The following is a 115343-nucleotide window of genomic DNA, read 5'->3' on the forward strand; positions in this document are numbered from 1 at the left end:
AGTTCGCCGATCAATCGACAGCGCCGAGCTTTTGATCCGTCGACAGGTGCTGGGGCGGTATCTGTCGGCACAGCTGTTGTTGCTGTTTCCCGGGCCGGTTCGTTGTCCGGCTGCGATGACGTAGCAGATGCGGTTGGCTGCTGCACTCTGGATGTGGAACTGTCAGCGCAGGAGTACCAGATGACCTCTGTTCCTGACTGGCCCGACGCATCCGGCCTCATGCACAGTCCATAGGCATTTAACTGGTCGATATTCTCCCGCATCTTTACACAGGCGGCATCTGCTTCCGGACCACTGGTTTCCCAGCACAGCTGGGTAAGAGTCTGATCCTGTTGAATCATTGCCAGTATTTCAGGCGGGAAACCGCCTGTGGCTGCATTTGGTTGAGAAGGCGGCGGTGCTCTGTCCAGGGCAGTTTCAAATTCGTCAGGGGAAGAGGGTGTTTGTTCTGTCTGTCCGGCAACAGCAGCCTGATCAGGACGCTCTGGTTGAGCGGGTGCTACCGCCGGTTTCGGCGGGGCAGCCACTTTGACAGCAGGCGGCATTTTCTTGACTTTCATGAAGAGAAAGCCGGACTGGTTGCTCTGGTTATATGAGAGCAGCATGTTGGTGGTCTTGCCGGGCCAGTTGTACAGCTCTTCTTTGCCCTGTCCGACTTGTGGTGTTTTGCCGAACCTGGAAAAGGCCTCATTTTTAACGGCTGTAAAATTCTTGGAACCGCTGAACAGCAGCATAACCCCCTGCAACCGCTCTTTGGTGAACGAGTAATGGATACCGGTTAGTACAGCCTTACCATAGCGCAGGTCATCATTTTGCAGAATATAAAGTGATGTCCCATCTTTACCGCCGTCTTTGGTCAGTACCAGCGGTTTTGTCTCCTGCAGGTCGGCAAGCCGGCTTCCCCAACGCATGCCTTTAAAGCCGTTGACTTCAGCGCTGTTAACGCCGGAGGCCAGCATAAAAAAGGCCAGCATCGTTATAAACAGGACGAGAAATCTGTTGCGCATGTGTTATCCGTCCTGTGGTTATCGGCACGTCCTTCTGGCAGGATTAACCATCAGGGCAATACGCTCCTGGGCTGCTTTTGTCAGTTCAGGATACTGTTGTTGAAGCCAGGCGATAATGGCTGCCTTTTTGACCGGTACAGCATCTGTCTGCTCTTTGCCAAAGAGAGTCTGCCAGCATATATTTGCAGCCTGTAACTCCAGCGGCATGGTTGTCGTCATCTCAACTGCTCTGTCCGGCTGAGAAGAATCTGCTGCAGACAGGGAGGGCTTGTCTTGATGTTCAACCTCCACTGTGTCTGGTGTTCTGCTGTTGTTGCTTTCGTTTTCAATATCAAGGATATCGTCGAGCGTTGCAAACAGGGTGGTCGGTTTCAGGCCGATCATACTGTTTTCTCCCCACTCTTCACCAAGACGGTTGGTCACACCGACCTCGTTTCCCTGTTTATCAAAACAGAGCAGCTCAGCCGTGACAAATATCCGGTCTGATCGTCCGGAGATCTGCATCAGCACCTCCGGCAGGGGGCTCACCTCGATTCGGTCGTACCATTGCTTGATTGCTGTCCTTCTTTTTTTACCGGTCTCCGTTATCTTTGTGTCGGTCTTTTGAGCAAAGACATCAGTCAGGTCAATCCAGAGCGGGAAGTTGCCCTGGCCGGCCAACTCGATGATCTGGTCGATGTTTAGATGCCATCGTTGCGCCAGATCATCAATGAAAATACGGTGGGTGTCTGGTGTTATCATAGTGCTTTCCTGTGTGTTTTATAAATCTTGTCAGGTGTGGCACCGCATGGATGCTTTTGTGAAACTGCGTCAGGATAGCAGGGAAATGGTGGAAAGGACAATCAAAAATGCGGCATGACCTATTTGTGAGGAACAGATTGTTTTTCTTCAGCAACACCGGCCATCCGTAACGCTGTCTGCCGGATATCATCGGCAAGTGCGGGAGGAGAAAGCACTTTTGCTCCGTCACCCCATGACAAAAGCCACCGCCTTAATCCTGACAGATGGTTGACGCAAAGGGTCAGGAAAAGACTGCCGTCATCCTGTTCACTGATACGTTGGGTAGGATGCCACTGTCGCTCGCGAATATAGGCTGCAGCATGGCGGTTAAAATGAATGCAGACTTCGATCTCCTCCTCACCCCGATGGATACCGAAGTGACTGCCGAACAGTTGTTCAAAGTTAAAGGCAGCCGGCCGGGTGAACCGTTCTGTTCCTTTTTTTGCCGCCTGTATGCGGGCCAGGCTGAATGTGCGGATGGCCTGGCGAACATGGCAGTGACCAACCACATACCAGTCACCCTCAAAGCGTACTCCCTGATACGGATCGACCCGGCGCCACATGGGCTTGCTGTTTGGACTGTGATACTCAATATCCAGCCTGGTCGATGTGCGCAAACAGTCAAAAACGGTTGCCAGCACTTCAGGTGAAATAACAGTGGTAAAGGGAGGCAGCACGGTAAACAGTTGCTGATCATTGTGCAGACAGGCGGGGGCCTTATCCGGCAGACTGTCTTCGATTTTACGGAAAACTGAACAGAGACTGTTGTATATCGGCGTGCCTTCGTACTGTGTCAGCAGTTTTTCCGCCAGGTAGATGGCAAACAGATCCCGCTCCCGGAGATGCATTGCCGGCAGCTGGTACTGTTCTTCAGTATAGTAGTAGCCCCGATACCGGGCCGAATACTCAATCGGTGCATCAAGTTCGTAGCGCATATAGTCGAGATCACGCTGGATTGTTTTATAGCTGGTTTCCCACTCCTCAGCAAGTGACTGCCGGTTGGGGTAGCGTTTTTCCCGCAGCTTCCGATCAATGAACAGAAGGCGGGCGTGCTGTGGTTTGTATTTGGCCATTTTTACGCTGAGCAACGGTTGAGTAAAAAAATATTATGGTGGGACGCTATCTGTCCCACCATGAATGGTATCGTAGGATCAGGTAAAAAACCACTTCCTTCTACATTTTAAGGAGACAACCATGGGATACCTGATCGCTTACTTCCTGCTGGTCCTGGCTGTTGACCTGGTCTGTAAAGCTCGTCAACCAGCTGCACTCAACAAAACAGTCGTTGTCCGTCGCCGGCTGTGGAATGACTCAAACTTTGATTGTTATTCCGTTGTGTTTTCAACAAAAGAGACAACCTCTGTTCCCGCAAAATCATTTTTTACTTCACCTGATTTCAACCGAAAGAACGATGCCATTCCTGGGGTGTCATTCTACAGGAATTCAAAAGCTTTGCTGCAATACAGTAGAGGGGAAAAACAGAAGTTGTTGTACAATTGAAAAGAGGCATCCATGGAGTGATGAAAAACAGATACATAGCCCACACAGTTCAGACGGTACAGTTCAAGTTGTGATGTACTGAAACATCCGGTGATCATCTGTAAGCAAGGGTAAGACACGGAACTGATCTATGACAATAAAAAAGGATTACACGTTTTTTGCACATTCAAAAAAAGATTGTCCCCTGTCAGAGTGGCAGCCTTTAGACCGGCATCTTGAAAATGTCGCACACCAGGCCGGTTTGTTTGCCTCTGCATTCGGAGCGTCTTCCTGGGCCCGTCTTGTCGGCATGTGGCATGACCTCGGCAAATTTTCTCCTGCGTTCCAGACGTATATTCGTCAGTCTAACGAAGCCCATATTGAGGGAAAACCCGGTCGAGTTGATCACTCAACCGCTGGAGCGCTCCACTCGGTCGAACGGTTTGGAAAAATTGGTCGTATCTTTGCCTACTGCATAAGTGGTCATCATGCAGGTTTACCGGATTGGCAAAGTGAGAGTTCCCCGCGATCTTCTCTTTCCTGGCGTCTCAATCAGCAGGAGTTGCTACATGCAGCTCGTGATGGGAATATCTCTGATGGCATCTCCAACCAGGGGATACCATCAGAGAAAAGTAAGAGCGGTACGACTATCTCGCGTTCTTTCTGGCTGAGGATGCTTTTTTCCTGTCTTGTTGACGCAGACTTTTTAGACACTGAGTCATTTATGGATCAGGAAAGATCACAACTCCGCACAGGATATCCGGAATTGGCTGTACTGGAACCGGTCTTTGCACAGTATATGTCAAAAAAACTGGCAAACAGTCCGGATACGTCCGTCAACCGTATACGGGCAGAGGTGTTGCAGGCATGTCAACAACGGGCACTTGATCCGCCCGGCCTGTTCACCCTCACCGTGCCGACAGGCGGTGGGAAAACGCTCTCTTCAATGGCCTTTGCTTTGCAACACGCCATTGCCCATGCAAAGCGGCGAATCATTTATGTTATTCCGTATACCAGTATTATTGAGCAGACTGCAGATCAGTTTCGCGACATTTTTGCTGACGCGGTTCTTGAACATCACAGCAATTTAGAAGTGTCCGCTGTGGAGGAGGAGAGTGCACGTAGCCGTTTGGCCTGCGAGAATTGGGATGCCCCCGTCATTGTGACGACAACGGTACAGTTTTTCGAATCATTGTTTGCAAGCAGACCCAGTCGTTGTCGCAAGCTGCATAACATTGTGAACAGTGTGGTGGTTTTAGATGAAGTACAGCTCTTGCCCACAGATTTTTTAAAACCACTTCTTGAAGTTATTCGTGAGTTGCAACGGAATTACGGTGTTACTTTTGTGCTTTCCACTGCCACTCAGCCGGCCTTTGGCCCGCAGAAGAGTCTGGATTTTAATTTTGCCGGTTTGTCTGGTCTTTGTGAGATCGTACCCGCCTCTTTCAACCTGCATAAACGGCTGCAGCGCACAAGGGTTGAAGTGATGGACCGTTTTGCCGTTCCATTATCTTGGGATCGACTAGCCGATTGTCTAAAAACACATGAATCAGTGTTGTGTATCGTCAATCGTCGAGACGATGCCCGTACACTTTGGGAAAAGTTGCCTCCGGGCGCGTTCCATCTCTCAGCCTTGATGTGCGGCGCGCATCGGTCAAACCGCATTGCTGCAATTAAAAAAAGTCTGGATGCCGGAAAACCGACAAGAGTTGTCAGTACGCAACTTGTTGAGGCAGGAGTGGATCTTGACTTTCCCGTTGTTTACCGGGCTCTGGCAGGTCTTGATTCGGTTGCCCAGGCAGCAGGCCGGTGTAACCGAGAAGGGGTGCTGGAAAGAGGCCTGGTATACGTGTTTCAGCCAGAAAGCAGAATACCGGCCGGCTATCTCCGACAGGCTGCAGAAATAGGTCGTCAGCTTCTGTTGCAGGGAGGAGAAGACCCGTTTGCACCACGGTTGTTTGAACAGTTTTTCCGCCTGCTTTATTGGACACAAGGAGATCGGCTGGATAAGGAAAATATCCTGGAGTTACTCGGCAATGATCCTGAGCTGCGGATCAGTTTCCGTACTGCTGCAGAAAAATTTCGTCTTATCGATGAAAAGACATACTCTCCGGTGCTGGTCAGTTATCAAGAGGGAAAAAATTTGCTTGAAAAACTGCGACAACAAGGACCGAAACGGCAGCTTTTACGACGTGCACAGCGCTATGTGGTTAACCTGCCGCGTCATACTCATGATCGTTTGGTCCATGAGGGCGCAATTGAAGAGGTGCATCCTGGTATGTATGTGCAGGGATATGATAATCTGTATGATGATGACCTTGGGTTCTGTGCTGATCGTTTTTGGGTCCGCGAACCCGATGAGTTGATAATTTAAGGAGGAAGCATGGACAGTGAAAAAAAACTAAGCCATCCGTTCCGCCTCAAAGTATGGGGTCAAAACGCCTGTTTCACCCGCCCTGAGATGAAGGTGGAACGCGTTTCGTATGATGTGATGACTCCTTCTGCGGCACGAGGCGTGTTAGAGGCCGTTTTATGGAAACCGGCAATTCGCTGGCTGGTGGAGCGTATTGATGTTTTGCAGCCTATTCGGTGGGAGTCCGTTCGCCGAAATGAAGTGGGCAGCCTTATGTCACCACGTTCCGATGGTCTGTTCATTGAGGAAAAACGCCAGCAACGCGCCGGGATGTTTCTGCGTGAGGTTGCCTATACTATCCATGCTCGTTTTACTTTAACAGATAGGGCCGGTTCGGAAGACACTATCACGAAATTTCAGGAAATGTTTCTGCGGCGGGCAGAAAAAGGTCAATGTTTTCATCGCCCTTACCTTGGCTGTCGAGAGTTTTCCGCTGATTTCAAGCTCATACGCTTAGAGGAGCCATTACCTCAACCGGTTTCAGTGAGCTGTGATCTCGGGTGGATGCTGTACGATATCTGCCATGACAACCGCGCCGACAAGGATCATGTCCACTCATGTACTGACAGGTGCCGACCCTCTTTTTTCCGGGCGCAGTTACAAGAGGGGATGCTGTTGGTTCCGCATCCAGATAGTCAGGAGGTCAAATCATGATTTTACACGCATTGACAAGGTATTATCAGCGTATATCCCAAGAGAGAGCAGATGAAGTTGCACCTGAAGGTTTTGAAAGAAAAGAGATTCCATTTGTTATTGTTCTCGATCATTCGGGAAATTTTGTTGGTTTGGAAGACACCAGAGAGGGTACAGGAAAAAAGAAACAAGCTAGGGTTTTCATTGTGCCCAAAGGAGCAAAAAAAACGAGCGGCATTGTTGCGAACCTGTTTTGGGATACTCCGGCCTATGCTGTCGGCCGACCTAAACCGGACCCTAAAAAAGATCCTGTGGAGTTGGCAGAGCGCGCAGAGAAACAGTTTTTTTGTTTTCAGCAGACTATTCGCGATGCTTGTTGCACAGGAGAATCCCAGGACGAGGCTGTCCTTGCCCTGTTACGATTTCTCGAGAAACAGGATTTTGAACAGCTCTTTTTGCATCCAGGATGGGAAGAAGTTGAAGAAAAGGGGATGAATGTGTCTTTCCGTCTTAATACCGATCATTCTTTAATCTGCCAACGTCCGGATGTTGTGTCGCAACTCGCAAGCAGTCTGTCTGTCCTGGGAGAGGATGATACCCGGCAGGTATGTTTAGTTTCAGGGAAATCCGAAGCACCTGCCCGTTTGCATACCGCTATAAAAGGAGTGTGGGGCGCACAGACATCCGGTGCAAATATTGTTTCTTTTAATCTCGGTGCTTTTTGCTCGTACGGTAAAAAACAGGGCTTAAATGCACCTGTCGGCAGGAACGCAGAAACAGCCTACACCACGGCATTAAATACTTTGTTGGTCAAAGGGTCTAAGCAGAGGATGCAGGTTGGCGATGCTTCCACGGTGTTTTGGGCGGAAGAAAAAAACGATCTTGAAGATGTTTTTGCCGACATCTTTGGGGATTCGGCCAAGGAAAACCCCGAGCAGGCCAACAAGGCAGTCCGTATTTTATACGAATCTCCCAAAGCAGGAACACCTTCCATCACAGAAGATTACACCCCGTTTTTTGTTCTGGGTCTTTCACCGAATGCCTCCCGTATTGCGGTACGCTTTTGGCACGCTGGAACTGTTGGTGAAACAGCCCTCCATATTCGGCAGCACTTTGAAGATTGTCAAATAGTGCGGCGACCAAAAGACCCTGAACATCTGTCTCTTTTCCGCCTGCTTGTCTCCACTGCCTTGCAGGGAAAATCAGAAAATATCGCACCGAATCTTGGCGGTGAGTGCATGAAGGCAATTCTTACCGGTACCCCGTATCCGCAAACCCTTTTGGCAGCAGTGGTTCGTCGTTGCCGTGCGGAGCGTGAAGTAACATATCCTCGTGCCGCGCTTCTGAAGGCAGTGTTGGTTCGGGCAGCACGATATTATCGACAATCAGAACAGGAGGTAGGTATGGCCCTGGATATCAACAACACAAACATCGGCTATCGGCTCGGCCGATTATTTGCGACTCTCGAAAAAATTCAGGAAGAGGCAAGTCCCGGCATCAACGCCACTATTCGCGATCGTTTTTATGGGGGGGCTTCCGGAAGTCCTGTCACAGCTTTTCCCCATCTTATGAAATTAAAAAACCATCATCTGGCCAAGATAGAAAACCGGGGTCGTGTTGTAAATCTTGAAAAGATTATTGGCGAGATCATGAGTGGTATTGTTGATTTTCCAACACATCTTTCTCTGCAGGATCAGGGACGTTTTGCGGTCGGTTACTATCACCAGCGACGAGCCCTCTTCACAAAACATGAAACCAACGAATAGAAAAAATGGAGGATATATCTATGAGCAAGCCCATTGAGAACCGTTATGATTTTGTTCTGTTGTTCGACGTTAAAGACGGTAATCCGAACGGTGATCCAGATGCCGGTAACCTTCCACGTATTGATCCGGAGACAGGACACGGTCTTGTCACGGATGTCTGTATAAAACGAAAAATACGAAATTATGTGCAGCTGGAACACGGTAGCAGTGCCACCCATGATATTTTTATCAAGGAAAAGGCTGTTCTTAACAACCTCATTGATGAGGCTCACGAGCAAGAGGCTGTTAAGAGTAAAGAAAAGGGTGAAAAAACCGAAGCAGCCCGCCGGTTCATGTGCAGTAGATATTATGATGTTCGCACTTTTGGCGCAGTTATGTCCACCGGTAAAAACGCTGGCCAGGTACGCGGGCCGGTACAGTTTACCTTTGCACGAAGTATTGATCAGATTGTGCCGTTGGAACACAGCATCACCCGTATGGCTGTAGCCACAGAGGCAGAGGCGGAAAAACAACAGGGGGATAACCGGACCATGGGGAGAAAGTTTACTGTTCCTTATGCACTGTACAGTTGCTACGGGTTCATTTCTGCCCCTTTAGCTCAGCAAACCGGTTTTAATGAAGATGATCTCGAACTGTTCTGGCAGGCTGTTATTAACATGTTTGAACACGACCGTTCAGCTGCCCGTGGTTTAATGAGCTGTCGTAAGTTGTTTGTATTTAAACACAACAATAAGCTCGGCAATGCTCCGGCTCACAAGCTGTTCGACCTGATTACGGTTACCCGGGCAGAGGACTCCAGTGGGCCTGCGCGTTCATTCACTGATTATACAATTCAAGTTAGTGATGTTCCGACAGGTGTTACCTTACAGGAAAAACTGTAAAAATGGAGTGAGGCAAGAATGGCCGGAGCAGAACACTGTTTTCGCTGTCAAAACCTGTTTCATCCGGCCTTACTTGCATTCCGCGCCTGTTTTGTTTGAAAAAATGACTCTGGTAGGTTGGCAATCAACAGTATTTTGTACCGTACATCAGGAATTAAGGACAGTATTCCATGCATGAAAGTACAGATAGACACTGCGACGATCATTCTCCTTTAGAGGTAAAACTGTACGATGAAGATGATCTTATAATGATTTCCTCTCTACAACACTATCTGTTCTGCACACGGCAGTGCGCTCTCATCTACCTCGAGCAGCAGTGGCTGGAAAACCGGTTTACAGCTGAGGGGCGTGTTCTCCACGAACGGGTGCATACCAGTGGTCGCGAATCGCGCCGTAAGCTGCGTATCGAGTATGATGTGCCCATTCGTTCGCTGCAGCTCGGCGTTGCCGGCCGAGCCGACATCGTTGAATTTCATCGTCAAGACAATGGGTTGTGGCAACCATTTCCAGTGGAATATAAGCGTGGCCGTCCCAAAAAAGACGACACCGATCGGGTGCAGTTGTGCGCGCAGGCCCTCTGTCTGGAAGAGATGCTGGAGTGCGCGGTGCCCGAAGGCGCACTCTATTATGGGGAGAAGAAGCGGCGGACGAGTGTGATCTTTGACGCATCTCTGCGAGAGAAGACCGCACAGACAGCGGCTGCTGTCCATGCTCTGCTGACAGAGGCAAAAACACCGCCGCCTCATTATGACAAACGTTGTGAAAGCTGCTCACTCCTGGCGTTATGCCTGCCCACAGTGGCAACCCGAAAACAGGTCGGTCGTTATCTGCGCAAAATGGTGGAACTGTGAAAAAACATCTGAATACCCTCTTTGTGACCACTCAGGGAGCATACCTTGCTAAAGACGGCGAAACCGTTGCTGTGCGCATTGAAGGGGAAACCGCTTTGCGAGTGCCGTTGCATACACTGGAATCGATTGTCTGTTTCGGCAATGTGGGGTGCAGTCCGTTTTTAATGGGATCGTGCGGCCAGCGAAATGTTGGCTTGAGTTTTCTCAGTGAACAGGGCCGTTTTTTAGCAAGAGTGCACGGCCCGGTAACCGGTAATGTGCTGCTGCGGCGCGAACAGTACCGACGCGCTGATGATCTTGACTTTTCGGCCGCTGTGGCCACAGCCTGTGTTTTAGGCAAAGTTGTCAACAGTCGGACCGTGTTGCTTCGGGCTCTCCGCGATCATGGCGACAAGATCGATGCCCAGGTGGTACAGGAGTCCATCAATCGGTTGGGTGCGGCTGCCCGCAGGTTACAAGAGGGGTTATCTCTTGCCGAGATTCGCGGCGTGGAAGGCGATGGCGCACGTACCTACTTCAGCGCCTTTGATCATCTTATTGTCCGTGATAAGGCCAATTTCTTCATGCACCGTCGCAGTCGCCGCCCACCGCTGGACCGTATCAACTGCCTGCTTTCCTTTGTTTACACCCTGCTTCTTCATGATATACGTTCAGCTCTGGAAACAGTGGGGCTTGATCCGGCTGTAGGTTATCTGCATCGCGATCGACCGGGACGAGCGGGGCTGGCGCTTGATCTGATGGAAGAGTTTCGCCCCATGGCTGATCGGCTGGTAGTTTCTCTGGTCAACCTGGCGCAACTGCGTTGTGATGATTTTGTCTGTAGCGATGGCGGAGGTGTGCGCATGAGCGACACGGCCCGTAAAACCGTCCTGGTTGCCTATCAGAAACGTAAGCAGGAGGAGATGACCCATCCGTTTGTTGAGGAAAAGATGACAATAGGCCTGTTCTTTCACATGCAGGCCCTCTTGTTTGCCCGGTACCTGCGGGACGAGTTGGATGGTTATCCACCGGTAATCTGGAGGTAGGAAGCTGTTATGATGATATTGGTAAGTTATGATGTGCAAACAAGTGATCCAGGCGGTGCCAAACGACTGCGCCGGATAGCCAAAGTGTGTCGTAACTTTGGTCAACGGGTGCAGTTTTCCGTGTTTGAATGCCTGGTGGATCCTGCACAATGGACAAAGTTACGCCAGTCGTTGATTGATGAGATGGATCAGGAGACGGATAGTCTGCGATTTTATTTTCTTGGTGCCAACTGGCGTAAACGGGTAGAACATGTTGGCGCCAAGGCAGGCTTGGATCAGGAAGGCCCGCTTATTGTGTAATATGTGTAATATGGTTTCGCGAACCATCCGTACCCAGCAGAACCCGGCTGCTTCGCGCTCTATGAAAATGCGATGATTGATCAGGAAATACACCTGTACAGAGGAGGAGATAAAGACAGGTAGATCAACCTTCGCGGAAAGTGCTGGAAAAGCTGATTTGTTACATCGTGTTACGAATCAGCAGTCGCCCCCCACGCGGGGGCGTGGATTGAAACTAGCGCTAGCTGAGCAAGCTGAATGCTATTTGCCGCGTCGCCCCCCACGCGGGGGCGTGGATTGAAACCAAAAAGGCAACTTGCAAGGCACGGTAGCAGACCCGTCGCCCCCCACGCGGGGGCGTGGATTGAAACTTTCGTAATGCAATCGCCGAGCATGACGGCTGGAGTCGCCCCCCACGCGGGGGCGTGGATTGAAACGCTAGCAGGAAATCGAGGACAGATTGGTTGCCGCGTCGCCCCCCACGCGGGGGCGTGGATTGAAACTGCTGACTGTGGCGGCAGTTCTTGCCGGCCTTTGGTCGCCCCCCACGCGGGGGCGTGGATTGAAACGATCTTTATAAATCAGCTTCAAACGATGGCAGCAGTCGCCCCCCACGCGGGGGCGTGGATTGAAACCCATCGATATTGAAGAGTCCGGGATTTGTGACCTTGTCGCCCCCCACGCGGGGGCGTGGATTGAAACGTAATATATATATATAGGAAGTTAATCATCAATGTCGCCCCCCACGCGGGGGCGTGGATTGAAACATTCCCTTGATGTTGATGTGGCCGGTACTCGTGCACGTCGCCCCCCACGCGGGGGCGTGGATTGAAACTAATTCCTTACGGCGCCATTCGCGCCATTACCTGAGTCGCCCCCCACGCGGGGGCGTGGATTGAAACAATACCAACCCTGGAGAAGTGTATTGGGATGGGCCGTCGCCCCCCACGCGGGGGCGTGGATTGAAACACAGCGTACCCGTCGTCAGACCGGCGGATACCCTCGTCGCCCCCCACGCGGGGGCGTGGATTGAAACCTGTGATCGGCGTGCCGCCCACCTCCAAGTCAACGTCGCCCCCCACGCGGGGGCGTGGATTGAAACTTATCAGCTCAGCCACACATGGCGCATGGGAGCAGTCGCCCCCCACGCGGGGGCGTGGATTGAAACGTGCTGACCGGTCCGGAGCTGGAGACCACAGCCGTCGCCCCCCACGCGGGGGCGTGGATTGAAACTAAACGATGTTTAAACGGTGTTGATGATGGCGGGCGTCGCCCCCCACGCGGGGGCGTGGATTGAAACTACCTGGGCCAAGGCGTTTCACTCCGCAGCGTCCGTCGCCCCCCACGCGGGGGCGTGGATTGAAACCACAGATGGTCAGCTTGATCCACAGCCCACCCTGTCGCCCCCCACGCGGGGGCGTGGATTGAAACCCTGTACTGCGCATAATATAATCGGTGAAAATTTTGTCGCCCCCCACGCGGGGGCGTGGATTGAAACTCGTGCACGTCAACGCATAACCATAGCACCGTTACGTCGCCCCCCACGCGGGGGCGTGGATTGAAACACCAATTGAAACAGTTGTACCGATTGCTATACCGTTATGTCGCCCCCCACGCGGGGGCGTGGATTGAAACTCAATTGTTGCCACTGCATACCATCTGTGCGGTTGTCGCCCCCCACGCGGGGGCGTGGATTGAAACATTCTTCCTCCACCCTCCACGGCTCTCCTTTTCCGTCGCCCCCCACGCGGGGGCGTGGATTGAAACGTGGATGTGACCTTTGAGGGCGTACTGGAGACACCGGTCGCCCCCCACGCGGGGGCGTGGATTGAAACAAATGATGTGGTTTTACCCGGTGATCTGCGCTGGAGTCGCCCCCCACGCGGGGGCGTGGATTGAAACCATGTCTACCCGAGTACCCGGAGCGATCTCTCCTGTCGCCCCCCACGCGGGGGCGTGGATTGAAACTATCCGTATAGGAGCATTTCGCACCAGAACGGGCCGGTCGCCCCCCACGCGGGGGCGTGGATTGAAACATGCAGGCGGCAAACGCCTGTTCAAAGCTCATGACGTCGCCCCCCACGCGGGGGCGTGGATTGAAACACATCGAAGATGAGGCTACCGTGGCTGATGATGCCGTCGCCCCCCACGCGGGGGCGTGGATTGAAACAATGCCCTGCTGGCAAAGCTCAAGGCAGCTGGAGTCGCCCCCCACGCGGGGGCGTGGATTGAAACAAGCGTATCAATGATACGTTGTCCAATGCCAAAATGAGTCGCCCCCCACGCGGGGGCGTGGATTGAAACCAGTCCGGTGACGCAACATATTTCAGTGCCAACCGTCGCCCCCCACGCGGGGGCGTGGATTGAAACTTGCCAACAGACGACAGTATTTCCTTGGCCACACTCGTCGCCCCCCACGCGGGGGCGTGGATTGAAACGTGGCAACAGCTCCGAAGATTGTTGCCTCGTCCGGGTCGCCCCCCACGCGGGGGCGTGGATTGAAACAAGCTTAACAACTCCGCCACCAACGCCGTGGATGTGTCGCCCCCCACGCGGGGGCGTGGATTGAAACGGCAGCGTCGGGTTGACCAACAAACCAAACCTGCCGGTCGCCCCCCACGCGGGGGCGTGGATTGAAACTCTTCATAGCCATAATTTCCCGCAGGCGGAAGAGGTCGCCCCCCACGCGGGGGCGTGGATTGAAACCCCCTCGCCGTTGTATGGGCGATCGAGTGCGACTGTCGCCCCCCACGCGGGGGCGTGGATTGAAACAAGCTTAACAACTCCGCCACCAACGCCGTGGATGTGTCGCCCCCCACGCGGGGGCGTGGATTGAAACGGCAGCGTCGGGTTGACCAACAAACCAAACCTGCCGGTCGCCCCCCACGCGGGGGCGTGGATTGAAACTCGCCAAACAGATACTGATACATCCCGCTGCGCGTCGCCCCCCACGCGGGGGCGTGGATTGAAACTCCCAACAATGCTCTGACGTGTGCCTCTGCCGCGGTCGCCCCCCACGCGGGGGCGTGGATTGAAACATATTTGCCTCGGTCATCACGGATATAAAACCGGGTCGCCCCCCACGCGGGGGCGTGGATTGAAACCCCATGTCGGATGTTCGATTTTAAGCCGCCTCAAAGTCGCCCCCCACGCGGGGGCGTGGATTGAAACTGGTGCGTCCAGCAACGAGTCGATGAGCTTCAAACAGGTCGCCCCCCACGCGGGGGCGTGGATTGAAACCGGTGATGCGGCATAACCTGCATTTTGCCACCGCGTCGCCCCCCACGCGGGGGCGTGGATTGAAACATGTTCATGGCGTCCAAAAACGTTGACGCCTCGGTCGCCCCCCACGCGGGGGCGTGGATTGAAACCGAGCGTAAAGAGCGCACAGCCCACGGCCGCAACAGTCGCCCCCCACGCGGGGGCGTGGATTGAAACAACCCCTTTGCGGCCTCTCCCATCAATTTTGTCGCGTCGCCCCCCACGCGGGGGCGTGGATTGAAACACGACGGGCAGGAGATGGTGTGCCTGAGCAGAGCGTCGCCCCCCACGCGGGGGCGTGGATTGAAACCCGCTGGGCTCCTCGATCCGGTCGGGGAAACCGGTCGCCCCCCACGCGGGGGCGTGGATTGAAACTGCAACTTGTCAGCAGCTGATACACGCAACTCGCGTCGCCCCCCACGCGGGGGCGTGGATTGAAACCCGGTTACGGGCCCGCAGATTGACCAGGGCTCGGGTCGCCCCCCACGCGGGGGCGTGGATTGAAACACGCCGGCGCTGAAGCCTACGAGAACACCACGGCCGTCGCCCCCCACGCGGGGGCGTGGATTGAAACGTCCTGGTTGGTGGAGGGGTGCCTCCGATGGCAGGCGTCGCCCCCCACGCGGGGGCGTGGATTGAAACGTAATGAGCGGCATAGGTATCGGAATTGCATATCCGTCGCCCCCCACGCAGGGGCGTGGATTGAAACTGAAATACGAGGCGACCATTGGCACCATATACGGCGTCGCCCCTCACGCAGGGGCGTGGATTGAAACGCAGATACCATCCAAAAAAACACCGGTCGCAATGGTCGCCCCTCACGCAGGGGCGTGGATTGAAACTGATGCAAGCCCCCAACTATGGCGCTTTTTCCGTTGTCGCCCCTCACGCAGGGGCGTGGATTGAAACACCGGCAGAGCCTGACGACGATGACGGGCAGCTCGTCGCCCCTCACGCAGGGGCGTGGATTGAAACCTCCGCAAAGGTCTCCCGTTCGCCAAGGTTTATCGTCGCCCCTCACGCAGGGGCGTGGATTGAAACATGGCCTTCGCCATCATGATAAAGCTCATTTGCTAGTCGCCCCTCACGCAGGGGCGTGGATTGAAACAGCATCAATATGATCGTGCAGGGTGACCTGCACGGTCGCCCCTCACGCAGGGGCGTGGATTGAAACGGCAATAGTATACCCCCCGAAGTGATATAGATAATGTCGCCCCTCACGCAGGGGCGTGGATTGAAACATGGCCTTCGCCATCATGATAAAGCTCATTTGCTAGTCGCCCCTCACGCAGGGGCGTGGATTGAAACTCCCAGCCATTACCAAACGTTTGCCAGGTGCTGAGAGTCGCCCCTCACGCAGGGGCGTGGATTGAAACAATAAATTAAATTTTACACCAACATCGGCAATAGGTCGCCCCTCACGCAGGGGCGTGGATTGAAACTCCCAGCCATTACCAAACGTTTGCCAGGTGCTGAGAGTCGCCCCTCACGCAGGGGCGTGGATTGAAACACCACCTCTCCGAAAGTACCGGCACAATCAATTTGTCGCCCCTCACGCAGGGGCGTGGATTGAAACTGATTATCACCTTGCTCGTGGATTACGCGCAATCGTCGCCCCCCACGCGGGGGCGTGGATTGAAACTTACGTCACGAGCAAAGCACAGTATACAGCCTGGGTCGCCCCCCACGCAGGCCGCTTTTTGATCATGGCTGAAGACTTTACCACCTACAGTTCATCTCAAGCTCTCTGTCAGGTTTGCATTAGAGTAATGAATGATATCTGTATCTGAAGTGTGTGAATTACCAGTTGAAATTATTATGATCAATGCGGAGTGAAAACGTTTTTTTCAGAAGACTGGATTGTTCGGGTTTTAAAAGAAGCTGGTACTGGTTGTCAGGTGTGGATATGTGCCAAAGACATAAACGTGCAGCAGGTGAAATCCGGATGTGGAGGAAGTAAAATATAGGGCAGAAATGGAAAGATATTGAGGTGTGGTCGATGAAAAACAGACAAACCGACTCTTGAGTTGCTCAGTGTGGTTTTGCCATATGTGCATTCCACTTCCGGCTTCATAGACACGGCTTCAGCAGGATATTTTTATTCTTTGCCGGTAACGTTGTCCTGTTGAGCGCAATGTGACAGTGTCACAAGACAGTTTCGACCCGCTTCTTTTGCAGCGTACAGAGCATTATCCGCTGTCTTGATAACAGATTTAAAGAAAATGGTGTCCTGACACAGGCCCTGTTGCGGCATGACGTGCGCAAGACCAATGCTGACAGTCATGTGAATCGTGCCTGTCGATGTTTTGAAAGGCGCTTGGGCAACTTGCTTGCGCAGCCTGTCGACAATCTTTTTGGTGGTTTTAAGGTCCAGGCCCGGGAGTAAAACCACGAACTCATCACCACCGTACCTGCCGATAATACCACCATGCCGTAACGAAGATTTAATGGTTTTGGTAATGTGTCTGAGCACATCGTCACCCTGGAGATGTCCGCAGGTATCATTGATCTGTTTGAAAAAGTCGATATCAATGATGGCAAGACTGCAGGGGTAACCTTTTTCTTCCGCACGTTTAAATTCAGCGCAAGCCAGCTCGTAAAAAGAGCGCCTGTTCAGCACACCCGTGAGCGCATCGTGTTCTGCCAGGTGTTTGAACTGAGCTTCTTTTTTCCGTAAGACGGCCAGAGCCTCCTCTTTTTCAGCAATCTCGACCCGTAACGCCTCCGTCAGCTTTGTGAGTTCTTCTTCCTTCTGCCGAAGCGAGGTAAGCGCATTATCCAGCTGCGTGACCATACTGTTGAAGGCAGCGGCATATTCACCCATAAAGTCCACCCGCTGGGTGAAGTCGCCTGCGGCAACCTGCTGGATCTGCCAGGTGAGATGCATAAGATTGGCCTGTAACGCCTTGAGGCGCCCGGCGATGACTCCATGGATATCGACGGGGAATTGAAGATCGCCGGTGGCAAACGCGTTGAGAGTGGTACGTAAAGTGACAAGGTAGTTGTGAATGGCGTGCAGCTTGTCTTCCTTGTCCGCCTCGGCTGGAAATTCCGGCAGAGCAGGCGAGTGAAGAAGTTTTTCAATATGTTCTAAGATACTGTCCTGCAAAACGGTGCTTTCCTGAGGGATCATTTATGGCAGCGTGGCTTTAAAGCGACACGTGCGCGCACCGGAGCACCAGCAATCCACTTCTTGCACTGTGAAATCTTTACCGGTGAACGAGTCGAAAATGCCTTTGATAAAACCTTCATCGTAAACACAGATATGGTCGGAGGTATCGGGCAGGCCCGAGCAATCAAGATCTTCATCCACAGTGAGCTGGAAGGTCATGGTTTTGGTATCGGTCTTTTCAAAGCGGACAATGCCGATACCAAGGGTCCGGAATTCTTGCTGAATCGTTTTTACAAGCGAGGGGATATCGGTTGCATCAGCACAGTACCGCTCAAAAAAGGCTTTGCCCGCCAGGGTACCTGCTTCACGAAAGATCTCGTCCGCGGCTTTGGTCCCATACCGGGATTCCAGAACATCGCGGAGCGTGAACTGCAAAAGCCGGTACACTTCAAAGGAGGTGTACAGGCCGAGAGCAGGGCGGGCCTCCTGCACATCAGTGCCGATAACGTCCCAGTTGAAGGCGTATTTCCTGGGCAGGGTGTTCATCACTTTTCTCCTCTGATTGAATGAGCACACAAAACTGTTGCGGATAAATAAAAGATGGTCCTGATAATGTCCAGCGTATTCTGCCCAAACTTATTCCTGCAACTGAGAGCGAGACGTCAAAAACATGCACGATAAGACAGGTTGCCCTGAAGTGCCGTGAGGTTGACGTCCTGACGGCGCAAGGTGCAAGTATCGCCGGCATTGGTGAAATTTCGATGCTGAGAGAGACTTCCTGGAAAGGTGTGCCTGATACCATTGACAGCCATCTTTCCCCATGGCATATTTCTTTTCTTAAATACGTCAGGTCTGTACCGTTCTTACGGACAGATCCACTCTGTCGGCAGGGAAACGTCATGTCCTATCATGTGTTTTTCATCAGGCTGACGGGCGGGAAGACATGAGGGCTATCTCCCCTCCAGGTTGGAGGGTCTCCTGCGCGTCACCATGCACACTCGATTGTGCATACCTTTGGCGAACACGCTTCACAGCGGGGTCTTTTTCTGATGTAGACACAACTGTCTGCCCTATAATTTTTCTACTGAAACAGTAGCTTATACCCCTTTGGTCTTTTGGCCAAAGGGGTTTTTTTGTTGCGTAAACCGCCCGGAAAAACCAAGCAAGCCAGGAAGCGCAGTAAGGTCGTACCGGGTACAATCCGTTCAGCAGAAGGAGTTTTGAAATGGTAAGGAGATGCACATGCAAATGAAAAAGAACTGGTTTGCCGGAGGTTCCGGTATTGCGGTAAGTGGCGCAATCATGGCGGTTATTGCGGTGGGATTACAGTATTTCGGCAATCCGGCCAATATGGGACTTTGCGTCGCATGCTTTGAAAGGGATATTGCCGGTGCTCTTGGTCTGCACCGGGCGGAAGTTGTTCAGTATCTTCGTCCGGAAATCCCGGCGCTTTTGCTGGGGTCGTTCCTTGCGGCCCTGTGCTTTGGCGAGTTCAAACCCAGAGCTGGTTCGGCGCCGCTGGTGCGCTTTATTCTCGGCATGTGCGCCATGATCGGAGCCCTGGTCTTCCTTGGCTGCCCCTGGCGTGCTCTTCTGCGTCTTGCCGGCGGTGATCTGAATGCTGTTGTCGGACTGGCAGGACTCATAGCCGGTGTTGGTATAGGCACCGTGTTTTTCCGACGCGGCTATTCTCTGGGAAGAAACACTCCCCAGCATACAGGAGCCGGATATATCATGCCGGCACTGATGCTGGGCATACTTGCACTCCTCCTGGTCTTTCCACAGGTGGCTGGAGAGGGCAAAAGCGGTGTTGTCTTTTATTCCGTCAAGGGTCCGGGCTCCATGCACGCACCGTTTCTGTACTCTCTTGGCGGCGCGCTCGTTGTCGGTTTTCTTGCCCAGCGCAGCCGCTTCTGCACCATGGGGGCATTTCGGGATTTGCTCATGTTTCGTCATTTTCATCTGCTGCTCGGCATTCTTGCCTTTGTGGCAGCGGCCTTTGTCCTGAACCTGGTGCTTGGTAAGGTCAGCATAGGCTTTGCAAATCAGCCCGTGGCCCATACCAATCATCTATGGAATTTTCTGGGCATGCTGACCGCCGGATGGGCCTTTGCTTTGGCTGGCGGCTGTCCGGGACGACAGATTTTCATGGCCGGTGAGGGTGATGCTGATGCCGGACTCTTTGTACTCGGCATGATCGTGGCTGCTGCCTTTGCCCATAATTTCGAGCTGGCAAGCTCCCCGACCGGAATCGGAGCAAACGGTGATGTGGCTGTTTATTTTTGTCTGGCAGTCCTGCTGTGTCTGTCGTTGATACATATCCGCAAGGTCGCTTAAGGAGGAAAAAATGAGTAAGATAATCATCGATGTTCGCGGACTGGCCTGCCCGGAACCGCTTATTGCTTTTACGAACGCCATAAAACAGACCGATGCCGCGGAACTGGAGATCAGCTTTGACTGTCCCGCTGCCAGGGACAACATTATCCGGGCAGCGGATTCAACAGGATGGACGGTCGTTTCGGTGGCCGACACCCTGAACTATACGGTCATGAACCTGACAAAAAAATCATGACGCTGTTATCGCGTCTGCGTTCCGCCTTTTCCGGATCCATCTTTTCAGGGCGTCTTTCGCCTGCACAGGACAGGAGAAGGGCGGAACCCTCTGCCAACCCCAATGCCGAGGCCTTCCTCACCTTTGCGGGCACAGGTGAGGTTGTCCAGGCGGAGAGTATACTGCAAGCCGAGGGGCTGGATGCCCGGGTTATGGCGCCGCCCGCAACCCTGCGAACAGGGTGTGATATGGTTATTGTCACCTCTCTGATGCATGCTTTCCGGGCCGTCAGTATCTTAAAAGCGTATCAGCTGACCCCTTTGCAGATGACACCTGTTGGAGAAGATCTCCTTGAGCCGGTCTCCCTGTTTCAGCACAAGGATTTTGGGGACTGGCTCATGGTTCGCGCCGCAAATATGAAGATCACTGTGGAAAAGGCTTCCGGACGGATCGTCAACGTCTCCGGCGGCGGTTGTCCGGATGTGCCCTACCTGGCAGCACAGTTGATTGGAAAAAATATTTACGAAACAGATTCGGACAGGAAAGACGGTCAGACATTGTGTGGGTATGCGCTTCACCTGGCGGCCCAGGAATTGCGCAGGGTGCAGAAGAGTGCAGGAGGATGACATGACAACGCCTGCTGCTCCCTGGCTTTTTGTCGGAACCATACCTGCTGCCGACTTCCCGCTGACGCTGGCGCCGTTTACCATGAAAGAGACACAACTTTTTTCAGGCGCGCATTCCTGCCCTGTCAACCGTGGCACTCCGGCCCTGCTGGCAACAGCTTTTCTTACCTGTACCCATCTGGGATCTGGTGCAAACACAAGTGAGCTGTATATGCTGGCTGCCGGAGATACCGGAAAGGGGGAGGGATCAAGGCAGGTTTACCAGAGGCTGGTTGAGGTTTTGCGGGAACTGCGCCCGCGTGGAATCACCTTTCACTATCTTCTGCCCGATGTGGACTGGCACAACCGGGTGCTGCTGGAGATCGAAAAACTTCCGGAACGTCCGCTGCTGGTTGCTGATGCGGGTTACATGTATGCGGCCAAAATGTCCGGCTATGCGGCAAGCTATGATCTTTTTACCCCGGATATCGGCGAGTTGGCGTTTCTTGCAGACGAAACAGCACCGCATCCCTTTTACACCCGTCATTTTTTCCTTGCTGATGAAGAACAGGCCGAAGACCTGATCGTCAAAGCATATGTAGGCAGCAATGCCGCGTCGCACATGCTGGTCAAAGGTAAGGTTGATCGCTATGTGCACGACGGCAAAATTGTGGAAACGGTGGATGCACCGGACGTTCCGGTGCTGGAGTGCATCGGCGGTACCGGGGATACGCTGACCGGTATTGTCAGTGGATTGCTGGCTTTGGGTACGGATATGCAGATCGCATGCAGCACTGCCTTCCACATCAATCGCTGCATGGGGTTGTTGGCAAGGCCGACCCCAGCCTCTTCAGTTGTCGATTTATTGGCGGTTTTTCCGCTGGCAGTTCAAAAAGAAATGCTCCGCACCAAGGTATAAAGTGCCGCGCACACACAGGGGCATCCGATTTCCAACAGCCTGTGAGAGTCTGTACTGTTCGCCTCATCTGTGTCCATTCTCGAACAGGGAGAGGGCGGTGGTTTTGTTGAAAAGGACCGCCCGAAAGGCCATTACAGTGCATCTGAACAGCAGGAGAGTTGCTGTTGATCGATTTTTCTTAAAAAAGCAATAGATAACAGTTGTATCTCTGTTGAAACGGATGGCTGAGAGGTGGAGAAAGAGGATGAAGCATCAATCGTAACACTTTGATGTTGCGATTGATGCTTGATTTTTATTGTTTTTGCAAAGTTTCATTGGCCCATGATAAGGCGGCCATTGCCTGGGGAAAGCCGATGGTCGTCATCAGGAGCAGCAGGGTGTGCGTGATCTCCTCAGCAGTGGCACCTGCCTGTAAGGCTCGGCGTACATGCGAATGCACAGATCCTTCTGACTGCGATGCAGCAGCAGCAGCCAGCTGAACCAGGTGTGAAGTTTTTTCGTCTAATGGTCCGGCCGTACGCAGAGTGACGCCAAGCTGCTCCACAGCACTGATGACCTCCGGAAATTTCTCACGGGTCTCTCTGTATAATGATGGCTTGCTGTTTGACATGATAACCTCCTGAAGGAAGAAGAGTATGGGGTGTACGGTTACATACTGGTAAGACGATCGCGCCTGGAGCTGAAGCGGCGAGTAGCCGGCAGCGGCGGCCGGTTTTTTCAACGTCGTTCGTTTTGCTGAACAGGGCTGTTGTTCCTGTCTGTTTTGATGAGTTTACTCCGGCTGCCGAACACGCTTTGCAGCGCCTGTTTTATTGCATGCCGATCGGTCGTGCTCAGGGACACGATTTTTGCGCCGGTCTGCATGAGGGCCATGGTCAGAAGGGCGCACACCAGTACACCGCAACAGTAAACGATGAGAGCTATCATTCGTGCCACCGGCACGACCCGATCTGATAACTGGATATCAAAGGCGGTTCCCCCGAAACTTTCTGCAAGTTGTTGCACAGGTTCGGTCAGGGTGAGTGGTGATTTGAGGATGACAAAGATGAAGCCAAAGATGTCAATGGCGTATTTCAGACCGATGAGTATCACCACAAGACCTATACAGGTGGTTATACACCCGATGACTGTTTTGATTGTTTCTGCTGAGAACGTTGGATGCGTATTGCCGGTCATTTTGTTTTTGATAGTATGGATGATATTTTAAGATGTTACGCCTTAACTCCAAGGTATGGATACAGGACAGAGCAGCAGATACCGTTGGCTGTGCAGTCCATTGACCCACTCCGCAGATGTCGGGCAAACAGTGTGCAACGGCCTGTCCGGACGGGTAGACAGCATGGCTGCACCATTGAAACCGCACAACCAGTCACTCTCCTGCATCCCATATCCTCAGGATTGGAATAAATTGCAATGGCATTTTCTATTTTTTGCCGGATCCCGGTGCTGAGCCCTGCTGTCAGAGGGGAGAATAAAAGACAGGGGACCCGGTCTGCGCAGCCTGTGCTCTTTTTTTGGTTGACGTTGTATTGTGCTAATATTTTTGAACAGTCCATCCGAAGAGAAGGTATCAGGTTTTCTATCCGTGTCTTGAGGGTATATGCACAATCAACTTTTCAGACTGCTCTTTGTCATGCTGCTGTGCACCTTCACCGGGTGCGCAAAGGACCGGTACAGTGGTGGTTCGGCAATGCGGGGCAGTATGGAGTCAACCGAGCAGTGGAATGTGCTTGCCAACCACGTTGCCGATCGGATCAACAACGAGCTGATCCGGCAGCAACGTCTTGATGCCACGGTGTATGTCCGGCACAGTTGCGGACAGGCAGGTATATGCGGCAGCCATGATTCCTTTCCCTTTGATGAGGGATTCAACGATCTGTTGACCACGCAGCTGGTCAACTTCGGTGTGCATACGGTACGCACACCGGAAAAAAAGAGCCTTGTCATCGAGTACAAGGTGCAGACTGTGTATCATCCGTCTGAGTATCGCGCATGGAGCTGGCCGAAACCCGGCGCTCTGATCGCTTTGGCGGCAGGTATCGTTGTTTTTGAGGATGCACCCTGGGAGCTTATTGCCGCGGCCACAGCTATCGATGTTTTTCGGAGCAACTACCAATCCGGCGGCCATTATGAGGTGATCATCACCACCTCGATTCTTGATAAGCACCACTACCTTATGCGGTCGTCCGATATTTATTACATCAAAAACGCTGACTACTGGCACTATCAGGCAGCTCTTCCTGCCACAGAGATTCGACTGACCGGTTCGAAGTCGTCTGTCGCACCACCGCCACCACAAAAGACCGCTTTATAAGCCCATGGTACATCGGACATTTTTTGTGCAAACAGTTCTTCTCCTTCTTGCTTTTGTGCTTGGTGGCTGCAGTCAGCTCAACGGCACCCGGCTGGAACCGTTTTTAGGAAGTGATGTTGATCTGGTTGCTTTGGGCGATGAGGTGGCTGAACAGCTGGTCAGGCAGCCTGTACCGCCGCTTCTCCCGTATCAGCCGGAACAGCCTGTTTTGGTTGCTACCCTGGTGAACAACGATAACCTGAACGATACGTCGAGTTTTGGACGTAGTTTTCAGAACAATCTGATTGCCGGCTTTGTCAGTCGGGGCTATGCCGTCAAGGAGATCAAGCTGCGACAGCAACTGCTTGTTGAAGAACACAGCGGCGAATTCATGTTAAGTCGTGATCTCCGGCAGTTAGCCGCCACCCAGCGTGCCCAGGCCGTGGTTGTCGGAACATACACCCTGGTCAATCGGGTGCTCTATCTCTCTGTGCGCCTTGTTTCTCCGCAGAACCAGACCATCCGGGCCGTGTATGAGGAGAAACTGTACTTAGATGACAACAACCTTCGTTTACTTGGCTTCAGGTTCAAAAACAGCGTTGACAACGATCCTGCGCAGCCGGTTCTCCCCCCCAGCCCTTCAGTACTTGACTCGCTTTTGTATTAACCCGCCGTACACTGATACAGTGTGCATTGTGCCAATCAAATCGGGCAGGACGGTTTTTTGGTTGTAAGTGTGCAGAACTTAAAAGGTAACAACCTCTGCAGATTTCACCAGTTCTTCCAGTTCGTTACGCCAGCTGTCGCCGCCCAGGTTCTCTGCCAGAAGAACAGCCAGATGCTGCGGTGTAACGCCTCTGTCACGGTTACGTCCAAGCCCTGAGAGACAGGAAGGGCAGTTGGTGGCAATAACAGTGGCCGAGTTCTCCCTGCTGATGGCAGAATCAAGTTCATCGCGTTTACGTTTGAGCATGGCACCGGTGATATCCGGTCGTGACAGGGCAAGTGTTCCTGCTTCAGAACAGCATCCCGGCACACTGGTGACCTGCCCGCCGATCTGCCGCAGCATCAACGGACCCTCGCCTTGTAAAGAGTCGTGACAGGGTGCGTGGTAGAAGAACGATCGGGTCGGTGTCTTTGTAAAGTGTTCGGGTGCATGCTCAAGAACAAAAAAGGCGATATCCATCAGGCTGCACTGAAAGATTGTTTCTGCGCCCAGTTCCCGCAATGCTTCTCTGCAGGTGCCGCAACTTACAACAAGGGCCTCAAAGTTGATGTAACCGAACATATCCCGAATCTGGCTGAGGATAATGGTATCTCGGAGGGTGACATCACTGTGCATGCGTTGTTTGGCATTGGCCCGGTGCGGAAAACCGCAGCAGAGATGGGCCGGTGGCAGTACGACCCTGGTCCCGGTCTTGAGCAGGTCGTAGAGAGCGGCCTCGGCAATATCACCGTAGAGTCGCTCAGACCCGCAGCCCGGGAAATAAAAGACCGTGTTTCTGATCGGTCCCCTGGGCGTGAAGAGCAGGGTTTCGTTGAGCGTGGTTTTGGGCAGCAGGTCTCTTAATGGTCGACTGGAAGGGGGCAGCATGGATGATTTGAGTATCTGCACCGTATGCCATGGCAGAGAGCGGACTTTCTCCGGAGCCTTTTGCAGCAGACCGGCGGCATACTGCTGCACGCGCGCCCCCCATTTCACCACAGTGGTTCGAAAAACAGTGTTATAGGTCTGGTTGCGGGTTTTAAGGTAATAAAGAGAGAGTTTTGTCGGCAGGGGAGTGTGCTTATACCCCCGCTCACTGAGAATTTCCCGTTCTAAAATAGAGACCTGGGCTGTATCAATATCCACTGGGCACGGCTTGAGGCACTTGCCGCACAGGGTACAGTGATCGGCAATCTGCTCAAGGTTTTTCAACTGATTGAACCGGGGAAAATGGGAGCGCTGCATGTCGTAGAGCAGGGCTTCAATTAACGAACCAATGGCCAGATTTTTGTTGCGGGGGTGAAAGAAGAGGGAGCTGCCCGGATAAAACACACAGCAGTCTGCCTTGCATTTACCGCAACGAATACACTTGGATATTTTCAGAGACAGGGTCTCAAGAGACCCGTGCTGCAGGATCCGCGCTTCCAGCTCAAGCAGGTTGAAAGAAGGCGTGAAGACCTTGTTGATAATATCCGGATCCACCAGTTTACCCGGGTTCATTACACCGCGTGGATCGATCCGCCGGCGGTATTCACTGAGTTCGTCTATGAGATACTCGTCAAGGAACTTCATCTTGGTGATGCCGATACCATGCTCCCCACTGACCACACCACCCAGGGTCACCGCCTTGCCCATAACCGTATCCGCGGTCTCTGCCGCCCGTTGCATCATGAGCCGGTCATTGGAAAAGACCGGGATGTTCACATGGACGTTGCCGTCACCGGCATGCATGTGGGTGGCGATAATGATCCGGCGTTGACGTGTTTCATCAACAATGCGGCGGATGTTGCTGCTGATGCGTGGATAACCCCGGAAGAGTTCCAGGAGGTTGTTCGTCAGGGTCTGCAGGTGTTTTTCGTTACGAAGCAGCGTGTTTTCCGTGGTTTCCAGGGCGGTCAGTGCTGTGGTGCAGTACTCATCGGCCTTGGGGATCTTGGCCTCCATCCAGTCCGGGTCTTCAAGCGGCTCAGCCACCTGGAGATAGGCCATGATCGCATGCACCACACTCTGTTGATTGTACCGATCTTCCTCGATGTTGGTGGCATCGACAAAACGGGCAAATTCCGCCAGCATGGGCAGGGGAAGAACAATATCCTCATTCAGTTTGAAGGCGTTGGTGCGGGCGGCTATGGCGCCCAGCTTCTTGCGGTCGCGCCAGAATCGATCAGCCTCATCAGCGTCACTGGCCACAAAAATTTCAGTATTTGTGTACTGTGCCAGCAGGTTAAGCAGAGTCTGTTTGCCGCGAAGAACCTGTTCGGTGGTGTGACCAACCATATCGATCAGAAGAACAGCCTTCGGCATCTCGCTCCGGGCGGCCTTTACCTTGTAGTTGATGGCCTTGATATACTCTTCATCAAAGTGTTCCAGCGCCATCAGCGCCTCTTCACCACGGTTGACAAACTGTTCTGATATTTCAACAATAACCCGGCTGGCTTCGTCCATGTCAGGGCCGAAAAATTCAAGGCAGCACGTCAGTTTCTTTTTGTAGGCAGGGTAGAGAATAAACTCGGCGGAAGTGATAATGCCGTCGGTTCCTTCTTTTTGTACCCCGGGCAGGCCGCTCAGGGCCTTGTTGGTAATGTCTTTCCACAGCCCTTTCTTACGGATGGCATCACCGCGCAGTTCGATGCGTTGCAGCAACCGGTCCTGGTCGTCTCTGATTTCATAGATCACCTCGTCGTCAGGCATGATCTTACGCATAGGGTGATTGATGCGTTGAACACGCAGCAGTCCGCTCTCCGGCATGGCAATGGTATATCCCAACAGGTTGTCGATGGCCGTTCCCCAGAGAACAGCTGTCTTGCCACCGGCATTTTCAGCGATATTACCACCAATGGTGGAAGCCCAGGCACTGGTCGGGTCAGTGGCAAAGACTAGATTGTGCTGTTCGGCGTACTGCATGGCATCCTGGGTAATAACACCGGATTCAAGCCGGAGAACCGGCATCTGCCGGACATTGCCATCCTCAGCGGTGAACGCACGATGGCTGATACCGTGAATGCGATTCAGTTTTTCCGTGTTGATCATGACACAGTCCGCGCTGACCGGTACAGCACCACCGGTCAACCCGGTACCCCCGCCGCGCGGGATGATGTACAGCCCCAGGTCAGCTATGGCGGCAAGGAGTGGCGGCATCTGCTCTTCGGTATCAGGACGGACCACAGCCACCGGCAGGTGCAATCGCCAGTCAGTGGCATCAGTGGCATGACTGATGATGCTGAACGGGTCAAAATAAACGTTTTCCTGGCCGATGATGGCACCAAGACGTTTGCGCAGTGTATTTCGGCGTGCGGTGGCGTTGCTGATCTCTTTGTGAAGGTTGTGCATGCGCTCGCGGCAGAGCCGGACTAGGTTGACCACCTTGTCGGTCCGCTCCTGGTCAACAGTTACTTTTTTTGCCGTGTGTTCAATGATATTGAGATCCTTCTTCATGGTTTTGAAGAAGAACCGGCGGCGGCGCGGCGAGTCGATCAGCTCCTGATAGAGAAAAGGATTGCGATGGAGAATAAAGAGATCGCCGATACAGCGCATGACCAGTCTGGCCGACCGGCCGGTTACTCTCTGACTCCGCAGTTCTTCCAGGTCTTCCCAGACAGCGGCGCCGAAAAAATGACGGATGATAAGCTGGTCGTCGGCAGAGGTGAAATTATAAGGAATTTCTCGATAATTTGTCGGATTCATACGTTTTTTATTTCAGAAGATAAAGCGGAGAAACACAGTGTCCCCTGTCGGTCAAACAGGGTGAGCAACAGCTAAGCAGCAGTGTGGCCGCATAAGGGGGCAAACAGTCATATACCATAGACTCTGTTCTGGAAAAAGGCCGGGGAAAATGTGCCATTGTATAGAAAATAAAGTGTGTGTCTTCCGGGATTACCCGGCAGCGATCATCTGGATGTTTGCGCATGTGCAGCACAGACATGAGCCCGATATCACCGACGCTGATGTGTGCACCGTTGTCCAGTGTTCAGTACGGCGGATATTGTCGGAGCCGGAGTCAACACGCTGTTTTCTGCCCCTGATCTTGGTAGTGGAGTGCACCCGGGTAAAAACTCTCTTTCCTGTTCAGACATCGGGCACAGGTTATCGGGCCGGTTTCAGTCGGAATCAGAGTGTGTTGTCAGTCGATAGCAGGGCTGATAGGTCGTGGTCGGGAGTTTCATTCGCTGCTGTTCGACAAAGGTGGTGAGGAGCGTGTCGAGCGGGTTCATGACGGTCGTGTCACCACAGAGTTCAAAAGCCCCTTTTTCCTCGATGAGCCGGATGCCGGCCTCTTTCACATTGCCGCTGACTATGCCGGAAAAGGCACGTCGTAAATTTGAGGCAAGCAGATGCGGCGGCTGGTCGCGGTGCAGGTTGAGGCTGTGCATATTTTCGTGGGTCGGGACAAAGGGCAGTTGCAAACTCAGATCAATGTTGAGCAGCCAGTTAAAATAGTAGGCGTCACCTGTTTTCAGTCGAAACCGGCGTACCTGATCAATCCCCTTCACTACCTGTCTGGCAACAGCCTCAGGGTCGTTGATGATGATACTGTACATCTGACGAGCCGCCGGACCAAGGGTCTCGATGATGAAATGATCGATCATCTCAAAGTAGTCTGCAGCACTGTCCGGACCGGTAAAGATAAGAGGCAGTGGAATTCGTGAGTTGGACGGATCCAGGAGTATGGAGAGGATGTATAAGATCTCCTCGGCAGTGCCGACGCCACCGGGGAAGACGATAATGGCGTGGCCGATACGAACAAAGGCTTCCAGACGTTTTTCAATGTCCGGCATGATCACCAGGTCGTTGACAATCGGATTTGGTGATTCGGAGGCAATGATACCCGGTTCGGTTATCCCCAGGTACTGGCCGGTGTAAATACGCTGTTTGGCATGACCGATGGTGGCGCCCTTCATTGGACCTTTCATGGCTCCGGGACCGCATCCTGTGCAGATATCAAAGCCACGCAGCCCCAGCTCATAACCAACCTCTTTACTGTAGTCGTATTCGTGCGGAGTGATGGAATGCCCTCCCCAGCACACTGCCAGATGAGGCTCGGTTCGGGGTTGCATGATGCCGGCATTGCGGAGAATATGAAAGACTGCATTGGTAATGCCGTCCGAAGTGGTCAGGTCAAACCGGGGATTGTTGTTAATGGTGTCATCAACATAGACAATGTCACGGAGCACGGCAAAGAGGTGTTCGTTGATGCCGCGAATTATTGTGCCGTCAACAAAAGCACTTGCCGGCGCGTTGCGAAGATGCAGCTTAAGCCCGCGTTCTTCCTGGATAACCCGGATATCAAAATCTTTGTACCGTTCCAGCAGTTCGCGACCGTCATCCAGATAATCACCATAGTTGAGTACGGCCAGAGAACTGTTGCGGAAGAGGGGATAGAGAACACCCTGGCTGGTGTCAAGTAATTTCCCCACCTCCAGTCGGGAGAGGAGATCGAGGTTGCCATGGGGACTGATACGGGCATCAAGAACTTGTTGCGGCATGATTATCTGACTGTTTGGATAAGGCGAGTGTGGGTTGATAGTTCGGATGTCGGCTCGTCTGCATCCATGCGGATGGGAAAGCCGGATACAGACGGTCTTTCTTTATAAAAAGGTTGCTGCATTTGCACAAGCACTCTTTATATACGAAGTTTTTATCTTCAATTCAAGATGATACAGATGCACCATCTTCTGCAGGTTGCTGTTTGCAGGCTGACAAGTGGAAAGAGCTGTTTGCAAGACTTTCAACCAATGGTAAGTAAGAAACAGTGCGTTACCTGTCCGCATAACCTGTTCACCACTTTTTCCCGTCTTTCACCTGTTTCTGTTAACTCGGTTGTTGCATGTTCAATCGTATCTTAATCACCGTGGCTCTTTCGGTGTTCATCGCTCTTCTAGGCGTGGGAATCATCATTCCTGTTTTACCGGTGTGGGCAACCGAACTCGGGGCTTCCGGTTTTGCCCTGGGCATGATAACCGCAACCTTCTCTTTAAGCCGGGGGCTGCTGCAACCGGTTGTGGGTAATCTTTCTGACCGGTGGGGACGAAAAGGATTTTTAGTCACAGGGCTGTTTATTTACGGCCTGGTCGGGTTGCTGATTCCACAGGCTCAAGGGGTTGTGCATCTGGTGATTATCCGCACCTTTCAGGGAGTCGGGGCAGCAATGATTGTGCCGGTGGCCATGGCCTATGCCAGTTTTCTCGCTCCTCCCGGACAGGAGGGGCGTTACATGGGTGTGGTCAACATTGCAATTTTCAGTGGTATCGGCTGCGGCCCCATATTGGGAGGACTGTTTTCCGATCTCTGGGGCTTGGGTGCAGTGTTTTATATGATGGCCGGCTTATGTTTTATTGCCTTTATCTTTGTGTGGTTCAACATGCCGGTATTCTGCCCCCTGGAGCGTAAGGGACAGACCGGTCTGTTTGACAGTCTGTACCGGATATTTTTGAGACAGCGTACCGTCGGTATCCTGATTGCCCGCTATGCCACCATGTTGATGATGGTACCGACCATGGCATTCTTACCGGTGATGATGGCGGACTGGTCCGGATCCAGCGGAGTACAAACCGGTATTGTGATTGCCAGTCGGACCCTGATGAATGCGGTTTTGCAGTATCCTTTTGGTAAGCTGGCAGATTACGGCAATAAAAAACTTTTGTTGCTTGCCGGTGCCCTGTGCATGAGTTGTGCTGTTTTTCTGATCCCCTCGGCAACAGACTTTCTGACCATGATCGGTTTGTATCTGTTTTTGGGATTTGGCGAGGCGGTACTGTGGCCGGTGCTCGGTGCCTACGCTGTGGAGGAGGGGCGAAACCATTTCGGCCATGGGACCATGATGGGTGTCTTTAATCTGGCAATGAGCGCCGGTGTCTTTACCGGTGCCATGATGGCCGGTATCAGTATGGATACGCTTGGCGTACGGCACTCCTTTGTTCTGACAAGCGGGGCAATTCTTGGACTTTGTCTGTTTGCCGTCTTGCTCATCCGAGCCGGTGAAAAGAAGGATTCTCTTGATGCGGATCGTTCTCTTTCCTCCTCTGCCGGGTAACCCTTCATCCGGATCGAAAATTTGCGGGTAAAAGCGGTAAGGAGACAGAGTTCTGTTGAACAGAACCGTGGAGCTGACGGATGTCGATCTTACCGGCTTTTACCGCTTCTGTGTAATGCCTTGGATTTCTGGGTAATCCGATTTTTTCAACCGATGGATCACTTGACGTAAACAAGATTCTTGGTTATTTGTACACGGTTAACACATTGCGAGGGTGGTGAAATTGGTAGACGCACTGGACTTAGGATCCAGCGGGCTTGCCCATGGGGGTTCGACTCCCCCCTCTCGCACCAATCCCCAGTTATCAGATACGGCCCTGAGTTGTGAAATGCAGGGCTGGAAAGAATCAACGCCACTGCTAAGTACATCGTGGCAAACCGATATGAGGAAGAGCAGTCCATGGATATCGTTGTCGAACAAATCTCAGAGCTGACAAGAAAACTGACCATCACCCTGCCTAAAGAAACCGTGGAGCCTGCCCTTGCCAAGGCCTATGCCAAGATCAACAAGGAGGTCAAACTGAAAGGCTTTCGCCGCGGTAAAATTCCTCAAAGTGTTCTTGAGAAAAATTTCAAAGAACAGGTACAGGGCGAGACTGGTGAAAAGTTTGTGCAAGAGACGTACTTTGACGCGGTTGAACAAGAAAAACTCGACCCTGTCGTTCATCCCGAAATAACGGAACATCGTTTTCCTGAAGACGGTTCTTTTGTCTATGTGGCCATGGTTGATATCAAACCCCAGTTTGAACTCAAAGAGTACAAAGGACTGGAAGTTGAAAAACCGGTGATCACAGTGAATGACGAAGAGGTCGATAAGGAAATCAAACTGCTGCAGCGGCACCAGGCAATGCTGCAGACCGCTGAAGAGGGGCATACCATTGCTCTGGACGATGTCGCTGTCGTCGATTTTCAGGGGTTTCATAATGGCAAGGCAATGAAAGAGGTGTTCAATGAAAACTTCACTGTTGACATCGGTATGCATCGCCTTGGCAAGGAGTTTGAAGAAAAGTTGATTGGTCTGAAAAGTGGCGATAAGACCCTCTACGAGATCACGTTCCCCGATGACTATCCCAATCCGCTGCTGGCAGGGAAAAATGTTGAGTTCAAGGTGGATGTCAAAGATGTCAAGGTCCGGATTAAACCGGAACTTGATGACGAATTTGCCAAGGATATCAAACCGGAATTAAATACTCTGGCAGAGTTGAAAGAAGATATTCGCAAGCGACTGCAGAAAGAAAAAGATGACGCTCTTCAGGGTGATGTTGATGACCAGCTCATGCACAGGCTGATTGAGCTGAATCCTTTTGAAGTTCCGCAACGTCTTGTCAACTTCGAAATCCAGGAGATGCTGAAACAGACCGAAGAAAATTTAAAGCGAAGCGGTCTGTCCTTTGAGTCAGCGGGTATCGATCTCAACGATCTGGTTGAAAAAAACAGGGAGATTGCCGTCAAACGGGTCAAGGGAGATTTTATCCTGAAGAAGGTTGCTGAAGTTGAAGAGATTAAGATCGCAGATGAAGACATTCAGCGAGGGTATCAACGCATCGCCGACCAGTACCGAATGACAGTGGATGAGGTGAAGAAGTATTTCAAACGGCGAGAAGAAATTCTGCCGTTTATGAACGAACTGCACAACGAAAAGATCCTCAATTTCCTGCGCGAACAGGCAAATATAAAGGAAGTGCCACCTGTACAGGAGACAACCGAACAGGCTGCATCCTGAGTGTGCAAGCAGGAATGGTTATATAGATGAAACAGGCCCTGCCTGCCGTTACAATGATTTTAGCAAAGAGGTCTACATGAATCTGGTACCCATGGTGGTTGAACAGAGTCCACGCGGGGAACGGGCGTATGACATTTACTCACGGCTGCTTAAAGAGCGGATCATTTTTTTGGGAAGCTCTGTTAATGACGATGTTGCCAGCGTAATTGTCGCTCAGCTCCTGTTTCTTGAAGCTGAGGATCCTGATAAGGACATCACCTTTTATATAAATTCTCCGGGAGGTTCCGTCACATCCGGGATGGCTATCTACGATACCATACAATATATTCACTGTGACGTTGCCACCCTTTGTTTAGGACAGGCCGCATCTATGGGCGCTTTACTTCTTGCCAGCGGTGCCGCGGGTAAACGGTTTGCCCTGCCGAATTCGCGAATTATGATTCATCAGCCCATGGGTGGTTTTCAGGGACAGGCCACGGATATCGATATCCATGCCCGGGAAATTTTACGGATGCGGCATGATCTCAATACAATTCTGGCGAAACACACAGGTAAGACCATCAAAAAAGTGCAGGCTGACACCGAGCGTGATCATTTCATGAGCGCTGCTGAGGCCTGCCAATATGGTATTATCGACAAAGTGTTGACCAGCCGTGAGGAGCTGGGTGGGAGGAAGTAAAGTGCACAACGATTTTCAGGACGATCACAATATAACCTGTGCCTGTTCGTTTTGCGGGAAAAGCCAGGAGGAGGTGGGTAAACTGGTTGCTGGGGCAGATGTGTATATCTGCGATGAATGTGTCGCTCTATGCAATGAGATCATGACCGAATCCGATGATGGGCGGAAGGTCGAGTCCAATAATTCTCATGTTCTTAAACCAAAGGAGATCAAAGCCTACCTTGATGAGTATGTGATCGGACAGGAGCAGGCGAAACGGATCCTTTCAGTTGCCGTACACAATCATTACAAGCGAATCAATGCCCCGGTAAACGATCCGGATGATGTTGAACTGCAGAAGTCCAATATTATTCTGATCGGACCGACCGGCAGCGGGAAGACGCTGGTTGCTCAGACTCTGGCCCGTCTGCTTAAGGTGCCGTTCACCATTGCCGATGCCACCACATTAACTGAAGCCGGTTATGTCGGGGAAGATGTGGAAAACATCTTGGTCAGCCTTCTGCAGGCAGCTGACTATGATATGGAAAAGGCACAAAGAGGCATCATCTACATCGATGAGATCGATAAGATTGCCCGCAAGTCTGATTCAGCCTCATTGACCAGGGATGTTTCCGGTGAAGGTGTCCAGCAGGCATTGCTGAAAATCATTGAGGGCACCATGGCCTCGGTGCCGCCTAAAGGCGGACGTAAGCATCCGCAGCAGGAGTTGGTTCGTATGGACACCACGAACATTTTGTTTATTGTTGGTGGTGCTTTTGTCGGGCTTGAGGATGTGGTGAAGCGACGCACCGGTACCCAGGCCATGGGGTTTGGTGCTCAGGTCGTCAGCCAGAAGGAAAGATCCCTTGGCGAGGTTCTTGCCGCGATTCAACCGGAAGACCTGCTGAAGTTTGGACTTATTCCAGAGCTTGTCGGTCGCCTGCCGGTAATAGCCACCATGGATGAACTGTCGGAGGAAGATCTGGTACGTATTCTCAAAGAGTTGAAGAATGCTTTGAGTAAACAGTATCAGAAGTTGTTTTCCTATGAAGGGATCAAGTTAAGTTTTACTGAAGGGGCATTTCGGGCAATCGCCAAAAAGGCGATCGAACGCAAATCCGGGGCCCGGGGCCTGCGATCAGTGATGGAAGAGTGCATGCTTGAGGTGATGTATGAGTTGCCGTCCGAGGAACATGTCACCGAATGCATTATCAACGAACAGGTTGTCACCAAGGGTGACTATCCCGTTGTTCTCTATGAAAACACTGCAACAAAAAATATTGCCTGATGTGTGTCGATGACTGATTTTAGCACCGAAACGTACCCGCTTATGCCGTTACGGGATATTGTTCTGTTCCCTGGAATAGTGGTTCCGCTTGTGGTCGGGAGAAAAAAATCGGTCACAGCTCTGGAAACAGCCATGGAAAATCAATCACTGATTTTCCTGGTCACTCAAAAGGATGCAAGGGTGGATAACCCTGAGCAACGGCATCTCTACTCCTTTGGGGTGCTGGCATCGGTGATGCAACTGTTGCGTTTGCCTGACGGTACGATCAAGGCGTTGGTTGAAGGGAAACACCGGGCTAAAATTGATGGACCTTTTCTGGGGGGAGCCGAGGAAGACGAATTTTACTCAGTCAGATTAACGGCAGCGCCGGACATCGATATTGATCGTGATGACGTGCCTGCCTATCTCCGGGAACTTCGCAAAGCGTTTGACCAGTATGCGGTGAGCAATAAAAAGCTTCCGCGTGAGGTCCTGAAATCGATCACCTCCCTGGACGATCCATCCAGGATGGTTGATTTGATCACCTCACACATTCAGCTGCATACGGAAGAAAAACAACGGATCCTTGAACAGCTCAGTTTACCCGAACGTATAGCCAAGGTGCTGGATATCCTTTATCGGGAGATGGAACTTTCCGAAATGGAAAAGGATATTCACACCAAGGTGAAAAAGAAGATGAACGTTACCCAGCGTAACTACTATCTTTCAGAAAAGATGCGCATCATTCAGGAGGAGATGGGGCAGGGCGAGGGGGGTGATGAGCTGACCGAACTGCAGCAGGCGATTGAAAAAAAGGGATTGCCGAAAGCGGTTAAGGAGAAGGTGCAGAAAGAGTTCAAAAAATTGCGTCAGATGCCGCCAATGTCGGCGGAAAGCACGGTGGTCAGAAATTATATCGATGCAATCATCAGCCTTCCCTGGAAAAAGAGATCGCGTTCTAAAATTGATATTGAACGTGCGGAAACAGTCCTCAATGAAGATCATTACGGCCTTGAAAAACCCAAGGAACGTATTTTAGAGTACTTAGCCGTGCAGGCACAGGTCAAGAAGATCCGTGGTCCGATTCTGTGTCTGGTTGGACCGCCGGGCGTGGGGAAGACCTCGGTGTGCCGTTCTATCGCCCGGGCCATGGGTCGTGAGTTTGTTCGGTTGTCGTTGGGTGGAGTACGTGACGAGGCGGAAATCAGAGGCCATCGTCGTACATATATCGGAGCAATGCCCGGCAAAATCATCTTATCAATGCACAAGGCTGGGGTGATCAATCCTGTCTTTTGTCTGGACGAAGTCGATAAGATGAGTGTGGATTTTCGAGGTGATCCATCAGCAGCGTTGCTTGAAGTCCTTGACCCGGAACAAAATTACGCCTTCAACGATCATTACCTTGATGTTGACTATGATCTTTCAGAAGTTTTCTTTATAACCACGGCGAACCATCTTCACGGTATTCCGGTGCCACTCCAGGATCGCATGGAGATTATCCAGCTCAACGGCTATACCGAAGAGGAAAAACTCAACATCGCCAGTGAGTTTCTCCTGCCAAAGCAACTTGAAGCAAACGGTTTCAAGCCTGGAGAGATCTCGCTCAATGAAAAGGCTCTGCTCGACATCATCCGCTGTTATACCAGAGAGGCAGGGGTCCGCAGTCTGGAGAGAACCATTGCCTCCGTCTGTCGCAAGGTCGCCCGTGAGCGTCTGCAAAGCAGGCAACCTCGTAAAAAATACCGAATAACATCGCAGGCAGTTGAAAAATATCTCGGTGTTCCCAAGTTTCGTTATGGTTTGGCGGAAGAACATGATGAAATCGGCCTGGCCACAGGTATGGCCTGGACCGAGGTCGGTGGTGAGTTACTGCAGATCGAGGCAACCGTTATGCCGGGATCCGGTAAATTAACCATTACCGGAAAGTTGGGCGATGTTATGCAGGAGTCGGCACAGGCTGCACTTTCCTACGTTCGTTCACGCGCCATACGGCTGGGGCTTGAACCGGATTTCTGGCAGAAGATCGATGTCCATGTCCATGTACCGGAAGGCGCAATACCCAAAGATGGCCCATCCGCAGGAATCACCATCGCTACTGCGATTGTCTCTGCCATTCTGAAGCTGCCGGTCGATCGTAGGCTGGCCATGACCGGAGAGATTACCCTGCGTGGTCGGGTACTTCCTATCGGTGGCCTGACGGAGAAGCTGCTTGCTGCAAAGAGGGGAAACATAACCAATGTCCTCATCCCGAGGGAGAATGAACGCAATCTTCGCGATGTGCCGCAAAAGATCCGTTCCAGTCTGACCATTGATGTGGTGGACAGCGTTGACAAGGTACTGCAACGTGCACTGATTCTTAAGCCGGGAGAAACCCTGTTTAAGGATGTACCGTTGGATTCAGTTTATCGTGATTTTACACTCTCTTCCCATAATACACCGGCTCACTGACTGGTGTCGGCAGTTGACGGGAAGAAGAAAAAATATATTAATCACGGACTAAGGTTCTGTTTTTACTTGACGGCAAGAGGTTCTCCTGATAAATAGACCGTCACATTTGAGGGCGAATAGCTCAGCTGGGAGAGCATCGGCCTTACAAGCCGAGGGTCACAGGTTCGATCCCTGTTTCGCCCACCACAATAAGTACTGGAGTCGTAGTTCAGTTGGTTAGAACGCCGGCCTGTCACGCCGGAGGTCGCGAGTTCGAGTCTCGTCGGCTCCGCCAGTACACTAAAGGCGATTGGAGAAATCCAGTCGCCTTTTTTTATTGCCTGGCGCACTGATAGATCCCTGATGGAAATGTCAGCAGAAGCAGAGTTGAGCCCTTAAAGAAATCAGAGGCGGCAACGAAACAGCTTTGGTGGTATCTGGTATGTCTATTGGCAAGAGAAGTCTGCCGGCTGTTGCAGAGAAAGAAGAGACAGGTGAATGTGACAGGACAGATTGGCTTAAAGCGAGGTAATGGGGTTTTTTGCAAGGTCTCTGAAGCACTGTACACTCCGGTCACCATGACCGGAGTGTACAGTAAACAATCTTCTATTAAAATTTAAGTCCACCAAGAACCATCACATACGACCAGGTGTTGTCACCTCCGGTCAGTTCTTTGGCCGCATCATCAGGGGTGGCAATGGCACCGACAACGGACAGTGAGAAGTAATCGGTGACAGCCCAGTCAACAATCAGATCGTACTCATCAGCATACTTGTCACTGCTTACACCGCCTGCAGTGGCATCATGCAGTTTGAACTTATAGTAGATGAGGTTGACGGTTACCGGATCAATCGGTTGCAGTCTCAGTTTAACCATGTGCGAGTTGAGGTTCTCGTTGGCCAGCACATACTCACCCAGGATTTCACCCTGAAACCAGGTACCCCAGTCGGAGGAGTGGTAAAAAAGTGAGTCATAGTTCTCGTCAAAGCTGGCGTACCGGTAAGAAAGTAACGGTTTCCAGGGTACATCTTCAAACGCATAGCTGGCGGTGATGTGCCAGGCCTTTCCATTGGCGAAATCAGGGTTGTCAATATCCACAACCTTACGGCGGCCGGCGTCTTCATGCACAAACTCCGCATCAAACCGCAATGGCCGCAAGGCCGGAATGCCATCTGCCAGGGCAAAGGGGTTGATACCGCCGCGCAGATTGTACACGTTCATGGAATCCCGTCTTTCATCATCGGAATCGAGCATGTAAAAACCGGCGCCTAAGGAAACAACATTTTCAATGGCATAGTTGATGTTGCCGCCACCGAGTTTTGTATCGGTTTTAGCCCGATCATCGGCTTTGAAGTACACAAGGTCACCCGACCAGTTACCGCTTTTCATGCGAGCTACTGCGGCGTAATCCGCGGTTTTACGACTTCCTATCCAATACGCTGCCCGATTGTATCCACCAAAACCTTGCGAGCCGAGGAGAAAACCGTCGCCGTAAAAGTACTGTATCCGGCCAAAGGAGAGATCGAGGAAATCGTCACCCAATGAGCCAAACAGGGTCCCTGAGCGCCAGCCCATATAGGCTCGATCAATGCGGAGATCACCGACATCTTCACTTGTGTCATAAAAGGGTCCATTGGTTCCGGAGGCATCAACACCACCGAAGGTGTTCGCCTGAACCGCATCGATTCGTCCGTAGAAAGATTGAGAATCAGGAAGGACATATTGCATGTCAAGCCCCGGACGAACGAGTGATTCCCACCAGTAATCCGACTTTTTACCAAGATTTTCCCGAGAATTGCCAAACCAGGAATCACCTTGACTAAAAAAGCCGAGATCAACTTCTAAGGTTGCCCTGGCGTAACTACCGTTGGGGCCTGTGTAAAACTGCAGCAGACTGGGAGTTTCTTCGTCAGCGGCAACGACGTTTCCAGCCATGAGTGTCGCGGCGGCCAGCAGTGAGACGCAACCTGCAGCAAGAGGGGAGTTAGCACGTTTCATCGGGGAGACAGCTCCTTTTGTTAAGTGGAATGGAATAGGGTGAGTCCGTTTGTTGTATAATTCGGTACAGACTTCATCCGCTTAAGCCACGGTTTCAGGTGTTTGTGATGCTAGTACTGAAAAATAATGCGCACGTTTACCATACTCAATATGTGTAAACAAGAAGGAAAATAATAAAGTATACTACTTGACTATAAGGAGTTGCGATCAAAATTTTAAAAGTATCGTTTTTGTCGGCACAGTACGCACCTCATTAACCGGCAAATGCGATCTGTGTTGAAGCAGGAGAACGCTGCACCGCTTCAGACAGAGACGTATATATAGAACGACCCGATCATCGGCACTCCGGGACACTTCAGGTGAATGAGGTTCTGCATTTCCTTTTTGCCTATTAAGAGATTATGCTTTAAAGTACTCTCCAATAATCCGGGTGCAATGGGGTTGGTACACAAGGATGGTTGATACACCATCCTTCATCCGTTCCAATCGAACAAACAGTCGATAACAGGAGTGTTTATGAACAAGGTAATCAGATGGACAGCAATAATCGGAATGGCTGCTATGTTGACCGCTTGTGCCGGCGCCAACAGGCAACAGACCGGAACCGGTGTTGGGGCTGCAGCCGGTGCAGGGGTAGGGGCAATCCTTGGTCAGGCTATTGGTCATAACACCACCAGTACGTTAGTTGGTGCTGGTATCGGCGCTCTTTTGGGTGGAATTGCCGGTAATCAGATCGGTGCCTATATGGACAGCCAGGAACAGGATCTGCGGCAGGTCGAGGCTGCCAGTATTCAGCGTGACCACGACGTGCTGACCGCCACCTTCAAAAGTGATATGTTTTTTGATTATGACTCATCCTCACTTAAACCAGGTGCGTACACTGAGCTGGACAGGGTTGCCAATGTACTGAGCAAGTACCCGCAAACAACAATCCGGGTGGAAGGGCATACTGATGCGCGGGGGAGCGATCAGTATAATCAGCAGTTGTCCGAGCGTCGGGCCAATGCAGTTAAAAATGCCCTTACACAGCGTGGGATAGACTCACGGCGTATTGAGGCGGTCGGTTACGGTGAGTCCCAGCTGATCTCTTCCAGTGATGCTATGAACCGACGGGTTAATATCGTTATTACTCCGATTCGGCAGGGCTAAACCGCACAGTATAGATGCATGGATGGCTTTGACCATCTGACCAACATTATCGCCCTGACATTGGGTACTGCCTGGGCCAGCGGCATCAACCTGTATGCCGCTGTGCTCATGTTAGGGGTTCTGGGGGCAAAGAACATCATCCAGTTACCCGCAGGTCTGGAAATGCTGGCTCACCCCTGGGTGATCGGTGCGGCAGGGTGTATATATGTTGTCGAATTTATTGCTGATAAGGTGCCTGGGGTTGATACTGTATGGGATGTTCTCCACACGTTTATTCGTATTCCAGCCGGAGTTATCCTGGCGGTCGCCGCAGTCGGGCATGTTGATACAGGGCTTGCTGTTGCCGCCGGATTGGGAGGCGGCACCTTATCGTTAGGCAGTCATGCACTGAAGTCCGGAACCAGGATTGTTGCTCATCTTTCTCCTGAACCTTTTTCTAACTGGACATTATCCCTGGGAGAAGATGCCCTGGTCGTTGCCGGTATCTGGAGTGCGCTCAACCATCCGTGGATCTTTCTTTTTCTCTTGCTCTTCTTCTTCATGATCGCAATCTGGTCGATTGCTCGTCTCTGGAAAATCCTTGGCCACAAACTGCGCAGTGTGGATACCGTCTTTCGCCGGTTTCTCCTGCGATAAACCACATGGTTGCCATTGGTTCACTGCACTGCAGCATCCATGATCGCCCATCAGTAGTAGATAGTCATCCTTTCATTGAAGTAGTGATTGAACACTGCCCGTAGATCATCTTCGAGTTTCCGGGGTGAACAGTCGACATAGGCGCGATATAACTCCGGAATCAGTGCCTGGAAAGCACTGAGGATCTGGGGATCGAAATGTGTGTTTCTGCCACGCTCCAGAACAGCGGATGCCGCCTGCCAGGAAAGCGGCTCTTTATAGGGTCGTTTTGAAGTTAAAGCATCGAACACGTCGACAACTGCAAAAATCCTTGCCGGCAAAGGGATATCTGCACCTGCCTTGCCCTGGGGATAACCGCTGCCGTCAAATTTTTCATGGTGATTTTCAATGATCTGCGCTGCATCGGCCAACCACCCGGATCCGGTTATAATATCCGTGCCGTGGTGGACATGATCTTGCATCAGACGACTTTCTTCTTTATTGAGTTCGCCTGTCTTAAGAAGTATCTCATCGCGCACCCCGATTTTTCCGATATCGTGCAGAAATGCACCTTTAATCAATGTCTGAATTTCGGTGGCGGCCAGGCCCATCGATTCAGCGAGATGAACGGCATACAGTGTCACCCGGAAATGATGGTCTGCAGTGTTGCTGTCGCGTTTGGCAATAACGTTGGCAAGCAGTGCAAAGGTGTCGAGGTTGGCTTTTAAAAGGTTGTGGGAAAAAATCGTCAGCCTGTTGACCAGGTGTACAATGACCGGATACAGCAGGACACTGGTCGCCAGTACGGTGAGTATGATAAGGATCAGAATACGGCGCAGTTTTTTTTGCATACCCTTAAGAACAGTATCAGAAGGAGCAAAGAGAACACGAACGGAACCGGTTTGTTCCTGTTTCTGATCAAATATCGGCAGAATCACATGAATGTGCAATCTGTCCCCAAGCGTGACAACTTCGGCCAGTTCAACGTTACCAGTTGGGGGCGGATGAACACGGACATACCTCTCTACAGTTTTGGCGTATGTGTAGTCAGTGTTCAGCCGTTCCTCAGTTTGGTGGGGATCATCGGATCGATAAAATCCGCCATACACATAGCTGCCGCTATTTTGTTGTGCCGCCAGGGCAGTGAAACGTTCATCCAGTGCCTGAAGAAATGCAGCCTGACTGTTGACGTGATCTTCTTCGGCAATCAATATCGATCTGGCAAGCAGTTGGTGTAGTCCCTGTTGTGTTGACCTGGTCACTTCAGTTGTGAGGTGCTGCCGTTCCGTGAAGAACACCATGGTGCCGGTGGCTGAACAGATGACAGCCGTCATGAGCAGCAGGCGTACGGTAAGAACACGATAGATAAAACGATGCAGCACAGGAGGGCGAGGTGTTGGCATTGTGCGTAACTGTATTTTGCAAGAACAGGTGCAGGAACGGTGAACAGGTTCAGGCTGCAAACACATGCCTGGAATTGAACCCTGAACTGCTTTTACAGACTACAAAAACACATTGTTGACTGCAGCTGCAATAAATATTGTAGACGATCCGATTGTCTCAGCCGGTGGGTTATGTTCTCTTCTGCGGAGACTGTGGCGTGGTGAATACCATTTGGTGAGGGAATTTTTATAAGCAGGAGGAACGGCTGCCAGAAACGTATGTGAACAGTACGTTGTCTTTTTGTACTGCCACATTCACTAAACAGGCAAAAACCGATAGAGGATGGTGGCGATGAACATGCACACCGGGATGGTCAGCACCCAGGCCAGGACGATGTTGCCGACAATGCCGAGTTTGAGAGCGTTGGCGCCCCTTGTGCTGCCCACGCCCATGATCGAGGTGGAGATGATATGGGTTGTACTCACAGGGATACCGAAATGAGAGGCGGTCAGGATCACAGCTGCAGCTGAGGTTTCAGCAGCAAAACCATGCACAGGTTTGAGTTTGATCATTTTGCTGCCCATGGTACGGATGATCCGCCAACCACCGGCCATGGTGCCCAGACCCATGGTGACAGCACAACTGAGAATAACCCAGGTCGGCACCTTGAACTCGTCTAGGAGACCGTTACTAACCAGGGCCAGGGTAATAATACCCATGGTCTTTTGCGCATCGTTGCTGCCGTGACTGAGCGCCATGATTCCCGCTGAAACCAGCTGCAACTTACGAAACCACTTGTTGACGATGTTCGGGCGTGCCCGTGCGCAGGTCCAGAGAATAATGACCATGAAGACAAAACCGATTCCAAAACCGAACATCGGTGAGGTAACCATCGGCATCAGAATTTTTTTTGTGACGCCGTCAAACAGAATAACTTCCCAACCGGCCTTGGCAATACCGGCTCCCATCAGTCCACCGATCAGGGCATGGGAGGAGCTGGATGGAATGCCATAGTACCAGGTGACCAGGTTCCAGATAATTGCGGATAAAAGAGCGCAAAGGATGACTCCCTGGGTGACAATTTCAGCAGTGATGATCCCCTGTCCAATGGTATTGGCCACATGTGTTCCAAGAAATGCACCAATGACCTCGAAACACCCTGCATAGATAACAGCTACCCGGGCCGTCAGGACCTTTGTCGAAACAACAGTGGCAATGGAGTTGGCTGAATCATGAAATCCATTGATATATTCAAAGACCAATGCCGCAAAAATTACCAGTATAAGCAGAGCTGTAATCATGAAGCCTCACAACCGAATCAATTCTTTAGTCAGCAGCAGCATTGCTCTTCACACAGTTAACTGTGTTTAATGGCAATATTAACAATCAGGTCGGCAATGACCGAGCAGATGTCCAGGGCGTTTTCAATGCCTTTATAGATGTCGCGCATTTTAAGGACATGCAGCGCATCGTATTTGCCGGAGAAGATCTCTTCAGTGGCCATATAAAGAATTTCATCACCTCGCCCTTCAATAGCCTTGATGCGCGAGTCACAGGCAGTTATCTCCTTTAACGGCGCATTTTTTTTGAGCATGGAGATGATCGTTCGCAACTCCTCTGTTGCCTTAACAAGCATCTCTGCCTGGCCTTTAACCGTTTCGTTATAATATTCGATTTTATAGATACGCAGGTTAAGACATGCCTTGAGGATGACTTTGGTACCGTTATAGAGGTTGGTTGAAATCAGCTGGATATCTTCTCGGTCAATCGGCGTGATAAAGGTACTGTTGAGAAGAGCCAGACTGCCTTCCAGGGCTTCAACTGATCGTCGTTTGTAGGTTTTGGCATGGATAAGATAATCTTCCTGCTGTTTCATGTCTGAGTACACGATCTGGTAAAACAGTTGTGCCGTGAGTTCACAGACTTCAGCGCCTTCCTCGAAAAAATTGAAAAACTTTTTTTCTGGTGGAGGCAGGAATTTGGAAATAAACCCTAGACCCATAGATGATACCTCTTTGCATAGAGTGCAGCACAACCCATTAAAGCAGACAGCGGTCCCGGATGATGAAAGGACAGATTACTTGTAAAACCAGGGGCCACAACCATAAACATGTGAAATATGGTGGATTATCAACTGCACTTCAGAGTGAATGCCGTTGAAGCCGTGCTGACTTTACCCTTGTCGTGCGGTTCTGACATCAAAAAAACAGTATACATATCGTTTTAATGGAGATTCGTTTTGTGAACGGGTGTTTTTTAAAAAGAATTTTGTGTGTGGCCAAAGGCGCGGTTGCATCGTATGGCAGGGGATACTGTGATGGAAGGAGTGCCATTCTCATTCTAAGATCAGCAGCTGATTATACGTCAGCTTTTCGCTGATTGATTTTCAGCGATAACTTTTCTTTTTTTCAAAGAAAACAAACTGCTCACGCTCTTTTTTTATAAAACAACTGTGCACAGGCAATCAGCTGGAAACCGGTGCACTCCAGCTCTGATGAAGGGATCAGGAACTGCAGGTGGACAAAGCGGCCCCATCATGCGGGACCGCTTTTTTGTCTCTGTTTACGGCCGGCTGATTTATACCAGCAACTCAAGTCCTGAAAAGAAATAACTGATTTCAAAAGCAGCGGTTTCCGGTGCATCGGAGCCGTGGGTGGCGTTGGCTTCAAGGGAGTCTCCAAATTCACGACGCAGCGTCCCTTCAGCTGCATTGGCAGGGTTTGTCGCTCCCATGAGATCGCGCCATTTTTTGATGGCATCTTTGGCCTCAAGGACCATGACGATACATGGACCGCTGGACATAAAGTCGGTGAGTTCACCGAAAAAGGGTTTGTCTTTATGCACATAATAGAAACCTTCGGCTTCACGTTTACTGAGGTACAATTTTTTCAGACCGATAATGCTGAATCCTTCAGCAGAGATGCGAGCAATAATTTTACCGGCGTTGCCGGCGATAAAGGCGTTGGGTTTAATAATGGCAAAGGTGCGTTCCATGGATAGTGTTCTCCTCATGGTTTTTGTGTTTATAGAGAGTGTGCTCATGCAAAGGTGTTGAGATTGAGCTGAGGGCTTATACCATGCTCATCAGGGCCTGACAATATATCCGACAATATCCCGAGTCGATCCTCAGCAGGAACCGGTCTGTGAATAGGTGGGTGAAAGGATGACAGGGGATGGGTTCCTCTACGTTTTTCCCGTTGTATTGTCAGTGATTTTTTTGCACTGTATCGGGTACCGGATGATTTCTGTCGAATTTTCCGGCATCTGTCACCGGAAAAAGAGCGTGACTAAAACGCCCTGGCCGAAGTCTGCACTCTGGTCAGGGGCTGCCGGTTCAACGAAGAGTAGCTGTTATGACTGCACAACAAGTTCATCGAAATGTGGCTGACTGCCTGGATGACCTCAGGACGAAAGACAGGCTGTTAAGCTCAATCCATAAGATTTCCAGCCTGCTGACCCGCTCTATTTCGTTGGATACCATACTGATGCTGATCGTGAAGGAGACCACCCAGGTCTTCGGTTTCAGCAGACTGGCTGTTTTTTTAACGGATACAGATCGGGGGTTGCTCGAATGTCGGTACATCCACGGTTTCAGCCCCGATGATTCAGAACGGGCACTCTTGCTGCCGTATCGATTGCAAGACCATGACTGCGTTGAAACACGGGTTGCGCTGTACGGTAAAACCATTTACGTCAGAGATTACAGCAATGATCCGACCTTAACCCCGATTGACCGTAAAGTCAGCCGGATCATGCGCAGGGTCTCCACCATCGCTGTTCCTCTTAAAATCAAGAGCAGGATTATCGGTCTGATCACTGCTGACAAGGACGATGTCAGGCTGACGCTCACCAAGCGGGATATCAATATCCTGACCACCTTTGCCAACCAGGCCAGTATCTTTATTGAAAATGCCCGACTGCAAGAGCAGAATAAACGAAAGATAAAACAGTTGTTAACCTTGCAGGAGATCAGCAAAAAGACCAGTTCAGCTTTGAATCTCGATAAATTATGTCAGGTCATCTGCACGAGTGCGCGTCAGATCAGCAAGGCAATCGGCAGTGTGCTCTATCTGTTTGACGAAGAAGGGAAGTCTTTGACCATTGCTGCAGCCCGGGGATTCGACACTGCGGCAACGCGAACTGTCCATCTGAAAAAAGGGGTGGGGCTCGTTGGTTGGGTGGCAAAGTCCGGTAAGCCGATCCTGGTGGATGATGTGGGCGTTGATCCGCAGTATCACCCGATCCTGGACAACATTACTTCCCTGCTGGCGGTTCCTTTAAACAGTGACAAGCGGACCATAGGTGTGCTGCAGGTCACCAGTGATGAACGGGCGGCGTTTACCGAAGATGATCTGAAGCTCCTTCTTATCTATGCAGGTCATGCGGCAAGCCTGATCAGAAACGCACGGCTGTATGGTCAGGTGATGACGGAACGAAACTTTCGGGAAAACATCTTAGAAAGCTCGCCCAACAGCATGATCACCATCAATTTGAAAAAAGAGGTGACCTCTGTTAACCGGCGGACTGAAGAGCTGTTTCGTCTGCGCAGAAAGGATGTGCTTGGTGTGCATGTCGGTGAGATGTTCCCGGCAGAGATCGTCAGGATCGTTGCGCTTGCGCTAGATGATCATGCGGTGGTGAACCGGAAGGAGATTCAGCAGAACAATAGAGACAACAGCCCTGTTATCCTGGGGGTGACCTCTTCACTGTTACGAACCCATCAGGGCAGTCTGATCGGGGCCATGCTCATTGTCCGCGATTTGACCGAGGAAAAGAAAACCGAAGAGCTGATCAGACGTCTTGATCGCTTGACCTCTTTGGGGCAGGTATCGGCAGGTATTGCCCATGAGATCAGAAACCCGCTGACCAGCATCAACTTTAATGTGCAGCTGCTTGCCAAAAAAGGAGTTGCATCAGACACTGCCCAGCGGTTACTTGCCGATACCCAGGAAGGCATTGATCGGATCCGGATACTGGTCAAGGGTATGCTCGGTTTTGCCAAGCCATCGTTGCCCAGTTTACAAAGTGATTCGTTGCCCCGTGTCATTGAGGGGGCAATCGGTCTCATGGATTCGCAGCTTAAAAAAAAGAAGATTGACGTGGTTCTGGATCTGCAGAGCAGTTTGCCACAGGCAGTTTTTGATGCCCACCAGATTCAACAGGTCCTGGTGAACCTGCTGCTCAACAGCATGGAAGCCATGCCCAATGGTGGTATTATCTCCATTACCGGCAGATATGAGGGGAGAGCCGCCAAACACGCGGCCCAGATTGTGCTGCGGATTTCCGATAAGGGGTCCGGTATTCCCCGGGACCATCTCTCACGGATTTTCAACCCTTTTTTCACAACAAAACCTGAAGGAACCGGTTTGGGGCTCTCCATTGTCCACAAGATCATGGAGCAGCACGGGGCATCGGTGGATGTGGTCAGCGAGCAGAACCAGGGCACAACCTTTATCCTGCGTTTCCCGATCCAGCTGCGTAAGGAGCGTGGTAATGTATCGATATAAGATATTGATTGTTGATGACGACAGACTCCTGCAAAACTCCTTATGTGCCATTCTCTCGGAAAAGTACGAGCCGCTGGTTGCCGGAAGCGGTGAAGAGGCCCTTCGTTTACTGACCCGGCAATCTGTTGATCTGGTCCTGCTTGATATTCGTCTTCCCGGAATGGATGGCATCGAGACCCTGGATCGACTCAAATCCATGCGCCCTGAGCTGCTGGTCATCATGATGACGGCTTTTGAGGACATTAAAACCGTTATCACCTCCATGAAAAAAGGGAGCTATGACTATCTGGTAAAGCCTCTGGAGATCGAGATGTTTGAGCTGGTGATTGAAAAGGCTCTGGAAACTCTGCGTTTAAAGAAAGAAGTTGAGGAGTTGCGGCGCGTATATCGCAAGAGATTCAATATTGAAAACATCGTAGGAGAAAGCGAGGGGTTCAAAAGGGTGCTGGAGTTTGCCGACAAAGTGGCCAAAGGGTACGACACCACAGTGCTGATTGAGGGGGAAAGCGGGGTGGGCAAGGAGGTGGTGGCCCGGATGATTCATCATCGCAGCAGTCGTTTTGATAAACCCTTTGTCGGCATCAACTGCGGTGCAATCAGCAAAGAATTGCTGGAGAGCGAGTTGTTCGGCTATGAAAAAGGGACCTTTACCGGTGGGCTGCAAGAAGGAAAACAGGGTAAAATTGAAATGGCTGACAGCGGTACTCTGCTGCTTGATGAGGTGAGTGAACTGCATCCTGCCGCGCAGGTGAAGCTGTTGCGATTTTTAGAAGAACGGGAGTTTTACTCTGTTGGCGGCACCCACAAGAAAAAAGTTGATGTCCGGGTCATTGCGGCGACGAATAAAAGTCTGGCTGAACAGGTACAGGCGGGTATCTTTCGTGAGGACCTTTTTTATCGACTCAATGTTGCCCGAATAATCGTTCCCTCTCTTGGTGAACGCAGGGCTGATATTATCCCGCTGACGTTGTTTTTCATGCACAAGTTCAATGAAAAGTTCGGCAAGAATTTCTGTGGTATTACACCTGAAGCCCGCAAGATGCTGGTCCAGTACCCATGGCGGGGCAATATCCGGGAGTTGAAAAATGCCGTGGAACGGGTGGTGTTGATGGAGGAGGGGAGGCATATCGATGCTGCTCATCTGGTCTTTCTGGCCTTTCCATACCACTCTGCCCAGCACACGGCTGATTTTTCCATCACCCTCCCGCCCGATGGGCTGGATCTCGAACAGCTGACCAAGCAGCTTATTATTCAGGCTCTGGAAATAACAGGCAACAACAAAACCAGGGCTGCCAGACTGCTGGGGCTTTCCCGGCCGACCCTTCTGTATCGCATTGAAAAACACGGTATTGGCAGATAGGAAAACCGTGTTCCACTGCCTGTTGTCACTCCCCTCTTTTGCTGCATGGTGGAGCACGTTTGGTGCAGCATATCCTGCACTGTTTTCATCCTACTGTTTTTCCATTCTTTATACACGATCAATTAAAGCGGATACGTGATTTTCCTATCATGGACTGTAGCATTTGCTACAGTAATTTTTTGCTCCCTGATGGATTATTAATTTTTTATTGTTATTCCAGTAAATTATATTGATATGGTTTTATGGCATGACATGTGCTTAGCAAGATTGCACCAAAGGGGATCCAGCTGAAAAGACACTGTGTTTTGAGTATGCGCCCAGCGCGCAGACCAACATCTGCGCAGACGGACACGACAAGAGGGCAAAAAGACGTGGAAGTGAAGGATGAGCACAAGATTTCGAACCGTTCTTGTTCGTAAGGAAAACGGACTGGCAACCATCACTCTGAATCGCCCGGAGACCTTGAACATCCTTGATAGTCTCCTACTCAGTGAGCTGATCACCGTGTTGACCGATATCGGGCAGGATGAAGAGGTGCGGGTTGTGATCATTACCGGCGGTCAGCACTGTTTCAGCGCTGGTCTGGATCTCCGGGATATTGAGACCATTGAGACCCCGGCTGCGGCCCGCCGCTACCTGCAACAGGTGCAGGTTCTTTTTGCCCGTTTAGATACTCTGGAACAACCTGTTCTGGCCGCTATATCCGGTTTTGCCCTGGGCGCCGGGTTTGAACTGGCACTGACCTGTGATCTTCGGATCGCAGCTGCCAATGCCACCTTTGGTCATCCTGAAGTTAAAATCGGTATGATACCCGGTTGCGGTGGCACACAGCGGTTGCCACGTCTTATCGGAATGACCAAAGCCAAGGAACTCCTGTACACTGGTAATCACATTGATGCTGAAGAAGCCTACCGTCTCGGCCTGGTGAACAGGGTTGTCTCTGCTGATCTTGTTCTGGAGGAGACGGGGATTCTGGCGGAAAAGATTGCCGGTCATCCGGTTCTTGCCCTTAAGGCCACCAAGTTGGCAGTCAATGGAGGCTATGACCTGCCGTTGAATGCTGCGGTTGAATATGCATCCCGCTGTCTGGAAACCCTCTTCACCTCTGAAGATCAGAAGGAAGGGGTGCGGGCGTATATGGAAAAGAGAAAGCCGTTGTATAAAAACCGTTGAACAGGGTGTCGGGCTGTGAAAGAACATCGCAGATGCGGACGTTGAATATCTGTGCTCTTGAGAACAAAATAAAAAACATCAACATAGAATCCGATTTTTCGGAAGGAAGGAAAACAGTATGCGTGAAGCGGTGATTGTCAGTGCGGTTCGAACACCCCTTGGTACCTTTAATGGTTCATTGGCCTCTGTCGGTGCCACTCAACTGGGGGCATTGGTGATAGCAGAGGCGGTGCAACGGGCCGGCATCGGCAAAGAAGAGGTTGATGAGGCCATCATGGGTATGGTGCTGCCCTGTGGCTATGGTCAGAACCCGGCTAAACAGGCGGCGGTTCAGGCTGGAATGCCCTGGGAAATTGAGGCTGTTACCATCAATAAAGTCTGCGGTTCCGGATTAAAGGCAGTGATGCTGGCAGCCCAGGCCATTCAGGTGGGAGATGCCGAGGTGGTGGTTGCCGGTGGTATGGAAAATATGAGCATGGCCCCGTATTTTCTCAAAAAAGCCCGTTTCGGGTATCGCATGGGCGATGCCACCATGCATGACCATATGGTGCATGACGGTCTGTGGGATATTGTCAACGACTTTCACATGGGTATTTCCAATGAACTCTGTTCCGAACGCTACAAGATCAGCCGGGAAGACCAGGATCGTTACGCCGCTGAATCGTATCGCCGTACCCTGGCAGCCCAGGCTGCCGGTACGTTTGAGGATGAGATTATGGCTGTGGAGGTTCCGCAGCGCCGGGGAGAACCCAAGGTGTTCCAACAGGACGAATGTCCGCAGGCGACCAGCTACGAACAGCTCGGCAAGATGAAACCGGCATTCAAGCAGGGCGGGGTGACCACTGCCGGGAACGCCTCCATCATCAGCGACGGTGCAGCTGCCGTGGTGGTGATGAGCCGGGAAAAGGCTGAATCGTTAGGCTGCACCATCCTTGCCACCATCGGTGCGCAGGCATCGTACGGTATTGATATGAAGTACGTTCTGGTGGCTCCCATCTGGGCAATCCCCAAGTGTCTGAAAAAGGAAGGACTCTCCAGCGAAGATATTGACCTGTATGAGATCAATGAGGCCTTCAGCGGGTCCACAGTGGCGGTTTTAAACACCCTGGAGCTTGATGCATCTAAAGTCAATGTCAACGGCGGCAGTGTTGCCCTCGGACACCCCATCGGTGCCAGCGGCTGTCGCCTGCTGGTGACCCTGCTGCATGAGATGGTCCGCCGGGACAAGAAACGAGGTCTGGTTTCCCTGTGTCTCGGTGGCGGTGAGGCTGTGGCTATGATTGTTAAACGATGAACTTGTCTGACGTTTTACCAGGGTGTCGCGAAGAGTCTTGAACCGCAAATCAAATGGATTTGGGAGATAACGAAAGGCTGTGCCGTTACTTCTGCAGACTGTTTACCGAAGGACTGTGCACTGTAACGCTTAGAAAGGGAGGATAATAGAACAGGAGAGTCTGATAACGGGCAGTTTATCTGCTGATTCGGCAGGAGAGAAGAAAAAGGCAGTTGACCATTTTACAGACAAAAGGAGAAGAGTATGGCGGGAGAAACATTGAAACCGCGTTGGGGCCAGCCTCTGACCGGTATTCTTTCGTTTTGCTGTTTTTTGACTCTAGCGTTGGTCACTTGGTACTTGTTGAGTGATCCGCGGGGGCCGGTTGGTTGGTTTCCGTATCCGTTCGTTATGTTTCTGGCCATGATGATTTTAGTCGGGTTATGGCAGCATATGTTTCTCGCTGACTGGCCGTTTCAAAATCTCAGACAGCCGATGCGCGGCATTGTCATGACTGTTACCAATATAGTGCTGGTCTGGTTTGTCATTGATGTGCTTTTTTACCGGGTGCTGGGCATTGGGTTTAATTTCCTGAGCTATTACGGCCTGGAGGCGGCCAATGCCGCCGGTGTACTGCCGAACACGGCGGCAGCCGGAGCCACCGGCCAGTTGGCCAGAGTGGCTGTCGTCTGTTTTGTGCTCATTGGTTTTTATTCGTATCCGGTGTTCACTATTTTTTTCGGTAAATGGCCGATCATGCCCTCTGATCTGCAACAACCTGCAAAAGGGTTGGCGGAAATCGGCTGGGCAACAGCAGTCACGCTTTTTTTCTATGCTGTTCTGATTGTACCGTTTTTTGGAACAGTGTATCCCGGAGCGGTGCTTAACCCCTCCTGGTGGACATCTCTTGGCGGCACCGGCCATGTGCACTGGGTCTTTGGCTGGTGGGAATGGGCAATTATCATTTTGTTTATGACTCCCAACGTCTGGCGGATGAAGCCCTGGACACTCATTACCCTGCCGCAGCCCTGGAAGGGGCTGATCTGCATGCTGCTCTCTTTTGTCGGAGCCTATGGCATAGCGCTGCTCTGCATCAAGTTGACCCCGATGTGGGTACCAGCCGCAACGTTTCAGAGCCTTGAAGCAGCCAGGGGTGTTGCGGAGGTGCAGCGGTTTCTCTGGTTGCACGCGGCTGAAATTGCAGGATTCACGCTCATTCCCTTTCTGATTTGGCATCATTATTTCGATGATATGGCCCCGGGAACTCATGTTGACGGCTGGGGCGCTTTTTTCTTTCGCACCATCGGCGTCTGTGTGTTTGCCGCGATCAGCTACTGGATCTACTACTATGGTAATTTCGGCCACTGGGCTCTGGGAAACCATCATATGACCGATCTGGCGGAACGCTTCCCCCATGGAGAATCTCTGGTCTGGAATTTCTGGTGGATCATTCCATTGTTGTGGAACGAATGGTTTTTCCACAAGTGGCCGTTTTACGTCCGGAGTACGGAGTAACGATGTTGAACGGATGAGCTGTGAGGCAGGTATTGGTCTGGGAATTGCACTGTTGCAACCCGTTTTACACTGTGAACAAGAGGAGTTGGTATGAATTTTGACTTAACCGAGGAACAAAAACTGATCCAGGAAACGGCGCGTGATTTTGCCAGGGAGGAACTGGAACCAGTGGCAGCCAGACTGGATCAGGAAAAGGATCGATCCACCCTGCTTGCCGGCCTGAACAAACTGGCTGAGCTGGGATTTATGGGTCTGAACATCAAGGAGACTTACGGTGGTGCCGAGGCCGGTGTTGTCGCCTTCAGTGTTGCCATGACCGAAATCGCGCGAGCCTGCGCTTCGACGGCGGTTACCGTCTCAGTGAACAACATGGTCTGTGAAGTTATCCAGGCCATTGGTTCTGAAGAGCAGAAAATACACTATATCCCCAAGATCTGTTCAGGAGAGTACGCAGCCGGCAGTTTTGGTTTGACGGAAACCTCCGCCGGCTCCGATCCTTCGGGCATGAGCACCACTGCAGTTAAAGATGGTGATTCCTATGTTCTCAACGGTTCGAAGATCTTTATCACCAGCGCTCCTTATGCCGGAGTGTTTGTGGTCTGGGCGGTGACTGACAAAGAGGCGCCCAAAGGGAAAGGCATCAGCTGTTTCCTGATTGAAGCGGGTACACCGGGACTGACCATCGGCAAAGAAGAACACAAGATGGGGCAGCATGCCTCTGCAACCAACGAACTGATTTTTGATAACTGCAGAGTACCGGCCTCAGCAATGATGGGTAAGCCGAACGACGGCTTTCGGATAGCTGTTGCAGAACTGGCCGGAGGCCGGATCGGTATCGGTTCGCTTGGTCTGGGTATCGGCCTGGCAGCCATGGATCAGGCGGCCCGCTATGCCACTGAGCGCGTTCAGTTTAATCAGAAGATCAGTAACTTTCAGGCGATACAGTGGATGATCGCAGATTCGTATACTGAACTGGAGGCAGCCCGGTTGTTGCTGCTGAACGCTGCTTTTCGCAAGGAACAGGGACGGACCTTTGCTAAAGAGGCCTCCATGGCCAAACTCTATGCCACGGAGAGTGCCAATCGGGCCTGTTATAATGCCATGCAGATACTCGGCGGCTATGGCTACACCCAGGATTTTCCGATTGAACGGTACACTCGCGATGTGCGTATCACCACAATCTACGAAGGAACCAGTGAAATTCAGCGTCTGATTATCGCCCGCGAAATTCTTCGTGGACTATCGGTCTGAACAACAAGGAGGAGAGTATGAGCACGGATAAACGTATCAACCTGCAGCAGGCCGCTGAGATCGTCAAAAACGGCTCAAGCCTGACTTTTTCAGGTTTTACCATCTGGCGACGGCCAACGGCTATTGTCTATGAACTGATTCGTCAGCACAGACGCGGACTTCACCTGATAGAGGTGAACGGCGGGCCGCAGACCGAATTTCTGGTCGGTGCCGGTTGTGTGGATATCTGGGAATCCTGCTGGGTCGGTCATGAACTCTACGGTAAGTATGGAGCAAACCTGTCGCGCAAGGTGGCTGAGAAAAAGATCCTGGTGGAAGATTACTCTCACGCCGAGATGCTGTTTCGATTCACAGCGGCTGCCATGGGAGCTCCCTATGCGGTCACGCAGACGTCGCTTGGGACGGATATTCACAATCCGGAGTACGATGTTTTAGGCCGTGCCGGTAAACGTGACGGCAAGCGAATCGGCAAACACAAGTATATCTTTACCGATGATCCTTTTTTTGATGCCGGACCCCAGGTCCTGATCCCGGCTGCCAAGGTTGATGTTGCTATTCTCTGTGTCCAGCAGGTCGGCGACGAGGGGACTGTACGGGCCAGCGGCCAGTTGTACTCGGATACTGAAGTCGCCCGGGCCGCGGACATCACGATTGTTATGGCAGAGGAGATTGTTCCGGAGGCATACCTTCGCCGCGATGCCGACCATAACACCATCTCCAGTTTTGAGGTTGACTATATTGTGGAATGTCCTTTTGGGGCGCATCCCACCGGGATGTTCGGCAAATACGATGTTGACGGCGCCTTTCTTAAGCATTTCTTTACGACCACCCGCACTCAGGAAGGTTTTGATGCGTTTGCAAAAGAATGGATTTTCGGCCTGGATCACATCGGCTATCTGGAGAAACTCGGCTGGCCGCGCATGCTGAATCTTCGGGCCAATACCGCCCTGAACTACAAACCCCGCAAATAAAAGGGAGGAAAAATGATGAGTAACTACGCATCGCCTGAAGAGTATGGTCTGGCTGATCTGCTCTGTTGTGCCGCATCACAGCAAGTGCAGGATAATGAGATCGTTTTTGCCGGCACCGGACTGCCGATGGTGGCCATCATGCTGGCCCAGAAAACCCATGCTCCCAATCTGAAATTGATCTTTGAAGCCGGAACCCTGGACGGCCGACCGCCGGAGCTGCCGACTTCGGTCGGGGATGCCCGGTGTGAAACCGGGGCCTCCCGATCCACGGGGCTGTTTGACACCTTTTCCATTGCCCAGCGCGGCTATGTGGATCTCGGTTACCTTGGCGGTGCTGAAATTGACCAGTACGGCAATGTCAACACCACCTGCATCGGCAACTACCTGGACCCGGACCTCCGCCTGACCGGTAGTGGAGGTAACCCGGACATCAACTCCTTTGCCCGCCGGACAGTGTTCATCATGGTCCATGAAAAGCGACGTTTTGTCGAGCGGGTCAGTTATATCACCAGTCCCGGCTGGCGGGTTAAAAAATGGCCGGGCGGCGAATGGGTTCATCGTCGTGAACTCTATGGCGCCGCCTTCCGGGGAGGGCCATCGGCTGTCATCAGTACTGCCGGAGTTTTCGGCTTTGATGAAGAGGATGGCCACATGTATCTGGAAACGTATCATCCCGGTAAAACTGTTGATGAAATCAAAGAGTTGTGTCAGTTCGACCTGGATGTCTCGCGGGTAAAGGGCGAGACGGCGCCGCCGACCAAAGAGGAGCTGTATTTCATCCACGATGTGCTTGATCCGGATGAGATCTTTATCCCCAGGGTGAAGAAAGCCTGAAACCTTGCCGGGTCTAGATAAGGCCGGTTGTTCCCTGCGGTGGAACAGCCGGCCTTTTTCTTTTACGCCTTGGCATACCGATGCTTATCCGTTCTTGACAAGTTACAGGCATAAGGATATTGAGAAACCCATTGACCGTTTTAAGCTCACGTGCTGTGCATGACTTCAGATGTTATCCAGGAGTATCCCCTATGTCCACACACCAGGATCTCGCACCTATCCTTGCCGAGTACGAGAGGACTCGCGAAAATCTCATTCCTCTGCTGCAGGAGGTGCAGGATCATTTCCACTATCTTTCGGTTGAGGCGGTTCAGGCTGTGGCAGACCATCTGCAGCTGTCTGCAAACGATGTCTATGGAGTGGCCACCTTTTATGCCCAGTTTCGTTTTGTGCCCCCCGGCCGCCATCATATCAAGGTCTGTGAGGGAACAGCCTGCCACGTACGCGGTTCGGATCGCATTCTGGAAAACATCAGTCGGTTAACCGGTCTTGTGCCTGGTCAAACCAGTGCCGACGGCCGTTTCAGCCTGGAACGGGTCGCCTGTTTCGGTTCCTGTGCCCTGGCACCGGTGATGGTGATAGACGAAAAGGTGTACGGCCGTATGACTGCTTCCAAAACGACTAAGCTCATTGAGGACAAGAAATGAGTTTCGCAGCGCAACAGCAACAGGCCCGGACATCCTGGCAGACTTTTGAACATCCTGATCGGCAACGTATCCTCATCGGGTCTGCAACCTGTGGCCGGGCAGCCGGTGCCCTTGAAGTGCTGCACGCTTTTCGCAGCGAACTGCACAAACAGGGTCTGGCCGACACCGTTGATATCTACGAGGTCGGCTGTCTGGGGATGTGTTATGCCGAGGTGCTGGTTGAGATACGCGGACGTGACGGTCGGCGGATACTGTACCAGAGCGTTGAACCCAGGCATGTGGCCGATCTGGTGTCAACGCATCTTGCCGGCAACGAGGTGTACACGCCCAAGGTGCTGGCACTGATGCAAGGCGTTGACGAAGATATCCCCACGTTTACCGATCTCCCCATGATCCGTCCGCAAGAACGTATTGTCCTGCGCAACTGCGGCTACATCGACCCCACCAGAATTGATCACTACCTTGCCCGGGGCGGATACAGCGGTCTGGCCCGAGCCCTTGCCATGGGGCCGGAACAGGTCATTGAAGAGATCAAAAGATCCGGTCTGCGTGGTCGTGGCGGCGCCGGTTTTCCCACTGGTGTTAAATGGGGTTTTGCCCGCAGTACACCAGCTGATCAGAAGTATGTTATCTGCAATGCCGACGAAGGTGATCCCGGGGCATTTATGGACCGTTCCGTGCTTGAAGGAGATCCGCACGCTGTGCTCGAAGGGTTGCTGATTGCCGGTTACGCTGTCGGCGCCACCCGTGGCTATGTGTATTGCCGGGCCGAGTATCCCCTGGCCATTGAGCGCTTGCAGGGGGCTATAGCCCAGATGCGCGAACAGGGATTTCTGGGGGATAACATCCTTGGTTGCGGATTTGATTTTGACATTAAAATTAAAAAGGGTGCCGGTGCCTTTGTCTGTGGTGAAGAGACCTCATTGATGCAGAGTATCGAAGGAAAAAGGGGAATGCCTCTTTCCAAACCGCCGTTTCCAGCGGTCTCCGGACTGTTCGGCAAACCGACCAATATCAATAATGTTGAAACACTGGCAGCCGTGTCGGCGATTATGGAAAAGGGGGCACCATGGTACACCTCTTTCGGCACAGAGAAAAGTCCAGGTACCAAGACCTTTGCTCTTGCCGGTAAGATTACGCGTACCGGGCTCATTGAAGTACCCATGGGTATCAGTCTCCGGACGATTATCGATGAAATCGGCGGTGGTGTTCTTGACGGTAAAGGGTTCAAGGCCGTACAAACCGGTGGGCCTTCCGGAGGCTGCATTCCTGCACAGTTCATCGACCTTGCCGTTGATTACGAACGATTGGCCGAAGTCGGCTCAATCATGGGTTCCGGCGGTATGATCGTCATTGACGACGAATCATGCATGGTTGATATGGCGCGCTACTTCCTCACCTTCACAGAAAATGAATCCTGTGGAAAATGTGTGCCGTGCCGGATGGGAACACAGCATCTTCTCCGTATCCTGACCGCCATAACAGAAGGCAGGGGAGAGCCTGAGCAGCTGAAGGTTTTAGAGCGGATCGGCGATACCATGAAAAATGCCTCACTCTGCGGATTGGGGCAAACAGCAGCCAACCCTGTTCTGACCACCCTGCACTACTTTGCCGATGAATATCGGGCCCATATTGAAGACCACAGATGTCCGGCCGGTGCCTGCCGGGCCCTTATTCGGTTTGATATTGATCAGACGCGCTGTACCGGCTGCGGTGCCTGTGTACGGGCCTGTCCGGTACAGGCAATCAGCGGTAATAAGAAAGAACCGCACGTGCTCGATCAGGAGCTGTGCATCCGTTGCGGATCCTGCCGTCTGGTCTGCAAGTTTGAAGCTGTTCAGGTCAGCTGAGCTCTGAAAGGGCGGGCTGTAGCATACTTTTTGAGGAAATATCATGGGGATTGTCAGTTTAACCATTAATGACCGTCCGGTTGAAGTGGAATCCGGAGCAACGGTGTTGGAAGCTGCTCGTGCGGCCGGTATCAGCATTCCCACCATCTGTGCCCATAAAGATCTGAACCCGCACGGGTCCTGCCGCATGTGCATTGTTGAGATAGAGGGTGTACGCGGTTATCCCACCTCCTGCACCACCCCGGTGGCACCCGGCATGCGCGTGACCACCGAATCAGAGCGTCTTACCACCCTGCGCAATCGCACTCTGGAACTGATGTTCTCCGGTCATCCGAACAGCTGTCTGGTCTGTCTGCACCGGGAGGCCTGTGAGCAGTACCGGCCGCAGGCCGTCAAGGCGGCACGATCAACGCGCTGTGGTTTCTGTGCCAACCGTGACGAGTGTGATCTGCGCGAGATGGCGTTGCGAGCCGGAAGCAGGGAGCTTCACCTGCCGACCCTGTACGGTTCGTATCCGCTGGAACGGGATGATCCGTTCATGGATCGTGACTATAACCTCTGTATTCTCTGCGGCAGATGCTGGCGTATCTGTGAAAAGATTCATGGTCAACCGGCCATATCCATTATCAACCGGGGCAAATGGGCTCGCATTGGTACCGCCTTTTCCCAGAGTCACCTCTATTCCGGTTGTACTTTCTGTGGTGCCTGCATTGATATCTGTCCCACCGGCACCCTGACGGACAGGTTTGCCCGCTGGCACGGGAAACCCGACAAAGAAACGGCATCGACCTGTCTTCTGTGCAGCGAGGGCTGTTCGATACTCTCTCAGAGTAAGCGGGGGCAGTTGGTGGCCAACACCATGATCGGATTTGACAGTACCGACAGTCTCTGTGCTGTGGGGCGTTTTGCCTATGCCCAGATCGTCAACTCCAGCGGTCGGTTGATTCGTCCCATGGTACGGGAAGGTGAAGACCTCATTCCCACGGATTGGGAGGCAGCGCTGCAAACAGCTGCAACTGGTCTGCTTGCTGCACAAGAGAAGGTTGCAACGGTGATTTCTGAAACCATCACCCGCGAAGAGCGATTTCTCTATCAGCAGTTAACTCGCTGTCTCGGCGACGAACTGTTTGTGCTGTCCGCCTCGAAGAGTAAAGATAATGAGGCGGCAGCCGCACTGACCGCCGCTGTTCAGAAGGGGACTGTTCAGGCACTCATTGTAAACGGGCCGTTGGTACCTGCCGAAGTTGTAGAACAGGTACCCTTTGTCCTGGCCATTGATTGTCTGCCCTCGGAACTCGCACGTCTGGCCACCGTGGTCCTGCCTGCAGCGATTCTCAGTGAAACAGAAGGCAGTTTTCGCACCAGTGCCGGTGTGATTAAAAACATCGTTGCCGTAAGCAAGGCGCCTGGTTTTGCCCGGCCGGAATGGTCGATTCTTTGTGATCTCGGTCGGACCTTGGGGTTTGACGGGTTTACGCATCCCACGGCTATGGCAGTTGGCGATCTCATTGATGATGATCCTGCTCCCGGGATATTTGCCGGTAATCCCCGTCATAATGTCCGTGAAGTACCGTTTCGTTACCGGGGGCACGATCTTGCTACCCTTGTGCCCGCCCTGGCGGCATTCAAGCCGGCGCACAGTGTGAAACCACTGCCGGCTGAAGAGGCAGCGGATGAGGGGTTCGCAATCCTTGAAAAACAGGAGATTGTCCCCAATATGCACTTTTTCAAAGTTGACGCGCCCCAGGTGGCCAAATTTGCCCAGCCCGGCCAGTTTGTTATCCTTATGGCCCGGGAAACCTCGGAACGCTCTCCCTTTACCCTGGTGGATTGGAATGCCGAGGAAGGGTGGATCTCCCTGGTTATTGAAGAGGTCGGACGTTCCAGCCGCGAGTTGGCCTCACTGCAGAGCGGTGGACGCATTGCCCATGTCAGCGGTCCGCTGGGCATGCCTATGGCCATTGAAAAGAAAGGGACGGTTCTGCTCGGTGGCGGCTGCTACGGAATCGGAGCGATCTATCCGCTGGCCCGGGCCCTTCGCCAGGCCGGTAATCGGGTGATCTGCACTATTGAGGCATCCTCCTCCTATCTCCTCTATCAACAGGCAGAACTGCAACAGGTGTGCGATGAGCTGATTGTCGCCACCAAAGACGGCAGTGCCGGTGTCCGGGGCGGTGTCCAGGAGGTGTTGTCGCTGGTTGCCGCCCGGGAACCCATTCACCAGTTTATTGCCATTGGCTGTACTTTTATGATGCGCATGGTGACGGAGCTGAGCCGCACACTCAATATTCCAACCCTGGTGGCGTTGAATCCGATCATGGTCGATGGCACCGGTATGTGTGGCGCCTGCCGGGTTTCCATTGACAAGACAACCCGCTTTGCCTGCATAGACGGGCCGATTTTTGATGGGCATGGAGTTGATTGGGATGAGTTGGCCTCGCGGCGCAGCGCCTATGCCCGCCAGGAAGTGGAGGCATTGTCACAACAGGTTGATCTGAATGCGCTGGTGTTCCGACCTGCCGGAGAAAGCTGCGGCTGTGGCGGCCATTAACAAGGAAACAGAAAGAATGTCATGAAAACATCCAACGATGTTCAACAGGAAAAGAACGCTTCTCCTAAAAAAACACGGCTGAAGGTTCCCCGTCAGCCCATGCCGGAGCAGGATCCGCGCCGCCGACGGTACAACTTTGAAGAGGTACCCCGTGGCTACAGTGAAGAGACAGCCATACTGGAGGCCACACGCTGTATTCAGTGTAAAAAACCGGGTTGTGTTGCCGGTTGTCCGGTCAACATCCATATCCCTGCATTTATCAAGCTGATAGCAGAAGGCCGGTTTGTCGACGCGTTGCTCAAATTAAAGGAACAGACCGCACTGCCGGCGGTCTGCGGCCGCGTCTGTCCTCAGGAAACCCAGTGCGAGGCACAGTGTATTCTCGGGAAAAAGGGCGAACCTGTTGCCATCGGCAGGCTGGAACGTTTTGCCGCTGACTATGCCCGCAAACACGGGGAGGTACCGGATCCGGTGAAGGCGGCAGCCACCGGCAAACGGGTGGCGGTCATCGGTTCCGGCCCGGCAGGGATCACCGTAGCCGGTGAGCTGGCTCGCTGGGGCCATGCGGTGGTGGTGTTCGAGGCCTTGCATCTTGCCGGTGGTGTCCTCATGTATGGCATCCCGCAGTTTCGTTTACCCAAGGAAATCGTCCAGTATGAGATCAATGCTCTGCAGCGGCTTGGTGTACAGATCCGCACGGATTACGTGATCGGCAGATCCGAGACTGTGCCGCAGCTTCTCACCCAGGGTTTTGACGCGGTATTCATTGCCACTGGTGCAGGGCTTCCTGTTTTTCTCGGCATACCAGGTGAAAACGCCATTGGTGTGTTTTCCGCCAACGAATTTCTTACCCGTGCCAATCTGATGCGGGCCATTGATTTTCCGCATTTTGCCACTTCTCCCATCCGTCCGCAACGGGCTGTGACCGTTGGCGGCGGCAATGTGGCCATGGATTCGGCGCGGACAGCGCTTCGGCTCGGCAGCGAATCAACCATTGTTTATCGACGCAGTAAGGCCGAAATGCCGGCCAGGGCCGAAGAGGTGCACCATGCTGAGGAAGAGGGCGTGGCCTTTCATCTGCTGACCAATCCTGTGCAAATACTTTTTGATGCCCAAAATCGGGTGACAGGCGTTGAATGTCTGCGCATGGAGCTGGGTGAACCTGATGCATCCGGACGACGGCGGCCGGTGGCTGTTGAGGGCAGCGAATTTGTCGTACCCGCTGATACGGTTATTGTGGCCATCGGCAATCAACCCAACCCGCTGGTCCCGCAGACGTCACCGGAAATTACGACCAGTAAATGGGGGACGATCATAGCTGATTCTGAAACAATGATGACCTCCATGCCGGGTGTCTTTGCCGGCGGTGATATAGTTTCCGGTGCGGCAACAGTGATCAGTGCCATGGGCCAGGGGAAGAAGGCGGCTTCTGCCATGCATCGCTATCTGACCGGCCAGGAACCACCCCAGCTCTGATCAGGCTTGTTGCGCATTTTTTTGCACTGCCTGTCTCCTCATCCGAAAAACGGATGATGGGGTATAAGCCTGTGCAGCTGTTATTTTCAAGGTGTTCGCTACTGCTCACTCTACTCTGACCATCTCTCTGTAAACCGGTTTTTCGGTACAAAAAACATGAAACGTCACACACTTATTTTCCTTTTGTTACTGCCCCTGCTCACGCCGATACTGGCCCATGGACGTGCTCCGGTACAACCGCTTTCCCAGGATCCGTATGCCTCGGCACTGCTGATTGACGCGGAGAGCGGTAAGGTCCTGTTTGAGGCAAATGCCGATTCCACGATTTATCCGGCCAGTGTGCTTAAGCTGATGACCCTTTATGTTATTCTCGATCGGGTTGAACAGGGGGCGCTCCGCCTGGATGAAGTGGTTCCGGTTACCGTGGAGGCGGCTAAAATAGGTGGATCACAGGTCTATCTGGATCCACGAGAGCAGTTTCCGGTTGATGAGTTGCTGTACGCTTTAATGGTGCAGTCGGCCAACGATGCTGCTGTGGCACTTGCCACACATGTTGCCGGGTCCAAAGAAGGATTTGTTGCCCTGATGAATCAAAAAGCCCAGGAATTGGGCATGAAAAACAGCCGTTTTTATTCAGTACACGGTCTGCCTCCCAGTAAAGGACAACTGCCGGATGTAACCACTGCCCGTGATCTGGCCATTCTGTGCAGAGAGCTTGTCAAACGCCCTCAGGCGTTAACGTACACCAGCACCCAGACCAGAGATTTCCGCGACGGGAAATTTATTATGCGTAACCACAATAAACTGCTTGGGCAGGTAGCCGGTGCTGACGGGTTGAAAACCGGGTACTATCAGGCCGCAGGCTTTTCCATCGCAGCAACTGCACAGCGCAGCGGGGTACGCATCATTGCTCTGGTCATGGGGAGTAAGGATCGAAAGGTTCGGGATGCCAAAGCAGTTGAACTGATCAACAGGGGCTTTACCCTTATCCCGCCAAAGATGGAAACTGTTGCGACAGCAGGCGCAGTAGCAACTCAACAGGGTGCATCCGTTACTGCTGACACCGGCATAACCTTTGCCACTCCGCAGGCATCAGAGACTGACATACTTTCCGGTGCAGAGGAACAGCCGGATAAGCCGGACAGTGCCGGTACAAAACGCGGGAGCAGCCTGGGACTGTTGTTTATCGGAATTGGTGTCGGCTTTTTATTTTTCCTGCTCGCCCTGGGAGTGGTCATTTTGGTTATGAAACGGCGAGCAGGTAATGTCCGTTCCCGCTACCGGGGGAGAGGGTAAACCTGTGACGGTCAGCTTCCGGACGCACAAACTCCTTGACAACAGCATGTTGCAAGGAGTTTTTTATTGGCATGTCAGGAAAAAGCACTGATACGGCTGGTGAGATCCCAAGGTGGTCTTATTGTATGGGTTTATACAAAAAAAAGACCCCAATGGAGAAGACGACTATGATCCCATTACGCAATATCACTTACTGGCTGTTATGGATTGCTGCTGGTACAACTTTTGTCGTTGATAATCAGGTTTTCGGTGGACCTGAACAGCCATCCTCCCCGGATCTGACCGACGATCACCAGAAGGTGGCGATATTTGCCGGTGGTTGTTTCTGGTGCATGGAGTCTCCTTTTGCACAATTAAAAGGAGTCGTCACGGTCGAGTCCGGTTATACTGGGGGAACGACAACAGACCCCACGTATGAAAACTATATGGCAGGCGGTCATGTGGAGGCCGTTCGCATTGTGTACGACTCCGGACAGATCACCTATAAAGCGTTGCTCGATACGTTCTGGCGTCAGATAGATCCAACCGACACCGGCGGACAGTTTGTTGATCGCGGATCCGGTTATATGCCCGCCATCTTTTATCAGGACGAGGACCAACGAATTCAGGCCGAACAGTCAAAGAACGAGTTGGCCGCAAGCGGTCTTTTTGCAAAGCCGCCGGCTATTCCGATTCTGCCGGCAACACCTTTTTATCGCGCCGAAGAGTACCATCAGGGTTTTTATAAGAGAAATCCGCTGCATTATGCCAACTATCGCCAGGGTTCCGGCAGAGATGCTTTTCTCCGGAAAATCTGGCCGCAGCAAACGGCAGCATCACAGGAAAGCGATCAAGAGCTCCGGAAACGTCTGACCCCGTTACAGTATGAAGTCACCCGGAAAAACGGCACTGAACCGCCATTTGACAATGCCTACTGGAACAACCATCAGGAAGGTATCTATGTTGATATTGTTTCCGGGGAACCGTTGTTTGCCTCAACCGACAAGTTTGATTCCGGAACCGGCTGGCCGAGTTTCACCAGGCCTCTGGTGCCTGAAAACATAGTGGAGAAGGCGGATCGGACTCTGCTCACTCACCGCACTGAGGTGCGCAGCAAGATGGGCAACACTCACCTGGGTCATGTGTTTAGCGATGGACCTCCGCCGACCGGGCTGCGATACTGTATCAACTCTGCTGCCCTGCGATTTGTCCCTAAAGAGCAGTTAGCCCGGGAGGGACTGGAACACTTCAAAACTTTATTTGGAACGAAACGATGATTCGACGACAAAAAAAAGATATGCTGCGTTGTGTTGCTGTACTGATGGTCACTGCAGTTGTGTTTTGGGCTGCAGATGTGCGTGCTGGGGAGCTCCAGCAGAAACTGGCCGCGGAAAGCGCCATTGAGCAGGTCATGCAAAGAGGTGTGCTTCGGGTTGGGCTGGATGTCTTTGTTCCCTGGGCCATGAAGGATAAAAAGGGGGAGCTGATCGGTTTTGAGATCGATATTGCCAGACAGCTTGCCAAAGACATGGGGGTTAAGATAGAATTTGTACCCACCAAATGGTCCGGCATTATTCCTTCGCTCATTGCCGGTAAATTCGATCTCATCATCGGCGGCATGACCATTACTGCAGAGCGTAACCTTAAAATTAACTTCACAGACCCCTATTATTTCACAGGGCAGGGGGTGCTGGCGCATAAAAAGATGACATCAGGCTGGCAACTGGACGATTTTAATAAACCTGAGGTCACCATAGCAGCCCGTCTGGGCGCAACCGCTGCCTTAGCTGCCAAAGAGCGGTTTCCCAAGGCAACGCTTCGGCTGTTTGATGATGAGCCGGCCGCTGTCCAGGAGGTGAAAAACGGCCGGGCACATGCCATGGTCGCCGGTCAGCCGCTACCGGTTCACAGTGCGGCCGCCAATCCTGAAATACTGGCGGCATATCCTGATCAGTTGCTGGAGGAACCCATTTGCATGGGAGTGCGGAAGGGCGACATCGACACCCTTAACTTTTTAAACAACTGGATAGCCGCGGAAAGGAATAAAAGCTGGATAGACAAACGCCGCCATTACTGGTTTGAAACAACGGAATGGCAGCAACTTGTCCAATAAAACCCCGGGTATTTTTTTGACCTTGTTCGGATCCATCAAAGCCCGACGTTTTACGCGACTTGATGGTCTGCTCCTGCTTGTTTTCAGTGCGCTTATCGGTATCTTTGCTTACCGGATCGCAGCGCACCTGCAGTATGACTGGCAGTGGGAAAAAATCCCCCAATTTCTGTTTCGCTACGATACAGAGGCTGGACAGTGGGTGCCCAACTACCTGATCCACGGCCTGCTGACCACGGTCCGGCTCGGTGTATGGAGCGGTCTTTTAGCCATTGTCCTGGGTCAGGTTGTAGCTCTGGCCCGGGTAAGTCGCTGGCTGTACTGGCGACTTATGGCCCGTTCGTACATCGAACTGATGCGCAACCTGCCACCCCTGGTCATCATCTTTATACTGTACTTCTTTCTGGCTGATCAGCTGGTCCCGATTCTCGATCTGCAGACTCTGGCGAGGCAGGCGTCGCCGCAGATGCAGCAGCTGATCACCCTGCTTTTTGCGGCACCGGATCAGTTTTCCGCCTTCTTTTCCGCCGTCATTACCCTGGCACTCTTTGAAAGTGCCTATGTTGCTGAAATCCTTCGGGCCGGCATCGAATCTGTCGAGCGGGGACAGTGGGATGCCAGTCATGCCCTCGGCCTGACCAGGCTGCAGACGCTCCAGCACATCATTTTACCCCAGGCGGTTCGACGGGTGCTGCCGCCGCTTGCCGGACAGATGATCTCACTGATTAAAGATTCGGCCATTGTTTCGGTGATTTCAATACAGGAACTCACCTACCAGGGGACCCAGCTCATGGCATCAACCTACCTGACCATTGAGGTCTGGCTGACCATTGCTGTGCTTTACTTTCTGCTCACCTTTCCCTGCTCACTCATCGTCGGTCGTATGGATCGTACGTTGAACCGTCAGTAGCAAACTTTTTTGGCCGAAGAGTTGCGACGAGTTACGGAACGCGTTACCTATATATCTGTTGTCGTTTGTCTCAGTATGAAAAACAGCAGGCGGAATAACTTTATTGTGTAGTTGTATGATTCGAGATTCTTTATTTTTTCGATGGGTTGCCCTTGTTACCCTTGTTGCCTGTCTGACCTGGCCTGCACAGGTAAGAGCCTTGAGTATCGGTGAAGAGCGGAAAATTGGTGAATACCTGCTCTACTCCATGCGTAAGGAGCTGGCCACCCTGGACGATCCGGATATCAGTCAGTATATCAACAGGTTAGGAAAGACTGTTCTTGAAAATATCGGGCCGCAACATTTTGATTATCATTTTTTTGTGGTGAAAAGCGATCAGTTCAATGCCTTTGCCGCTCCGGCCGGCCTGGTATTTTTTTATACTGGTCTGATTGAAACCATGAAAACGGAAGATCAGCTGCTCAGTGTTTTAGCTCATGAAATCGGTCACGTTGTCAGCCGTCATATTGCGCAACGGCTGGATAAGAGCAGTAAAATCAGTGCTCTATCTCTTATTCTTGGGGCCGCCGGCCTGGCCCTGGGTGTTCCCGGTCTTTCGCAGGGACTGCTGACCGGTTCTCTGGCTGCAGGTCAGACCCTGAACCTCAAGTACAGCCGTGAAGACGAAGAACAGGCTGATCGCCTGGCCTTTACCTGGATGCAGCGGATGCAGCGGGATCCGGAGTCCATGCGGGAGATGCTGCAGACCATGCGGCGCATTACCCGCTATCAGTTCGGTCCCGGTACACCGCAATATCTGCTCACTCACCCCGACCCTGAGGCACGTTTGGGGTATGTTGAATCGCTTATTGAACGGGAACAGCAGAAACAAAAACCTTCAGCTTATGTACCAACGGATAACTTTGCGTTCTTACGTTTTAAGTATCGTGTTCTTATCCAATCCACAGACCTGGACAAGCTCCGCATCTCGTGTGTAACTTTGGTGAATTCGGCCAAGGAGGCTGAACAGCGGCATATGGGCAGATATGGTTTAGCGCTGTTGGATGCCCAGGACCACAAGTATGAACAGGCGTTGCACCACTTGGACAGGGTTCGTGAACAGTATCCCCGGGAAACTATCCTTGACGTTGACCGTGCCGTCATCCTTCTGCAAAGCGGTCGTCACAGTGAGGCTCGTCCTGTTCTCGAACAGGCGATACAACGCGATGCAAACGACATGTACGGTGTGTATCAGCTGGGGAAGCTGGAATCAATGACCGGTAACTACCCAAAAGCACGACAGCTACTGCTGCGGGTGGCAGCGGTGATGCCTGAATACGCACAACTCTACTTTGACCTGGGACAGCTTGAGGCCAACAGCGGCAGGGAAGGGGCCAGTGTTTTTTATCTGGCAAAGTACAACCTGTACCGAGGGAACATTAAAACGGCAAAACAGTACTTCATGCGGTCGGCAAAGGATGCAACACTACCGGAAAGCATGCGATCTGAGGCCAAACTTGCTGTTGAAAGACTCGATGAACTGGAAAAAGAGATGTGACAGCCATGCTTATACGGTTTTCTGTATCAATGGATGAAAAGCTGCTTGCCCGACTCGATGAGTACCTTCAACGTCGCGGGTACTCCAATCGGTCTGAAGCGATTCGGGACTTTATCAGAAACGTTTTAGTCAATGAAGAGTGGGAACAGGACAGTGAAGTCGTCGGCGTGATCACCCTGGTGTACAATCATCATCAGCCGCAGCTGCAGGAGAAGATAACTGAGATTCAGCACGAGTATCATCATCAGATCACCTCAACAACGCATGTACACATGGATCATGACAACTGTCTTGAGGTGACCATTGTCAAGGGAAGGGCTTCTCAGGTGCGGGATCTGGCGGAACAGCTGATTGCATTGCGGGGTGTTAAAAACGGTAACCTGACCATGTCGAGTACCGGTGATCAGCTGTATTGAACGTACCATTATTTTTTTTTGTTTTTACGCCAGTTCTGGTGACTGATTCCAAATTTCTTAATCTTGTAGTTAAGCACCCGCGGGCTGATGCCTAAACAGCGGGCCGTGGTTTTCTGTACCCACAGGTTTTCAGCCAGTGTCTTTAAGATGAGCTCACGTTCGTGGGTCTCCAGAGATTCGGTGCCTTCGGTGACAGGAGCAGGGGGGCGTCGCAGTTCGGGAATGTGTATGGCCTGCAGGCCGATCAGATTTTCCTCTTCCAGGATTACCGCCCGTTCTATGGTGTTACCGAGCTGGCGGATATTGCCCGGCCAGTCGTACCCTTGAATCATGGCCATGGCCTCTGGTGTAAAGCCGGTGATGTTCCCTTTGTTGAGGGAGGTTGTTGATTTTTCGAGAAGCCGCATCGCCATGGCCGGAAGACAGCGGGTACGGTCTTTGAGGTCAGGGAGATGCACCGGTAAAACACTGATGCGGTAATAGAGGTCTTCACGGAACCTGCCCTGGTCGATCAGGGTGGGAAGATCTTTGTTGGTGGCGGCAATGAGTCGGATATCGACTTTAATGGTTTTGTTGCCGCCAACGCGTTCAAAGGATTTATCTTCAAGCACCCGCAACAGTTTCGCCTGAATTTCCAAAGAGATCTCACCGATTTCATCAAGAAAGATTGTGCCGCCGTCAGCCTGTTCAAAACGGCCGATACGTTGTTTGTCCGCACCGGTGAACGAACCTTTTTCGTGACCGAACAGTTCGGATTCCAGCAAGGTTTCCGGGATGTTGACACAGTTGATTTTAATGAACGGCTGGTTTCGGCGTGGTGAGTTATAGTGAACCGTGGCGGAAAGGAAACTTTTCCCGGTTCCGGTGCTGCCGGTGATGAGAATGGTGGCGTCGGTTGAGGCAAACTTCCGCAGATTTTTTATGACATTTTTAAAGCTCTCACTTTCCGCAACGATATGGCTGAAACTGTAGACAATATCCTGCGTGCGCCGCAGATAGGCCAGTTCATTTTCCTGCTGTCGGCGTTGCAGAGCCTGACGGACGGATCGTCGTATCCGTACCGGCGAAAGAGGAACGTTCAGGATGTCATAGATGATCGCCTCTGCTTTTTTATCAAAGCGGATCTCATCTTCTGAGGCACAGGCAACGATAATCGGGGTGGATGGCGTCTGTTCGTAAATTCGTTCAAGTAAAGTAAATATTTCATCATCGTTATCAGGCTGAAAGTTCAAAAAGATCGTATCGTACATCTTCTTGTTGATCTCGCTCTGAAACGATTTCAGATCATGTTGAAAGTTCAGTTCAAATTTTCCGGCTAAAGCGGTTTCAATATTCCGCTGGCTGTTCAGTGAAAATTCGTACGCGAGTATAGCAGGTCTTTTTTTTGTCATGGTCCTGTTACTCCCGTTTGGTTGCAGTTTTGTGTTCTCAATGCCGTTTTTGTAATTATAGGATTCGTGCTCCCAAATGTAAACAGAAGTTACGCAGGGTATTGTTGAGATGGTGCAGTTAAAAAAGACCGATGCACAGCAGGAACAATTTGATATCAGGATGATGCAGCGTGCGTTGGCACAGGCACAGGCAGCTGCGTTTCAAGGTGAAGTGCCGGTAGGTGCGGTGGTGGTTGCCGAAAAGCAGGTAATCCTTGCCGAGGCAGGCAACTGCTGCATTCGTGCCTCTGATCCTGCAGGTCATGCAGAGATGCGGGCCGTCCGGCTGGCTGGTCAGCGGCTCGGCAACTATCGACTGCCCGGAACAACGGTGTATGTCACCCTGGAACCTTGCCCGATGTGCGCCGCACTCCTTGTGCATGCACGGATAGCACGGCTGGTCTTTGGGACGGCAGACCCCAAAGGCGGCGGCGTGGTTTCAAGGTATCAGATCGGTGCTGATGGTTTACTCAACCATGGTTTTGCGGTGAGCAGCGGGGTCTGTGCCGAGGAGTGCAGGCAGATCCTACAGGACTTTTTTCGGCAACGGCGCTAGTTTTCCGTTGCAAAAACGCGACGTTCAGGATAGAAGAGGCTCCAAGCTGAGCAGGGTATACTGCCTGGCTGATGTTTTTCAGTCATCTACGGAGAGGTGACCGAGTGGTTTAAGGTGCACGCCTGGAACGCGTGTGTACGAGAGTACCGAGAGTTCGAATCTCTCCTTCTCCGCCATTTTAAAGGGTCCCTTGCCAGGCAAGGGGCCCTTTTTTTATTGGTCTCACCCCCCTGAAGTCCTTTCCTTTATTTCATCGAATAATCTGCTGATTCAGGTATCATCTGTCCGGTGATGTGGAACTCCGTGATGAAAAATTCTTTTTTTTGTTATAAAAGCTGTTTACACACTTGGATTTTCATTATCATTTTAAAGCTGGTGTGTAGACGTGCTGCACCAGATGATAAACGAGAAAAAGCTCTTGGACTACCGTGTTTTCACAAACTAACGGTCGTTCATCTTTGATCGTCAATTGCCGCGAAGAGCATCTCTTTGTTCCGGTCATATTCGTTTTTAGACAATAGGGGCAGAAAGACTCTCTGCTTCTGCAGACAATCTGGAGAGAAAGACTGTTGTAGATATCTACTTGAATTTATTCATGTAGATTAATCAGAAAGCATAGTACAGACATATGCTGAAGAATGGTAGAAGAGAAAAATGATGAACAACCCAGTACTTGATAGAATAAGAGAATCTCTCCAGGCAGCCGAAGAACTGTACTCTCGTTTGGTGCTGCTGGTCGTCGGTAACTACGGCACGGGTAGTAAATCGCACCTGATGTCGGTGGTCTCCAGCATCGCTGAAGATGCCTCGCTGCTGAAAGGACTGAAGAACGCCTGTGTCCGCGATGCAGCCGCTCAGATAGCCGGTCGCTTCAAGGTCATCTGTACCGAGATTGGAGCCACCACCATGTCGTTGCGCGACTATCTGCTTACCTCACACCCCGCATTTTTCCGCGAAGCGGAAAACCGTTGGTACGACGTACCTGACCCCAACAAAGCCGCTAAAAAGAAACTCAAAATTCTCCACTTGGAAGCTGTCCGCGCTGGATTTAAAAAAACTTGGCAGGAGCGTGATTACGCTACTATCGTCGCCGTGGCCGAAAAGATCCGCGACAATTTCCTGGAAAAAGACCCCAAACTGGTCATGTGGTACGACCAGGCAGCAACACGGATGGGGGACGAATAATGGCAAGAGCGGATTTACTCATTCGCCTTGTCCAATCCGGTATACGGGGTGACAAGGCCAGCTTTAGAAAGGTCGTCGAGGCGATCATCGCCGAAGAGCGGAGCAAGCAACACAAGGTGCTGGCCGAGAAACTCGAGGAGTTACTTAACGCCGCGCCAGTTGAACGCCCCGCTATCAATGGCGGTGCTCCTATGCTGGATCACCGTATGAACAACCTGTTCCATGAGGTTATGCCCCAACGAAAGCTATCCGATCTCATCCTTCCGGATGAGGTCCAGCAAATTTGCCAGAGCTTGATTCAGGAGCAGCACCGGACCGACCTGCTCAGGTCCTACAATTTGGAGCCCCGCAACCGCGTGCTTCTCATCGGGCCTCCTGGTAATGGCAAGACATCCCTGGCCGAAGCCATTGCAGAAGCACTGGTGGTTCCACTGCTTGTGGTTCGCTATGAGAGCGTCGTCGGCACCTATCTGGGCGAGACTGCTGTTCGTTTGAAAAAACTGTTCGAGTACGCTTCCACTCGTAAGTGTGTCCTCTTTTTTGATGAATTTGAAACCCTTGGCAAGGAGCGCGGTGACCTGCACGAGACCGGTGAAATCAAGCGCGTGGTGAGTTCGCTGCTCATGCAGATCGACAACCTGCCGAGCCATGTCATGGTCATTGGGGCAACCAATCATGCCGAACTACTGGACCGTGCGGTATGGCGGCGCTTCCAGGTCCGCATGACGCTACCCGGTCCAACTCGGGCTCGCCTGACAGAGTGGTTCGAAAAGTTCGAACGCCGGATCAAGATTCCCTTGGGATATGCTCCTGGCACTTTGGCCAAACGTCTCCAAGGATCGAATTTCGCTGAAGTTGAAGAGTTTGGTACGTCCCTATTTCGTCAGTACGTGCTTGAACAACCGAACGCCAACATGAAGGACATCGTATCAAGAACTCTTCGGAACTGGTCTGCCAGATCGGTTACCATGGAGCAACAGAACAAACCGGAGGTGAAGGATGCCTGAACGCCCACTACTCCTTTTCCCGACACCTGAAACGGCTTCTCGTTCAACGCTTGGAGGTGGTGGAGGTCGAGTAAGAAGGCCAACACCACAACGACAATGGGATCGCCTTTCTCCAGTCTTCAGTCAACTCCAGGCCACATTTGATGCCAGACGAATAGAAATACAGCAGAGTGCTGCTGGCATAATTCCAGAGCAGGTTCTCGTGATAGAGACTGTCGGAAGTATCGAAAACTTTGCCAATGCAGTGAAACGCATCGTGGGGCTCGAGTGGATGGGTGAAATTGAAATTGATGAAATTACCCCAGATGAAGAGTTTTATGATGAAACCAAACCCGACAAAGAGCTGAGTGGGCGACTATATCTCGTCATGACCAACCAGCAAGCACTTGAGCAGATGCTGTCGTTGTGGCGACGTTACCAAGAAGATCCCACTATGCAATTCGAGCACGGACTTACAAAGTTTCGCGACGTGTTCCTGCACCTGAAAAGCATCCGCCAGTGGGATGTCCAGGATAGGCTTCTCGAAACCGGAATCATTGATGTCTGGAGAGAGAATCTTGAGTACGACGGGGATAGGGTAATTACGTTTGAGACTGAACTTTGGTTTCGTGGTAGCAACGAGCTTCGCGCAGTTAGCGAGAGTCAAGTTACGTACCTCGTCCAGCAAGCAGGCGGCCGAATACTAAACCAGTCAGTAATTGAAGGCATCGCCTACCATGGGCTCCTGGCCGAGCTTTCGGCTCATGCTATTCGATCTATTGTGGAGAACCCAACAACTGAACTGGTTAAATGTGAGAACGTCATGTTCTTCAGACCTGTTGGACAAATGGTGGTCGGAGACAAATCTCCAGAGGGGGATGTTGAAAACGCCCAAATTGAAGAAATGCCACTGCCTACTGGTGATCCTGTCGTAGCTCTTTTTGATGGGGTTCCGCTGGCCAATCATCGTTTGTTGGCTGGCCGTTTGATTATTGACGATCCAGACAACTGGGACGCTGATTACGCGGCCTCCGAACGTGTCCACGGAACATCGATGGCATCATTGATTGTTCATGGTGATCTCAATCAGCCTTCTACTCCATTACCTCGGCCGATCTATGTGCGGTCTATTATGAAGCCACTGAACTGGCTAAATACACCACGCCCCGAGGGCATTCCGGAAAACTGCCTAGCAGTCGATCTTATCCACAGAGCGGTTAAACGGTTATTTGAAGGGGGGCAGGGAGAAGGACCAACAGCACCTCAAGTTAGGGTCATTAATCTGTCGATCGGAGACCGAACTCGTCAATTCACACAATCCATGAGCCCTATTGCCAGATTGCTGGACTGGTTGAGTGTGAAGTATGGCGTGCTTTTTGTTGTCAGTGCAGGAAATCATCCGACATCTATATCATTGGGGGTATCTCAGGAAGAATTTGATTCATTTCGAGCTGACGAGTTCGAGGCTGCAACGATCAGAGCTTTGTATCGGGATGCCCGTCATAGGAAGCTGCTTTCACCTGCAGAAACAATCAATGGGTTGACGGTTGGCTCCACACATCAAGATGAATCTCAGCTCACCTATCAAGGAAACCGGATAGATCCGTTCGAGCATCCATTACCCAGCCCAGTTTCTGCATTTGGCAGCGGTTATCGACGTGCAATAAAACCCGACGTTATCTTCTACGGCGGGAGACAGTGGTACCGGTTGCCATTACAGCCAACCAATCCCGTAACCATTGAGCCAGCAATTTTTCGGGTTCCTCCCGGAAACAAAACAGCTTCTCCCGGAAGTCTTGCTGGTGAATTAGATGCCACTTCATACAGTTGTGGAACGAGCAACGCAACAGCGTTGATCAGTAGGGCGGCGTGTATTTGTTACGACTCCCTGCAGCAAATCTTTAGTGAACAAGCGGCTGAAGTTGATCCGAGAAGTTATGAAGTCCCACTACTGAAGGCGATGCTGGTGCATGGCTGTTCGTGGGGCGATATCGGTGATCACCTAAAGTCTCGAATCGAAAATTCGGATCTTGGAAGGGAAATTAGAGAACGTGCTGAGTCTTTGTATTCGAGGCCAGCAGACATCTCTAGTGAAATTGGTAGGCAGTATAAATCTCTTCTGGCTCGCTGGTTGGGCTATGGCCTTCCACAAATAGACCGGGTTCTTGACTGTACAGATCAGAGAGCCACCTTGCTTGGCTATGGTGAACTCTCTGATGGTGAAGCTCACGTTTTTCGATTGCCGTTACCTCCATCTCTCAGCGCCCGCCAAGAGCGAAGACGCTTAACAGTGACTCTTGCTTGGCTTTCACCTGTTTCGGCCAGCACTCAAAGATACCGGACAGCAAGCCTATGGTTTGAAGCTATTAATAACGGTTTGGCTCCATCTCGTCAGAACGCAGATTGGCAAACTGTGAAGAGAGGAACAGTCCAACACGAAGTGTTCGAAGGCCAGAGAGCGGAGCCGTTCATCGATGGGGAAGTTATCGAAATCAAAGTGAACTGCCGTAAGGATGCTGGAAAAATCCAAAATCCTGTCGCGTATGGGTTGGCCGTGTCGCTGGAGGTAGCCGAGGGCGTCGACATCGCTGTTTACAACGAAATTCGAACTCGCATTGCACCTGCGATCCAGATTCAACAGGTAACAGATCAAGGTAGAGGATAATTAGAGGATCGAGTCTTTCTAGCAATACAGCACGGTTCATAACAATGCCTGCCAAGTGATCGAGGAACAGATCTTGTGTGGGCAGACGGTGTGCTGCTGTGTCTCGGCGGTCATACGCTCTGCCAAAGTCCAGCCAACTACCATCCGTGAAAACAGATCGATAATCACAGCAAGGTAAGGCCATCTTTCAGCTGTCCAGAGATAGGTTATATTGCTTGCCCACTTCTGGTTCGGAGCATCGGCGCTGAAATTCTGCTGGAGCATATTTAGCGTGACCGGAAGATTGTGCTTCGAGTTTGTCGTCGTCAGCGGTAGAATCCGCTACGAGAGACACCCAACACACGGCTCATGGAAGTACTCTTGAATTCGTCTGCATGGTTCTGCATAAAGGCGTACCTCACTGTAGGCTCTTGGCAAAGTACGCTGCGGCCTTTTTACCCTAGTCAACTCTTCGGCCTGTTCGGCCGGCGCTTGAGCCGAGTGTTTTCTACAAGAAGTCGTTCTTCCACACCGCTGCGATTTTGGACAAGACGAGCCTTGCTTCGCCAGGAATACAGCTGGCTTTCATGAAGCCCTCATTGCCTGGCTGCTGTCGGAACACCAACCTTTTCGGCACAGGCCAGTGATTCTGTCTTGTACTGCTGTGGATGCCGCTATCTACTCTTTCCTGACTTTGTTTTCGTTGTCATCGAACACCTCCGTTAAAAAATATACTCGCTTAACGAAATATCCTTCAAAAACGGGGCAGGATCCATTGAGTTTTGAATGTTTTTGGGTGCAGATCTTTTTGTATTTTTTGGATGTAAAACCAGTGTGAATGGCTGCTCTTTTTCAACCTGTGGGACTGGGAGTCATAAAAACGGCATGAAACCTGGCCCGTGCCTCATCAGAGCCAATGACAGCGACCATATCTTTTTCGTGAAAACGGTACTGCGGCCCGGGGTTGGGTTCCAGCTGGTTTTCTCGAAGCACGCCGACAACAGATACCCCCGTCTTTTTACGGATCTCCGCCTCGCCGATTGACCTGTTGATCAGGCTGCTGTGCACGTTGACCGCAATCCATTCCAGGTCGAACTGCTGCTCTGCGGAACGAAACTGGGCAAGCGTTTTATAGGGTCTGCTCTGGCTGAGTCGACTGGTGAAAAATTCGCGGCGCAGGGCTTCAGTCTGTCGCTGTATCTCTGTTATCGGAACCTGCAATACCAAAAGCACCTGCCGAATCATCTCTACACCGGCTTCCAGTTCCGGATAGACCAGATCATACACATTCAGCTCACTGAAGGTTTCTGCAAAGTCCGGGTCGGAAATTCGTGCGATAATCTCAAGCGAGGGGTTTTGCAGTTGTGCATGCGTGATGATGGCCTCGTTATCCACCACTGAAGGAACAGTGATAACCAGTAAGGCCGCTTTTGCCACCCCGGCTGCTTCCAGAACAATTTCATGGCTGGCATCACCAAAGACAACAGCATACCCCAGGTTTTGTGCCTGTTCGATTCGTCGCTGGTCCAGTTCAATCAGAACAAAGGGGAGGGCAAGACGATGCAGGACCGCTGCGATCTGCAGACCGACCCGCCCACTGCCGGCCACGATGACGTGGTTGGAAAAACCGGTTTTAGGGAAGTTGATGGACTCCAGCTGTTCTTTTTTAAACCACTGTTTCTGCAGGGTGTACAACCGTGCAGTCTGTGCCGACACAATCGGCGTAAGGATCATGGTCAGGACAGCGGTTGTGAGGATAAGGTTGTAAAAGTCAATGCTGATCGATTGGGTGGACAGACCTATTCTGGCAAGGACAAAGGAAAACTCACCAATCTGAAACAGGCCGAACCCAATGGCAATGGGGATGACATTGCGATACGAAAACAGCCAGGCAAGAGAGGCAAAGATAACGCCTTTACCAGTACTGACCAGTAAGACCAGCATCAGAATGGTGCCCAGGTTATTCATGAGGAATCGGGGGTCAAGGAGCATGCCCACCGAGGCAAAGAAGAGCAGGCCAAAGACATCGCGCAGGGGAATGATATCACTGAGCGCCTGATGACCATAGTCGGATTCATTCAAGACCATGCCCGCGATAAAGGCGCCAAAGGCAAAGGACAGGCCGACCAGGTAGGTCAGATACCCTATCCCGAGCCCAATGGTGATGATGGCCAGAAGAAACAGTTCCCGTGAACCGAGTTTAGCGATATGCCGCATAAGCCAGGGCAGCATTCTGGCGCCCAGCAGAAACATGCTGCCGAGAAAAAGAGAGGCTTTGACAGCTGCATACCCCAATGAGATCAGCCCGGCGGCCGGGTCGTTCATCAGGGGGAGAATAATGAGCATCGGCACAACCGCCAGGTCCTGCACAATCAGCATGCCGATCATCACCTTGCTTGACAGGGTTCCCAGCCACCCCTGATTCATCAGTGTTTTCAGCAGAACCATGGTGCTTGACAGGGAGATCAGCGCTCCAAACCAGATGGAGGATTTTGGATCCCATCCCATCATTGTGCCGATACCGTAGCCAAGGAGCATGGTCAGACCGATCTGCACAGGGGTGCCGATCAGCGCAATCAGTTTGACCGGTTTAAGATCCTTGTGCGAGAACTCAAGCCCCAGGGCGAACAGGAGCAGGGCAACGCCGATTTCGGCAAGCAGTTCGATATCGTGCACTTCTGTAATGGTCAGCCCGCCGGTGTGCGGACCAAGAAGAATGCCGGCAAGGATGTAGCCGAGAATAAGGGGCTGGCGCAGACGCTGCATCAGCAGCCCGCATAAGAATGCCGTAAGAACAAGCAGGATAATGTCTGTTGCAATGCCCATAGGAAAAACCGGCTGAAGAAAAAAGAATGCGAAAATATACCAGGCGTCAGAAAAATGGCGAGTCCATTAACACGGCGGCCCGGGGAAAAAGACGAAAAGGTTTTTAGTCAGAGCAACGGTCTTTTTTTGGTATCAGGAAAAGTCCGGGAAGTTACCTGTGTATCCCCGGGTCACGTCAGTATAACCGGTGCCGGAACAGCCATGTGGCAACCGCCAGGGAGACCAGCGCAATGAGTGACATGGGCCAGAGTTCGTTCCAGAAGTATTCGATGCCGGCACCTTCCAGAAAGACCCGTCGGATGATGACCAGGATATAGCGCATCGGATCGAGGTAGGTGAGCTTTTGCATAAAATCCGGCATGTTGGCAATTGGTGTGGAAAAGCCGGACAGGGTGACCGCAGGAACAAGAAAGAGGAATGCTCCGAGCAGGGCCTGTTGCAGGGTGGTGGAAAAAGAGGAGATCATCAGGCCAACACCGATGATCGACAACACGTAGATGACCAGGCCCGGGAGCAGTGTCAGCACATCACCGACAAACGGTACCTTAAACCAGTAGACGGCCACCGCCACAATCAGAAGCGATTCCCCCACACCGACGATCAGTCCTGGCATGGCTTTGGCAATAAGGATCTCCCACGGTCGAAGCGGCGTTACCAGCAACTGGTCAAAGGTGCCGTCTTCACGTTCACGAGCCACTGACAGAGCGGTGACGACCAGTGTGACGACCATGGCAAGCAGAGGGATGATCCCGGGGACAATGAACCACCGGCTCTCCAGGTTCGGGTTGAACCATGCCCGCATGTCCAGTCTGGCCGGCGATCCTGTGCCATGCATCTTGATAGCATACTCTTCGTTGAAGTCGGCAACAATGGAGCGGACATAGTTGAGCGCCAGCATGGCGGTGTTGGAGTTGCGTCCATCGATCATCACCTGGAGCGGGCAGCTTTCTCCTTGGGCCACATTGGCTGAGCACTGTTCACCGATATGCAGTGTTAAAAGCGCAGCCTGACGATCAATGACCGGCTTTATTTCATCCTGAGAGTGCAGGTAACCAACCACGTCAAATGCTTCTGTCTGTTCAAAGCGGTTGACGAGATCGCGGGAAAAGGCACCGGTGTCCTCGTTGAGAATGGTCAGGCCGGCCTGTTCAAGGTCAAAGGTGGCCGCATAGCCAAACACCAGCAACTGCAGGATAGGTGGCATAATAACAGCCATGCGGCTCTTTTTGTCACGGAACAGTGCCAGGAACTCTTTGATGATAAGGGCGAGGATGCGCTGGTTCACGATGTGCACAACCTATTGGAGATTTTTTTTTGTTTTGTGATAGACCACGCCGTGGAAAAAAAATCCCATCAGCGCGAGCGTTGCTGCATTGGGCCAGACAACACTCCACACATCACCCACTAAAAACAGGGTCTGGAGGATGGTAACGTAATACCGTGCGGCAATCAGGTAGGTGAGCCCCTGGATGATGACCGGCATGCTGCGGATATCAAAAATAAAGCCTGAGAGGATGAACGCCGGTAAAAAGGTACTGACCATGGCCACCAGGGCGGCAACAAACTGGGAACGGAACACCGTGGAAATAAAAAATCCCATTCCCAGTGCCACCCAGAGAAAGAGTGCTGAACTGGCCAGCAACAACCACAGCGAACCACGCATCGGCACATGAAACAGGAATTGTGCCATCACCAGCGAGAGGCCTAATCCACCCATGCCGAGGAAAAAATAAGGGATCAGTTTACCAAGAAGAATCTCCGGGGCTGAGATGCGGGTAACAAGAAGGGCCTCCATGGTGCCGCGTTCCCATTCGCGGGCAATGACCAGAGCTGTCAGCAGGGCGCCGATCAGGGTCATGATGACGGCCAGTATGCCGGGTATGAGAAAATCGGTGGACCGCACTGCCGGGTTGTACCAGATGCGTTGTTCAAGCTGCACCGGAGAGGTCATCTTTTTTCCGGCCAGTTCCATCTGTTGCTCCAGCCAGGTGAACCAGATACCCTGAACATATCCTTCGACCAGGCGGGCCGTGTTGGCATCCACACCGTTGACAATCAACCCGATGGGCGGTGACGTGTTCTGAAGATATCCACTGCCGAAGTCGGAGCGCAGCCAGACAATACCGTCCACCTCAGCACGCCGCAGGGCGGTTTCCGCCTCCTGGATGGAGGAAAAAGATCTTGGTGCAAAGTAGGGCGACTGATCAAAGCTGCCGGCAAAGTTGCGGGCAATGTTGTCCGGCTGTTCAATCACCAGGGCTATGCGGATATTTGTGGCGTCCAGACTTACCCCGTAGCCGAAGATGAGCAGAAGTACCACCGGGAGAACAAAGGCGATGGCTATACTGGACGGGTCGCGCAGCACCTGCAGATATTCTTTGCGCATCAGGCCGGCAAGGCGCATGTTTCGTCCTGGTTTCATCTTAGATGACCTCTTAACCGTGGTGGTGCGTTTGCAGCAGACCGATGAAGACATCTTCCATGGTTGTCTCCTGTCCGTCCTGCTCGTCAAATTGCTCTTTAAGAGACTCCGGAGAACCTTCAGCCAATACCCGGCCTTCAGCCATGATCACCAACCGGTCACAGTATTCCGCCTCTTCCATAAAGTGGGTGGTGACAAGAACCGTGACGCCCTGATCAGCAAGGCTGTTGATCTGTGCCCAGAATTCCCGCCGGGCAAGGGGGTCCACCCCTGAGGTCGGCTCATCAAGAAAGAGCACCTCAGGTTCATGCATCAGTGCTACGGCTAACGCCAGGCGCTGTTTAAAACCAAGTGGCAACGATTGCCCTTCACTGCCGGAATAAGGGGTCAGGGCAAAGGTGTCTAAGGCCCAGTTGATCCGGTCGAGTCGCTCCTGACCTCGCAGACCATAGGCACTGGCAAAAAAACCAAGGTTCTGCAGAACGGTCAGGTTACCGTACAGGGAGAATTTCTGGGCCATGTACCCGATACGGCTGCGGGCTGCAGAGGCAGCGGTGCGCAGGTTCATGCCGGCAACAGAACATGACCCGCTGGAGATGGGCAAGAGACCGCAGAGCATACGGAAGGTGGTGGTTTTGCCGGCCCCGTTGGCACCAAGCAAGCCGAATATCTCACCGCGCCGGACACTGAAGCTGACGCGGTCAACCGCATAGAAGCTGCCGAAACGACGGACAAGGTTGTCGGCTACAATGACGTCTTCATCAACAATGCGATGGTTGTTCTGTCCCAAGGTGATCCGGGCAGGGGAGTCAGCAGGGCGATGGTTCTTTTTCAGGGTGGCGACAAAATAATCTTCAAAACGCGGTTCAGCGGGTTCAATGCTGTACGGTTCGGGGGGGGGATCAGCAAGATGTAATGTCTCCGGCGTATGACTGACAACCCGGATGCTTTTTCCTAAAATTAACGCATCAAGGACTGCCGGATCATTGCTCAAACGCAGTTGTAAAGAACGTTTGGCAACATGTGGCGCCCGTATCGACCATATTCGGCCGGTTACCCGGCGGCTGAAGACCTCCGGCCGGTCATGGCCAAGAATCTGTCCCTGATGAATCAGCACGACCTCAGTGCAGCGTTCAGCCTCATCAAGATAGGCGGTACTTAAGAGCACACTCATGCCCTCGGTTTCCACAAGCTGGTAGACAATTTCCCACAACTCACGCCGTGATATCGGATCAACGCCCACAGTGGGTTCGTCAAGCAGCAGTAAACGCGGTGGTCGCACCAGGGTGCACACCAGCCCCAGCTTCTGTTTCATGCCGCCGGAAAGTCGCCCGGCCAGGCGATGGCGAAAATCCTCAAGCCCAGCCATGGCCAACAGACGGGCATAACGTTCATTCCGCGTCTGCTGCGGTACACCTTGCAGGTTGGCATACAGGTCCAGGTTTTCCTGCACACTGAGATCTTCGTACAGACCGAAACGCTGCGGCATATAGCCGATCTGTGCCTGCACCTCGAGCGGGTCGCGGATCACATCAATGCCCAGGGCCTGGAGAGTACCGTGGTCGGGCTGTAAAAGTCCGGTGCTCAGCCGCATGAACGTAGTCTTCCCCGCGCCATCAGGGCCGATGAGACCGGTAACTCTCTGTGGCTGAATTGCACAGCTGATACCGTCAAGAGCGGTGATTGTTGTCTTGTCGGCTGTGAATGTTTTTTTCACCTGATCAAAAACGAGAACAGCTGCTGAAGTGGAGCTGTCGGCGGGATTTTTATCCTTGATCGATGAAGGCAGGGGCATGGTGATGTCTGGCTGAGGTGCGGCCTGTGCAAGAGGTAATGGTTGTGGGTGACGGTTTTATTGTGAATAGTTCTTATACCATACTATTTTTTACTTTAAATAATTTTTACCGGCAGCCCATGCAGACAGGTTCATAGCCGGTCATGCAGGTTTAAAGTGTATCTGCATGAAAGATCGGTGGTCGTTTTTTAAAGACGATCTTACACCCGGCTGTGTATCCTGTCAGGGATGGCGGCGTCTGTTTTTTGAATTGTAAAGACAGCAGTATGTTTTTTTTTAAGAATACGTTAAACTCCCGAGCTGATACAGAAGAAGCAGCCATTGCTGCAGTTGACCGGATTGAGGTTGTTTGATTGTGCAATGAAACATGAACCGATAATTACCATAGTCACCGCCCCGGCTTTTCTTCGTCATGATACCGGTGGTGGAGATCATCCGGAAGCCCGGGAACGCCTGACCGTTATCACGGATCGGCTGGTCGAAGGGCCTCTTGTCAATCAAATTCGACATGTCCTGCCACGACCGGTGCAACGGAGCGAGTTGTTGACCTTTCATACGGAAGGATGGTTGTTTCGTTTTGAAGAAGCTGTGTTGTCCGGGCGTACGTATATCGATCATCAGGACAATCAGGTCTGTTATGATTCCTATGAAGTTGCCACCCTGTCAGCCGGTTCCGGTTTAGTGGGGGTTGATGTTGCTGAACAAGAGCCGGGTTCAATCGTCTTTTGTCAGACTCGCCCGCCCGGTCATCACGCTGAACCCAATCAGCCGTATGGTTTCTGCTTCTTCAACAACTGTGTGATCGCCGCTCGCTACTGGCAGCACGCATATAACCGTCGGCGCGTCTGCATTTTTGACTTTGATGCTCACCATGGTAATGGCATCCAGACAGCCTTTGAGGAAGAGGCTGAAACCGCCTACATTTCCATACATGAACATCCCAGTTTCAGTTATCCGGGAACCGGATGGGCGGAAGAACGGGGAATAGGGCCGGGCAAAGGCACCATCCTCAACCTGCCTCTGGCCCCTGGTGCCGGAGAGGAGCAGGTTGTACGATTGTTGCCGAAGATCCGTCTTTTTCTGGAAAATTTCCAGCCCGATGCTCTGATTATCGGGGCCGGGTTTGATGCGCATCGGGATGATGATATGTCCGGACTTGCTTTCACCAATCACCTGTACCGACTGTTGGGGAATTTTGTTAAGGAACTGGCCGTTGATTTAACGGATGGCAGACTCGTCTCTATCCTGGAAGGGGGATACAACCTGCACGTACTCGGCACCAGTGTCGAGGCGTATCTTCTTGGGCTCACCGACTAACTTTAAATAAAAATCCAGATACACTGTTGCTCGTTGGAGAAATGCGATGTTCATACGTTCTTACATGACCCCGTCACCCATTACCATCACTCCGGAGAAGACCGTCGCCGAGGCGATCGGCATCCTGGAGCAACATAATATCCGTCACCTTCTGGTTGTGAATGAACTGGGCCAGCTGGCTGGTATTCTGTCGGATCGCGATCTGCGCTCAGCCCGGCCATCGAGTGTCGCCCGCAGTAAGGAACGGCAGAATATTGAAATAAAAGTGAACAACACGCCGGTTGACGTGCTCATGACCAGGGAGTGTCTGACCGTTAACCCCAGCTCTACTCTGGATGATGCCCTGCTGCTGTTTCAGTCAAAAAAGATCGGCGCATTACCCGTGGTTGGTGATGAAGACAAGGTTGTGGGTATTTTCACCACAGCTGATCTGATAAATGCCTACCGTGCTCTGTTCGGCCTGGGTGAAAAGGGTTCGGTGCTGATCTCCATAGAAGATCAGGGAGATCCGCAGGCGATGTCCAGACTTGTTCAGCTGATGGAAGAAAACCGGGTAACCTTCACCCGGCTGGTGCGAAGTGGTGGCGGAGATCAGGGACAACCGATGATTTTTCTTCGCATTAACACGTACAACATCCGTTCCATGTACAAAGCCCTTGAGGCCGCCGGTTTCATCATCCATGTTCCGGAAGAATTAAAAAGGTAGAGACAATATGCTGGAAAGACTTTTTTCGCCCAAGTCGATTGCTGTTATCGGTGCCTCTCGAACCGAGGGTAAAGTCGGTTACGCTACCATGAGCAACCTGCTGGAAAGCGGGTTTGCAGGACCGATTATCCCGGTTAATCCGGCAGGAGGGGAGCTCTTCAACCTTCCGGTTTATACGAAACTTGCCGACTATCCCGATCCCATTGATCTGGTTGTCGTGGCTGTTCCGGCGGAGCAGGTTCCGGCCGCGGCTGAAGAGGCGGTCCGGAAGAAGGCCGGTGCAATCATTGTTGTTGCTGCAGGTTTCAGGGAGGCCGGTCGACAGGGTCGGCTCATTGAAGACGAGCTGATTGAGATCTGCCGCAAGGGAGGCGTACGCTTACTTGGGCCCAACTGCCTTGGTGTCATCAACACCGCTATTAACCTGAACGCCTCTTTTTCCAAACGTATTCCCCAGGCCGGTCAACTCGGCATTTTCTCACAATCGGGTGCTCTGTGTACCGCAATGATGGATATCGCCGATGAACGGGAGCTTGGGGTTTCCAAGGCGGTCTCCATTGGTAATAAGGCGGATATCACTGAGGTCGATATTCTGGAAGCGCTGGCCCATGACGAAGAAACCCGGGTGATTGTCGGCTATCTGGAGGATATCAGTGATGGTGACAAGTTTGTCAAGGCAGCTGAAAAGGCAAGTACAAGAAAACCGGTGGTTATCCTGAAGGCGGGCATCACTGTTGCCGGGAACAGGGCTGCTGCAAGTCACACCGGTGTGCAGGCCGGAAAAGATACCGCCTACGGGGCTGCCTTCAAACGGGCCGGAATCTGTCGTGCCGACTCCTTTGAAGCGCTGTTTGATTATGCCACCGCACTGGCCCTGCAACCGACTCCCAAAGGTGATCGGGTACTGATTATTACCAATGCCGGCGGTTCGGCGACGATGTCGGCGGATGCGGTTGAAAAGGCAGGCATGAGTGTTCCTCTGCTCACTCCCGACCTGGAGGAACAGTTACGGCAGCACCTGCCGCCATCTGCATTTATTGACAACCCTGTCGATATCTCTGCGGCAGCTGAACCCCGTCACTACGCTGCGGCCATCGACATTGCCGTTGCCCACCCGGACATCGATTCAATTCTCATTGTCCTTGCACCGCAGTACATGACCGAGCCGGCTGCTACAGTGCGTGCCATTGTTGCCCATCTTGACGAAACAATCCCGGTGATCGCCTCTTTCCTCGGCGGCAGTGATATCATGCCTTCACGCAAAGAGCTGGCTGCCGCGGGACTGCCGTTTTACGACTCACCGGAGCGGGCCGTTGGGGCGCTGAAAGCCATGCATGAATACGGTGTCTGGAAGCATCGGCCTGCCCGGCATGTTGTCCGTTTTCCGGTGAACCGAAGACGTGTGGAACGGATTATCACCCGGCGGCAGCACACCAATCGACTTCGTTTGGGTGAGGTTAAATCAAAAGATATCCTCAAGGCATACGGTTTTCAGATTTTACCGGGCCGGGTGACGACAAGTGCGGAGGAGGCGGTTGAAATTGCCCGTTTCATCGGCTTCCCCGTGGCCCTCAAAGTTATCTCTCCCTCCATTGTGCACAAATCAGACCTGGGCGGGGTCCGACTCAATCTCGGTTCAGCTCAGGAGGTTGTGGATGCCTTTGATCTGATGATGCTCCGCATTAACAAACATGCGCCTAACGCCATCATCGGTGGTATCTATGTTGAAAAGATGGCGGAAAAAGGGCTGGAGGTCATTATTGGTATGACCCGTGATCCGCAGTTCGGGCCCATGCTGATGTTTGGTCTGGGCGGTATCTTTGTTGAGGTGATGAAAGATGTCACCTTTCACCTGGCACCGATCACAGAAGACGAAGCCATCCAGATGCTCAAATCAACCCGATCGTATGAACTGCTCCAGGGAAAACGCGGTGTCAAAGAAGTTGATCTCCATGCCATTGCCGTGGCATTACAACGTATCAGTCAGCTGACCACTGATTTTCCCCAGATTCTCGATCTGGATATCAATCCGCTGATTGTCGGTGAGATCGGCAATGAGCCGGTGGTGGTTGATGCCCGTATGACCTTTGCGGCGCTGCCTGAAGAGCAGTAATCCACGAGCAGACCGGCAACTTGAAAAAAGGTATGATTATGAAATATGTTAAGCACTGGCAGGATACGTACAGCAACATGATTGCCACTCCGGCAGAGGCACTTGGCCATCTCAAGTCCGGTCAGCGTGTGTTCATCGGTACCGGTTGCGGTGCTCCGCAGGAACTCATCGCTGCCATGATCGGCCGGGCACGGCGGGTGACGAATGTTGAGGTTATCCAGCTGATCACCAAGGGAGATGCCCCCTATGCGGATAAAAAGATGTCTGACAGCTTTGCCATCAATGCTTTTTTCATCAGCTCCAACGTTCGTGATGTTATCCAGGAAGGGTTTGGCGACTATACACCGATCCTGCTCTCCGATGTGCCGGGACTCTTTAACTCCGGCAGTCTGCCTATAGATATCGCCCTGGTGCAGGTAACACCGCCTAACCTGTATGGGCGGGTCAGCCTTGGTATTTCGGTGGACATTACCCGCAGTGCTATTGAAAATGCCTCGCTGGTCATTGCCGAGGTTAACCCGAATATGCCGTGGACCCACGGTGACACCGAAATCGATATCATTGATCTTGATCTCCTCGTTCCTGTTGATCGGCCGATTCTCGAACGTGAATTACAGATCCCCAATGAAATAAGTTGTAAAATTGCCCAGACCGCGGCGGCGCTCATCCCCAATGGGTCGACCATTGAACTTGGACTGGGGCGGGTGCCCGGATATGGTCGTATCCCGCAGGCAGTGATGGAATTTCTCAAAGATCGCAAGGATATCGGATTTCATACTGAGATGATCTCTGATTCGATCATCCCGTTGATCGAATCAGGTGCAGTCACCGGGGCAATGAAATCAATCGATAAGGGGAAGATCACGGCCAGTTTCTGCATGGGCACCAAAAAACTGTACGACTATATTGACAACAATCCGCTGTTTAGCTTCCGGCCGACTGAGTACATCAATGATGCTGCGGTGATCGGTAAGCACAAGAGGATGGTGGCGGTTAACATGGCTTTGGAAATCGATCTCACCGGCCAGGTGTGCTCGGATTCCGTGGGCGGCAGATTTTATTCCGGCATCGGTGGTCAGATTGATTTCAATCGTGGCGCCGGCAGGTCGGAATCCGGTCGCGCGATTATCACGTTACCGTCGCTTAACCGGGAAGGCACCGAATCGAGGATTGTCTGTACTCTGCAGCCCGGTTCCGGAGTCACCATTAACCGGGCCAGTGTGCATTACGTGGTGACCGAATACGGTGTTGCTTATCTCCACGGCAAGTCGATCCAGGAGCGTGTTATGGCACTGATTTCCATTGCACACCCTGATTTCAGAGAAAAACTGTTCCGTGAAGCAGTGGAGGCCAAGTATCTGCGGCCGAATCTGGCCCGTTTTGCCAATCGATTCCTGGCGCCGGTGGAAGAGGCGGTTCGGACAACGCACCTCATGCCGGACGGCAATGCCGTGAGTTTTCGCTCCATTAAACCCACTGATGAACCGCATATGCGGGATTTGATCTATAATCTGAGCCAGGAGACCATTTACTACCGGTTTATGAGTCACCAGCAGCGATTTACGCCCCGGCAGATTCAGGACTTTGTCTATATCGACCATCGTCGGGATGTGGCTCTGGTCGGCACTATTCCCGAAGCACATGGTGAGCAGATCATTGCGGTCGGGACCTACTACCTCAACGAAAAGACCAATATGGCCGAGGTGGCGTTTGTGGTTCGTGACGGCTGGCAGAACAGAGGCTTGGGTACTTTTGTCTTTCAACATCTGATCAAGATTGCCAAACGTAACGGTATTGCCGGTTTTACGGCCGAGGTGTTACGTGAAAATGAGCGGATGCAGGCGGTCTTCAACCACTCCGGCCTTAAGGTAACCAGTCGTCTTGAGGAAGGGGTGTACAGTTTTGTGATGGAATTTTAAAATCTTAAGGATGTAAAAAGACAGGAAATTCCGGTTCTGTGAAGAAAAAAAGAGAACCGGCTCCCTGTGGTTCGGCATGTTACTGACCGGATTGAAAGCCGATTGTCCGCTCATCACGTTACAGCTCCTGTAACCGTCACATCTTTCCATGCAAACAGAAAAACCTCTGTCTGTACGGCCTCTTTACAAGGTTGGTGCAACAGGTACCGACTTCTTTCCGGTTGTGCTGCAGGTAGAAAATCCGGGCTATCTGCTGAACGCTTTTATCCGGCAAACCTCGGGCAATGAACATGCGTACATGCAAGCGATACGTGTGCCCCTGCATGATTTTCGACGGCCGTACGTCGCGGCTTACGAGCCGATGGCGTGCAGCGTGACCGTATAGGCGATAACCTGTCCGGCGAGGGGATGATTGTAATCAACAACAACTGTTTCAGCGTCAGCCGTGAGGATAGTGGCCGGGACTTTTTGAGAAACCCCTTCCTTCTCAACAGAAAGAGAGAGAACCATGCCCGGTTTAGGGTCGATGCGTCCCTTGAAAACAGACCGGGAAATTTCATGGACCAGAACTTTATGGTAGGAACCATAGGCGTCTTCCGGCTGAATATGCACTGTTTTTGTCTGGCCAGGTTCCATTCCCAGCAAAGACGCTTCCACAGCTTTAAGAATTTGCCCGGAACCAATGGTCAACATGATGGGTTTGTCGGCAGGGATGGTTTCAATCGTTTCCCCGGAGGTCAAAGTGGCTGTGTAACTGACAGAAACTGTGTCAAAGAGTTGAACAGAACGCATGGCGGATCCTCGCTAAACTGATAGTACGATAATGGGGCGGCAGTATACACGGTGGTGTTTTTTTTGACAAGGGATGGTGCCGTCGACTGAGGACTTGACAAAGTTGTGATCCCGGCATAAATGTGCAAACCCTGTAGATCCCAACAAAAATGAATGCTTGCGGGGCAAGAACGGCAGCTTGTGGAAAAACTCTCAGGGGCCGCGAGGACCGGTCGAATGGTTGTAGAGACTTTGCCGGATTTGCTCAAGCAGACTGTTTTGACCTCTTTGTTGCAGAGGAAATAAGATGATCAAACTTGATTTTGCCAAAGATGAGCATGGGCTTTTACCGGCCATTGTGCAGGATTACCAGACCGGCGAAGTGCTGATGCTTGCCTATATTAACAGGCAGGCCTGGGACAAAACCCTGGAAACCGGCAAGGCACATTATTGGAGCCGATCACGTGCATGTCTGTGGCTTAAAGGAGAAACATCCGGTCATGTGCAGATTATTAAAGAAATTTTAGTCGACTGTGATCAGGACACTGTTGTCTACAAGGTGGAACAGCTTGGGGGTGCGGCCTGCCATACCGGCTATCGCAGCTGTTTTTACCGGAAGGTCGACGGTAACCGGCTTGTCGTTGATGCACAGGAACGTCTTTTTGATCCGGAAACGGTTTATGGTTTGAAATGAACGGTGTAGCAGCCATTGAATAAAGGAATAATCATGAAAGTATTAAAACTCGGCATACCGAAAGGCAGCCTTGAAGATGCAACCATTGCTCTTTTTGCCAAATCCGGCTGGAGGATCAAGCTGGCTTCCCGTAATTATTTTCCCGAGGTGGATGACCCGGAGCTCTCGTGTTCGATCTGTCGGCCTCAGGAGATGTCGTGTTATGTGGAATCAGGTATGCTCGATGCGGGTATTACCGGAAAAGACTGGACACTGGAAAATGAATCGGACGTGGAGGTTATTGCTGATCTGGTGTATTCCAAAGTCAGCAAAAAACCGACCCGCTGGGTTATCGCTGTGCCGGGGGACTCCAGTATAACCCGGGTAGAGGAGTTGGACGGTAAAAAAATATCCACTGAACTGGTGAACGTTACACGGAATTTTTTTGCCCAGCGCGGGCTTCAGGCCGACATCGCGTTTTCCTGGGGTGCCACAGAGGCCAAGGCTGTCTCAGGTCTGGCGGATGCAATTGTTGAAGTCACTGAGACGGAAGCAACGATTCGCGCCCACGGCCTGCGGGTTATTCATGAACTGATGGAGTCAAACACGCAGTTGATCGCCAACAAAGCCGCCCTGGCAGACCCCTGGAAACGGGAGAAGGTCGAAAATATTGCCATGTTGCTTCAGGGAGCTCTCCGGGCAGACCGCATTGTTGGTTTGAAGATGAACGTGCCCAAAGAGCAGCTCGATATTGTCATCAGTATGTTACCCAGTCTGAATGCCCCCACAGTTGCAAAACTGTACAAGCAAGAATGGTTTTCAGTTGAAACCGTTATTTCAGAACATCAGGTCCGCGACCTGGTCCCCATGTTGAAGAAACAGGGCGCTGAGGGCATTATTGAATACTCGTTAAACAAGGTGATCTGATCAAACCGGTCATCTGTTCGTCTGTATAAAGGGAGACACACTGTCGGATGGATTTCAGAAAGGTACAGTTTTGTCTGTCCGCTCACACTGTTGGTCAACTGCCGCCTCCTGAGTACCCGGAGGTGGCCTTTGCCGGTCGATCCAATGTCGGCAAATCGAGTCTGATCAATCGGCTGGTGGAGCGAGTGAACCTGGTCAAAACGAGCGGCAAACCCGGAAAGACACAGAGCCTGAATTATTTTACTGTAGAGAATACTTTATATCTCGTTGATCTGCCGGGGTATGGTTTTGCCCGGGTCTCTCATCAGACCAGACAGAAGTGGGAGGAGTTGATCGGTGGTTATATTGAATCACGATCAACCCTTGTCTGTGTAGTGGTTGTGATCGATTTACGCCATGAACTCAAAGAGCTGGATCGTGAACTGATACAGTGGCTACGGTATTTGGATGTGCCGTGTCTGCCGGTGTATACAAAAGCAGATAAACTGTCGTTCGGTCGGCAGCAGAAACATGCTGCACTGCTTGACGCCGGTCTGACCCTTTATGCTGACCAGCGAATCATCTTTTCTGCCCGAACCGGCCAGGGTGTTGCCGCTTTGCGTCAACACCTGACCACCTATGCAGCGTCATTGCAACGTGCATCCATGCCTCCAGTTAATGATCCGACTTGAGGACGGCTAAAAAGGCGCGTTGTGGAATCTCAACATTACCAACGGTCTTCATTCTTTTTTTACCTTCCTTCTGCTTTTCTAATAATTTCCTTTTTCTGCTGATATCGCCGCCGTAACATTTGGCAGTTACATCTTTACGCAGGGCGGATATGGTTTCCCGGGCAATAACTGTTCCACCGATCGCGGCCTGGATGGCAATTTTAAACAGCTGCCTGGGGATCTCTTCCTTCAGCCGTTCGCACGCTTTCAGGCCACGTTCACGAGCTTTGCTTCGATGCGTCAGCTGGGAAAGGGCGTCAACCTGTTCTCCGTTTACTAAAATATCCAGTTTGATCAAGTCACTGGGCCGATAATCGGTGAGTTCGTAATCAAAGGAACCATACCCCTGTGTCACTGACTTTAACCGATCATAAAAGTCGTAAATCACCTCAGCCAGCGGCAGTTCACAGGTAAACTCTATTCGGCCGGGCATCGGGTAGTGATACTTGGTGTTTTCGCCCCGGCGTTCCATGCACAGCGTCATCACAGCACCCATATATCGTTCCGGGATATGAATAGTGGCTTTGATATAGGGCTCTTCAACGCGCGCAATGGAACCGGGGTCCGGGAAGAAAGAAGGGTTATCCACTTCCACCATGGTCTGGTCCTGCAGATAGAATTTATACTTGACCGAAGGTACGGTGAGGATCAGCGAAATATCAAACTCCCGTTCGAGTCGTTCCTGAACGACCTCCAGGTGAAGAAGGCCCAGAAATCCGCAGCGGAATCCAAAGCCGAGCGCTGCTGAAGAGTCCTTTTGAAAGGTGAGTGCAGCATCGTTTAACTTCAACTTTTCCAGGGCATTGGCCAGGTCTTCGTACTCATCGGTAGCTATCGGATACAGTGAGGAGAACACCACTTGCTGCACTTCCCGAAAACCCGGCAACGGGGCGGCACAGGGGCGATCTTTATGGGTAATGGTGTCACCCGGTCGTGTATCGGACACAGTCTTGACACCGGCTACAAGATACCCGACTTCACCGGCTGACAGTTGTTGGCACGGTTCCCGACGCAGACGAAAAATGCCGAGCTCTTCTATGCGGTATTCAGCTCCATTGGACATGAAAAGAATATGATCTCCGGTGCGGACCGTCCCGTTCATGATGCGCACAGAGATGATCGTGCCTCTGTACGGGTCATAGTTGGCATCAAAAATAAGGGCTTCAAGGGGGTTGTCCGGATCTCCCTGCGGTGGTGGTAACAACCGGATTATCGCGTTCAGCAGTTCCGGGACACCCTGGCCGGTTTTGGCGGAACACTTCTGTATTGTTTCGCCTGCCAATCCCAGATCTTCTTCAATTTGGCCGGCTATCTTTTCAGGTTCAGCTGCAGGCAGGTCGATTTTGTTGATGACAGGGATGATTTCGAGGTCGTTCTCCATGGCGAGAAACAGGTTTGCCAGTGTTTGTGCTTCAATTCCCTGGGAGGCATCTATTAAGAGCAGGGCGCCTTCGCAGGAGGCAAGGGCACGAGAAACTTCATAACTGAAATCAACATGACCAGGGGTGTCAACGAGATTGAGCGTGTAGGTGTTGCCGTCGTCGGCCTGGAAAGGCAGACAGATGGTTTGGGATTTAATGGTGATACCCCTTTCCCGTTCAATATCCATGTTGTCAAGCATCTGATTTTTGAATTCACGGTCCGTGACGATCTTACACGTTTGAATCATACGGTCGGCAAGGGTTGACTTGCCATGGTCGATGTGAGCGATTATGCTGAAATTTCTAATGTTTTTCATACTGTATATAAAAGGGATAGAGAAAAGGGAAAACTCGACAGGAAGAGGGTAGCTTACCACGAAATGGTGAAAAAAAACCACATCAGACAAATGCTGATATATTCAAGTGTTTTTTTTTTTATAATCGAGTAGTGTTCCTGTGAAAACCCTGCCTGTGAGATGACCCTCCTCGCAGGGTTGTGTTTTCCAACGATATACCAGAATTTCATGACAAAACAGAGAGAAATCGACAAACTGGAGCAGAGCAGACAACCACAGCGCGCCTTGATGTTGACCAGTCAGGACGACAATCTTCCTGCGGTCAGTAATCCCGCTTTGCACCGTTATCTTCAGGAGATCAGCCAGTATGAGCTGCTGAGCCGTGAAGAGACTGAAGAACTCGCCATCCGTTTTCAGGATACCGGCGACCCGGACGCGGCATACCGTTTGGTGTCCTCCAATCTTCGTTTAGTAGTGAAGGTTGCCATGGATTTCCAGAAGTACTGGATGCAAAATTTTATGGATCTGGTTCAGGAAGGTAATGTCGGGTTAGTCCAGGCAACCAAAAAATTTGATCCGTACCGTGGTGTTAAATTTTCTTACTATGCAGCGTATTGGATTCGTGCCTATATCCTCAAATTCATTATGGACAACTGGAGACTGGTCAAAATAGGCACGACCCAGGCCCAGCGTAAGTTGTTTTTCAGTCTGAACAAAGAAAAAAAACTTCTTGAATCCCAGGGGTTCAAACCTGAAGTCAAATTACTGGCAGAACGTTTGAACGTCAAGGAAAGTGAAGTCATTGAAATGAGTCAACGCCTGGAAAACTGGGATGTTTCTCTGGAAGCGCCGGTGCGTAGCGACTCTGAGGATGAGCAGAAAAGCTTTTTACCCCATGACGGGCCTGGTGTGGAAGAGGTTGTGGCAAGTCAGCAAATCCGTGACCGACTGACATCAATCCTTGCTCAGCTGAGCACCCGGCTCAATGACAAGGAACAGATGATTCTGAACACCAGACTGTTGAGCGATGATCCCAAAACTCTGCAAACCATTGCCGACGAATTTAATATTTCACGCGAACGAGTTCGTCAGATTGAAGCGAATCTGCTGAAAAAACTGCGCAAACAACTTGAAAAAGAAATGCCCGATATTCAGGACTTCCTAGACGGAGACGGTGTGATACTCGCCGCTGGTCCTGATACCTCATCATCCTGACCACTTTAGTTTTTCTACCCTTTTCCTCCTATTCCATGAGTGCTTAACGAATGAATGTACCTTTGCTTGATTTGAAACCGCAACTGGCGGCCTTGCGCCCTCAGATCATGGAAGCTGTGACCCGGATCATTGATTCCACTGGTTACATACTCGGTCCGGAAGTTGTCGAATTTGAACAGAAGATTGCACGTTACTGCGGAACGGATGAGGCGATCGGTGTCAGTTCCGGTACGGATGCTCTGCTGGCGGCCCTGATGTCACTCGATATAGGGCCGGGCGACCTTGTTCTCACCACCCCTTATACGTTCTTTGCGACCATGGGCACGGTTCTTCGGGTGGGAGCAAAACCATTATTTGTCGATATTGAGCCGAGGAGCTTCAACATCGACCCTGAGGCCATTGAGCAGGCACTTGCTGCAGATCGCAGCTCCGGTTGTCATGTTAAAGCGATCATGCCTGTCCATCTCTACGGTCAGTGTGCCGACATGCAGCGCATCGGCGCTCTTGCAGAAAAATATGAGATACCGGTTATTGAAGACGCTGCACAGGCAATAGGTGCCGAGTATCCATTTGCAGACAGTGGAAAAACTGTCTGGAAACGTGCCGGATCTCTTGGACTTTGTGGTTGTTTCTCCTTTTTTCCGAGTAAAAACCTCGGCGGTATAGGCGATGGTGGCATGATTACCACCTCAGACTCCGTGTTTGCCGATACTGTTCGCTCCAATCGTAACCATGGTGCTGAGCCAAAGTACTATCATTCCCGGGTCGGTGGCAACTTTCGTCTCGATCCAATTCAGGCTGCTGTTCTCAGCGTTAAGCTGGAGTATCTTGAATCGTGGCATGCATGCCGCAGACGAAATGCAGCACTGTATCGTCAGTACTTTCAGCAGGCCGGGCTTATTGATAATCCGGTTACCTTGCCGGAGGCTGTTTATGCAGCATTTGCTGGAGCGGAACAACACAATCATCATGTGTACAACCAGTTTGTCATTCTTGTTCCTGAAAGGGACAGTTTACGTGAATACCTGCAGCGCCATTCAATCGGAAGTGAAATTTATTATCCTTTAAGCCTGCATCAACAAGAATGTCTTCGTGCAAAGGAGTATCAACAGGCCTCCTATCCGATTGCAGAACATGCTGCAGCCCATTCTTTAGCTCTGCCGATTTTCCCTGAGCTCACCCCTGAACAACTTGCGTACGTTGTTGAAATTATAGAGCAGTTTTACCGAACTCGATAGATGTTGATTTGTTGAGGCCTTCAGTACATTGAATCGGCCTGGATGCAATCGCCGCCTGAAGGCTGATATGGCCATGGGCGGTTTTTTATGGAATATTTTAAGTTGAATAATGTTTGCAGGAGGAAAGAGCATGGTGGAACGTGTCCCGATGTCTGTAACGGGAAATCTACAGCTTCGTGACGAGCTGGAGCGCCTTGAACGTGTTGAGCGACCCGAAATTGTTAAAGCGATTGAGGTGGCACGGGCACATGGTGATCTCAGTGAGAACGCCGAATATCATGCGGCAAAAGAACGCCAAAGTCTGGTCGAGGGAAGAATTCTCGAACTGAAGGACAAGCTGGGGCGAGCAGAAGTTATTGACTGTTCAAAAGTCTCCATTCATCGTGCCGTGTTTGGCACCGTGGTTGTTCTGATGGATCTGACGACTGAAGTTGAGGTAACGTATCAGCTTTTAGGGCCGGAAGAATCAGATGTAAAAAAAGGATCTATTTCAGTCTTTTCACCCCTGGGGCAGGCCTTGTTGGGTAAGGAAGTCGGTGATGAAGTGATAACCAAGGCACCAAAGGGAAGCAGAGCGTATGAAATTATAACTATAACTGCTTCGTCAATACGGTAGAAGCTTGCGGCTTTTGTTCAGGATGCAGCAGCGGGTAGGGATAAGCAGAAAGGGGAGGTGTCTGAAGGGAGCAATTGTGCAAAGAGAAACACAGTACACGGTGCTCAGGCAAGTAATCCTGTCTGCATTATATTGGAAATCTGCGAACTGATCTCTTCAATGCTGTACTGAGAAGAGACTTCTGTGTAAAAAATGGATATCTCATCCAGTGCGCCGAAAATAAGTTGCCGGGCTATTTCCGGTCTGATATCACTGCGGAAAACCCCGGTCTCCTGACCAAGTGTAATAATAGAGCTGATGATGTTGAGATATTCATTGAATTTATTCTTGCGATATTCTTTGACCAGTTTGCTGGTCTGTCGCAGTTCAACATGGATAACTTCAGCAAGATAGCGATTTTTTTTCATCTCCTCGAGATGAAGCATAACAAAGAGTGTTAACTTCTTCTGAGGATCGCTTTCCTTTTCAAGGAGCTGACCGATATGTTCTATCAGTTTGCCGACCTCTTGCTCGAAAACGGAAAGAAGAATGTCAAACTTATTGTTAAAATAGAGATAAATAGTGCCGTCCGCCACCTTGGCTTCCTTGGCAACGTCAGAGATTCTGGCGTTAAAAAAACCTTTTTTCGCAAAAACCTTTGTGGCAGCTCGTATTATCTTGCGATGTTTATCTGCAGATTTCATTTTATATGTCAAAACACACGGTTACTGTGAAAAATGAATGAATCCTCATTCTGAACGTACCAGCTTGAACGATGAATTGTCAAGAAAAATGCCCCTGTACATTGCATGATATACTTGGAAAAATGTGCAAAATTGAGCATTATTCGCGTCGTTGATATGACGACTCGATCTTAAGGGGCAGGATGTCGCGGATGTTTAACAAAGGAGGAGGGGGGTGAGATGAAAGTTTTGGTGATTGGTGGCGGTGGCCGTGAACATACACTTGTCTGGAAACTGCGGCAGTCCTCACAGGTCGATGCCATCTACTGTGCGCCGGGAAATGCAGGGATCAAAACCATGGCGCAGTGTATAGATATCTCTGCAGGCGATATTGAAGCATTGCTTGCCTTTGCTCTTCAGGAGAAAATTGATCTTACTGTTGTCGGGCCGGAGGAGCCGTTGACAAAGGGGGTTGTTGATCTTTTTGAAAAGAATGGCTTACGCATTTTTGGACCTGACAGTAAAGGTGCTCTACTTGAAGGCAGCAAGGTTTTTTCCAAGAATTTTCTCAAAAAATATACTATTCCCAGTGCTCGTTTTGCATCTTTTACAAAACGAGGGGCTGCAAAAAAATATATCGCCTCGATCGGTGCCCCCTGTGTTGTCAAAGCAGACGGCCTTGCTGCAGGAAAAGGGGTTATTGTTGCGCAGACAGTTGCAGAAGCTGAGCAGGCTGTTGACTTGATCATGAAGGACAAGGCCTTTGGTGCTGCCGGAAATGAGGTGGTGATCGAAGAGTTTCTCACCGGTGAAGAGGCATCGTTCATTGCTTTCACAGACGGCAAAACTGTGCTCCCTCTCCCGACCTCGCAAGATCACAAGGCCATATATGATGGAGATCAGGGGCCCAATACCGGTGGAATGGGAGCATATTCACCAGCACCGGTCATGACCGATACGTTAATTAATCGTGTCATGGAAGAGGTGATGCTGCCTACTGTGCGCGGTATGGCAGCTGAAGGTCGACCGTATAAAGGTATGCTTTATGCCGGTCTGATGATCAAAGGTGATCAGTTCAGTGTACTTGAGTTTAACTGTCGTTTTGGAGACCCTGAGTGTCAGCCTCTGTTAATGCGTCTGCATACAGATCTTGTTGATATCCTGAATGCGTGCATTGATGGGACTCTTGATAAGGTGGAACTTGTTATCGATCCTCGTCCTACGGTTTGTGTGGTTATGGCCTCTGGCGGATACCCCGGCAAATATACGGTTGGTCGTGTGATTACAGGCTTACAAAAGGCTGCAAAAATTGACGGAGTTGAAATTTTTCATGCCGGAACTGCAGAGAAAGCGCGGAAAATTGTGACGAACGGCGGTCGGGTTTTAGGTGTAACCGCAATAGGGGAGACGATCCAAGAAGCCATAGATCGGGCCTATCTGGCTGTGAAAGAGATCGATTGGCAGGGATGCTATTATCGGCACGATATAGGGTACCGGGCTTTAATGCGATCGGATAAATCGCTGCAACCGGTTGTCGGCATTGTTATGGGCAGTGACTCTGATTTACCGATTATGCGGGCTGCTGCAGACTTTTTAACATCTGTTGGAGTGGAGTTTGAGATGCGTATCACCTCAGCTCATCGCACACCGGACGAGGCCTGCACCTATGCCCGAACAGCAAAACAACGTGGTCTGCAACTCATTATCGCCGGTGCCGGTATGGCAGCCCACCTTGCCGGGGTACTTGCGGCGCATACCATCTTGCCGGTTATTGGTGTTCCCCTGGAAGCCTCTTCTTTAAATGGCCTTGACGCCCTGCTCTCAACAGTGCAAATGCCACCTGGAGTTCCTGTCGCCACGATGGGAATCGGTAAAGCCGGTGCCAAAAACGCTGCAGTTTTGGCAGTTCGTATCCTGGCCCTGCAAGATGAAGAGCTGCAAAGACAGTTGGAAAAATATGCACTGGACATGGCTGAAGAAGTAGCTGAGAAAAATAGAGCTCTATCCATGTGATCCGGCCTGTTACTGCAGATAATATAAGTGTGAGCCATGCTGCCCGTATTTTGCGGGCCGGAGGCGTGGTCGCTTTTCCAACGGAGACTTATTACGGTCTTGCTGCTGATCCGTTTAATCCCTCTGCTCTGGCGCGGTTGTTTCAAGTAAAGCAACGACCGCGCCAGTTGCCGATACTTGTTTTGGTGGAAAACAGCTCTCAACTGAAACTGTTCACCAGCACGGTACCTGTGATGTATCATCTTTTAATTGATACCTTCTGGCCTGGTCCTTTAACCCTCATTTTCCAGGCACTACCAACACTTCCAGATCAACTGACAGGGAAAACAGGGACTGTCGGTATACGTTATTCTCCCAATCCGACAGCTAATGCTTTAATTCAGGCGTTCAACAGCCCCATCACGGCGACGAGTGCAAACATCAGCGGTTTACCCGCTGCAACCTCGGCGGAAGAGATCTCGCAGATGTTTGTTGATGGCATTGATCTTATTTTGGACGGTGGTCCCACCCCCGGCGGGAGCGGGTCGACACTTGTTGGTCTTGACAAGGGCCGGCTAGTCTGCATTCGCAAGGGGCAAATTGATTTTGCTCGAATTAAGAGATGTGCTGACCGACTCTTTGAGTCATTGAGGGAATATTCTGGAGACGATTATGAGTAATAATCTGCAGTGGAATAAAACTTTTGCCTTAGAGCAAACAGCAGGTAATGAAGAGTTGCTGGAAGAGCTGCTGGTGCTGTTTAAGAACTCCGCAGCCGCCGACTATATACTGTTACAAGAAGGGGTAAAGAAGAATAACCCCGAGGTCGTGATGCATGCGGCCCACAGTATAAAAGGAGCCGCCTCCAGTCTGGGGATAGAGGGTATCCGACAGCTAGCTCATGCTATGGAGATCGATAGCCGGAACAACTCCGTTGTTGTGGCACGGGATACATTACCTGCAATGGCGGAACTTATGACACAACTGCAGGTTCTTTAATCAATTCAGGCACAAAAAACGGGCTAAGATTGCTGCTTTGAGCGGTCTCAGCCCGGAGGCTTATGTGACAGTGAACATGTAAGTTCAAGGTTATGGCCTGATTATTTCACAATCACATTCAGCATCTTTAATGTTGAGAAGGAGAAACTTGGCATCAAAACCGTTTTTTATCAGCTCTTCATAGGCCATGTCAGCCCTGGCACCGGTGGAGCAGTGAACATAAATCTTTTTATCTTTTGGCAGTTCATTGAGACGGTTGGGAATCTCATCCAAAGGAATATTGATAGTATTTTTGAAAATACCTAATTCCGCCACCTCCTCTTTGGTGCGAGCATCCACAATGATGGCATTTTTGTCTTCACCTGAGGCTACCTTGCGGAAATCCGCTACCGATACCTCTCCCTTACCTAATATTCGTACCCATTTGATTTCAGTGTTATAAATAGGGCCTTTTTCGGTTTTACCTTTGGCCTTTACCCAGCCTTCATACCCACCATCAACCAGGGAGACAAAGTTAAAGCCTTCTTCTCGAACATCGGCGAGTGCATCCATGATCACATCTTCATCGCCGTACAGGACAATGGGGGCATTGCGGGGAACATCATCGAGTTTGTCTTCCAGCATATGATAGGGAACACTGTAGGCACCCATGATTCGCCCGGCAATAGCGTTGGCAGTTGAACGGGTGTCAATAAGAACAACGTTACCGTTTACAATAAAGTCTGTTGTTGAATAGGTGGGCAGGTTAGCCTTGGCCCACTCGGGTTCTCCGTCCAGATAAACACGAACATCATTGTATCCTAATTTTTTCGCCAGACCGGCGGAAGCGGTAGACATACCTCATGTGGGCCCTCCACAATAAAAAACAAGGGGTATGTCTCTGTTTTCAGGAAGAACACCAGCCTGTTTTTCTTCTAAAAGCGGAACAGGAATGGAGTGTGCTCCAGGTAAGTGGGACTGACCGTAGCGAGCAGTCGGGCGTGAATCAACGAGAAAGAGCGGACTTTGAGTGGTAATTAATTTTTCCAGTTCAGGTGTTTTGATCTCAGTCGTCCCGGCAGGGAGTTTGGCAAGTTTTAATTGGACGTCTGTAGCAAAGGCGTCATTGCCACGCATCTCATAAGCTATGCTCACAGCTTTACCCTTGGCTACCTGACTAAGACCGGTGGTGGTGGTGTCGAACTTGACCATCATCACCTTGGCTTGCTCACCTTTGCCGATCGCAATGGAAATGCTCTGGGCTCGTTCTGAAAAACCAGTGACTTCACCTTCGTATATGAGGGGTTCTTGTTTTTGTACAGTCTCTGTTGCGGCTAGAGATTGTGTTTTCTCCACTGTTTTCGTTCCCGCACATCCACCGGCAAGCAAGGCCAGCATGAGGCAAACGGGAATCAGTCGTAACGGCTTCATTTTCACGGCAGTTCCTCCTTGGCAAAATGGTTAAGGATAAGAAAACCTTTGACAGAGCACGGGAGCTCTCAGTTGCGTCAATACATTACCTTACAACGGTAAGGACTTGCAAATAAGAAAATTTGTTAAACATGAGTTTTTTGTAGAATAACGAACTGTATTCCTTGCAGCCAACCTGTTTTTTGTTTTCATCTGTCTATTTTGATGGAGCCATATAAAGCAGCTGAAAAATCATATGCCGGCTCTTTCCGGACAATCTGCTGTAAAGTAAATGTTGTCTGTGCTTTAATCTGTGGCAGGAATTTCCGGTGTGAACAGGAACAAGAGGGTGATCTGTAATTTATTGCAGATGGCAGGCTATAATGAGGTACTCTTGTCAGACCTGTTGTGTGTACGTGTTACCATGTAAAATGGGTATAGAGGGCAAAGGTTCAAGCGGATACCCTTGACAGTCAATCCAGAGTCTGTCATGTAGAGAACAGCGCAGTGGAATGCTGGCATGCTAAGCGTGGTGATACGCTGTAATTATATATATTTATTAAGAAACTGAAATTTGAGAGCAACGTGGAATGTATAAGATAACACACGAACAAAATGAGCTGATCATCCGTTTTGAAAAAGAGCTGGTGGATGGCGAAACGCTGTCACGATTTCTTAATCACATCAACTTGCAGTCCATGTTGAAAAAAACGGCAAGAAGTGATGCCGGTGATCGACTGCGAGCCAGCAGTCGTCTTGCCGCTTTGCCCACCGGTATCTCTTTGCTGCGTGAACCAACCTTGAATAAAGGGTCAGCCTTCACCCTGGAGGAGCGTGAAGCTCTCGGTTTATCAGGATTATTGCCTCCTCGTGTCCATACTCTTGACGAACAGGTACAACGAATTCTAAAAAATCTGCGCACACAGTCCACTGATATCGAACGCTACGTCTATCTGATCGCACTGCAAGATCGAAATAAAACGCTGTTTTATCGTGTTCTTCTCGATAATATAGAAGAACTGATGCCCATTGTGTACACACCGACCGTTGGCCAGGCTTGTCTGCAATTCGGTCAGATTTTTCGACGGCCCCGAGGTATATACATTACGGCTCGTGACAAGGGGCGAGTGGCAGAGCTGCTTGGCAACTGGCCGTATAACGATATCCGTATAATCGTTGTCACCGACGGAGAACGTATTCTGGGTCTTGGGGATCTTGGAGCCGATGGTATGGGAATACCAGTGGGTAAATTGGCTCTTTATTCTGTTTGTGCCGGTATTCATCCCAGCTTAAGCTTACCTGTCACCCTCGATATGGGTACGGATAATGCCAGGTTGCTCAACGACCCTCTGTATACAGGGCTGCAGCATCCTCGAATTCGCGGTGAGCTGTATGACGAGATGATTGAAGAGTTTATCCTGGCTGTTCAGCAGGTATACCCAGGGGCGCTTATTCAATTTGAAGATTTTGCCAACCGCAATGCCTTTCGCCTGCTGAAACAGTATCGTGACCAGGTCTGCTGCTTTAATGACGATATTCAGGGGACAGCGTCGGTTACCGTTGCCGGTGTCTTTTCTGCGCTTCGTATTACCGGAGGAACTCTCAAGAATCAGCGCTTTCTTTTTCTGGGGGCAGGAGAGGCAGGGCTGGGGACCGGTGAACTCCTGGTTTCGGCAATGATCGGAGAAGGGTTGTCACTGGAAGAGGCGAGGCAGCGTTGCTGGTATTTTGACAGCAAGGGGTTGATCGTCAAAGATCGTACCGACCTGAGCGGACATAAACTTCACTATGCCCATGATCATCCGCAGGTGGCCGGCTTTCTGGAAGCCATAGAGCTGTTGAAACCCCAGGCCATCATCGGTGTTTCAGGACAGCCGAAGCGATTCACCCCTGAGATTCTGGAAGCCATGGCCCGGATCAATGAACGACCTATTGTTTTTTCGCTTTCCAATCCAACCTCTAAATCAGAATGCACTGCTGAGGAAGCATACACATGGACCGATGGCCGAGCTATTTTTGCCAGTGGCAGTCCTTTTGATCCGGTGGTTACCCATGGTCGTAAACTGTATCCATCGCAGGGAAACAATGTGTATATTTTTCCTGGTGTCGGTATGGGGGTTATGGCCAGCGGAGCTGTGCGGGTAACTGATGAAATGTTCCTGACAGCAGCCCGCATTGTTGCTGGCGAGGTTGCTGAAAATGATCTCCATTACGGGAGAATCTTCCCTCCACTACCAAGGATCCGGGAAGTCTCTCAGGCTGTTGCCACTGCTGTGGCTGAATTGGCATATAAACAGGGTCTGGCTACTCGTCCCAGACCGGATGATCTGCAGGCATACATACAGTCATTAATGTTTGAGCCGCTTTATCAGGATTATATCGAATAGAGTTCAGATACAGTTTAAGATAATCGATAAGCAGATCCGTCAGAGGGGGCACCTGACTGTTTTTCCGTCATGATGCCCTGCTGTTTTTCATTTCCCAAGGTGCATTAAGCCGTTCAGGTGAGGAGTTTCCCTCTTATTCAGAGGCAACAGTTTTCATCCAACCGAATATCTCTTCCACCTGTTTGCGTTCCTTCCGGCTCACAGCATAGCCTGCATGACGGGTGGTCCGACCATTGATGGCGAACCCTCTGGGTTTTTGCGCCACCTGCGAAGTGACGGTCAGGCTGCGCAGGTCATCGACGAACTCCAATTTTGGATTGCGGTTGTCACCAGGAGAGACCGGAGACTCATCATTCTTGGGCGAAAGCTCTTCAGCGATGCCCACGTAAAAGGTTGCTCCGTTTGAAATCGGTTGAGCGCATACAGTCGGAGTGTACGGTCCAGTTTTACTTATTGAATAAAAGGTGATTTTATACTGTTCGTGTATACCATTTAGCCTTGAGAGTTATGTTGTCGTTATGTTATTCAGTATAGATCGCTAATTTTCAGTAACCCTTATTGTGATGTATAAAGTGTGACATATAAAACCTTGGTAATGTTCAATATTATTTAAGTCCAGAAAAGGTGGTATGTAAAATATCACGGAGGCGTTTATGACTTATTCTGAAATGCAAAAACTTCTCATGGAAGAACTTCGGCTCTATCATTATCCTATTGCTGTGAAGTTTTTTTATGACCCTGAAAAAGTAGCACTTTTTAAAGAAAAGGCGGACGAATACCATTTGCCTCTTAAGGCGATGACATTTTGCCAGTGGGAACTCGCGGCACGAATGAAGGGCCAGGTTGTGTATAGCGAAGTGGATGGCCTGGGGTGCGGAAACGCTAAATACTGTTTTGGTTGGAAAGAGTTGGATGAAGGGGAAATAAAAGGACATGCAAAATATGTGAAAGATTTGGAACAGGCGGAACGTTTTGTGTTGTCCAAGTCGCGGTTGCCACCCGGATTACTCGGCATTGCTGTTGCTCCCCTGACCAAGGCAGATATTTTTGAAGGGCCGGATACAGTTCACTTCTATTGTGACAATATGCAAGCCTACCACTTGGCTGTTGATTATATGGCAGCAACAGACACACATCCGCTACAAACAAACATCACCATGAATTCTTCCGCATGTGGTGGTAATGTCTGGAGTTTTGTGAACCAGAAGTTCAATATGCTGCCCGCATGTTCTGGCAGCTATAATGCCGGGAAGACAGAGCGTGGTGAAATAAATGTTATCATTCCAGGCAGTCAGATTGAGGCTGTTGTGAACAGGCTGAAAGAACGGATCGATACTCTTGGAAGCAGTGCGATCACTCGCCCCGGGGATGGATTTCCAGGGGCTGATATCTGTAAAAACTGTCCGCTAATTGTGTTCAAAAAAACAAAATGATGCGTCATGGCGCTGTGTAGTTTATCATTGACATACGCCTGACAAATCGGCAACCTGCACTTTTATACGATCTTCTTGGCCATCTCCGTTTATGGGGATGGTCTTGTTTTTTCCCACCAGCACTTCCTGTAACGCACCATGGAGAAGTTGATCACCGTAGACATCCGTTTTAAATGGGTTGTACATCTTCAGCTCTGTTGTTCTGATCATTAACGATTTGCTCATATTCCGAACGTTACAAAACAATATATTGACCCACTTGAAAAACTGTTTGATTTTTCAGCGTTTTTTGTAAAGGCCGGCAATATTCTTGGCTTTACGATAATGCGTAGTGGTGACAAACTGATACTTGGCACCGGTTTTTATTGTCAAACCGAAGCAGTCTGGAGTCGCTTGGCTCAGAACAGAAAAAAACCATGAAAACGCTGTTAAATCTCATTTCAAGTCAAGCCTCAATGATGATGCAGAAGTCTTCAAAATTCTGAAAGATATGGACTTTTCTCCTGACAGGAAGAGCAATGACTAAAAATTTTGATGTTATTCAGCAGGCCACGCAGTGGCATCGCAGAATCCAGGAGAGACAGGAATTCGGCGATCAGGTGCAGGATGACTTTTAAGGAGTAGCCGGCAGACCTGAAGAAGAGGGTTTTCCCGGTAACTCGGTTCGCATTGTGGATGAGTTGTAAGACAGGAAAAAGTACTGGTGGAGAGGTTGTTGAAAACGATCTTCATTATAGTTGGATCTTCCCACCATTACCAAAAATCCATGAAGTCTCCCCGGCCGTTGGCTACTGCTGCGGCTGAACCAGCCTATAAAGAGAGGCTTGCCATTCGCCCCAAGCCAGACGATCTGCAGGCATACATGCAATCATTGATGTTTGATCCGGTATATCAAGAATCTATTGAATAGAGTTCAACAAAAAAATAAAAGCCGCAAGCTGACAGATCGCACACCTTAAACAGCCTGTTGTTGTAAGGCAGATGTAATTTTACAAGTATGAAATTAAACACATTGTTCGTTATGTCTGTGCGACAGATCCTGGCAAACGGCTTATGAGCTCTGGTAAAAGAGAGCTCACTCCAGCTTTGCTTTTAACGCCACAGATTACCGGTTATCGGATCTACTGCAAGTTTGATTTTTTGTCTGTGCTTGCGCAGTTTGACTTCCCACACTCCGTTGTCAAACTCTACTTCTGTGATAGTTCCCAACCCCTGTGCTTCCACTGAGCGAACGATAGCAGAAAGAGGAATGGACCCCTGCGGCGGTATCTCATCAGAACGGGTCCATTTTCGGCGCACCTCGTCAGCACTGTACGGTGAGAGATAGAGTTTTTGACAGTCTCTTCTGCCGCACACCTTTACTTCCCACATCCGGTCATCAAATTCAGCTTCAGTAATAGTTCCCTGTTGTCGTGCTTCCACGGACTGCAGGATGGAGGAAAGCGGCCGGCTGTCTGGTGGCGGAATATCATCGGCATGAACAGTAGGTATCAGCGGGAACAGGGCAGAGAGAAACAGTGTTAAAATACCGACGGCTGTTTGTTTACGCATGAGCTCCTCCAGTCTGAGGTGAGGGTATGCTCCTGTGTTTAGCAAAGATGTGTGTAAAAAGCCATCTCTGCAAGAATATGACAGGTACAGGAAGTCGAGAAACAGGGTAGAACAGACATTGCCTGTTCATTAGAGATGCCTAAAGAGAGAAACGATCCGTCTGCCCTGCCAAAGGGGCAGGCAGTACACCGCAGGTAACAGCCACAGTAAGGCGCGGCTGGATTGTAGACAGATGGAAGACTTACCCGTAATCTTACCTGTGTAGAGCACAGGGTTAGAGATCACCTGCTGGTTGCTCTTCATTTGGGCAGTCATTCGGCGGATGTTCAAGGAGCAGTTTGGCAAGTTTTTCAACCTTTGGCAGGTTGTCCATTATGGTTTCATAGGCATCCAGTGCTCCCGGTGAGAGAGGACCACGTTTTGCACGTGGATGAACACACCGATTTCTGATCTCTCTGATGTTTTTGATGACATCTTCTGTGTATTCCGGATTAAACGCACCTGCATGTCTGGCTACACGTTCATCAAAAGGGCTCGGATGCTGCTGGAGTGATTGTTGTTTGTCAAAAAAATATTCAATAACTTTATAAAACTGTTCGTACTGTAAAAAAAGATTGTCAGTTTTTTTAGCTGCTGCATAGTAGTTTACAGCCACAGGGTTGGCAAAATACTCCTTGATCTTCTCCGACTCTATCGATCCGCCAACACTCCATTCGGTTACCACAGATGAACTCCTCATTGGCGGATATCTGGCGAGTATCTCTTCTTCCTCAGGTGTTTCAGGAAACACTTCTGGATATTCAAGATCAATCTTATTGTGATCAAAAACTTCAATCGATGTCTGTATAAAAATAACACTGGCCAGGTAAACCGTCAGTTCATGGGTGATAAACTCAAGTTTCCTGGAGCTGCTCTTGTCTACCAGATCTTTCAAATAGGGGGCAACCGCCTCCATCTCAAGGTTAGAAATTTTAAGAAGTATACGTTGCAAGTAGCCTGTATTTTGATCGTTATACAGTTTTATGTCTATGTTGGGAGTAAGGGAGATCGTTTGTTTTTCCGGCAGTTTAATCTCTAGTTTTTCGTTAATGGGAATGGTGTACACTGCGCGCATAAGCTTTCTTTCAACCAGTTCAGGTGCTTGAGAGGATAGGTCGGCAATATAACCGACATCCTCGGGGGAAAAGCACTCTGGATAACGTGCTTAAAAAGGCAACTGCTGGTGCAGGATGAACATATAACTGCCCACTATAGAGGATTTCCCGGTATATGGCAATTATGTGCAGATCTGTGTCCTGTGTCTCATATACATACTTCACAGCGTTTTTTCATAAAGCTACAATGAATCTTCTCTTATGGTTAACCATATATATTATCGTTTTTATATCATTTACTTTGACAAATAATCATTTATCAGGTAATGGTTAACCAATTTTAAATGGTATGGCCCTGTTATGGTATGAGGAAAAGAGCGAAGAAACACAACTATACTGTCATCATTGAACGTATCCGGGAGATGGTTCGTGAAAATGGTTTGCAGCCGGGTGACCGCTTACCCCCGGAGCGCGTTCTGGCTGCGGCTTTTCATGTATCTCGCGGCAGCCTGCGGCAGGCATTGCAAGCCCTTGCTGAGCGCCATATTGTAGAAAGTCGGCAGGGACAGGGGACCTATCTGTTGGCAGATTTTGACTCTGTGCTTCCCGGGGACGCTATTTTGGAAAAAGTGAGTGAACACGACAATGTTCTTCACGATATCTTTGAATTCAGACGTATTATTGAACCTGAAATAGCCGCTCTTGCCGCTCAACGAGCCAATGTTGCGACACTGAATCAGCTGAAGGTGCTAGTCTACGATCAACAGCGTGCCTTGTTCAACAATAACGAGGTCGACCAATTTGACACACAATTTCATCAGCTTCTGGTTGCCATGACCGGTAACAGTGTCATTGCCCAGGTTATGCAGGCCATTCAGGCAATCGTTGATACGAGTCGTGCTCCCTGGTTGCAAAGTCGTAAACGTCGGCAAATGTCAATCGAAGGCCACTTGCGTATTATTGATGCGTTGGAGAAAAAAGAAAGTGATGGTGCCCGTCGGGCCATGCAACAGCATCTGGCTGCTGTAGAGCAGTTTATTTTTGATAACCAGTAAAACAGCAGGGGATACGAGACGGTATCTCTGTATAAGAAGCTGCAACTATAGATCAATAAACGACAAAAAAAGGAGAGCGGCATGTCGTTGGAACTTATTGTGATGTACATAGTGGTGGGATTGATCGCCGGTGTGCTTGCCGGACTGCTCGGCGTGGGCGGTGGGGTGGTCATTGTGCCGATGCTGGTGTTTTGTTTTGTTAAACAGGGCATTCAGCCCGATCAGATCATGCACCTGGCTCTCGGTACTTCGTTGGCCTCGATTATTTTTACCTCCATATCCAGTTTCATGTCCCATCATCGCCGTGGCGCGGTGGAGTGGCGTATTGTAAAACAGATTGTTCCGGGTATTTTGATCGGTACCTTTGCAGGAACTTTTATTGCCGCACAGTTGTCCACAAACTTTCTCAAAGCCTTTTTCTGCGTCTTTCTCTATGCAGTTGCCACGCAGATGCTTCTGAACAAAAAACCAACGTCAACCCGGGAACTCCCCGGATCAACGGGCATGTTTGGTGTGGGATCAACAATCGGTGTGGTTTCTGCACTTGTGGGCATCGGCGGTGGTTCGTTGTCGGTTCCCTTCATGATCTGGTGCAATGTGCCGGCCCATAGGGCCATTGGGACCTCAGCGGCCATTGGTTTTCCAATAGCCGTTGCCGGCGCAGCGGGGTACATCATCAATAACCTGCAGGCAAGTGGCCTTCCTGCATACAGTTTTGGGTATGTTTACCTGCCTGCTCTGGTGGCTATTGTTTGCTTCAGTGTATTGACCGCCCCTCTGGGAGCCAGGCTCGCCCATGCGCTACCGGTTGATAAGTTGAAAAAGATTTTCGCGATATTCCTCTACGCTGTTGCCACCCGGATGGTCTGGAGTCTGATAGCCTGATGTGTTCGTTGTTGCTGTGCATACTCCTCATTTCCATGTACACAGCCAGAAACACATCGGTTAACATCTGACAGGGAATTTTTGCATCAACAGTAAATGTCCAACAGAAAGCATTGATGGCAGATTCCTGTCTTAGAGCTTAAATCTAAGGTAACCCATGCATCTTGCCGGAAACCACAAAAAAGAAAACAGACTGGCAATGGCGAAGCACTTTAAACATTTGGTGTATCCGCCGGCTTGGGTTTGTTTGCAGGTATACGTCCAAAGACAGTGGTGATATCCAGCAGCCATGATGCCACCGCGTCATTGATAAATCTTTGTGCACAACGCCATTGCCAGTTATTCTCTACTGTACCGGGGGTGTTGAGGCGGCAGTCATTGCCAAATCCGAGTACATCCTGCATCGGCAGGATAACCAGGTTTGCCGGAGATCCCATGGCCAGGTGGATCATGTCCTGGTGAAAAGAGCCGGCATGATCGTCAAATCGATTAGCAAAACGTTTAGCCCTTTGTTTGCTGCTTTCAGGAACTTCAGGGTTGAGATACCAGCCGACGGCAGTGTCATTATCATGGGTACCAGTATAGACAACACTGTTTTTTTCTATGTTATAGGGAAGATAACTGTTTTCCGGATCACCATCAAAGGCAAAGAGTAAAATTTTCATTCCCGGATAACTGAGGTTGTCACGAAGCTCGATCACATCTGGAGTAATGCTTCCCAGGTCTTCAGCTATAACCGACATCCCGTCAATCCGCTGTTGCATGGCTTCAAAAAATGCCTGGCCCGGACCTGGTTGCCAACTCCCGTTTAATGCTGTGGGCTCGTGTGCAGGTACAGCCCAATACGCTGCAAATCCACGGAAATGATCGATTCTCAATGTGTCGACAAAACTGAAGTTGTGACGCAACCGCTGTTCCCACCAACCCCACAACCTGGCGACAAGAGAACGGTCATTGCTCTCCCACTGATATAAAGGATTTCCCCATCGTTGCCCGGTTTCGCTGAAGTAATCAGGTGGCACACCGGCCACAGAGGTTGGCTGACATGTTTCACGGTCAAGCTGAAACAGCTCCTGGTGACTCCAGACATCGGCACTGTCAAGGGCAACATAAATAGGCAGATCACCTATCAGACGAATGCCTTCAGAGGTCGCATAGTCGCGGAGCTGTTGCCATTGGTTCCCAAAAAGATACTGCTCAAAGATAAGGTAATCGATGCTGCCTTTATATGCGTGGTCAATCTTGGCAAGTTCTTTGGATGAGCGGTGTCGAAACTGGTCCGGCCACATGAACCACGGTGTGTCTCCCAAGTACCTTTTGAGTGTCAGAAACAAGCCGTAATCATGACACCATGGATGGTTTTCCGTGAACTCCTCTAAGCGGGTTCGATTGGAAGGGGTGTTGATAAATCGTTCCCAGGCCAGGGCGAGAAGTTGTTTTTTGTATTGAGCAACGTTTTCATACTGAACAGTATATTCTGAAAAACGTGGTGGGTTGATTTCATCCTCCCGGAGCAACCCTGCCTGAACCAACAGGTCAATGCTGATGAGCAGTGGAGAGCAGGCAAAAGCAGAGGGGCTCATGTACGGCGAATTGCCCAGCAGTGGACTGGTCGGCCCAGCCGGTAGAATCTGCCACCAGCTTTGACCGCTTTGTTTGAGAAAATCGATGAATGTATACGCTGGTAAACCGATGTCGCCGATCCCATGTTTTCCGGGCAAAGAGAAAAGAGGTAGCAGTATTCCACTTGATCTTTGTTGAAGAATGTTTACGTGTGATTGATCAGTCATACCTGTGTCCCAATGTAAAATAAGCCGTTTTTGGTGTGATTTTTTTTCTACCCCAACCCTGTCATGCTATAACAGGTACTTCTACTTAAATACACTCATCAGTTGCTTTTTTGCTCGAAAAGAGTATCGTATAATATTTATTTTATCTCATAAAACTATCCTGTGCTTTTACACAAGAAAGGAGATGGCAGGTGCTTTCTGGTATAAAAAATGATCTTCTTGAAGCCGGTAAAGATGAAGGCTGCATCACCTTCCAACATTTAAACGAACTACTGCCTGACCAGATTAAGGACCCTGGTGCAATTGAAGAGCTCTTTGATTTTCTTGGAGAAAACAATATAGAGATTGTTACCCAGGAAGAGTCAGGAAAAAGAAAAACTCTTTCCGGCGAAGAGTGGACCGGAAAAAAAATAGACGAAGAAGAGGTTGTTGTTGATGCTTTACCCGACAGTGAAGAGCACGAGTCGGAGGAAACCACTACAACCTATCTGCGTGAAATGGGGCAGTTTGATCTGCTGACCCCGGAAGAAGAGGCAAAATATTCCAAAACCATCCGCGAAGGATTTAACGCCATAATTGAGGCTATCCGGGAGGACGCCTCAGACGCAACAGAGATTAAGATGCTCATCGAACGGATTGATCTCTGGCATCGGCGCGATCCCACTTTAAAGCCGAAGAAGCAACAGTTGAACTACATGCGGCACTGCGTGAGCAATGCTAATCGTAAGTACCCGGAAAAAAGGGAGTTGCTTGAACTGGTCACTAAAGTCGAAGCGTACAATCGATCGATTGATTTTGCAAAAGACTCGATGATTCGTGCCAATCTGAGGCTGGTTGTCTCTATTGCCAAACGATATATGCATCAGGGTTTGACGCTGGCCGACCTTATTCAGGAAGGCAATCTTGGTCTGATGAGGGCTGTTTTCCGGTTTGATTATAAAAAAGGGAATAAATTTTCCACCTATGCCTCCTGGTGGATACGCCAGGCGATCACCAGAGCTATTCTCGACAAAACCAGAACTATCCGATTGCCTGTGCATTTTTTAGAGCTGCGCAGTCAATTTTTTAAGGCCTTTTATTCGTTATTAAAAGAGTTAGGGCGCGAACCGACGCCGGTTGAGATTTCGAAAATAACCGATTTGCCAATGGACAAGATCCTGGCAATTCTTGAGGCCTCCAGGGAACCTATTTCACTGGAAACCCCTGTAGGCGACGATGATTCAACACTTGGTGATTTTCTTGAAAATCAGGAGTCGGAATCACCCTATGATGCTGTGCAGAACAGAGAGTTGGCTCATAGGGTAACGGAAGTTTTGTCCACTCTGACCGATAGAGAGGAAAGGATCATCAGGTTACGGTTTGGTATTGGTGAGAAGGCTGAGTATACTCTCGAGGAGATCGGTAAGCAGTTCAATGTTTCTCGAGAGCGGATTCGACAGATTGAAAAGAAAGCGCTCAATCGGTTACGGCACTCAAGCCGACGTGAAAAACTCCGTTATTTCCTGGATTAACAACCAATCTTTAAAGTAGACTTAAGCCCCTTTCTTTCAAAGCATAAGGGGCTTCTTTTTTTCTAATAGAGCCCATAGCCCTCTTATTATGGATACATATATTGAACAGGCAGGATTGAAATCAATCCTGCAAAAGGTCCGAGCAGGTGAACGTCTGACCATTGAAGATGGACGATCTCTCTATAATCATCCGAATATACTCGCAGTTGGTTACTTGGCCAATATCGTACGAGAACAAAAAAACGGCAACCAGGCATTTTTTATCTACAACCAGCACATCAATTATTCAAATATCTGTACTAATCTCTGTAAATTCTGTGCCTTTGGTAAAGAAAAAGGAGATGCTCTTGCCTATGAGATGAGCGTTGAAGAAATCAAGGCAAAGGTCAGAGAAAGGCTGGATGAGCCCATCAATGAGATTCATATGGTGGGCGGTATCCATCCGGATCTTCCCTTTTCATACTATCTTGATGCCTTGCGCGGTATCAAGGAGGTAAGACCAGATGTTCATATCCAGGCTTTTACCTGTGTTGAGATTCATCATCTCGCTCAGTTGGCCGGTCAGTCAGTGCAACAGACCTTAAACGATCTGGTTGACGCCGGACTTGGCTCTCTGCCGGGTGGTGGCGCTGAGGTGTTTAGCCCTCGCATCCGCCAGGCCACCTGTGAAAGAAAGCTTCCGGGAACAGGCTGGCTTGAAGTCGCTAAAATTGCCCATCAGCAGGGATTACGCACGAACGCCACCATGTTGTATGGTCACATTGAAACCATTGATGAACGCCTGGAACACCTTGATGCCCTGCGCCGCACTCAAGATGAAACCGGTGGGTTTCTTGCCTTCATTCCTCTGGCCTTTCATCCCAAAAATACCCAGCTAACGGAACATTCCGGTACCACAGGGATCAATGATCTGAAAAATATAGCTGTCAGTCGGTTGATGCTGGACAATTTTCCTCATATCAAAGCCTACTGGGTGATGATTGGCCCTAAGTTGGCCCAGGTGGCACTTTCCTTTGGGGCTGATGACATGGATGGGACAGTCAAAGAGGAGGTGATCACCCATATGGCCGGCGCTGAAACTGCCCAGGCATTAGGGCACAAAACTCTGATTCGACTTATTCAAGAGGCCGGCCGGCAGCCGGTACAACGAGATACCCTTTACAACATCCTGGCAACCTACTGATGACTCTTCAGAAAATCATCGCCACCATTGAAGATGGTGAGCGTTTAACAGGGTCTGATTTTCTTCAGCTTGAACAGAAAGCAAGCGTCCATCAACTTGCTTTTCTGGCGCATGCAGTTCGAATGCGCTTACATCCTGCTCCAACCGTGACCTATGTTATTGACCGAAACATCAACTACA

The 115343-nt window shown here is 51.0% G+C and carries 92 protein-coding genes, 4 tRNA genes, 2 pseudogenes and 1 CRISPR repeat array (2 of these 99 running past the window's edge); of the genes and pseudogenes, 68 read left to right on the plus strand and 30 right to left on the minus strand.

Features of this window, described 5'->3' with window-relative positions; genetic code table 11:
- The 3 genes from HP555_RS09935 to HP555_RS09945 form a co-directional block, all read right to left on the minus strand.
- Positions 1-1007, minus strand: partial view of a hypothetical protein gene (locus tag HP555_RS09935; RefSeq protein WP_199262029.1) — the 5' portion only. 238 nt of this gene lie to the left of the window's left edge; the window shows 1007 of its 1245 coding nt (coding positions 1-1007); the start codon lies at positions 1005-1007; the stop codon falls past the left edge of the window.
- An 18-nt stretch (positions 1008-1025) separates the two neighbouring features.
- Entirely contained in the window at positions 1026-1748 is a 723-nt protein-coding gene (locus tag HP555_RS09940; RefSeq protein WP_199262031.1) for a hypothetical protein, read from the minus strand.
- A gap of 119 nt (positions 1749-1867) precedes the next feature.
- Positions 1868-2860 carry a helix-turn-helix transcriptional regulator gene (locus tag HP555_RS09945; RefSeq protein WP_199262033.1) on the minus strand — a complete coding sequence of 331 codons (993 nt, stop codon included), beginning with the start codon at positions 2858-2860 and terminating at the stop codon, positions 1868-1870.
- Between the two features lie 121 nt (positions 2861-2981).
- Between HP555_RS09945 and HP555_RS09950 the strand changes: the two genes are divergently transcribed.
- The 8 genes from HP555_RS09950 (at position 2982) to cas2 (ending at position 11135) form a co-directional block, all read left to right on the plus strand.
- Positions 2982-3287, plus strand: coding sequence for a hypothetical protein (locus HP555_RS09950; protein ID WP_199262035.1), 306 nt, complete (start codon positions 2982-2984; stop codon positions 3285-3287).
- A 130-nt stretch (positions 3288-3417) separates the two neighbouring features.
- Positions 3418-5640, plus strand: a complete 2223-nt coding sequence (locus HP555_RS09955; RefSeq protein WP_199262037.1) for a CRISPR-associated endonuclease Cas3'' — start codon at positions 3418-3420, stop codon at positions 5638-5640.
- Positions 5641-5649: 9 nt separating this feature from the next.
- Positions 5650-6333: a type I-C CRISPR-associated protein Cas5c gene (gene cas5c / locus HP555_RS09960; protein WP_199262039.1), complete on the plus strand. Its 684-nt coding sequence runs from the start codon at positions 5650-5652 to the stop codon at positions 6331-6333.
- Complete coding sequence (cas8c, locus tag HP555_RS09965; RefSeq protein ID WP_199262041.1) at positions 6330-8078, plus strand: type I-C CRISPR-associated protein Cas8c/Csd1; 1749 nt, start codon at positions 6330-6332, stop codon at positions 8076-8078. Before cas5c ends, cas8c begins: the two co-directional genes overlap by 4 nt.
- Positions 8079-8098: 20 nt before the next feature.
- Positions 8099-8959 (plus strand): type I-C CRISPR-associated protein Cas7/Csd2, encoded by an 861-nt coding sequence (cas7c, locus tag HP555_RS09970; protein ID WP_199262043.1) that lies wholly within the window; start codon positions 8099-8101, stop codon positions 8957-8959.
- 170 nt (positions 8960-9129) lie between these two features.
- Positions 9130-9810 carry a CRISPR-associated protein Cas4 gene (gene cas4, locus HP555_RS09975; protein ID WP_199262045.1) on the plus strand — a complete coding sequence of 227 codons (681 nt, stop codon included), beginning with the start codon at positions 9130-9132 and terminating at the stop codon, positions 9808-9810.
- The gene (gene cas1c, locus HP555_RS09980; protein WP_199262047.1) at positions 9807-10835 is read left to right on the plus strand and encodes a type I-C CRISPR-associated endonuclease Cas1c; all 1029 of its coding nucleotides are present in this window, start codon (positions 9807-9809) and stop codon (positions 10833-10835) included. Before cas4 ends, cas1c begins: the two co-directional genes overlap by 4 nt.
- A gap of 9 nt (positions 10836-10844) precedes the next feature.
- On the plus strand, positions 10845-11135 hold the full coding sequence (cas2, locus tag HP555_RS09985) for a CRISPR-associated endonuclease Cas2 (RefSeq protein WP_199262057.1): 291 nt from the start codon (positions 10845-10847) through the stop codon (positions 11133-11135).
- A gap of 183 nt (positions 11136-11318) precedes the next feature.
- Positions 11319-16017: a CRISPR direct-repeat array (repeat unit 32 nt; unit sequence GTCGCCCCCCACGCGGGGGCGTGGATTGAAAC).
- Positions 16018-16473: 456 nt separating this feature from the next.
- Here the strand turns inward: cas2 and HP555_RS09990 are convergent.
- Positions 16474-17484, minus strand: coding sequence for a sensor domain-containing diguanylate cyclase (locus tag HP555_RS09990; protein ID WP_199262065.1), 1011 nt, complete (start codon positions 17482-17484; stop codon positions 16474-16476).
- A 24-nt stretch (positions 17485-17508) separates the two neighbouring features.
- Positions 17509-18033: a V4R domain-containing protein gene (locus HP555_RS09995; protein ID WP_199262067.1), complete on the minus strand. Its 525-nt coding sequence runs from the start codon at positions 18031-18033 to the stop codon at positions 17509-17511.
- 696 nt (positions 18034-18729) lie between these two features.
- On the opposite strand from HP555_RS09995, the gene yedE reads away from it, so the two are divergent.
- From yedE to HP555_RS10015, 4 genes are read left to right on the plus strand one after another with little or no spacing between them, the layout of a single operon-like run.
- Complete coding sequence (gene yedE / locus HP555_RS10000; RefSeq protein ID WP_332908637.1) at positions 18730-19824, plus strand: YedE family putative selenium transporter; 1095 nt, start codon at positions 18730-18732, stop codon at positions 19822-19824.
- A 10-nt stretch (positions 19825-19834) separates the two neighbouring features.
- Positions 19835-20059, plus strand: coding sequence for a sulfurtransferase TusA family protein (locus HP555_RS10005; RefSeq protein WP_199262069.1), 225 nt, complete (start codon positions 19835-19837; stop codon positions 20057-20059).
- Positions 20056-20664, plus strand: coding sequence for a DUF3343 domain-containing protein (locus HP555_RS10010; protein ID WP_199262071.1), 609 nt, complete (start codon positions 20056-20058; stop codon positions 20662-20664). Before HP555_RS10005 ends, HP555_RS10010 begins: the two co-directional genes overlap by 4 nt.
- A gap of 1 nt (position 20665) precedes the next feature.
- Complete coding sequence (locus HP555_RS10015) at positions 20666-21562, plus strand: NAD(P)H-hydrate dehydratase (protein WP_199262072.1); 897 nt, start codon at positions 20666-20668, stop codon at positions 21560-21562.
- Between the two features lie 292 nt (positions 21563-21854).
- Here the strand turns inward: HP555_RS10015 and HP555_RS10020 are convergent, their stop codons facing one another.
- A complete protein-coding gene (locus HP555_RS10020; protein ID WP_199262074.1) occupies positions 21855-22172 on the minus strand; it encodes a carboxymuconolactone decarboxylase family protein in 318 nt (105 codons plus the stop codon).
- 107 nt (positions 22173-22279) lie between these two features.
- A complete protein-coding gene (locus HP555_RS10025) occupies positions 22280-22738 on the minus strand; it encodes a hypothetical protein (protein ID WP_199262076.1) in 459 nt (152 codons plus the stop codon).
- A 424-nt stretch (positions 22739-23162) separates the two neighbouring features.
- Between HP555_RS10025 and HP555_RS10030 the strand changes: the two genes are divergently transcribed.
- Positions 23163-23876 carry a hypothetical protein gene (locus HP555_RS10030; protein WP_199262078.1) on the plus strand — a complete coding sequence of 238 codons (714 nt, stop codon included), beginning with the start codon at positions 23163-23165 and terminating at the stop codon, positions 23874-23876.
- A 25-nt stretch (positions 23877-23901) separates the two neighbouring features.
- Positions 23902-24522, plus strand: coding sequence for a FlgO family outer membrane protein (locus HP555_RS10035; RefSeq protein ID WP_199262080.1), 621 nt, complete (start codon positions 23902-23904; stop codon positions 24520-24522).
- Positions 24523-24600: 78 nt separating this feature from the next.
- Here HP555_RS10035 and HP555_RS10040 read toward each other — a convergent pair whose 3' ends face one another.
- A complete protein-coding gene (locus HP555_RS10040) occupies positions 24601-28245 on the minus strand; it encodes a DUF3683 domain-containing protein (protein WP_199262082.1) in 3645 nt (1214 codons plus the stop codon).
- Positions 28246-28658: 413 nt separating this feature from the next.
- Positions 28659-30044: a nucleotide 5'-monophosphate nucleosidase PpnN gene (gene ppnN, locus HP555_RS10045; protein WP_199262084.1), complete on the minus strand. Its 1386-nt coding sequence runs from the start codon at positions 30042-30044 to the stop codon at positions 28659-28661.
- Between the two features lie 341 nt (positions 30045-30385).
- Between ppnN and HP555_RS10050 the strand changes: the two genes are divergently transcribed.
- From HP555_RS10050 to HP555_RS10085, 8 genes are all read left to right on the plus strand, one after another.
- Entirely contained in the window at positions 30386-31591 is a 1206-nt protein-coding gene (locus tag HP555_RS10050) for an MFS transporter (RefSeq protein WP_199262085.1), read from the plus strand.
- A 208-nt stretch (positions 31592-31799) separates the two neighbouring features.
- Positions 31800-31884, plus strand: a tRNA-Leu gene (locus HP555_RS10055).
- A gap of 76 nt (positions 31885-31960) precedes the next feature.
- Positions 31961-33313: a trigger factor gene (tig, locus tag HP555_RS10060; RefSeq protein WP_233249140.1), complete on the plus strand. Its 1353-nt coding sequence runs from the start codon at positions 31961-31963 to the stop codon at positions 33311-33313.
- A gap of 76 nt (positions 33314-33389) precedes the next feature.
- Entirely contained in the window at positions 33390-33992 is a 603-nt protein-coding gene (gene clpP / locus HP555_RS10065; RefSeq protein WP_199262089.1) for an ATP-dependent Clp endopeptidase proteolytic subunit ClpP, read from the plus strand.
- A 1-nt stretch (position 33993) separates the two neighbouring features.
- On the plus strand, positions 33994-35259 hold the full coding sequence (clpX, locus tag HP555_RS10070) for an ATP-dependent Clp protease ATP-binding subunit ClpX (RefSeq protein ID WP_199262091.1): 1266 nt from the start codon (positions 33994-33996) through the stop codon (positions 35257-35259).
- 9 nt (positions 35260-35268) lie between these two features.
- A complete protein-coding gene (gene lon, locus HP555_RS10075; protein WP_199262092.1) occupies positions 35269-37686 on the plus strand; it encodes an endopeptidase La in 2418 nt (805 codons plus the stop codon).
- A gap of 110 nt (positions 37687-37796) precedes the next feature.
- Positions 37797-37872, plus strand: a tRNA-Val gene (locus HP555_RS10080).
- An 11-nt stretch (positions 37873-37883) separates the two neighbouring features.
- Positions 37884-37960: transfer RNA gene (locus HP555_RS10085), tRNA-Asp, on the plus strand.
- 314 nt (positions 37961-38274) lie between these two features.
- Here HP555_RS10085 and HP555_RS10090 read toward each other — a convergent pair.
- On the minus strand, positions 38275-39663 hold the full coding sequence (locus tag HP555_RS10090; protein ID WP_199262094.1) for an alginate export family protein: 1389 nt from the start codon (positions 39661-39663) through the stop codon (positions 38275-38277).
- A 516-nt stretch (positions 39664-40179) separates the two neighbouring features.
- Here HP555_RS10090 and HP555_RS10095 point away from each other — a divergent pair.
- Both HP555_RS10095 and HP555_RS10100 read left to right on the plus strand, forming a co-directional pair.
- Positions 40180-40812: an OmpA family protein gene (locus tag HP555_RS10095; protein ID WP_199262096.1), complete on the plus strand. Its 633-nt coding sequence runs from the start codon at positions 40180-40182 to the stop codon at positions 40810-40812.
- Between the two features lie 18 nt (positions 40813-40830).
- Positions 40831-41448: a DUF4126 domain-containing protein gene (locus HP555_RS10100; protein ID WP_199262098.1), complete on the plus strand. Its 618-nt coding sequence runs from the start codon at positions 40831-40833 to the stop codon at positions 41446-41448.
- A 50-nt stretch (positions 41449-41498) separates the two neighbouring features.
- Here HP555_RS10100 and HP555_RS10105 read toward each other — a convergent pair whose 3' ends face one another.
- From HP555_RS10105 to ndk, 4 genes are all read right to left on the minus strand, one after another.
- On the minus strand, positions 41499-42830 hold the full coding sequence (locus tag HP555_RS10105; protein WP_199262100.1) for an HD-GYP domain-containing protein: 1332 nt from the start codon (positions 42828-42830) through the stop codon (positions 41499-41501).
- A 297-nt stretch (positions 42831-43127) separates the two neighbouring features.
- On the minus strand, positions 43128-44111 hold the full coding sequence (locus HP555_RS10110; protein ID WP_199262101.1) for an inorganic phosphate transporter: 984 nt from the start codon (positions 44109-44111) through the stop codon (positions 43128-43130).
- A gap of 56 nt (positions 44112-44167) precedes the next feature.
- Positions 44168-44812, minus strand: coding sequence for a DUF47 domain-containing protein (locus HP555_RS10115; RefSeq protein WP_199262103.1), 645 nt, complete (start codon positions 44810-44812; stop codon positions 44168-44170).
- Between the two features lie 575 nt (positions 44813-45387).
- Entirely contained in the window at positions 45388-45804 is a 417-nt protein-coding gene (ndk, locus tag HP555_RS10120) for a nucleoside-diphosphate kinase (RefSeq protein WP_269846840.1), read from the minus strand.
- 359 nt (positions 45805-46163) lie between these two features.
- Here ndk and HP555_RS10125 point away from each other — a divergent pair, with 359 nt between their 5' ends.
- From HP555_RS10125 to nikR, 18 genes are all read left to right on the plus strand, one after another.
- Positions 46164-48317 (plus strand): GAF domain-containing sensor histidine kinase, encoded by a 2154-nt coding sequence (locus HP555_RS10125; protein WP_199262107.1) that lies wholly within the window; start codon positions 46164-46166, stop codon positions 48315-48317.
- The gene (locus tag HP555_RS10130) at positions 48304-49677 is read left to right on the plus strand and encodes a sigma-54-dependent transcriptional regulator (RefSeq protein WP_199262109.1); all 1374 of its coding nucleotides are present in this window, start codon (positions 48304-48306) and stop codon (positions 49675-49677) included. The genes HP555_RS10125 and HP555_RS10130 overlap by 14 nt, the downstream gene beginning before the upstream one ends.
- A gap of 384 nt (positions 49678-50061) precedes the next feature.
- A complete protein-coding gene (locus HP555_RS10135; protein WP_199262111.1) occupies positions 50062-50850 on the plus strand; it encodes an enoyl-CoA hydratase/isomerase family protein in 789 nt (262 codons plus the stop codon).
- A gap of 118 nt (positions 50851-50968) precedes the next feature.
- On the plus strand, positions 50969-52144 hold the full coding sequence (locus HP555_RS10140; protein ID WP_199262112.1) for an acetyl-CoA C-acetyltransferase: 1176 nt from the start codon (positions 50969-50971) through the stop codon (positions 52142-52144).
- Between the two features lie 243 nt (positions 52145-52387).
- The gene (locus HP555_RS10145) at positions 52388-53638 is read left to right on the plus strand and encodes a hypothetical protein (protein ID WP_199262114.1); all 1251 of its coding nucleotides are present in this window, start codon (positions 52388-52390) and stop codon (positions 53636-53638) included.
- A 90-nt stretch (positions 53639-53728) separates the two neighbouring features.
- Positions 53729-54889, plus strand: a complete 1161-nt coding sequence (locus HP555_RS10150) for an acyl-CoA dehydrogenase family protein (protein WP_199262116.1) — start codon at positions 53729-53731, stop codon at positions 54887-54889.
- Between the two features lie 17 nt (positions 54890-54906).
- Complete coding sequence (locus HP555_RS10155; protein ID WP_199262118.1) at positions 54907-55860, plus strand: CoA transferase subunit A; 954 nt, start codon at positions 54907-54909, stop codon at positions 55858-55860.
- Positions 55861-55872: 12 nt separating this feature from the next.
- Positions 55873-56694, plus strand: coding sequence for a CoA-transferase subunit beta (locus tag HP555_RS10160; RefSeq protein ID WP_233249141.1), 822 nt, complete (start codon positions 55873-55875; stop codon positions 56692-56694).
- Between the two features lie 191 nt (positions 56695-56885).
- On the plus strand, positions 56886-57341 hold the full coding sequence (nuoE, locus tag HP555_RS10165) for an NADH-quinone oxidoreductase subunit NuoE (RefSeq protein ID WP_199262120.1): 456 nt from the start codon (positions 56886-56888) through the stop codon (positions 57339-57341).
- Complete coding sequence (gene nuoF, locus HP555_RS10170; protein WP_199262122.1) at positions 57338-59191, plus strand: NADH-quinone oxidoreductase subunit NuoF; 1854 nt, start codon at positions 57338-57340, stop codon at positions 59189-59191. Before nuoE ends, nuoF begins: the two co-directional genes overlap by 4 nt.
- 43 nt (positions 59192-59234) lie before the next feature.
- Positions 59235-61742 carry a sulfide/dihydroorotate dehydrogenase-like FAD/NAD-binding protein gene (locus HP555_RS10175; protein ID WP_199262124.1) on the plus strand — a complete coding sequence of 836 codons (2508 nt, stop codon included), beginning with the start codon at positions 59235-59237 and terminating at the stop codon, positions 61740-61742.
- Positions 61743-61763: 21 nt separating this feature from the next.
- Positions 61764-63218, plus strand: a complete 1455-nt coding sequence (gene gltA, locus HP555_RS10180) for an NADPH-dependent glutamate synthase (RefSeq protein WP_199262126.1) — start codon at positions 61764-61766, stop codon at positions 63216-63218.
- Between the two features lie 156 nt (positions 63219-63374).
- Positions 63375-64514, plus strand: coding sequence for a D-alanyl-D-alanine carboxypeptidase family protein (locus tag HP555_RS10185; RefSeq protein ID WP_199262128.1), 1140 nt, complete (start codon positions 63375-63377; stop codon positions 64512-64514).
- 125 nt (positions 64515-64639) lie between these two features.
- Positions 64640-65770: a peptide-methionine (R)-S-oxide reductase MsrB gene (gene msrB / locus HP555_RS10190; protein ID WP_233249142.1), complete on the plus strand. Its 1131-nt coding sequence runs from the start codon at positions 64640-64642 to the stop codon at positions 65768-65770.
- The gene (locus HP555_RS10195; RefSeq protein WP_233249143.1) at positions 65767-66606 is read left to right on the plus strand and encodes a transporter substrate-binding domain-containing protein; all 840 of its coding nucleotides are present in this window, start codon (positions 65767-65769) and stop codon (positions 66604-66606) included. The genes msrB and HP555_RS10195 overlap by 4 nt, the downstream gene beginning before the upstream one ends.
- Positions 66596-67513, plus strand: a complete 918-nt coding sequence (locus HP555_RS10200; protein ID WP_199262130.1) for an amino acid ABC transporter permease — start codon at positions 66596-66598, stop codon at positions 67511-67513. Before HP555_RS10195 ends, HP555_RS10200 begins: the two co-directional genes overlap by 11 nt.
- Positions 67514-67628: 115 nt before the next feature.
- Complete coding sequence (locus HP555_RS10205) at positions 67629-69050, plus strand: beta-barrel assembly-enhancing protease (protein ID WP_199262132.1); 1422 nt, start codon at positions 67629-67631, stop codon at positions 69048-69050.
- A gap of 5 nt (positions 69051-69055) precedes the next feature.
- Positions 69056-69466, plus strand: a complete 411-nt coding sequence (gene nikR, locus HP555_RS10210) for a nickel-responsive transcriptional regulator NikR (protein WP_199262134.1) — start codon at positions 69056-69058, stop codon at positions 69464-69466.
- Between the two features lie 8 nt (positions 69467-69474).
- Here the strand turns inward: nikR and HP555_RS10215 are convergent, their stop codons facing one another.
- Positions 69475-70857, minus strand: a complete 1383-nt coding sequence (locus HP555_RS10215; RefSeq protein ID WP_199262135.1) for a sigma-54 dependent transcriptional regulator — start codon at positions 70855-70857, stop codon at positions 69475-69477.
- A 109-nt stretch (positions 70858-70966) separates the two neighbouring features.
- Here HP555_RS10215 and tadA point away from each other — a divergent pair, with 109 nt between their 5' ends.
- The 5 genes from tadA (at position 70967) to HP555_RS10245 (ending at position 76288) form a co-directional block, all read left to right on the plus strand.
- Positions 70967-71452 (plus strand): tRNA adenosine(34) deaminase TadA, encoded by a 486-nt coding sequence (gene tadA, locus HP555_RS10220; RefSeq protein ID WP_199262137.1) that lies wholly within the window; start codon positions 70967-70969, stop codon positions 71450-71452.
- A gap of 90 nt (positions 71453-71542) precedes the next feature.
- Positions 71543-71628, plus strand: a tRNA-Ser gene (locus HP555_RS10225).
- Between the two features lie 481 nt (positions 71629-72109).
- On the plus strand, positions 72110-72637 hold the full coding sequence (locus HP555_RS14140) for a DUF6079 family protein (protein ID WP_408639851.1): 528 nt from the start codon (positions 72110-72112) through the stop codon (positions 72635-72637).
- Positions 72637-73644, plus strand: a complete 1008-nt coding sequence (locus tag HP555_RS10240) for an AAA family ATPase (RefSeq protein ID WP_199262139.1) — start codon at positions 72637-72639, stop codon at positions 73642-73644. Before HP555_RS14140 ends, HP555_RS10240 begins: the two co-directional genes overlap by 1 nt.
- The gene (locus tag HP555_RS10245; protein WP_199262141.1) at positions 73637-76288 is read left to right on the plus strand and encodes a S8 family peptidase; all 2652 of its coding nucleotides are present in this window, start codon (positions 73637-73639) and stop codon (positions 76286-76288) included. The genes HP555_RS10240 and HP555_RS10245 overlap by 8 nt, the downstream gene beginning before the upstream one ends.
- 102 nt (positions 76289-76390) lie before the next feature.
- Here the strand turns inward: HP555_RS10245 and HP555_RS14145 are convergent.
- The 5 genes and pseudogenes from HP555_RS14145 to HP555_RS10270 form a co-directional block, all read right to left on the minus strand.
- Positions 76391-76591: pseudogene (locus HP555_RS14145) on the minus strand (DDE-type integrase/transposase/recombinase); the annotation flags it as partial.
- Between the two features lie 528 nt (positions 76592-77119).
- A complete protein-coding gene (locus tag HP555_RS10255) occupies positions 77120-79093 on the minus strand; it encodes a cation:proton antiporter domain-containing protein (protein WP_199262145.1) in 1974 nt (657 codons plus the stop codon).
- A 175-nt stretch (positions 79094-79268) separates the two neighbouring features.
- On the minus strand, positions 79269-80378 hold the full coding sequence (locus HP555_RS10260) for an ABC transporter permease (protein ID WP_199262146.1): 1110 nt from the start codon (positions 80376-80378) through the stop codon (positions 79269-79271).
- A gap of 12 nt (positions 80379-80390) precedes the next feature.
- The gene (locus tag HP555_RS10265) at positions 80391-81515 is read right to left on the minus strand and encodes an ABC transporter permease (RefSeq protein ID WP_199262148.1); all 1125 of its coding nucleotides are present in this window, start codon (positions 81513-81515) and stop codon (positions 80391-80393) included.
- A gap of 13 nt (positions 81516-81528) precedes the next feature.
- Complete coding sequence (locus HP555_RS10270) at positions 81529-83310, minus strand: ATP-binding cassette domain-containing protein (protein ID WP_199262150.1); 1782 nt, start codon at positions 83308-83310, stop codon at positions 81529-81531.
- Positions 83311-83670: 360 nt separating this feature from the next.
- Between HP555_RS10270 and HP555_RS10275 the strand changes: the two genes are divergently transcribed.
- From HP555_RS10275 to HP555_RS10290, 4 genes are read left to right on the plus strand one after another with little or no spacing between them, the layout of a single operon-like run.
- Positions 83671-84627 (plus strand): histone deacetylase family protein, encoded by a 957-nt coding sequence (locus tag HP555_RS10275; protein WP_199262152.1) that lies wholly within the window; start codon positions 83671-83673, stop codon positions 84625-84627.
- Between the two features lie 46 nt (positions 84628-84673).
- Positions 84674-85333, plus strand: coding sequence for a CBS domain-containing protein (locus tag HP555_RS10280; protein WP_199262162.1), 660 nt, complete (start codon positions 84674-84676; stop codon positions 85331-85333).
- Positions 85334-85340: 7 nt separating this feature from the next.
- Positions 85341-87446, plus strand: a complete 2106-nt coding sequence (locus HP555_RS10285) for an acetate--CoA ligase family protein (RefSeq protein ID WP_199262164.1) — start codon at positions 85341-85343, stop codon at positions 87444-87446.
- A gap of 38 nt (positions 87447-87484) precedes the next feature.
- Positions 87485-89365 carry a bifunctional acetyl-CoA hydrolase/transferase family protein/GNAT family N-acetyltransferase gene (locus tag HP555_RS10290; protein ID WP_199262166.1) on the plus strand — a complete coding sequence of 627 codons (1881 nt, stop codon included), beginning with the start codon at positions 87485-87487 and terminating at the stop codon, positions 89363-89365.
- A gap of 351 nt (positions 89366-89716) precedes the next feature.
- Here the strand turns inward: HP555_RS10290 and HP555_RS10295 are convergent, their stop codons facing one another.
- Positions 89717-90157 (minus strand): FKBP-type peptidyl-prolyl cis-trans isomerase, encoded by a 441-nt coding sequence (locus HP555_RS10295; RefSeq protein WP_199262168.1) that lies wholly within the window; start codon positions 90155-90157, stop codon positions 89717-89719.
- 286 nt (positions 90158-90443) lie between these two features.
- Here HP555_RS10295 and hisI point away from each other — a divergent pair, with 286 nt between their 5' ends.
- Genes hisI through yihA form a run of 3 tightly spaced genes read left to right on the plus strand, consistent with a single transcriptional unit; the run spans position 90444 to position 92407 of the window.
- The gene (hisI, locus tag HP555_RS10300) at positions 90444-90830 is read left to right on the plus strand and encodes a phosphoribosyl-AMP cyclohydrolase (protein WP_199262170.1); all 387 of its coding nucleotides are present in this window, start codon (positions 90444-90446) and stop codon (positions 90828-90830) included.
- 33 nt (positions 90831-90863) lie between these two features.
- Entirely contained in the window at positions 90864-91736 is an 873-nt protein-coding gene (hisG, locus tag HP555_RS10305; RefSeq protein ID WP_199262172.1) for an ATP phosphoribosyltransferase, read from the plus strand.
- Between the two features lie 47 nt (positions 91737-91783).
- Complete coding sequence (gene yihA, locus HP555_RS10310; protein WP_199262174.1) at positions 91784-92407, plus strand: ribosome biogenesis GTP-binding protein YihA/YsxC; 624 nt, start codon at positions 91784-91786, stop codon at positions 92405-92407.
- Here yihA and lepA read toward each other — a convergent pair.
- Positions 92391-94184, minus strand: coding sequence for a translation elongation factor 4 (gene lepA, locus HP555_RS10315; RefSeq protein WP_199262176.1), 1794 nt, complete (start codon positions 94182-94184; stop codon positions 92391-92393). The genes yihA and lepA overlap by 17 nt on opposite strands.
- Before the next feature lie 207 nt (positions 94185-94391).
- On the opposite strand from lepA, the gene HP555_RS10320 reads away from it, so the two are divergent.
- From HP555_RS10320 to greA, 3 genes are all read left to right on the plus strand, one after another.
- Complete coding sequence (locus HP555_RS10320) at positions 94392-95378, plus strand: sigma-70 family RNA polymerase sigma factor (RefSeq protein ID WP_199262177.1); 987 nt, start codon at positions 94392-94394, stop codon at positions 95376-95378.
- A gap of 50 nt (positions 95379-95428) precedes the next feature.
- Positions 95429-96616 carry a DegT/DnrJ/EryC1/StrS family aminotransferase gene (locus tag HP555_RS10325; RefSeq protein ID WP_199262179.1) on the plus strand — a complete coding sequence of 396 codons (1188 nt, stop codon included), beginning with the start codon at positions 95429-95431 and terminating at the stop codon, positions 96614-96616.
- A gap of 130 nt (positions 96617-96746) precedes the next feature.
- Positions 96747-97232, plus strand: coding sequence for a transcription elongation factor GreA (greA, locus tag HP555_RS10330; RefSeq protein ID WP_199262181.1), 486 nt, complete (start codon positions 96747-96749; stop codon positions 97230-97232).
- A gap of 104 nt (positions 97233-97336) precedes the next feature.
- Here greA and HP555_RS10335 read toward each other — a convergent pair whose 3' ends face one another.
- Positions 97337-97915 (minus strand): TetR/AcrR family transcriptional regulator, encoded by a 579-nt coding sequence (locus HP555_RS10335; protein ID WP_199262183.1) that lies wholly within the window; start codon positions 97913-97915, stop codon positions 97337-97339.
- A 219-nt stretch (positions 97916-98134) separates the two neighbouring features.
- Here HP555_RS10335 and purD point away from each other — a divergent pair, with 219 nt between their 5' ends.
- From purD to HP555_RS10350, 3 genes are read left to right on the plus strand one after another with little or no spacing between them, the layout of a single operon-like run.
- On the plus strand, positions 98135-99907 hold the full coding sequence (gene purD / locus HP555_RS10340; RefSeq protein WP_199262185.1) for a phosphoribosylamine--glycine ligase: 1773 nt from the start codon (positions 98135-98137) through the stop codon (positions 99905-99907).
- Positions 99904-100566, plus strand: a complete 663-nt coding sequence (locus HP555_RS10345) for an L-threonylcarbamoyladenylate synthase (protein ID WP_269846841.1) — start codon at positions 99904-99906, stop codon at positions 100564-100566. The genes purD and HP555_RS10345 overlap by 4 nt, the downstream gene beginning before the upstream one ends.
- A complete protein-coding gene (locus HP555_RS10350) occupies positions 100559-100885 on the plus strand; it encodes an Hpt domain-containing protein (RefSeq protein WP_199262187.1) in 327 nt (108 codons plus the stop codon). The genes HP555_RS10345 and HP555_RS10350 overlap by 8 nt, the downstream gene beginning before the upstream one ends.
- A gap of 90 nt (positions 100886-100975) precedes the next feature.
- Here HP555_RS10350 and HP555_RS10355 read toward each other — a convergent pair whose 3' ends face one another.
- Both HP555_RS10355 and HP555_RS10360 read right to left on the minus strand, forming a co-directional pair.
- The gene (locus HP555_RS10355; RefSeq protein WP_199262189.1) at positions 100976-101722 is read right to left on the minus strand and encodes a rhodanese-like domain-containing protein; all 747 of its coding nucleotides are present in this window, start codon (positions 101720-101722) and stop codon (positions 100976-100978) included.
- Positions 101723-101725: 3 nt separating this feature from the next.
- Entirely contained in the window at positions 101726-102295 is a 570-nt protein-coding gene (locus HP555_RS10360) for a rhodanese-like domain-containing protein (protein WP_233249302.1), read from the minus strand.
- Positions 102296-102864: 569 nt separating this feature from the next.
- Here HP555_RS10360 and HP555_RS10365 point away from each other — a divergent pair.
- Entirely contained in the window at positions 102865-104661 is a 1797-nt protein-coding gene (locus HP555_RS10365) for an NAD-dependent malic enzyme (protein ID WP_199262193.1), read from the plus strand.
- A gap of 145 nt (positions 104662-104806) precedes the next feature.
- Here the strand turns inward: HP555_RS10365 and HP555_RS10370 are convergent.
- Positions 104807-104965 (minus strand): annotated as a pseudogene (locus tag HP555_RS10370) (IS5/IS1182 family transposase); the annotation flags it as partial.
- A 349-nt stretch (positions 104966-105314) separates the two neighbouring features.
- Here HP555_RS10370 and HP555_RS10375 point away from each other — a divergent pair.
- Complete coding sequence (locus HP555_RS10375) at positions 105315-106094, plus strand: DUF169 domain-containing protein (protein ID WP_199262196.1); 780 nt, start codon at positions 105315-105317, stop codon at positions 106092-106094.
- A gap of 24 nt (positions 106095-106118) precedes the next feature.
- Here HP555_RS10375 and HP555_RS10380 read toward each other — a convergent pair whose 3' ends face one another.
- A complete protein-coding gene (locus HP555_RS10380; RefSeq protein ID WP_199262198.1) occupies positions 106119-106304 on the minus strand; it encodes a hypothetical protein in 186 nt (61 codons plus the stop codon).
- Positions 106305-106809: 505 nt separating this feature from the next.
- Here HP555_RS10380 and HP555_RS10385 point away from each other — a divergent pair.
- On the plus strand, positions 106810-107004 hold the full coding sequence (locus HP555_RS10385; RefSeq protein WP_199262199.1) for a hypothetical protein: 195 nt from the start codon (positions 106810-106812) through the stop codon (positions 107002-107004).
- Positions 107005-107186: 182 nt separating this feature from the next.
- On the opposite strand, the gene HP555_RS10390 is transcribed toward HP555_RS10385, so the two are convergent.
- Together HP555_RS10390 and HP555_RS10395 are read right to left on the minus strand one after the other, a co-directional pair.
- Positions 107187-107645: a PepSY domain-containing protein gene (locus HP555_RS10390; protein WP_199262201.1), complete on the minus strand. Its 459-nt coding sequence runs from the start codon at positions 107643-107645 to the stop codon at positions 107187-107189.
- A 274-nt stretch (positions 107646-107919) separates the two neighbouring features.
- Positions 107920-108759: a hypothetical protein gene (locus HP555_RS10395; protein WP_199262203.1), complete on the minus strand. Its 840-nt coding sequence runs from the start codon at positions 108757-108759 to the stop codon at positions 107920-107922.
- Between the two features lie 345 nt (positions 108760-109104).
- Between HP555_RS10395 and HP555_RS10400 the strand changes: the two genes are divergently transcribed.
- Both HP555_RS10400 and HP555_RS10405 read left to right on the plus strand, forming a co-directional pair.
- Positions 109105-109794, plus strand: coding sequence for a FadR/GntR family transcriptional regulator (locus HP555_RS10400; protein ID WP_199262205.1), 690 nt, complete (start codon positions 109105-109107; stop codon positions 109792-109794).
- Between the two features lie 81 nt (positions 109795-109875).
- The gene (locus HP555_RS10405; RefSeq protein WP_199262207.1) at positions 109876-110679 is read left to right on the plus strand and encodes a sulfite exporter TauE/SafE family protein; all 804 of its coding nucleotides are present in this window, start codon (positions 109876-109878) and stop codon (positions 110677-110679) included.
- Between the two features lie 212 nt (positions 110680-110891).
- Here HP555_RS10405 and malQ read toward each other — a convergent pair whose 3' ends face one another.
- Complete coding sequence (gene malQ, locus HP555_RS10410) at positions 110892-112469, minus strand: 4-alpha-glucanotransferase (RefSeq protein ID WP_199262208.1); 1578 nt, start codon at positions 112467-112469, stop codon at positions 110892-110894.
- Positions 112470-112660: 191 nt separating this feature from the next.
- Between malQ and HP555_RS10415 the strand changes: the two genes are divergently transcribed.
- The 3 genes from HP555_RS10415 to mqnC all read left to right on the plus strand — a co-directional run.
- Positions 112661-113980: a sigma-70 family RNA polymerase sigma factor gene (locus HP555_RS10415; protein WP_199262210.1), complete on the plus strand. Its 1320-nt coding sequence runs from the start codon at positions 112661-112663 to the stop codon at positions 113978-113980.
- An 88-nt stretch (positions 113981-114068) separates the two neighbouring features.
- Positions 114069-115163 carry an aminofutalosine synthase MqnE gene (gene mqnE / locus HP555_RS10420; RefSeq protein ID WP_199262212.1) on the plus strand — a complete coding sequence of 365 codons (1095 nt, stop codon included), beginning with the start codon at positions 114069-114071 and terminating at the stop codon, positions 115161-115163.
- A protein-coding gene (gene mqnC, locus HP555_RS10425; RefSeq protein ID WP_199262214.1) for a cyclic dehypoxanthinyl futalosine synthase crosses the window boundary here: on the plus strand, positions 115163-115343 show its start. The gene runs 887 nt beyond the window's last position; the window shows 181 of its 1068 coding nt (coding positions 1-181); its start codon is at positions 115163-115165; its stop codon lies beyond the right edge, outside the window. Before mqnE ends, mqnC begins: the two co-directional genes overlap by 1 nt.

Source organism: Desulfobulbus oligotrophicus (genome assembly GCF_016446285.1).
Classification (GTDB): Bacteria; Desulfobacterota; Desulfobulbia; order Desulfobulbales; family Desulfobulbaceae; genus Desulfobulbus; species Desulfobulbus oligotrophicus.

Excerpts from the sequence above, each read along its gene's own strand:
- HP555_RS10150 (WP_199262116.1), top strand. The coding sequence starts at position 53,729 with ATGAATTTTGACTTAACCGAGGAACAAAAACTGATCCAGGAAACGGCG.
- HP555_RS10325 (WP_199262179.1), top strand. The coding sequence starts at position 95,429 with ATGAATGTACCTTTGCTTGATTTGAAACCGCAACTGGCGGCCTTGCGC.
- HP555_RS10205 (WP_199262132.1), top strand. The coding sequence starts at position 67,629 with ATGATTCGAGATTCTTTATTTTTTCGATGGGTTGCCCTTGTTACCCTT.
- tadA (WP_199262137.1), top strand. The coding sequence starts at position 70,967 with ATGGTGCAGTTAAAAAAGACCGATGCACAGCAGGAACAATTTGATATC.
- HP555_RS10025 (WP_199262076.1), bottom strand. The coding sequence starts at position 22,738 with ATGACCGGCAATACGCATCCAACGTTCTCAGCAGAAACAATCAAAACA.
- lon (WP_199262092.1), top strand. The coding sequence starts at position 35,269 with ATGACTGATTTTAGCACCGAAACGTACCCGCTTATGCCGTTACGGGAT.
- HP555_RS09950 (WP_199262035.1), top strand. The coding sequence starts at position 2,982 with ATGGGATACCTGATCGCTTACTTCCTGCTGGTCCTGGCTGTTGACCTG.
- HP555_RS10400 (WP_199262205.1), top strand. The coding sequence starts at position 109,105 with ATGAGGAAAAGAGCGAAGAAACACAACTATACTGTCATCATTGAACGT.
- ndk (WP_269846840.1), bottom strand. The coding sequence starts at position 45,804 with ATGGAACGCACCTTTGCCATTATTAAACCCAACGCCTTTATCGCCGGC.
- HP555_RS10295 (WP_199262168.1), bottom strand. The coding sequence starts at position 90,157 with ATGCGTTCTGTTCAACTCTTTGACACAGTTTCTGTCAGTTACACAGCC.
- mqnE (WP_199262212.1), top strand. The coding sequence starts at position 114,069 with ATGGATACATATATTGAACAGGCAGGATTGAAATCAATCCTGCAAAAG.
- HP555_RS10040 (WP_199262082.1), bottom strand. The coding sequence starts at position 28,245 with ATGAATCCGACAAATTATCGAGAAATTCCTTATAATTTCACCTCTGCC.
- HP555_RS10285 (WP_199262164.1), top strand. The coding sequence starts at position 85,341 with ATGCTGGAAAGACTTTTTTCGCCCAAGTCGATTGCTGTTATCGGTGCC.
- cas2 (WP_199262057.1), top strand. The coding sequence starts at position 10,845 with ATGATGATATTGGTAAGTTATGATGTGCAAACAAGTGATCCAGGCGGT.
- purD (WP_199262185.1), top strand. The coding sequence starts at position 98,135 with ATGAAAGTTTTGGTGATTGGTGGCGGTGGCCGTGAACATACACTTGTC.
- msrB (WP_233249142.1), top strand. The coding sequence starts at position 64,640 with ATGGGTTTATACAAAAAAAAGACCCCAATGGAGAAGACGACTATGATC.
- HP555_RS10100 (WP_199262098.1), top strand. The coding sequence starts at position 40,831 with ATGGATGGCTTTGACCATCTGACCAACATTATCGCCCTGACATTGGGT.
- yihA (WP_199262174.1), top strand. The coding sequence starts at position 91,784 with ATGGATTTCAGAAAGGTACAGTTTTGTCTGTCCGCTCACACTGTTGGT.
- HP555_RS14140 (WP_408639851.1), top strand. The coding sequence starts at position 72,110 with ATGAACAACCCAGTACTTGATAGAATAAGAGAATCTCTCCAGGCAGCC.
- HP555_RS10365 (WP_199262193.1), top strand. The coding sequence starts at position 102,865 with ATGTATAAGATAACACACGAACAAAATGAGCTGATCATCCGTTTTGAA.
- HP555_RS10105 (WP_199262100.1), bottom strand. The coding sequence starts at position 42,830 with ATGCCAACACCTCGCCCTCCTGTGCTGCATCGTTTTATCTATCGTGTT.
- cas8c (WP_199262041.1), top strand. The coding sequence starts at position 6,330 with ATGATTTTACACGCATTGACAAGGTATTATCAGCGTATATCCCAAGAG.
- HP555_RS10360 (WP_233249302.1), bottom strand. The coding sequence starts at position 102,295 with ATGAAGCCGTTACGACTGATTCCCGTTTGCCTCATGCTGGCCTTGCTT.
- HP555_RS10175 (WP_199262124.1), top strand. The coding sequence starts at position 59,235 with ATGGGGATTGTCAGTTTAACCATTAATGACCGTCCGGTTGAAGTGGAA.
- HP555_RS10395 (WP_199262203.1), bottom strand. The coding sequence starts at position 108,759 with ATGCGCGCAGTGTACACCATTCCCATTAACGAAAAACTAGAGATTAAA.
- HP555_RS10135 (WP_199262111.1), top strand. The coding sequence starts at position 50,062 with ATGAGCACAAGATTTCGAACCGTTCTTGTTCGTAAGGAAAACGGACTG.
- HP555_RS10145 (WP_199262114.1), top strand. The coding sequence starts at position 52,388 with ATGGCGGGAGAAACATTGAAACCGCGTTGGGGCCAGCCTCTGACCGGT.
- HP555_RS10240 (WP_199262139.1), top strand. The coding sequence starts at position 72,637 with ATGGCAAGAGCGGATTTACTCATTCGCCTTGTCCAATCCGGTATACGG.
- HP555_RS10335 (WP_199262183.1), bottom strand. The coding sequence starts at position 97,915 with ATGAAATCTGCAGATAAACATCGCAAGATAATACGAGCTGCCACAAAG.
- clpP (WP_199262089.1), top strand. The coding sequence starts at position 33,390 with ATGAATCTGGTACCCATGGTGGTTGAACAGAGTCCACGCGGGGAACGG.
- HP555_RS10015 (WP_199262072.1), top strand. The coding sequence starts at position 20,666 with ATGACAACGCCTGCTGCTCCCTGGCTTTTTGTCGGAACCATACCTGCT.
- HP555_RS10320 (WP_199262177.1), top strand. The coding sequence starts at position 94,392 with ATGACAAAACAGAGAGAAATCGACAAACTGGAGCAGAGCAGACAACCA.
- malQ (WP_199262208.1), bottom strand. The coding sequence starts at position 112,469 with ATGACTGATCAATCACACGTAAACATTCTTCAACAAAGATCAAGTGGA.
- HP555_RS10020 (WP_199262074.1), bottom strand. The coding sequence starts at position 22,172 with ATGTCAAACAGCAAGCCATCATTATACAGAGAGACCCGTGAGAAATTT.
- yedE (WP_332908637.1), top strand. The coding sequence starts at position 18,730 with ATGCAAATGAAAAAGAACTGGTTTGCCGGAGGTTCCGGTATTGCGGTA.
- HP555_RS10405 (WP_199262207.1), top strand. The coding sequence starts at position 109,876 with ATGTCGTTGGAACTTATTGTGATGTACATAGTGGTGGGATTGATCGCC.
- HP555_RS10215 (WP_199262135.1), bottom strand. The coding sequence starts at position 70,857 with ATGACAAAAAAAAGACCTGCTATACTCGCGTACGAATTTTCACTGAAC.
- HP555_RS10255 (WP_199262145.1), bottom strand. The coding sequence starts at position 79,093 with ATGGGCATTGCAACAGACATTATCCTGCTTGTTCTTACGGCATTCTTA.
- HP555_RS10185 (WP_199262128.1), top strand. The coding sequence starts at position 63,375 with ATGAAACGTCACACACTTATTTTCCTTTTGTTACTGCCCCTGCTCACG.
- lepA (WP_199262176.1), bottom strand. The coding sequence starts at position 94,184 with ATGAAAAACATTAGAAATTTCAGCATAATCGCTCACATCGACCATGGC.
- HP555_RS09955 (WP_199262037.1), top strand. The coding sequence starts at position 3,418 with ATGACAATAAAAAAGGATTACACGTTTTTTGCACATTCAAAAAAAGAT.
- HP555_RS10110 (WP_199262101.1), bottom strand. The coding sequence starts at position 44,111 with ATGATTACAGCTCTGCTTATACTGGTAATTTTTGCGGCATTGGTCTTT.
- HP555_RS10290 (WP_199262166.1), top strand. The coding sequence starts at position 87,485 with ATGAAATATGTTAAGCACTGGCAGGATACGTACAGCAACATGATTGCC.
- HP555_RS10090 (WP_199262094.1), bottom strand. The coding sequence starts at position 39,663 with ATGAAACGTGCTAACTCCCCTCTTGCTGCAGGTTGCGTCTCACTGCTG.
- hisI (WP_199262170.1), top strand. The coding sequence starts at position 90,444 with ATGATCAAACTTGATTTTGCCAAAGATGAGCATGGGCTTTTACCGGCC.
- hisG (WP_199262172.1), top strand. The coding sequence starts at position 90,864 with ATGAAAGTATTAAAACTCGGCATACCGAAAGGCAGCCTTGAAGATGCA.
- HP555_RS10115 (WP_199262103.1), bottom strand. The coding sequence starts at position 44,812 with ATGGGTCTAGGGTTTATTTCCAAATTCCTGCCTCCACCAGAAAAAAAG.
- ppnN (WP_199262084.1), bottom strand. The coding sequence starts at position 30,044 with ATGCCGCAACAAGTTCTTGATGCCCGTATCAGTCCCCATGGCAACCTC.
- HP555_RS10350 (WP_199262187.1), top strand. The coding sequence starts at position 100,559 with ATGAGTAATAATCTGCAGTGGAATAAAACTTTTGCCTTAGAGCAAACA.
- HP555_RS10160 (WP_233249141.1), top strand. The coding sequence starts at position 55,873 with ATGATGAGTAACTACGCATCGCCTGAAGAGTATGGTCTGGCTGATCTG.
- HP555_RS10265 (WP_199262148.1), bottom strand. The coding sequence starts at position 81,515 with ATGAAACCAGGACGAAACATGCGCCTTGCCGGCCTGATGCGCAAAGAA.
- HP555_RS10195 (WP_233249143.1), top strand. The coding sequence starts at position 65,767 with ATGATTCGACGACAAAAAAAAGATATGCTGCGTTGTGTTGCTGTACTG.
- HP555_RS09940 (WP_199262031.1), bottom strand. The coding sequence starts at position 1,748 with ATGATAACACCAGACACCCACCGTATTTTCATTGATGATCTGGCGCAA.
- HP555_RS10005 (WP_199262069.1), top strand. The coding sequence starts at position 19,835 with ATGAGTAAGATAATCATCGATGTTCGCGGACTGGCCTGCCCGGAACCG.
- nikR (WP_199262134.1), top strand. The coding sequence starts at position 69,056 with ATGCTTATACGGTTTTCTGTATCAATGGATGAAAAGCTGCTTGCCCGA.
- HP555_RS10130 (WP_199262109.1), top strand. The coding sequence starts at position 48,304 with ATGTATCGATATAAGATATTGATTGTTGATGACGACAGACTCCTGCAA.
- HP555_RS10280 (WP_199262162.1), top strand. The coding sequence starts at position 84,674 with ATGTTCATACGTTCTTACATGACCCCGTCACCCATTACCATCACTCCG.
- HP555_RS10270 (WP_199262150.1), bottom strand. The coding sequence starts at position 83,310 with ATGCCCCTGCCTTCATCGATCAAGGATAAAAATCCCGCCGACAGCTCC.
- gltA (WP_199262126.1), top strand. The coding sequence starts at position 61,764 with ATGAAAACATCCAACGATGTTCAACAGGAAAAGAACGCTTCTCCTAAA.
- HP555_RS10050 (WP_199262085.1), top strand. The coding sequence starts at position 30,386 with ATGTTCAATCGTATCTTAATCACCGTGGCTCTTTCGGTGTTCATCGCT.
- cas7c (WP_199262043.1), top strand. The coding sequence starts at position 8,099 with ATGAGCAAGCCCATTGAGAACCGTTATGATTTTGTTCTGTTGTTCGAC.
- HP555_RS10030 (WP_199262078.1), top strand. The coding sequence starts at position 23,163 with ATGCACAATCAACTTTTCAGACTGCTCTTTGTCATGCTGCTGTGCACC.
- HP555_RS10380 (WP_199262198.1), bottom strand. The coding sequence starts at position 106,304 with ATGATCAGAACAACAGAGCTGAAGATGTACAACCCATTTAAAACGGAT.
- HP555_RS10140 (WP_199262112.1), top strand. The coding sequence starts at position 50,969 with ATGCGTGAAGCGGTGATTGTCAGTGCGGTTCGAACACCCCTTGGTACC.
- cas4 (WP_199262045.1), top strand. The coding sequence starts at position 9,130 with ATGCATGAAAGTACAGATAGACACTGCGACGATCATTCTCCTTTAGAG.
- HP555_RS10390 (WP_199262201.1), bottom strand. The coding sequence starts at position 107,645 with ATGCGTAAACAAACAGCCGTCGGTATTTTAACACTGTTTCTCTCTGCC.
- cas5c (WP_199262039.1), top strand. The coding sequence starts at position 5,650 with ATGGACAGTGAAAAAAAACTAAGCCATCCGTTCCGCCTCAAAGTATGG.
- HP555_RS10095 (WP_199262096.1), top strand. The coding sequence starts at position 40,180 with ATGAACAAGGTAATCAGATGGACAGCAATAATCGGAATGGCTGCTATG.
- HP555_RS10125 (WP_199262107.1), top strand. The coding sequence starts at position 46,164 with ATGACTGCACAACAAGTTCATCGAAATGTGGCTGACTGCCTGGATGAC.
- HP555_RS10275 (WP_199262152.1), top strand. The coding sequence starts at position 83,671 with ATGAAACATGAACCGATAATTACCATAGTCACCGCCCCGGCTTTTCTT.
- nuoE (WP_199262120.1), top strand. The coding sequence starts at position 56,886 with ATGTCCACACACCAGGATCTCGCACCTATCCTTGCCGAGTACGAGAGG.
- HP555_RS09995 (WP_199262067.1), bottom strand. The coding sequence starts at position 18,033 with ATGAACACCCTGCCCAGGAAATACGCCTTCAACTGGGACGTTATCGGC.
- HP555_RS10245 (WP_199262141.1), top strand. The coding sequence starts at position 73,637 with ATGCCTGAACGCCCACTACTCCTTTTCCCGACACCTGAAACGGCTTCT.
- HP555_RS10010 (WP_199262071.1), top strand. The coding sequence starts at position 20,056 with ATGACGCTGTTATCGCGTCTGCGTTCCGCCTTTTCCGGATCCATCTTT.
- greA (WP_199262181.1), top strand. The coding sequence starts at position 96,747 with ATGGTGGAACGTGTCCCGATGTCTGTAACGGGAAATCTACAGCTTCGT.
- HP555_RS10155 (WP_199262118.1), top strand. The coding sequence starts at position 54,907 with ATGAGCACGGATAAACGTATCAACCTGCAGCAGGCCGCTGAGATCGTC.
- HP555_RS09945 (WP_199262033.1), bottom strand. The coding sequence starts at position 2,860 with ATGGCCAAATACAAACCACAGCACGCCCGCCTTCTGTTCATTGATCGG.
- nuoF (WP_199262122.1), top strand. The coding sequence starts at position 57,338 with ATGAGTTTCGCAGCGCAACAGCAACAGGCCCGGACATCCTGGCAGACT.
- HP555_RS10355 (WP_199262189.1), bottom strand. The coding sequence starts at position 101,722 with ATGTCTACCGCTTCCGCCGGTCTGGCGAAAAAATTAGGATACAATGAT.
- HP555_RS10375 (WP_199262196.1), top strand. The coding sequence starts at position 105,315 with ATGACTTATTCTGAAATGCAAAAACTTCTCATGGAAGAACTTCGGCTC.